Source organism: Idiomarina fontislapidosi, from assembly GCF_003226255.1.
GTDB lineage: Bacteria > Pseudomonadota > Gammaproteobacteria > Enterobacterales > Alteromonadaceae > Idiomarina > Idiomarina fontislapidosi.
Genome location: NZ_QJST01000004.1, coordinates 57672 through 173014 on the forward strand (window position 1 = coordinate 57672; position 115343 = coordinate 173014).

The 115343-nt window shown below is 48.9% G+C and carries 110 protein-coding genes, 1 other RNA gene and 2 riboswitches (2 of these 113 cut by a window edge); of the genes, 42 read left to right on the plus strand and 69 right to left on the minus strand.

Features of this window, described 5'->3' with window-relative positions; translation table 11 throughout:
- Both DFP83_RS05980 and arcA read left to right on the plus strand, forming a co-directional pair.
- On the plus strand, positions 1-1273 hold the 3' portion of the coding sequence (locus DFP83_RS05980; protein WP_110574109.1) for an ATP-binding protein. Its footprint begins 347 nt before the window's first position; the window shows 1273 of its 1620 coding nt (coding positions 348-1620); its start codon lies off the left edge, out of view; its stop codon occupies positions 1271-1273.
- Between the two features lie 113 nt (positions 1274-1386).
- Complete coding sequence (arcA, locus tag DFP83_RS05985) at positions 1387-2109, plus strand: two-component system response regulator ArcA (RefSeq protein ID WP_181416379.1); 723 nt, start codon at positions 1387-1389, stop codon at positions 2107-2109.
- On the opposite strand, the gene DFP83_RS05995 is transcribed toward arcA, so the two are convergent.
- On the minus strand, positions 2103-2456 hold the full coding sequence (locus tag DFP83_RS05995; RefSeq protein ID WP_110574111.1) for an Hpt domain-containing protein: 354 nt from the start codon (positions 2454-2456) through the stop codon (positions 2103-2105). The two genes, arcA and DFP83_RS05995, sit on opposite strands and share 7 nt — an antisense overlap.
- Positions 2457-2644: 188 nt before the next feature.
- On the opposite strand from DFP83_RS05995, the gene folE2 reads away from it, so the two are divergent.
- From folE2 to DFP83_RS06030, 7 genes are all read left to right on the plus strand, one after another.
- Positions 2645-3571, plus strand: coding sequence for a GTP cyclohydrolase FolE2 (gene folE2, locus DFP83_RS06000; RefSeq protein WP_110574112.1), 927 nt, complete (start codon positions 2645-2647; stop codon positions 3569-3571).
- 121 nt (positions 3572-3692) lie between these two features.
- Positions 3693-4280, plus strand: coding sequence for a DUF2726 domain-containing protein (locus tag DFP83_RS06005; RefSeq protein WP_110574113.1), 588 nt, complete (start codon positions 3693-3695; stop codon positions 4278-4280).
- 24 nt (positions 4281-4304) lie between these two features.
- Entirely contained in the window at positions 4305-5255 is a 951-nt protein-coding gene (locus tag DFP83_RS06010; RefSeq protein ID WP_110574114.1) for a cobalamin biosynthesis protein, read from the plus strand.
- A gap of 49 nt (positions 5256-5304) precedes the next feature.
- Entirely contained in the window at positions 5305-6309 is a 1005-nt protein-coding gene (locus tag DFP83_RS06015; protein ID WP_110574115.1) for an adenosine kinase, read from the plus strand.
- Positions 6310-6344: 35 nt separating this feature from the next.
- Positions 6345-7730 (plus strand): adenosylhomocysteinase, encoded by a 1386-nt coding sequence (gene ahcY, locus DFP83_RS06020; RefSeq protein WP_110574116.1) that lies wholly within the window; start codon positions 6345-6347, stop codon positions 7728-7730.
- Complete coding sequence (locus tag DFP83_RS06025) at positions 7730-8314, plus strand: GNAT family N-acetyltransferase (protein WP_241971598.1); 585 nt, start codon at positions 7730-7732, stop codon at positions 8312-8314. The genes ahcY and DFP83_RS06025 overlap by 1 nt, the downstream gene beginning before the upstream one ends.
- Before the next feature lie 2 nt (positions 8315-8316).
- Positions 8317-9639, plus strand: coding sequence for an NAD(P)/FAD-dependent oxidoreductase (locus DFP83_RS06030; RefSeq protein WP_110574117.1), 1323 nt, complete (start codon positions 8317-8319; stop codon positions 9637-9639).
- A 13-nt stretch (positions 9640-9652) separates the two neighbouring features.
- On the opposite strand, the gene DFP83_RS06035 is transcribed toward DFP83_RS06030, so the two are convergent.
- The 8 genes from DFP83_RS06035 to rplU all read right to left on the minus strand — a co-directional run bounded on the left by DFP83_RS06035 (position 9653) and on the right by rplU (position 16047).
- On the minus strand, positions 9653-10798 hold the full coding sequence (locus DFP83_RS06035; protein ID WP_110574118.1) for an ABC transporter permease: 1146 nt from the start codon (positions 10796-10798) through the stop codon (positions 9653-9655).
- Positions 10798-11532: an ABC transporter ATP-binding protein gene (locus DFP83_RS06040; protein WP_110574119.1), complete on the minus strand. Its 735-nt coding sequence runs from the start codon at positions 11530-11532 to the stop codon at positions 10798-10800. Before DFP83_RS06040 ends, DFP83_RS06035 begins: the two co-directional genes overlap by 1 nt.
- A gap of 1 nt (position 11533) precedes the next feature.
- The gene (locus tag DFP83_RS06045; protein WP_241971599.1) at positions 11534-13036 is read right to left on the minus strand and encodes an alpha/beta hydrolase; all 1503 of its coding nucleotides are present in this window, start codon (positions 13034-13036) and stop codon (positions 11534-11536) included.
- A gap of 143 nt (positions 13037-13179) precedes the next feature.
- Complete coding sequence (locus tag DFP83_RS06050; protein WP_110574120.1) at positions 13180-13557, minus strand: DUF3718 domain-containing protein; 378 nt, start codon at positions 13555-13557, stop codon at positions 13180-13182.
- Positions 13558-13670: 113 nt separating this feature from the next.
- A complete protein-coding gene (folA, locus tag DFP83_RS06055) occupies positions 13671-14171 on the minus strand; it encodes a type 3 dihydrofolate reductase (protein ID WP_110574121.1) in 501 nt (166 codons plus the stop codon).
- A gap of 17 nt (positions 14172-14188) precedes the next feature.
- Positions 14189-15355, minus strand: a complete 1167-nt coding sequence (gene cgtA / locus DFP83_RS06060; RefSeq protein ID WP_110574122.1) for an Obg family GTPase CgtA — start codon at positions 15353-15355, stop codon at positions 14189-14191.
- A 104-nt stretch (positions 15356-15459) separates the two neighbouring features.
- Positions 15460-15717, minus strand: a complete 258-nt coding sequence (gene rpmA / locus DFP83_RS06065; protein ID WP_006956701.1) for a 50S ribosomal protein L27 — start codon at positions 15715-15717, stop codon at positions 15460-15462.
- 18 nt (positions 15718-15735) lie between these two features.
- Positions 15736-16047, minus strand: coding sequence for a 50S ribosomal protein L21 (rplU, locus tag DFP83_RS06070; protein ID WP_110574123.1), 312 nt, complete (start codon positions 16045-16047; stop codon positions 15736-15738).
- A 216-nt stretch (positions 16048-16263) separates the two neighbouring features.
- Here rplU and ispB point away from each other — a divergent pair, with 216 nt between their 5' ends.
- Positions 16264-17235, plus strand: coding sequence for an octaprenyl diphosphate synthase (gene ispB / locus DFP83_RS06075; protein WP_110574247.1), 972 nt, complete (start codon positions 16264-16266; stop codon positions 17233-17235).
- Between the two features lie 78 nt (positions 17236-17313).
- Here the strand turns inward: ispB and mdh are convergent, their stop codons facing one another.
- On the minus strand, positions 17314-18246 hold the full coding sequence (gene mdh, locus DFP83_RS06080) for a malate dehydrogenase (RefSeq protein ID WP_110574124.1): 933 nt from the start codon (positions 18244-18246) through the stop codon (positions 17314-17316).
- Between the two features lie 122 nt (positions 18247-18368).
- Between mdh and argR the strand changes: the two genes are divergently transcribed.
- The gene (gene argR / locus DFP83_RS06085) at positions 18369-18848 is read left to right on the plus strand and encodes a transcriptional regulator ArgR (protein ID WP_110574125.1); all 480 of its coding nucleotides are present in this window, start codon (positions 18369-18371) and stop codon (positions 18846-18848) included.
- 2 nt (positions 18849-18850) lie between these two features.
- On the opposite strand, the gene DFP83_RS06090 is transcribed toward argR, so the two are convergent.
- A complete protein-coding gene (locus tag DFP83_RS06090) occupies positions 18851-19783 on the minus strand; it encodes a Dyp-type peroxidase (RefSeq protein WP_110574126.1) in 933 nt (310 codons plus the stop codon).
- A gap of 107 nt (positions 19784-19890) precedes the next feature.
- Between DFP83_RS06090 and DFP83_RS06095 the strand changes: the two genes are divergently transcribed.
- A complete protein-coding gene (locus DFP83_RS06095) occupies positions 19891-21648 on the plus strand; it encodes a DUF885 domain-containing protein (protein ID WP_110574127.1) in 1758 nt (585 codons plus the stop codon).
- Positions 21649-21720: 72 nt separating this feature from the next.
- Here DFP83_RS06095 and DFP83_RS06100 read toward each other — a convergent pair whose 3' ends face one another.
- Together DFP83_RS06100 and DFP83_RS06105 are read right to left on the minus strand one after the other, a co-directional pair.
- Entirely contained in the window at positions 21721-24780 is a 3060-nt protein-coding gene (locus DFP83_RS06100) for an efflux RND transporter permease subunit (protein WP_110574128.1), read from the minus strand.
- Positions 24780-25853, minus strand: coding sequence for an efflux RND transporter periplasmic adaptor subunit (locus DFP83_RS06105; protein WP_110574129.1), 1074 nt, complete (start codon positions 25851-25853; stop codon positions 24780-24782). The genes DFP83_RS06100 and DFP83_RS06105 overlap by 1 nt, the downstream gene beginning before the upstream one ends.
- A gap of 113 nt (positions 25854-25966) precedes the next feature.
- Between DFP83_RS06105 and DFP83_RS06110 the strand changes: the two genes are divergently transcribed.
- Together DFP83_RS06110 and acnB are read left to right on the plus strand one after the other, a co-directional pair.
- Positions 25967-26851 carry a LysR family transcriptional regulator gene (locus DFP83_RS06110; protein ID WP_110574130.1) on the plus strand — a complete coding sequence of 295 codons (885 nt, stop codon included), beginning with the start codon at positions 25967-25969 and terminating at the stop codon, positions 26849-26851.
- A 154-nt stretch (positions 26852-27005) separates the two neighbouring features.
- Complete coding sequence (acnB, locus tag DFP83_RS06115) at positions 27006-29594, plus strand: bifunctional aconitate hydratase 2/2-methylisocitrate dehydratase (RefSeq protein WP_110574248.1); 2589 nt, start codon at positions 27006-27008, stop codon at positions 29592-29594.
- Between the two features lie 68 nt (positions 29595-29662).
- Here acnB and DFP83_RS13730 read toward each other — a convergent pair whose 3' ends face one another.
- The 14 genes from DFP83_RS13730 to ampD all read right to left on the minus strand — a co-directional run bounded on the left by DFP83_RS13730 (position 29663) and on the right by ampD (position 50398).
- Positions 29663-30202 (minus strand): pilus assembly FimT family protein, encoded by a 540-nt coding sequence (locus tag DFP83_RS13730; RefSeq protein WP_110574131.1) that lies wholly within the window; start codon positions 30200-30202, stop codon positions 29663-29665.
- Positions 30203-30215: 13 nt separating this feature from the next.
- Positions 30216-31085: a hypothetical protein gene (locus tag DFP83_RS06125; protein ID WP_110574132.1), complete on the minus strand. Its 870-nt coding sequence runs from the start codon at positions 31083-31085 to the stop codon at positions 30216-30218.
- Complete coding sequence (locus DFP83_RS06130) at positions 31082-33466, minus strand: fimbria/pilus outer membrane usher protein (protein WP_110574133.1); 2385 nt, start codon at positions 33464-33466, stop codon at positions 31082-31084. Before DFP83_RS06130 ends, DFP83_RS06125 begins: the two co-directional genes overlap by 4 nt.
- A complete protein-coding gene (locus DFP83_RS06135; RefSeq protein ID WP_110574134.1) occupies positions 33435-34139 on the minus strand; it encodes a fimbria/pilus periplasmic chaperone in 705 nt (234 codons plus the stop codon). The genes DFP83_RS06130 and DFP83_RS06135 overlap by 32 nt, the downstream gene beginning before the upstream one ends.
- Positions 34140-34212: 73 nt before the next feature.
- Positions 34213-34716 (minus strand): hypothetical protein, encoded by a 504-nt coding sequence (locus DFP83_RS06140; protein WP_110574135.1) that lies wholly within the window; start codon positions 34714-34716, stop codon positions 34213-34215.
- A gap of 16 nt (positions 34717-34732) precedes the next feature.
- Positions 34733-34825, minus strand: a riboswitch (cyclic di-GMP riboswitch).
- A 12-nt stretch (positions 34826-34837) separates the two neighbouring features.
- Positions 34838-34925: riboswitch (cyclic di-GMP riboswitch) on the minus strand.
- A 172-nt stretch (positions 34926-35097) separates the two neighbouring features.
- A complete protein-coding gene (locus DFP83_RS06145; RefSeq protein ID WP_110574136.1) occupies positions 35098-38208 on the minus strand; it encodes an efflux RND transporter permease subunit in 3111 nt (1036 codons plus the stop codon).
- A complete protein-coding gene (locus tag DFP83_RS06150) occupies positions 38201-39457 on the minus strand; it encodes an efflux RND transporter periplasmic adaptor subunit (RefSeq protein ID WP_110574137.1) in 1257 nt (418 codons plus the stop codon). Before DFP83_RS06150 ends, DFP83_RS06145 begins: the two co-directional genes overlap by 8 nt.
- Positions 39458-39871: 414 nt before the next feature.
- Positions 39872-41950: a M13 family metallopeptidase gene (locus tag DFP83_RS06155; RefSeq protein ID WP_110574138.1), complete on the minus strand. Its 2079-nt coding sequence runs from the start codon at positions 41948-41950 to the stop codon at positions 39872-39874.
- Positions 41951-42095: 145 nt separating this feature from the next.
- Positions 42096-43523 (minus strand): dihydrolipoyl dehydrogenase, encoded by a 1428-nt coding sequence (gene lpdA / locus DFP83_RS06160; RefSeq protein WP_110574139.1) that lies wholly within the window; start codon positions 43521-43523, stop codon positions 42096-42098.
- Between the two features lie 111 nt (positions 43524-43634).
- The gene (aceF, locus tag DFP83_RS06165) at positions 43635-45383 is read right to left on the minus strand and encodes a dihydrolipoyllysine-residue acetyltransferase (RefSeq protein ID WP_110574140.1); all 1749 of its coding nucleotides are present in this window, start codon (positions 45381-45383) and stop codon (positions 43635-43637) included.
- Between the two features lie 11 nt (positions 45384-45394).
- The gene (aceE, locus tag DFP83_RS06170; protein ID WP_110574141.1) at positions 45395-48067 is read right to left on the minus strand and encodes a pyruvate dehydrogenase (acetyl-transferring), homodimeric type; all 2673 of its coding nucleotides are present in this window, start codon (positions 48065-48067) and stop codon (positions 45395-45397) included.
- A 27-nt stretch (positions 48068-48094) separates the two neighbouring features.
- A complete protein-coding gene (gene pdhR / locus DFP83_RS06175; protein WP_110574142.1) occupies positions 48095-48841 on the minus strand; it encodes a pyruvate dehydrogenase complex transcriptional repressor PdhR in 747 nt (248 codons plus the stop codon).
- Between the two features lie 115 nt (positions 48842-48956).
- On the minus strand, positions 48957-49793 hold the full coding sequence (gene ampE / locus DFP83_RS06180) for a regulatory signaling modulator protein AmpE (protein ID WP_110574143.1): 837 nt from the start codon (positions 49791-49793) through the stop codon (positions 48957-48959).
- On the minus strand, positions 49790-50398 hold the full coding sequence (gene ampD / locus DFP83_RS06185) for a 1,6-anhydro-N-acetylmuramyl-L-alanine amidase AmpD (RefSeq protein WP_110574249.1): 609 nt from the start codon (positions 50396-50398) through the stop codon (positions 49790-49792). The genes ampE and ampD overlap by 4 nt, the downstream gene beginning before the upstream one ends.
- A gap of 25 nt (positions 50399-50423) precedes the next feature.
- Between ampD and nadC the strand changes: the two genes are divergently transcribed.
- The 8 genes from nadC to yacG all read left to right on the plus strand — a co-directional run bounded on the left by nadC (position 50424) and on the right by yacG (position 56590).
- Positions 50424-51299, plus strand: a complete 876-nt coding sequence (gene nadC / locus DFP83_RS06190) for a carboxylating nicotinate-nucleotide diphosphorylase (RefSeq protein WP_110574144.1) — start codon at positions 50424-50426, stop codon at positions 51297-51299.
- Positions 51300-51356: 57 nt separating this feature from the next.
- On the plus strand, positions 51357-51806 hold the full coding sequence (locus tag DFP83_RS13735) for a pilin (protein WP_110574145.1): 450 nt from the start codon (positions 51357-51359) through the stop codon (positions 51804-51806).
- Positions 51803-53062 carry a GspE/PulE family protein gene (locus DFP83_RS06200; RefSeq protein WP_110574146.1) on the plus strand — a complete coding sequence of 420 codons (1260 nt, stop codon included), beginning with the start codon at positions 51803-51805 and terminating at the stop codon, positions 53060-53062. The genes DFP83_RS13735 and DFP83_RS06200 overlap by 4 nt, the downstream gene beginning before the upstream one ends.
- Positions 53037-54086: a type II secretion system F family protein gene (locus DFP83_RS06205; protein ID WP_110574147.1), complete on the plus strand. Its 1050-nt coding sequence runs from the start codon at positions 53037-53039 to the stop codon at positions 54084-54086. The genes DFP83_RS06200 and DFP83_RS06205 overlap by 26 nt, the downstream gene beginning before the upstream one ends.
- Positions 54087-54096: 10 nt before the next feature.
- A complete protein-coding gene (locus DFP83_RS06210) occupies positions 54097-54957 on the plus strand; it encodes a prepilin peptidase (protein ID WP_110574148.1) in 861 nt (286 codons plus the stop codon).
- Positions 54957-55562, plus strand: a complete 606-nt coding sequence (gene coaE / locus DFP83_RS06215; protein WP_110574149.1) for a dephospho-CoA kinase — start codon at positions 54957-54959, stop codon at positions 55560-55562. The genes DFP83_RS06210 and coaE overlap by 1 nt, the downstream gene beginning before the upstream one ends.
- Before the next feature lie 64 nt (positions 55563-55626).
- Positions 55627-56388, plus strand: a complete 762-nt coding sequence (zapD, locus tag DFP83_RS06220; RefSeq protein WP_110574150.1) for a cell division protein ZapD — start codon at positions 55627-55629, stop codon at positions 56386-56388.
- Between the two features lie 16 nt (positions 56389-56404).
- Positions 56405-56590: a DNA gyrase inhibitor YacG gene (yacG, locus tag DFP83_RS06225; protein ID WP_110574151.1), complete on the plus strand. Its 186-nt coding sequence runs from the start codon at positions 56405-56407 to the stop codon at positions 56588-56590.
- Here the strand turns inward: yacG and mutT are convergent.
- The 3 genes from mutT to DFP83_RS06240 form a co-directional block, all read right to left on the minus strand.
- Positions 56587-57003 carry an 8-oxo-dGTP diphosphatase MutT gene (mutT, locus tag DFP83_RS06230; protein WP_110574152.1) on the minus strand — a complete coding sequence of 139 codons (417 nt, stop codon included), beginning with the start codon at positions 57001-57003 and terminating at the stop codon, positions 56587-56589. The genes yacG and mutT overlap by 4 nt on opposite strands.
- The gene (gene secA, locus DFP83_RS06235) at positions 57003-59720 is read right to left on the minus strand and encodes a preprotein translocase subunit SecA (RefSeq protein ID WP_110574153.1); all 2718 of its coding nucleotides are present in this window, start codon (positions 59718-59720) and stop codon (positions 57003-57005) included. Before secA ends, mutT begins: the two co-directional genes overlap by 1 nt.
- 82 nt (positions 59721-59802) lie before the next feature.
- Positions 59803-60729 carry a M23 family metallopeptidase gene (locus tag DFP83_RS06240; RefSeq protein ID WP_110574154.1) on the minus strand — a complete coding sequence of 309 codons (927 nt, stop codon included), beginning with the start codon at positions 60727-60729 and terminating at the stop codon, positions 59803-59805.
- Between the two features lie 43 nt (positions 60730-60772).
- Here DFP83_RS06240 and DFP83_RS06245 point away from each other — a divergent pair, with 43 nt between their 5' ends.
- Positions 60773-61231, plus strand: a complete 459-nt coding sequence (locus DFP83_RS06245) for a DciA family protein (protein ID WP_110574155.1) — start codon at positions 60773-60775, stop codon at positions 61229-61231.
- A 60-nt stretch (positions 61232-61291) separates the two neighbouring features.
- Here the strand turns inward: DFP83_RS06245 and lpxC are convergent, their stop codons facing one another.
- From lpxC to rsmI, 18 genes are all read right to left on the minus strand, one after another.
- Positions 61292-62206 carry a UDP-3-O-acyl-N-acetylglucosamine deacetylase gene (gene lpxC / locus DFP83_RS06250; protein WP_110574156.1) on the minus strand — a complete coding sequence of 305 codons (915 nt, stop codon included), beginning with the start codon at positions 62204-62206 and terminating at the stop codon, positions 61292-61294.
- 103 nt (positions 62207-62309) lie between these two features.
- Entirely contained in the window at positions 62310-63503 is a 1194-nt protein-coding gene (gene ftsZ / locus DFP83_RS06255) for a cell division protein FtsZ (RefSeq protein ID WP_110574157.1), read from the minus strand.
- A 40-nt stretch (positions 63504-63543) separates the two neighbouring features.
- Complete coding sequence (gene ftsA / locus DFP83_RS06260; RefSeq protein ID WP_110574158.1) at positions 63544-64776, minus strand: cell division protein FtsA; 1233 nt, start codon at positions 64774-64776, stop codon at positions 63544-63546.
- Positions 64777-64782: 6 nt separating this feature from the next.
- The gene (locus DFP83_RS06265) at positions 64783-65547 is read right to left on the minus strand and encodes a cell division protein FtsQ/DivIB (RefSeq protein ID WP_110574159.1); all 765 of its coding nucleotides are present in this window, start codon (positions 65545-65547) and stop codon (positions 64783-64785) included.
- Positions 65548-66474, minus strand: coding sequence for a D-alanine--D-alanine ligase (locus DFP83_RS06270; protein WP_110574160.1), 927 nt, complete (start codon positions 66472-66474; stop codon positions 65548-65550).
- Positions 66471-67940: a UDP-N-acetylmuramate--L-alanine ligase gene (murC, locus tag DFP83_RS06275; RefSeq protein WP_110574161.1), complete on the minus strand. Its 1470-nt coding sequence runs from the start codon at positions 67938-67940 to the stop codon at positions 66471-66473. Before murC ends, DFP83_RS06270 begins: the two co-directional genes overlap by 4 nt.
- Positions 67937-69076 carry an undecaprenyldiphospho-muramoylpentapeptide beta-N-acetylglucosaminyltransferase gene (gene murG, locus DFP83_RS06280; protein WP_110574162.1) on the minus strand — a complete coding sequence of 380 codons (1140 nt, stop codon included), beginning with the start codon at positions 69074-69076 and terminating at the stop codon, positions 67937-67939. Before murG ends, murC begins: the two co-directional genes overlap by 4 nt.
- Positions 69073-70299 (minus strand): putative lipid II flippase FtsW, encoded by a 1227-nt coding sequence (gene ftsW / locus DFP83_RS06285; protein ID WP_110574163.1) that lies wholly within the window; start codon positions 70297-70299, stop codon positions 69073-69075. The genes murG and ftsW overlap by 4 nt, the downstream gene beginning before the upstream one ends.
- The gene (gene murD / locus DFP83_RS06290) at positions 70283-71650 is read right to left on the minus strand and encodes a UDP-N-acetylmuramoyl-L-alanine--D-glutamate ligase (protein ID WP_110574164.1); all 1368 of its coding nucleotides are present in this window, start codon (positions 71648-71650) and stop codon (positions 70283-70285) included. Before murD ends, ftsW begins: the two co-directional genes overlap by 17 nt.
- A gap of 10 nt (positions 71651-71660) precedes the next feature.
- Entirely contained in the window at positions 71661-72743 is a 1083-nt protein-coding gene (mraY, locus tag DFP83_RS06295) for a phospho-N-acetylmuramoyl-pentapeptide-transferase (RefSeq protein ID WP_110574165.1), read from the minus strand.
- The gene (locus DFP83_RS06300) at positions 72737-74149 is read right to left on the minus strand and encodes a UDP-N-acetylmuramoyl-tripeptide--D-alanyl-D-alanine ligase (RefSeq protein ID WP_110574166.1); all 1413 of its coding nucleotides are present in this window, start codon (positions 74147-74149) and stop codon (positions 72737-72739) included. Before DFP83_RS06300 ends, mraY begins: the two co-directional genes overlap by 7 nt.
- Positions 74142-75599 carry a UDP-N-acetylmuramoyl-L-alanyl-D-glutamate--2,6-diaminopimelate ligase gene (gene murE, locus DFP83_RS06305; protein ID WP_110574167.1) on the minus strand — a complete coding sequence of 486 codons (1458 nt, stop codon included), beginning with the start codon at positions 75597-75599 and terminating at the stop codon, positions 74142-74144. Before murE ends, DFP83_RS06300 begins: the two co-directional genes overlap by 8 nt.
- Positions 75586-77352: a peptidoglycan D,D-transpeptidase FtsI family protein gene (locus tag DFP83_RS06310; RefSeq protein WP_110574168.1), complete on the minus strand. Its 1767-nt coding sequence runs from the start codon at positions 77350-77352 to the stop codon at positions 75586-75588. The genes murE and DFP83_RS06310 overlap by 14 nt, the downstream gene beginning before the upstream one ends.
- On the minus strand, positions 77343-77660 hold the full coding sequence (gene ftsL, locus DFP83_RS06315; RefSeq protein WP_110574169.1) for a cell division protein FtsL: 318 nt from the start codon (positions 77658-77660) through the stop codon (positions 77343-77345). The genes DFP83_RS06310 and ftsL overlap by 10 nt, the downstream gene beginning before the upstream one ends.
- A complete protein-coding gene (gene rsmH, locus DFP83_RS06320; RefSeq protein WP_110574170.1) occupies positions 77653-78600 on the minus strand; it encodes a 16S rRNA (cytosine(1402)-N(4))-methyltransferase RsmH in 948 nt (315 codons plus the stop codon). The genes ftsL and rsmH overlap by 8 nt, the downstream gene beginning before the upstream one ends.
- Complete coding sequence (gene mraZ / locus DFP83_RS06325) at positions 78600-79058, minus strand: division/cell wall cluster transcriptional repressor MraZ (RefSeq protein ID WP_110574171.1); 459 nt, start codon at positions 79056-79058, stop codon at positions 78600-78602. The genes rsmH and mraZ overlap by 1 nt, the downstream gene beginning before the upstream one ends.
- A 257-nt stretch (positions 79059-79315) precedes the next feature.
- Positions 79316-79671: RNase P RNA component class A (gene rnpB, locus DFP83_RS06330), an RNA gene on the minus strand.
- A gap of 45 nt (positions 79672-79716) precedes the next feature.
- Positions 79717-80592 (minus strand): 16S rRNA (cytidine(1402)-2'-O)-methyltransferase, encoded by an 876-nt coding sequence (rsmI, locus tag DFP83_RS06335; RefSeq protein WP_110574172.1) that lies wholly within the window; start codon positions 80590-80592, stop codon positions 79717-79719.
- A gap of 85 nt (positions 80593-80677) precedes the next feature.
- On the opposite strand from rsmI, the gene DFP83_RS06340 reads away from it, so the two are divergent.
- Genes DFP83_RS06340 through dolP form a run of 4 tightly spaced genes read left to right on the plus strand, consistent with a single transcriptional unit; the run spans position 80678 to position 84011 of the window.
- Positions 80678-82525, plus strand: a complete 1848-nt coding sequence (locus DFP83_RS06340) for a penicillin-binding protein activator (protein ID WP_157981529.1) — start codon at positions 80678-80680, stop codon at positions 82523-82525.
- A complete protein-coding gene (locus tag DFP83_RS06345; RefSeq protein ID WP_110574174.1) occupies positions 82525-82875 on the plus strand; it encodes a YraN family protein in 351 nt (116 codons plus the stop codon). The genes DFP83_RS06340 and DFP83_RS06345 overlap by 1 nt, the downstream gene beginning before the upstream one ends.
- A gap of 1 nt (position 82876) precedes the next feature.
- Entirely contained in the window at positions 82877-83425 is a 549-nt protein-coding gene (locus tag DFP83_RS06350; RefSeq protein WP_110574175.1) for an SIS domain-containing protein, read from the plus strand.
- Between the two features lies 1 nt (position 83426).
- A complete protein-coding gene (gene dolP, locus DFP83_RS06355; protein ID WP_110574176.1) occupies positions 83427-84011 on the plus strand; it encodes a division/outer membrane stress-associated lipid-binding lipoprotein in 585 nt (194 codons plus the stop codon).
- Between the two features lie 14 nt (positions 84012-84025).
- On the opposite strand, the gene DFP83_RS06360 is transcribed toward dolP, so the two are convergent.
- The 8 genes from DFP83_RS06360 to zapE form a co-directional block, all read right to left on the minus strand.
- Positions 84026-84475, minus strand: a complete 450-nt coding sequence (locus DFP83_RS06360; protein WP_110574250.1) for a ClpXP protease specificity-enhancing factor — start codon at positions 84473-84475, stop codon at positions 84026-84028.
- Positions 84476-84517: 42 nt separating this feature from the next.
- A complete protein-coding gene (gene sspA, locus DFP83_RS06365) occupies positions 84518-85141 on the minus strand; it encodes a stringent starvation protein SspA (RefSeq protein ID WP_110574177.1) in 624 nt (207 codons plus the stop codon).
- Positions 85142-85211: 70 nt separating this feature from the next.
- Positions 85212-85946 (minus strand): cytochrome c1, encoded by a 735-nt coding sequence (locus tag DFP83_RS06370; protein WP_110574178.1) that lies wholly within the window; start codon positions 85944-85946, stop codon positions 85212-85214.
- The gene (locus tag DFP83_RS06375; RefSeq protein ID WP_110574179.1) at positions 85946-87211 is read right to left on the minus strand and encodes a cytochrome b; all 1266 of its coding nucleotides are present in this window, start codon (positions 87209-87211) and stop codon (positions 85946-85948) included. Before DFP83_RS06375 ends, DFP83_RS06370 begins: the two co-directional genes overlap by 1 nt.
- On the minus strand, positions 87211-87801 hold the full coding sequence (gene petA / locus DFP83_RS06380) for a ubiquinol-cytochrome c reductase iron-sulfur subunit (protein WP_110574180.1): 591 nt from the start codon (positions 87799-87801) through the stop codon (positions 87211-87213). The genes DFP83_RS06375 and petA overlap by 1 nt, the downstream gene beginning before the upstream one ends.
- 253 nt (positions 87802-88054) lie before the next feature.
- On the minus strand, positions 88055-88447 hold the full coding sequence (rpsI, locus tag DFP83_RS06385; protein WP_071463062.1) for a 30S ribosomal protein S9: 393 nt from the start codon (positions 88445-88447) through the stop codon (positions 88055-88057).
- A gap of 15 nt (positions 88448-88462) precedes the next feature.
- A complete protein-coding gene (rplM, locus tag DFP83_RS06390) occupies positions 88463-88891 on the minus strand; it encodes a 50S ribosomal protein L13 (RefSeq protein WP_071463061.1) in 429 nt (142 codons plus the stop codon).
- A gap of 220 nt (positions 88892-89111) precedes the next feature.
- Positions 89112-90221 (minus strand): cell division protein ZapE, encoded by a 1110-nt coding sequence (zapE, locus tag DFP83_RS06395; RefSeq protein ID WP_110574181.1) that lies wholly within the window; start codon positions 90219-90221, stop codon positions 89112-89114.
- Between the two features lie 95 nt (positions 90222-90316).
- Between zapE and DFP83_RS06400 the strand changes: the two genes are divergently transcribed.
- The 3 genes from DFP83_RS06400 to DFP83_RS06410 all read left to right on the plus strand — a co-directional run bounded on the left by DFP83_RS06400 (position 90317) and on the right by DFP83_RS06410 (position 93373).
- A complete protein-coding gene (locus DFP83_RS06400) occupies positions 90317-90757 on the plus strand; it encodes a Z-ring associated ZapG family protein (protein WP_110574182.1) in 441 nt (146 codons plus the stop codon).
- Positions 90758-90854: 97 nt separating this feature from the next.
- Positions 90855-92216, plus strand: coding sequence for a DegQ family serine endoprotease (locus DFP83_RS06405; RefSeq protein WP_110574183.1), 1362 nt, complete (start codon positions 90855-90857; stop codon positions 92214-92216).
- Positions 92217-92302: 86 nt separating this feature from the next.
- The gene (locus tag DFP83_RS06410; RefSeq protein WP_110574184.1) at positions 92303-93373 is read left to right on the plus strand and encodes a trypsin-like peptidase domain-containing protein; all 1071 of its coding nucleotides are present in this window, start codon (positions 92303-92305) and stop codon (positions 93371-93373) included.
- Here the strand turns inward: DFP83_RS06410 and murA are convergent.
- The 8 genes from murA to DFP83_RS06450 form a co-directional block, all read right to left on the minus strand.
- Positions 93367-94623: a UDP-N-acetylglucosamine 1-carboxyvinyltransferase gene (murA, locus tag DFP83_RS06415; protein WP_110574185.1), complete on the minus strand. Its 1257-nt coding sequence runs from the start codon at positions 94621-94623 to the stop codon at positions 93367-93369. The two genes, DFP83_RS06410 and murA, sit on opposite strands and share 7 nt — an antisense overlap.
- 17 nt (positions 94624-94640) lie before the next feature.
- A complete protein-coding gene (locus DFP83_RS06420; protein WP_110574186.1) occupies positions 94641-94895 on the minus strand; it encodes a BolA family protein in 255 nt (84 codons plus the stop codon).
- Positions 94896-94932: 37 nt separating this feature from the next.
- Positions 94933-95235 carry an STAS domain-containing protein gene (locus DFP83_RS06425; RefSeq protein WP_241971601.1) on the minus strand — a complete coding sequence of 101 codons (303 nt, stop codon included), beginning with the start codon at positions 95233-95235 and terminating at the stop codon, positions 94933-94935.
- Positions 95236-95244: 9 nt separating this feature from the next.
- A complete protein-coding gene (locus DFP83_RS06430; protein ID WP_110574187.1) occupies positions 95245-95901 on the minus strand; it encodes an MlaC/ttg2D family ABC transporter substrate-binding protein in 657 nt (218 codons plus the stop codon).
- Positions 95902-95919: 18 nt separating this feature from the next.
- Positions 95920-96387, minus strand: a complete 468-nt coding sequence (mlaD, locus tag DFP83_RS06435; protein ID WP_110574188.1) for an outer membrane lipid asymmetry maintenance protein MlaD — start codon at positions 96385-96387, stop codon at positions 95920-95922.
- A 5-nt stretch (positions 96388-96392) separates the two neighbouring features.
- Positions 96393-97169 carry a lipid asymmetry maintenance ABC transporter permease subunit MlaE gene (gene mlaE / locus DFP83_RS06440; protein ID WP_110574189.1) on the minus strand — a complete coding sequence of 259 codons (777 nt, stop codon included), beginning with the start codon at positions 97167-97169 and terminating at the stop codon, positions 96393-96395.
- The gene (mlaF, locus tag DFP83_RS06445) at positions 97162-97965 is read right to left on the minus strand and encodes a phospholipid ABC transporter ATP-binding protein MlaF (RefSeq protein ID WP_110574190.1); all 804 of its coding nucleotides are present in this window, start codon (positions 97963-97965) and stop codon (positions 97162-97164) included. The genes mlaE and mlaF overlap by 8 nt, the downstream gene beginning before the upstream one ends.
- Before the next feature lie 90 nt (positions 97966-98055).
- Entirely contained in the window at positions 98056-98616 is a 561-nt protein-coding gene (locus tag DFP83_RS06450; RefSeq protein WP_110574191.1) for a TetR/AcrR family transcriptional regulator, read from the minus strand.
- 164 nt (positions 98617-98780) lie between these two features.
- On the opposite strand from DFP83_RS06450, the gene DFP83_RS06455 reads away from it, so the two are divergent.
- Genes DFP83_RS06455 through mgtE form a run of 11 tightly spaced genes read left to right on the plus strand, consistent with a single transcriptional unit; the run spans position 98781 to position 106882 of the window.
- Positions 98781-99758 carry a KpsF/GutQ family sugar-phosphate isomerase gene (locus DFP83_RS06455; RefSeq protein ID WP_110574192.1) on the plus strand — a complete coding sequence of 326 codons (978 nt, stop codon included), beginning with the start codon at positions 98781-98783 and terminating at the stop codon, positions 99756-99758.
- Positions 99758-100330: a 3-deoxy-manno-octulosonate-8-phosphatase KdsC gene (gene kdsC / locus DFP83_RS06460; RefSeq protein WP_110574193.1), complete on the plus strand. Its 573-nt coding sequence runs from the start codon at positions 99758-99760 to the stop codon at positions 100328-100330. The genes DFP83_RS06455 and kdsC overlap by 1 nt, the downstream gene beginning before the upstream one ends.
- Positions 100327-100887, plus strand: a complete 561-nt coding sequence (gene lptC, locus DFP83_RS06465; protein WP_110574194.1) for an LPS export ABC transporter periplasmic protein LptC — start codon at positions 100327-100329, stop codon at positions 100885-100887. The genes kdsC and lptC overlap by 4 nt, the downstream gene beginning before the upstream one ends.
- Positions 100859-101401 carry a lipopolysaccharide transport periplasmic protein LptA gene (lptA, locus tag DFP83_RS06470; protein WP_110574195.1) on the plus strand — a complete coding sequence of 181 codons (543 nt, stop codon included), beginning with the start codon at positions 100859-100861 and terminating at the stop codon, positions 101399-101401. The genes lptC and lptA overlap by 29 nt, the downstream gene beginning before the upstream one ends.
- 3 nt (positions 101402-101404) lie before the next feature.
- Entirely contained in the window at positions 101405-102130 is a 726-nt protein-coding gene (gene lptB, locus DFP83_RS06475; RefSeq protein WP_110574196.1) for an LPS export ABC transporter ATP-binding protein, read from the plus strand.
- A 29-nt stretch (positions 102131-102159) separates the two neighbouring features.
- Positions 102160-103617, plus strand: coding sequence for an RNA polymerase factor sigma-54 (locus DFP83_RS06480; protein ID WP_110574197.1), 1458 nt, complete (start codon positions 102160-102162; stop codon positions 103615-103617).
- A gap of 28 nt (positions 103618-103645) precedes the next feature.
- A complete protein-coding gene (hpf, locus tag DFP83_RS06485) occupies positions 103646-103933 on the plus strand; it encodes a ribosome hibernation promoting factor (protein ID WP_071463043.1) in 288 nt (95 codons plus the stop codon).
- A 3-nt stretch (positions 103934-103936) separates the two neighbouring features.
- Positions 103937-104407 carry a PTS IIA-like nitrogen regulatory protein PtsN gene (gene ptsN, locus DFP83_RS06490; RefSeq protein ID WP_110574198.1) on the plus strand — a complete coding sequence of 157 codons (471 nt, stop codon included), beginning with the start codon at positions 103937-103939 and terminating at the stop codon, positions 104405-104407.
- Positions 104398-105243 carry an RNase adapter RapZ gene (gene rapZ / locus DFP83_RS06495; RefSeq protein ID WP_110574199.1) on the plus strand — a complete coding sequence of 282 codons (846 nt, stop codon included), beginning with the start codon at positions 104398-104400 and terminating at the stop codon, positions 105241-105243. The genes ptsN and rapZ overlap by 10 nt, the downstream gene beginning before the upstream one ends.
- Positions 105240-105518, plus strand: coding sequence for an HPr family phosphocarrier protein (locus DFP83_RS06500; RefSeq protein ID WP_110574200.1), 279 nt, complete (start codon positions 105240-105242; stop codon positions 105516-105518). The genes rapZ and DFP83_RS06500 overlap by 4 nt, the downstream gene beginning before the upstream one ends.
- A 2-nt stretch (positions 105519-105520) precedes the next feature.
- Positions 105521-106882: a magnesium transporter gene (gene mgtE, locus DFP83_RS06505; protein WP_110574201.1), complete on the plus strand. Its 1362-nt coding sequence runs from the start codon at positions 105521-105523 to the stop codon at positions 106880-106882.
- A gap of 21 nt (positions 106883-106903) precedes the next feature.
- Here mgtE and pmbA read toward each other — a convergent pair whose 3' ends face one another.
- Positions 106904-108250: a metalloprotease PmbA gene (pmbA, locus tag DFP83_RS06510; protein ID WP_110574202.1), complete on the minus strand. Its 1347-nt coding sequence runs from the start codon at positions 108248-108250 to the stop codon at positions 106904-106906.
- Positions 108251-108334: 84 nt separating this feature from the next.
- Between pmbA and yjgA the strand changes: the two genes are divergently transcribed.
- Positions 108335-108868 carry a ribosome biogenesis factor YjgA gene (yjgA, locus tag DFP83_RS06515; RefSeq protein WP_110574252.1) on the plus strand — a complete coding sequence of 178 codons (534 nt, stop codon included), beginning with the start codon at positions 108335-108337 and terminating at the stop codon, positions 108866-108868.
- A gap of 3 nt (positions 108869-108871) precedes the next feature.
- On the opposite strand, the gene tldD is transcribed toward yjgA, so the two are convergent.
- The 4 genes in view from tldD to rng are tightly spaced (each overlapping or abutting the next) and all read right to left on the minus strand, a layout consistent with a single transcriptional unit that may run on beyond the window.
- Positions 108872-110308: a metalloprotease TldD gene (gene tldD / locus DFP83_RS06520; RefSeq protein WP_110574203.1), complete on the minus strand. Its 1437-nt coding sequence runs from the start codon at positions 110306-110308 to the stop codon at positions 108872-108874.
- Positions 110305-111144 carry a carbon-nitrogen hydrolase family protein gene (locus DFP83_RS06525; protein WP_110574204.1) on the minus strand — a complete coding sequence of 280 codons (840 nt, stop codon included), beginning with the start codon at positions 111142-111144 and terminating at the stop codon, positions 110305-110307. The genes tldD and DFP83_RS06525 overlap by 4 nt, the downstream gene beginning before the upstream one ends.
- The gene (locus DFP83_RS06530; protein ID WP_110574205.1) at positions 111107-114979 is read right to left on the minus strand and encodes a YhdP family protein; all 3873 of its coding nucleotides are present in this window, start codon (positions 114977-114979) and stop codon (positions 111107-111109) included. The genes DFP83_RS06525 and DFP83_RS06530 overlap by 38 nt, the downstream gene beginning before the upstream one ends.
- Positions 114979-115343, minus strand: the 3' end of a protein-coding gene (gene rng, locus DFP83_RS06535; protein WP_110574206.1) for a ribonuclease G. 1105 nt of this gene lie beyond the right edge of the window; 365 of the gene's 1470 nt are visible here — the last part of the coding sequence; its start codon lies beyond the right edge, outside the window; its stop codon occupies positions 114979-114981. Before rng ends, DFP83_RS06530 begins: the two co-directional genes overlap by 1 nt.

A 115343-nucleotide genomic window follows, 5' to 3' on the forward strand; every position in this document is an offset into this window, starting at 1 on the left:
GATCGAACGTCTTTCATCGCCACGTCTACAGGAAGAATACATCGAGGTTGCGCAAGCTATCCAACTTGACGGACAAGTCGTCGGTTATGTCTATTTGAGAGCGAGCAACAACGAGTTAAGATTGTTTAAACTGCGTTCGTTCGCTGTCGCCTGCACTGTATTTGTCTTGACCTTATTAATCTGTACGCTTCTGACTCTGCGATTACGACGTATTCTGAGCCAACCTTTGGATCGAATCGTCGATATTGTCTCGCAGATTTCGCGCAATAAAGATTACGGATTGCGCCTACCCGAATCACGAGTGAATGAGTTTAACGAGCTCGGTAATGCCTTAAACATTATGCTCGAACGGGTACAGCATCATATTTTGCGTCAGCAAAAGGCGGAACGCGAAGCAAGCCAGCTCAATGCCGAGCTCGAGCAACAAGTGACCCAACGCACCAAAGCCCTGCGGGAGTCTAACCAAGAGTTGCTCACCACTCTGGAACAATTACATAAGTATCAGGGCCAGTTAGTGGAGTCTGAGAAAATGGCATCGCTCGGGGATATGGTCGCCGGCGTCGCCCATGAAGTTAATACGCCAATTGGACTTTCAGTGACTGCATCAACATTACTGCAAGACAAGTTGGCGATCATGCGGGAGAAATTTGACGAAAAGCGGATTTCGACCAACGAGTTTGCGCGCTTTCTTGAGGATTGCGATGAAAACTTGTCAATTATCTATCGTAACTTGAACCGCGCAGCTGACTTAGTCACAAGCTTCAAACAAGTTGCAGTCGACCAGTCTTCTGAGGTTGACCGCGCGATTGATATCGAGCAGTTCACTCGCGATATGTTGATTTCAGTTAAGCCAAGACGCCTCAATGCAGAGCACTTCCCAATTAATATTGAGTATGCGCCTGGACTGTGTATCGTGACAAAGCCAGGGCCACTCAACCAAATATTGATTAACTTGGTTACAAACTCCATGGTCCATGGATTTGATAATCGTGAGCAAGGACGGGTGGACATCTTGTTTGAGCGTCGCGAAAACGAACTGCAAATCACCTACCGCGACGATGGTCGTGGAGTCCCCAACGATATTGGGAAGAAAATTTTTGATCCTTTTGTAACAACCAAGCGCGGTTCTGGTGGAAGTGGCTTGGGACTTCACTTGGTTTACAATTTGGTTACTCAAGTATTGGGGGGCCAAATACACTTTTTCAGCGAACTTGATCACGGCGTCGAATTTATTGTTCGTTTTCCGGTTAAATCGTGCGAAAATCAAACTTAATCTGGGTTTTTGTTGAAAAATTTTGAACAAAAGTCATAATGTGGCATTAATAGAACTGTACTCAGTATTTTTCAATTCGTCACTCGAACTAATTGCTAGGAACGCACCGCTTTATGAACGCCAGACTTTTAATTGTTGAAGATGAGGTGGTTACTCGCCAAACATTAACGCGACTCTTTCAGCAAGAAGGCTATGAAGTATTTGACGCTGCTGACGGCTTGCAGATGGAAAATATCATGCGCCAAGAGCGTATCGATGTTGTCATTATGGATGTCAACTTACCCGGTAAAAACGGTTTAGAGCTCGCAGAGTCTTTACGTGAACGAGATAACATCGGTCTTATCTTCTTAACAGGAAGAGACAGCGAAGATGATCGCTTACTTGCACTCGAACTTGGCGCTGACGACTATCTGATTAAACCTTATAACCCGAAAGAACTGACTATTCGTGTGCGTAATTTGTGTCGCCGCATTGAGTCGTCACGTTCGAGCAGCCCGGTCGATAACGATAGCGTGCAGTTCAACTTTCATGGTTGGCGCCTTAATAGCGATAGCCGCTGCTTATACTCTCCAGACAGTCAAATGTTTAGACTGCCTAAGAGTGAATACCGTGCGTTAGAATTATTTCTAACGAACCCGGGTCGCATTCTTGACCGTGAAACGTTAGTTAAACGTATGTTGGATCGTGAACTGCGTCCTAATGATCGTACTGTAGATGTTGCGATTCGCCGCATTCGTCGTCATTTCGAATCACATCCCGAGACACCGAACCTGATTACCACCATTCATGGTGAAGGTTACCGGTTTATTGGCGAGGTCGAGCAAGAGTCTCAGTGAGACTTTTGCTCTAGCCACATATCAATTTGCTGACGGTGTGGTGTTACGCTGTCAGCCCAATTCAATAGCCACTGTTCGGCTTGCGCCCAATTCCACTGATGTTTCTCGATATTTTCCATGTACACGGCGAGTGCCTTGAGACCGACTGAGCGACACGCTCCTTTAATTTTGTGTGCTTGTGAGCGCACTGCTTCTTCATCTTCACTATCAACCGCCGTTTGCAAAACACTGGCGTAATCTTTGATAACACTATCAAAGGTTTCGAGACTTAGCATTAATCCTTCTTTGCCTAATGATTCGTAATATTGCGTCAATAATTCAGTATCGAGTACATCAGAATTTGTCATATCTTATCCGTTCTGAATCTAAAACCTTATCCTGTGCGTAATCGTACATTGAGTCAACCGATACGTTTAATCGGTTTTATTTGATTAATTTTTAGCTTCGGGAATGAAATGATCCCCCTATCTAATATATACTAGCGGACTTGAAGTTTATGCTTGATAAATTGAAGAAAGAGCGGAGTTCCAAACGAATGCCGAACAGTATGCCCGATGTAGCTAACCAAACACAGGCCCAAACCGAAGGGACCCTGGATTGGGTTGGCATGAGCAATATCGAAGTACCTATTATGGTTGCTGCGTCTGACGCGTCTGAGCGTCCCGTTGCTGCCCACGTTGAAGCTTTTGTTAACTTAAAAGATCCAAAAGCTAAAGGCATTCACATGTCTCGCCTTTATCTTCTTTTGGATCAGCTATCAACTGAGGGTGAACTGAGCCACGCATCACTGAAAAAATTGTTGCACGATTTTATCGAGAGCCATCAAGACATCAGTGACCGCGCGTTCATCAAATTCGATTTTGATTATCACCTACGCCGTGAATCATTGATCAGTCGCAAGAAGGGCTGGAAAGCTTATCCAGTAAGCTTGACCGGTCGTTATGATGAAGGCCACTTAAACCTTGAACTGGCTGTTGATGTACCCTATTCATCAACCTGCCCATGCTCAGCAGCATTAGCGCGCCAACTGATTCAAGAGGCTTTTGACGAAAAATTTGCAGGTCAAGAGAGCGTAGATAAGGCGACCATTCACCAGTGGCTAGGTAGCACAGAGGGTATCGTTGCGACTCCCCACAGCCAACGCTCAACTGCACAAGTCAAAGTCGCGTTGAGTGATACTGTTGAAGAATTTCCGATTGTCGCTTTGGTGGATGCAATCGAAAATGCATTGAAAACACCGGTACAAGCTGCAGTAAAACGCGAAGACGAGCAAGAGTTCGCACGGCTCAATGGCCAGAACCTCATGTTCTGTGAGGACGCATCACGTCGCCTACAGCATGCGTTGAACCAGATGCCTATCTTTGAGGATTTCTGGGTGCGCGTGAATCACTATGAGTCGTTACACGCTCATGATGCAGTCAGTGTGACCACAAAAGGCGTCAAAGGCGGCTACAGCTCCTAATCCGACGCTGTCTGTTGAAGTTAAAAAAGCTTGGCATCCGCCAAGCTTTTTTATTTTTGGCACGCTAGTTGCAATAAATATCTCAGCAAATCATCCGTCAAACTTTTGTTGAGGTGTCACGATGGAAATCATCTTATTATTGTTTATTGGTGTGTTAATCGCGGTCGCCGTTATCGCAAGCCGCATGTCTGAGAGTTATGTACCCTACCCTTATAAATTAAAGGACGTAACTTTTTGTTCGGCGCAAGAGGCACAGTTTCTTACATTACTTGATAAAGCGGTGAGTGACGATTTCAGAATTTTTACCAAGGTACGCTTAAGTGACATCGTCGCGGTAAAACGCGGTTTATCAAGAGCCGCTCAAAAGGATGCGCAAACGAAAGCGAGTCAGCGTATTCTTGATTACGTGCTGTGCGATATCGAGACCATGGAAATCAAAGCCGTGATTGAACTCGAACCTGCGTCGCCGCAGCTCAATCAGCAAAAGCGTAACTTGTTTCTTAAGAACGCGTTAGCCGCCGCTGGTCTCCCGTTTTTACGCTTCAAAGCACAACCGGGTTATCGTGTCGCTGAGTTAAATCAATACATCCACGCCAAGATCCAACAAGCTGAGCATCTCAAAGCAGCGGTGCCGGGTGGCAATAAATCACAGTCTCAGCCAGCGACCAATAATGGTAAAAATGGCGAACAATCGCCTATTGCAGCTTAACCAATACTCTGTAAAACTGCGGGTATGGACGCTCCATCTTTACAGTGGTTTTACCACCCTATTGCACTTGCGACATTAGCGCTCATTCTTGAGCGCTTTTTTTCGTTGCCGGAACATTGGCATCCACTGGCAATCTTTCGCCTATTTGCCAAATTTCTGACTGATAAAGTGTGCCACCCCGAGCATGGAAATACGCAACAGGCCATTGCCGGCTCGCTGCTGTTATTTTTGGTGTTACTGATTTGTCTGACCCCTGTGGGGATTATTCAGATGAGTGCTGAACTGCATCAGCTCAGTGCGGTCATTTGGCTATGGTTCGCCATCAGGTACAAACGCACTTTTGACCTGACAAAACTCGCCATTCGGGCACTTAATAAGGGGCAAAAACGTGCCGCGCGCGCAATTGTGAGTCGCTTTGTTGCCTTTGACTGTGAGCAATTAAGTCCATTAGGTCTTGCACAGGCGATTATCGAAGTGCGTTTACGCATATTATTTGTCGGTGTTCTCGCTCCATTACTGACATGGTATTTGCTGGGAGCCACAGCGGCACTGGGCGTTCGTTTAATAATTGAGTGCTATTATTTATGGCCCACTGGGTCGCCACGTTATCGCTATTTTGGACGTTGTGCTGAGGTGTTGTATTACGTCGTCGAATCACTTGCCTTGCTTCCTTTGGCACTGGTTATGATGCCATTCACTTGGCTGTTTAATCACCGTAGTGCGGTTCCTATACGCCAGGGACGGGGTATGTCACTTGGCGCTTTTGTTTGGCTCGATGTGATGAGTCAACTGTATCATGTGAGGCTTGGTGGACCGCAAAAATACCAACAACAACGTTATGCCCGCACCCGTTTCGAGGGGGTCCCAGCGGCTACAAAGTTACAACAAAAGCGCGATTTAACAGGCATTTGGCTCGACATCGTGGTTATCGTGCAGGTTTTTCTGTGTTTGCTTTTGTTCATTTATCGACCCTGAGGTTGAGTTCGTATATACTGTGCGCCCTAATAAGCAACCGAAAGTAATTATGAAAACCATTGATGTAATTGGCATCGGCAACGCACTCGTCGATCAGGAATTTGAAGTCACTGAAGACTTCCTTGCCAAACACCATTTGGAAAAAGGCATGATGGCACTCATCGAGGAAGATGATCAGAATAAACTGATCGCTGAACTCAGCACGATGGGTGAGCTTAAGAAGCAGTGTGGGGGCGGCTCGGCTGCTAACTCTCTGGTCGCTTTCGCACAGTTTGGCGGCTCTGCTTTTTACTGCTGCAAAGTGGCAAATGACGAGGCCGGCGACTTTTATCAACGTGACTTAGAACACGTTGGCATTCAAACCAATCTAACTGACCAAGACAACGATGGCACTACAGGACGTTGTTTAGTCATGGTTACTCCGGATGCAGAGCGCACCATGCGCACCCACTTGGGTATTACCGCTGACCTATCAGTCAACGAACTTCACCCAGATGCCATTGCTGCTGCAAAGTACCTTTACATCGAAGGCTATCTGATTACTTCTGAGATCGCTCGCAAGGCTATTGCTGAAGCCAAACGCATCGCGCGCGAAAATGACACGAAAATTGTCATGACTTGTTCAGATCCCGCGATGGTTAAGTATTTCCGCGATGGTATCGATGAGATACTGGACGGTGGTGTTGACCTCATGTTCTGTAATAAAGAAGAAGCAGAACTTTTAACCGGCGAAACGGATCCACACGCAGCTGCTCAACGTTTATTAAACTGCGCCTCAACCGTTGCCATCACGCTCGGTAAAGAAGGTGCGTTGATTGCAGATGCTCAACGCCAAATTCATATTCCTGGCGTTCCCGTTAAAGCGATTGATACGAATGGCGCAGGTGACATGTTTGCCGGTGCAATGCTGTATGGCATTACTCAAGATATGACGCTTGAGCAAGCAGGTCGTCTTGCCAGTATGGCGGCGGCGGAGCTGGTTACAGAGTTTGGCGCACGCTTGAGCAAAGCGCGTCAGCAGCAATTATTGGAAAAACTGCTAAGCTACGCTTAACACCCATTTTTTATGCAAAGGATAACGGTAGCACTATGAGTTTAAACGATCCTAAGTTCACCGATTTTAAAGTAGCAGACATTAGCCTCGCTGATTGGGGCCGCAAAGAAATTGCGATTGCTGAATCTGAAATGCCGGCGTTGATGACGATCCGCCGCAAATATGCTGACGAGAAGCCACTTAAAGGCGCTCGTATTATTGGTTGTATTCATATGACCATTCAAACCGCTGTACTTATCGAGACGTTGGTTGAACTCGGCGCTGAAGTACGTTGGTCTTCTTGCAATATTTTCTCGACTCAGGACCACGCAGCTGCCGCTATTGCCGCTTCAGGTGTGCCTGTGTTCGCGTGGAAAGGCGAAACCGAAGAAGAGTACGAATGGTGCCTCGAACAAACGTGTAAGAAAGACGGTGAGTTGTGGGATGCAAACATGATCTTGGATGACGGCGGCGACCTGACGTTGATGATTCATGAACAGTTCCCACAAATGCTAGAGAAAATCCATGGCATTACTGAAGAAACGACAACGGGCGTACATCGTTTACTAGACATGTTGAAGCAAGGCACCTTGCGCGTCCCTGCTATCAACGTCAATGATTCAGTAACTAAGTCTAAGAACGACAACAAATATGGTTGCCGCCACTCGCTTAATGACGCAATCAAGCGTTCGACTGACCACTTAATGTCGGGCAAGAAAGCCCTGGTTATTGGTTATGGTGATGTGGGTAAAGGTTCAGCCGCCAGCCTTCGCCAAGAAGGTATGATCGTTAAAGTCACAGAAATCGACCCCATTTGTGCAATGCAAGCATGCATGGATGGTTACGAAGTTGTCTCGCCATACATTGATGGTGTGAATAGTGACGACGGCAGCACGATCAACGCGTCATTGTTAAGCAACATCGATTTATTGGTCACCACGACCGGTAACGTTAACGTCTGTGACCGTCACATGTTGGCCGCGCTCAAATCGACCGCTGTCGTATGTAATATTGGTCACTTTGACAACGAGATTGATACCGCATTCATGCGTAAGAACTGGCGCTGGGAAGAAATTAAGCCACAAGTTCACAAAATCTACCGTTCTGACGATGCCAACGACTATTTGTTGTTGCTTGCCGAAGGTCGCCTAGTGAACTTAGGTAATGCGACTGGTCACCCAAGTCGTATTATGGACGGCTCGTTTGCTAACCAAGTACTTGCGCAAATGCACTTGTTCCAGCAGAAGTTTGCTGACATGACACTTGAGCAGCAAAAAGAATACTTGCGTGTTGAAGTGTTGCCGAAGCAACTTGATGAAGAAGTCGCACGTTACATGGTACAAGGCTTTGGTGGTGTAATTACGCGCTTGACCAAACAACAAGCTGATTACATTCACGTCGAAGTCGAAGGTCCATTTAAAACTGACGAGTATCGTTACTAATGATGCAAGACGAATTAATGATTCGCCCGATAACGGCCGCTGATTCAGCGGCCGTTATTAGTTTGGCAAACGAAGTCCACGGCGATAACTACCTAAATGAAGAGTCACTTGCAGCATTGCTTGAGGCCGGCACCGTGGGGGATATTAATCTCTCTTTTTTGGCTGAGAAAGGCGGTGAGTTGCTTGGCGTTCGCCTGACCGCCGCACCGGGGCAATGGCCGATTGATGATGCGTGTACACCCAGCGCCTGGAAAGTCGCGCCCGAACACATTTGCTATTTTAAATGTGCCGCCGTCGCCGAAGGTGCACGGGGTTTGGGGGTTGGTAAAAAACTACTCTCTGCGAGCATTGAAGCAGCGAAACAGCTCGGCTGTGAGGCGGGCCTCGCGCACATATGGATGCAGAGCCCGAATAATAGCGCCTTTGGCTACTTCAGCGCGTGCGGTGGCGAGTTGATTACCACTCATGCAAGGCGTTGGTATCAAGCATCGATAGAAGACGGATACTACTGCCCTGTATGTGACGGTACCTGCTACTGTAAAGCAGGTGAGATGATGCTTTACTTTTCTTCTGAGCGGCTATAACCATGTACGATCCATTGAATGACTCAACACTCCCGGCAAAGGCTTCCCGCGTTGGCTATTGGACGAGTCATTCGGTGGAATGGCCTACACCTGCAGAGCAGCTTCCTAAGAAAACCGATGTGTTGGTCATCGGTGGCGGTTATACAGGCTTAAACGCGGCAATTGAGTCTCGCGAGCAAGGCCGTGCTGTTACGGTCATTGATGCGGAGTCATTGGCTTGGGGTTGCTCGACCCGTAACGCAGGCTTTGTAATGAAGAGTACCGGCCGGCTCGGTTTGAAACATTGGTATGACACCCTAGGCCCACAAGGCGCAAAAGCCATGGCCGCGGAACATCAAGCGGCGCTAGAGCGCATTCGTACACAGGTTCAACACTGCCCTGACCAATGCGATGCACGTGATGGTGGTTACATTAAGTTAGCGCACAATCCGGGTGCTGTGAAAGCACTCAAGGAGCAATACGATTTCCTGCGCTCCATCGAGCAACCGGTCAGCTGGTTAACCCAGCGGGACGTTGCTGATAAACTGAATACCGCGCATGGATTTGCTGGTCTAAAGTTTGACGATTGTTTTGCCATTAACCCGATAAAGCTTGCCGCTAGCGTTGCCCGACAAGCTCAGAAAGCGGGTGCGACACTGGTAGAACAGTGTACTGCGACGGCGATGACGCAAGTTGATGGCGGTTGGCAGGTGCAAACCAGTCAGGGTGTGATTGTGGCGCACAGCGTGCTGTTTGCAACCAATGCTTACACGACACAACGGCTTTTTCCGAAGCTTGCGCGTCGTAATCTTCCTGTGGTTTCAAGCATCATCGTGACACCACCGCTCACCCAAGCGCAGCTTGATGCGACCCGGCTTTCGGACCATTACGCCTACATGGACACGCGGGTGCTCAAATACTACTTTAGATTATTGCCCGATAACCGATTGTTGTTTGGCGGCCGCGGTGCCATACGCGGTGCCGATGCGGACGATCCCCGCTACGCGAAACGGTTGCTTGCGGCCCTTCATGCGAGCTTTCCTGCATTACAGGGTATCTCGCAGTGGGAGCACTTTTGGAGTGGATGGGTCAGCGTATCATTGGATGATTATCCACGTGTGATGAGCTTGGATAAAAACGTTTACGCCAGTATGGGCTACTGCGGTGCCGGCGTTAGTTTCAGCTCCCTAGCAGGTAAACGTCTAGCTGAAAAAGCCTGCAACATTGCACTGCCTGACCTGCCCTACTATCAGTCCGAGCTTAAGCCATTCCCGTTCGCAGGGTTCCGACGGCTTGGCCAGTGGGCGTTTTATCACTATGGCCGCATGAAAGATAAGTGGGGCTAGCGCCCCACAGCTATTAAAGCCCGAATACGGTTTTTTCGCTTTTTAGCATACGACCTATCAAGTACGTCAACAATACCGCAGACACCAGTGTCAGCAGCGCGCTAATACCTGTTCCGAACCAATTAACCGCCTCACCACGTATCAATGATAAAAAGGTCTGATGCTGACCTGTTAACGGTAAATAATACAATAACGGTGTTTTGAGCCGCGCAAACTCGACCCCAAATGATGCCGCCATAGGGATAATCAAGAGAAAGCTGATGTAAGTTTGCGCCTCTTTGAAGTTCTTTGCTCTGAACGAAACGAATAATTGCAAGCTAGTTGCTAGCAAGGCTAGAGGCACGAGCGCCAAAAACATCGTCAATAACATCAATGGATTAAAGTCCACACTCATGCCAATTTGATGCAGGGGCACGAAACTAAATATCACTGGAATCAGCACCAATGACAACACCGCTCCGAATAGAGCAAAACATGACGCGGCAAGCACTTTGCCGATCACAATCGCTTGGGAACTGACTGGCTGAGATAAAAGAAACTCTAATGAGTTACGCTCGCGTTCGCCGGCACTGATGTCAATGGCGACATTCATGCCAGACCAAAATACGGAGAGCAAAATAAAGACCAACACACTCCCCATGATGATCGCCGCTTTCGACCCACGTGTTGCCATATCTTGCTTAGCGATCTGAACCGGTTGCACGACACGCGGATCGATACCTCGTAAAATCAAACGGTAATTCGCTATTTGCGCAGAGTATGCTTGTAACGCTTGCTCGACACGTTTCACGTCCGTTTGTTGTTTTTGTGCAGACCAGTCTGCACTCAGGATGACCGTAACAGGCGTCGCTGATGCGATACTGTCTGCCCAGTTCTTTGGAATGGTGAGCTCAATGGGTGTTACTTCGGCAGGCCACTCGCTTTCACGTTCGACAATACCGTTTTCACGCAGGTGCTCAACAAGTTCAGGCGCATAATCTTTGCCCTCAATGCTAATCTCAACATCGCTGGGATCGGTCAACTGACTGATCAAAAAGAAAAACGCCACAGCCATCAGCATCGGACCAAAAAATGCGTACGACATGGCAGCCAGCACCGAGCGTTTGTCGCGCAGCGCATCTTTAAACTCTTTCTTCCAAATCGTTTTGTAAGCACTCATTAGGCGGCAATCCCCTCATCACTACCAATAATTTTGACGAAGGCATCTTCGAGTGCTGCCTCTCCGGTTAACTGGCACAACTCATCGGGCGTCCCTTCTGCCGCCACTTTACCGCTCGCCATCACTACAACTCGGTCACAGAGCGCGGCAACCTCTTGCATAACATGGCTCGAGAACAGAATACAGGTCCCTGCGGCACGTTGCTCTCGGAGAATGTCGCGAAGAATACGTGTGCTCATGACATCGAGACCGCGGCTGGGTTCATCGAGGATTAAATGTTTTGGGTTGTGCACGAGCGCTTGGGCTAATGCAACTTTCATTCGCTGCCCTTGCGAGAAACCCGCCGATTTACGATCAGCGAGCGTTACGATATCGAGTCGCTGAATGACAGACTCGACATTTTTTTCCAGGGTCTCACCTTTTAAGCCATGTAATTCGCCAAAATAACGCACTTGCTCACGCACCGTTAAGCGCTCATACAAACCAAACTTATCAGGAAAAATTCCTAAGTTACTCCGTGCTTTAAGCGGATACTGATTGGCATCAACTTTTTCTATAAGTGCCTCTCCCGAATCGGCGCGAAGTAATCCATAGATAATGCGCAAGCAGGTCGTCTTGCCCGCTCCGTTGGGACCTAACAAACCGGTAATTTGGCCGTCGTGGGCAGCAAATGTCAGATTACTTAACGCGTTAACTGCTTTGAATGACTTACTTATCGAGTTAACTTCTATCATGTTAAAGGCCCTCTCCATTGGCATTGAGCACAAAGGGTGCTAGCTTCCGTTGCTTTACGCATTGAGTATCTAACGCTTTAACACTGCCACTGCGAACGAACTGGGCGACGATTTTATTGGCGCAGGTGTGCCCTGCTATTGTATGACCTGCGTAAGGCGCGATGACATGTAGACTATTAGGCAGCGTGCGGGCTGCAATATCGGCCCAACGAGGCGGTGTCACGGGATCTTGTGTTCCTGATAGCAGGAGGATTGGCTTTTCGCTCGTTACGGGTTCAGCGAAATCAGCAGGTGCAGGGGTGGTTTGCCAACCTTTGCATAAATCAACAAAAGCCTGCGCTGTTTTGCCGCCAATGAACTCATTATTTGCGTCTTGCTGCAGCAGGCTCTCTGTCGCACGAGGCAAATCTTCTCGACAGACCACGGACAGCATGAGACCTAAATAAATGGAGTTTTGCACCGCAGTGGTTGTGCCGCCCATTAAGCCCAAAATCGGTTTGTAGTTCGACGTCTTTGCCTCACTGATAGCATAAGGCAACAACTGTCGCGTTGCTGGGTTGTATAGCGCCAAACGCACTACCGAACTGAACCGACCGGGAGTGAGGCGAATCTTAATCGGCTCGGCTGATAACGGATCTTCAGTATCAAGCAGAACGCTCTCCTGGGCGAGCGATTCCATCACTTGATTATATTGTTGCTTGAGATTGGGAAACCGCTGAACACAGGGTTTCTGCTGCTGACAGTCTTGTAGCATGTTATCGAATGCAAGGCTGCCATTAAAGCCAAACGGGCCGATCACTACTTGTGGTGGTGCCACTGCATCAAGCGTTGCTGTACGTACTGCCTCGGGCGCTTGCTGCAAATATTTAAGTCCAACTCGACTGCCATATGAACCGCCATACAGATTCCATTGAGCAATATTCAGCGTTTCTCGCACACGTTCAAAGTCACGAATCGCATTCGGCGTATTGTATTGGGTGACATCAACATCCGGATATTGCGCAAGGCACTCTGCAGCCACTTCATCGAGCGCCTGTTCGTCATCGGAACGCACCAACTCATCCGGTCGGTTTACGTCACAGGACAGCGGATTACTTTTGCCGGTTCCACGTTGGTCAATCAGGACAATATCGCGTTGCTTTCTTACATCGGCAAAAATACGCGCAATCATGGGCGTTAATTCGGTGGCGGCTTGACCCGGTCCGCCTGCTAAGATTAATAGCGGGTCAGGTTGTGAATTTTCTTGGATAGAAGGGATAACCGCATAATGAATTTCGATCTGCTTAGCTTCGGGCTGCTCATAGTTTTCAGGCACCGTGACGAAACCACAGTTTAAACGCTCTGAAAACCCTTTCACAAAACAACCTGGATCTGTATCTAATTGTTTTTCATCTGTTTCTGCCACTGCCGTCTCAGATAATAAGCTCAACACAGTGGTAATTAAAAACAGAGCAAAACGCGAGCTGGTGCGCATAGCCAATCGAGTTTCATTACCTAAATTCATGAAAATGTCCCAGAAATACCGAAGACTTATTATTTTCGTTGCTTAGTCCGCTTTAAGCAATACTAGAATCGAAACAAATTGTTAACACCCATTAAAAAAGCCTCCATCGTGGAGGCTTTTTGCGGTTTCTTTAAAAGCGTGGCTTATAAACCAGCGCGTTCTTTAATAGCCGCTGCGATGGGTGAGCCAGAATGACCATTCTGTTGAGCCCACTGGTAATCACCTGAGCTTGATAAGTCATCGACTGAAAGACGACCGACCATGAACGTACCGATATCATTTGAGCCGTTCGACATTGCAAACTGTAGTAGCGACTGACCATTACACTGAATGCCCGAATATATATCACGGATACGCACACGAGAATCGCGTAACTTTTTGCGCAAACGCATAGTGTCATCGCCCTGAACGTATGTACATAGACTTAACGCTAGCTCGTTCTGCGCGTTTGCTGGCTGACTGAATGATACGCCTGCAACGGCCGTCGCTGCGATCAAAGAACCTAAAAGAAATGATTTCATTGTGTGACCCCCATCACTTACAACTGTTCAATTTTTCGCCGCAATAATACTATGAAATTAACACCCGTTCAATCACGCATGTTAGTGTAATCCATTGATTGCTCAACACTTTATTAACTTTTTCGGTCGAGAATGCGGGTAGTATAAGCTGGAGTTTGAGCATTATCTGCGGCAACATGTTGCCGCGTAACTTCATGCCAGTCATGACTTTTTCGGTAGTCGGGGAAGTATGTATCACCCTCAACATCCAGTTCGATATCGGTAACATATAGCCGATGACAAAATGGGAAAAAAAGTTGATAAATTTTTCCACCGCCAATGACCATGAGCTCATCGACATCACCCGCAGCGTCGATAGCAGCACTTACACTACTGACCCACACAACCCCGTCATCGGGGCTTTTATGCTGATTAGGATCGGTCGAAAGTACAATATTTTGACGTCCGGGTAGAGGGCGACCTAATGACTCAAAGGTTCTTCGTCCCATAACAATTGGTTTACCCAATGTAATTTTTTTGAAATATTTCAATTCGCTTGGAATATGCCAAGGCATCGTGTTGTCTCTTCCTATCACACGATTCTTTGCCATGGCTGCCACCAATGAAATTTTCATCTGATCGCCCTTGTATTCTATTTTTGATAGATTACTTCAACGCCGTGTTCGTCGTCATCATCATCGTCGAAGTCATCGTCATCTTGATATTCTTCCATCACTTCGTCATGGTAGGTATCCCATTTGAAGTCGACAGTTTCCTCTTCTTGCGCTTTCTGAGCTTCCTCGTGCGGTGAAGGTAGCGTCTCAATGTACTCTACAACATCGTGACACAGCTGCTGTGTATTTCGGCCTTCTAGGGCAGCGATTTGATACACAGGCCCCTCCCAACCCAGTCGTTCAACGATATCGTCAACAAGCTGTTGGCGCTCTTCCTCAAGCACTAAATCAACTTTATTAATGACCAACCAGCGCGGCTTTTCAGCCAATTTAGGACTGTATTTTTCAAGTTCTTCGATGATGATCCGTGCTTGTTCAACAGGATCGCTCTCATCAAACGGCGCCAAGTCGACAAGATGCAACAACAAGCGGCAGCGTTCTAGGTGCTTCAAGAACTGAATACCCAAGCCTGCACCCTCGGCTGCGCCTTCGATAAGTCCTGGAATATCAGCAATAACAAAACTGTGGTGAGCGGCAGGTCTAACAACGCCTAAGTTCGGTACCAAGGTCGTAAATGGATAGTCAGCCACTTTGGGTTTAGCAGCCGATACCGAACGGATAAATGTTGATTTACCCGCATTAGGCATACCCAATAACCCGACATCAGCGAGCAGCATCAGTTCTAATTGTAACTGCCTTACTTCGCCCGGGGTGCCATCGGTCTTTTGTCTTGGAGCTCGGTTTACGCTACTTTTGAAGCGTGTATTACCTAAACCGTGAAAACCGCCCTTAGCAACCAAAAGTCGTTGTCCGTGACGTGTCAAATCACCAATAACCTCACCGGTGTCGATGTCAGTCGCGCGTGTACCTGGCGGCACTTTCAAAGTAATATCTTCACCGCGTTTACCGGTACAGTTTTTACTCATACCATTCTGACCGCGCTCAGCGCGATGAAAGCGCTCAAAGCGATAGTCGATCAGTGTGTTAAGGTTCTCGTCGGCCTCTAAATAGACATCGCCGCCATCACCGCCGTCCCCACCATCGGGGCCGCCTTTAGGAATATATTTTTCACGGCGAAAGCTAACGCAGCCATTACCACCATCACCGGCTTCCACACGGATTTCTACTTCATCTACGAATTTCATGAGCGACTTCTTTTAGAACAATTCTTGAGGATACTAAGGTTAGCACATATGAAAAAGCCCTGCCGTAAAGGCAGGGCTTTTCAAATCTTTTTGGACAGCTGAAATTAGTCAGTGATTACACTGATAAATTTACGGTTTTTGCTGCCTTTAGTTTCGAAAGAAACTTTACCTTCCGCGGTCGCGAATAAGGTGTGATCTTTACCCATGCCTACGTTGCTACCAGCGTGGAATTTAGTACCACGTTGACGAACTAGGATGTTGCCTGCTAAAACAGACTCACCACCGAAACGCTTAACACCCAGACGTTTACTCTCTGAGTCACGACCGTTTTTAGTAGAACCACCAGCCTTTTTGTGTGCCATGTGTCGTTACTCCTTAAATTAGCTGTTGATACCAGTGATTTTCACTTCTGTGAACCACTGACGGTGACCTTGTTGCTTACGTGAATGCTTACGACGACGGAATTTAACGATCTTCACTTTGTCGCCACGACCGTGATCAACGATCTCAGCAGTCACTTTGCCACCTGATACAAACGGCGCACCGATTTTTACATCGCTGCCGTCAGAAACCATAAGAACCTGGTCGAACTCAACTACGTCTCCGGTAGCTGCTTCCAGTTTTTCCAGGCGGACGATTTGGCCTTCAGTCACACGGTGCTGCTTACCGCCACTTTGGAATACTGCGTACATAGTAATCTCCACTGCCCATTAGGCACTCGAATTTAAAATAGGTCGCGAATTCTACTTAATATGGAAAAGGATCGCAAGTAGTTTCTGGCTTTCTTTATTGTCCTAAGCTGTGCGATTTATCACTTGTTCATCGGTACTGCCAATGGCTAGTAACACGCGCTCATATATTGTAACATCCAATCTCCGTTAAATTTACGTAAAGCATTTCATATTATGATGGATCTGAAGTCCATTAACGATCTCGCACACACAGACATGCAAGGCGTTAACGCGCTCATTGGCGAACAACTGAGTTCCGATGTGGCACTGATTAACCAACTCGGCATGTACATTGTTAATAGTGGCGGCAAGCGTTTACGACCCTTACTTGCTGTTCTCTCGTGTCGCGCGCTGGGCTATCAAGGCCGCGCTCACCTATCGCTTGCAACGATTATAGAATTCATTCACACCGCCACCTTGCTGCACGACGACGTCGTTGACGAATCTGAATTACGGCGCGGGCGCAAAACGGCGAATGCCGTGTTTGGTAACGAGGCGTCGGTACTGGTCGGTGACTTTTTATATACCCGCGCGTTTCAAATGATGGTTCAGCTCGACTCCATGCCGATTTTAAGCATCTTAGCTGACGCAACCAATGTCATCGCAGAGGGCGAAGTCTTGCAGTTAATGAACTGCAATGATCCCGACACCACCGAAGCGCGCTATTTTGATGTTATTTACGGCAAAACCGCCAAGTTGTTTGAAGCAGCCACGCAACTGGCGGGCGTCCTCACTGAACAGGACTCAGCAGTTACCGAACAACTCGCTGACTATGGTCGTTATCTAGGCACCGCGTTTCAGTTAGTGGATGACCTCATGGATTACACCTCTGACAGCGAGACAATGGGTAAGAACGCCGGTGACGATCTTGCTGAAGGTAAACCCACCTTACCTCTGCTATACGCCATGTGGCATGGCGACGCTGCCACGCAAGCACTGATTCGCGAAGCGATAGAGCAAGGCGATGGACGCGAACATTTAGCCGCCGTGCTTGATGCCATGCACACTACAGGTGCACTTGAATATACACGAGAAAAAGCACTTGAAGCGGCGCGCCAGGCCCGCGAAAGCTTGAATGCGCTACCAGAATCTGAGTACAAACAGGCATTGATCGCGCTGACACATCTCGCCGTCGATCGCGTCGCGTAAACGGACAGTTGCCTTTTAACAGGCATAAAAAAACCGCGTCACCTTTACCAGGTGACGCGGTTTTTGTTTGATACTCGCTTATGATGCGAAATCGATACCTTTTTGGATGTCGCCTTTCAAACCTTCAAGCATGTCGTCCATGCACTTCTGTTCGAATGCGCTCAATTCACCATAAGATAAGATTTCTTCTGCACCCTTCTTGCCAAGACGTACAGGCTGCGCGAAGAATTTAGCGTTATCGCCTGGACCTTCAACGTATGTGCACTCGATAGTGTCTTCGCCTTGTAAGCCTTTAACTAGCGACAAGCAGAAACGCGCAGCTGCTTGACCCATCGACAAGGTTGCAGAACCGCCGCCGGCTTTCGCTTCAACGACTTCGGTACCCGCGTTCTGGATACGGTGAGTCAAGTCTTTGATTTCTTGCTCAGTGAACTCAACACCTTCGACTTGAGAAAGCAATGGCAGGATGGTTGTGCCGCTGTGACCGCCAATGACAGGAACGGTAACGTTTGCAGGGTTCAAGCCACGTAGCTCAGCAACAAACGCTTCAGAACGGATAACGTCTAGCGTGGTTACACCGAAAAGTTTCTGTTTGTTGTAAACACCCTTTTGCTTCAATACTTCAGCAGCAATTGGAACAGTCGTGTTCACAGGGTTAGTAATGATGCCTACGCAAGCGTCTGGACAGTTGTCAGCTACGCCTTCGACAAGGTTTTTAACGATGCCTGCGTTCATGTTAAACAGGTCAGAGCGATCCATACCCGGCTTACGTGGAACACCTGCAGGGATTAATACGATATCGCTGCCAACAAGTGCTGACGCTAAATCATCTTTACCGAAACCCGTGACTTTTACGTCGGTTGGGATGTGGCTTAGATCGACGGCTACACCAGGAACTACTGGGGCAACGTCGTATAAAGACAATTCAGAACCCGCTGGTAGTTGAGTTTTTAATAACAAAGATAACGCCTGGCCGATACCACCGGCCGCACCTAATACGGCTACTTTCATCTCAGACTCCGTTTTTATGTTGGATTAGTGACTGCATAAGCATAGAATAGTTATGCGGATATGGCGCAAAACTGTACTCCAATAGGGCTCAAAATACAAATAAACTGATCTAGGCGAAGGGCATGACACAAGCAAAATTACTGGCAGCATTTAAAGCATTATTGAAAGAAGAACGCTACGGTTCACAAGGTGAAATCGTTGACGCACTCAAGCAACAAGGCTTTAGTAATGTCAGTCAATCCAAGGTCTCGCGCATGCTTAGCAAGCACGGTGCAGTGCGAACCCGCAACGCCAAACAAGAGATGGTTTATTGTCTACCCGCTGAAATTTCGGTGCCGTCGGCGAAAGCACCATTAAACCAACTTGTTTTGGATATTCAGCACAATGATGTGATGGTCATCATCCGTACCAGTCCGGGCGCCGCTCAATTGATTGCTCGTTTATTGGATTCAGTCGGTAAAAAAGAAGGTGTGTTGGGCACGATTGCGGGAGACGATACCATTTTTATCGCTCCGTTAAAGGTCTCCGAAATAGACTTTACCTTAGAGAAAGTAAAGTCTCTGTTTGAAGCTCAAGCGGTTGTGCCAGATGGCTCGAACTAAGCTCAAAACGATTGTTGTATCGATGCTTTTAGAAAGCTTCGGCTGGGCACAAAAAATGATGAATTGATGACCGCTTGAGTGTAATCCAATATTGGATCGTATTGATTCTGTTCGTCTTCAAAATAGCGTTGTTTGAGCCAGTTAATTACGGCTTTAGGCTGACAGCTGAAGTACATGGCCAACGTGCCTTGCTCGCGGGTATCGCCCCACGCCATATTCTGCCGCAAAAGCGGTATCGGTTGCTCGTTCTTATCTAGCAAGCGCGCCTTACTGGCATGCGTAACGCCGACAATATCCGCTTCGGGTAATTTTTCTGCAGTGACTTTGTCACGCCCAATGATTTGCTCTTGCCGCTGTGAACCTAAATAATCCCAGCGTTTTAGATCATGCTTAAACTTTTGCACGAACAGGTAGCTACCCTGCTCAAACTGGCTACTTTGTTGCTTTTCAATAAGGGCAACGCTGCGACGCCGAGCGCCTCGCGGGTTATCTGGTGCGTCAACAAAGCCCATGAGGTCACGGCCATCTAGATAACGAAAGCTATGCACATTTTCCGCGATCTCAATATCATAACCGAGCCATTCATTAAGTGTGCGAGCGGCCAAATAATTTGCATCATACCGGTCGGAACGAATAGTTATGAGTAAGTCGTACACTTGTTCTGGGGCATTGCGATGGCCCGCTCTTAGTTCCGGAAACCCGTTGAACCCCTCGGGTCGCTGCTCAGGATATAAAATATCCCAATATTCGCTACCAATCGCAATAAAACCGTTAAGCATCGCTTCTGAAAAGCGGTCACTGAGCTCATCAATAATCGATGGAATACGAGCAATTTTGCGACGCATGACATCTATATCATCGGTCATGACATGGCAAAACAGTGTCAGCCCATGTAGATTAGGCTCGTCACAAATTCCGGATTGCGCTTTTAACAAAGTGTATCTCCGTTCCAGTTAAACGTTGTTTTAGTTATTTTTACATTCATCGGAACTGCAGGCATTATAGAATGCCTGTAAATTACACAGAATCGCAAGGAAAAATCATGCGTCAATTGATTTTAGCCGCCAGCATCGTGTCGCTGGTATCGTGTGCAACTCAACCGCATACGCCGTCTAATGCTGAAACAAACCAAATGAGTCAGCAAACATCGGTAACCGAATCGTTTCATTCGCTCGCCAGTACTATTTGGGATGACCTATCGGCAAGCCACAAAACCGCCCTACCCGATATGTCACCCGCAGCGCTACAAGCGCGCTATGACAAACACGCAAACTGGTTAGAGCAACTTAACGCGATTAACGTGAACCAACTGAGCACGCAAGATCGCATTAATCACGCTATGATCACATACTCGCTCAAGAATAGCGTAGACGAATATCGCTTTAATGCACACTATATGCCGTTGACCGCAGAAGGTTCATTTCATTCATCATTAGCCTTTATGCCGGGCTACACGCGCTTTGAATCGGTACAAGACTACCGCGACTACATCAGTAAGCTGGGTACCGTTGAGCGTTACATGGCACAGCAAACTGACTGGCTGCGTAAAGCAATCGACGAGGGTTATACACAACCTAAAGCGGCGATGGCAGGCTTTGAGGAGAGTATCCTAGCTTATATCGTGCAAAACCCTGAGCAAAGCGTCTATTTTGACCCGTTCAAACAGCAACCTCGTTTTGTTGACGATGCTACGTGGAACGAATTGCAGGAACAAGCACGCGCCGTGATCGATAACCAGATCATGCCGGCGTACGATGACTACTTTACCTTCATGGTCACCGAGTATTTGCCGAGCTCACGTGATTCTATTGGTGCCTACGACTTACCTAACGGGAAAGCGTTTTATAAAAACCGCATTGAGCACTACACCACGACCGATATGACTGCCGAAGAGATTCATGAAATTGGTCTGGCTGAAGTCGAGCGCATTCGTGCCGAGATGGATGACGTCATTGCAGAATCTGGCTTTGACGGCGACTTTGACGAGTTCGTTGAGTTCTTGCGTACCGATGACCAGTTTTATGCGGATACCCCGGAAGAGCTACTCGAAACCGCCGCATTGGTCGCCAAACAAATGGATGGCAAACTACCCGGCTTATTTAAGACGTTACCTCGCAAGCCCTATGGTATCGCACCTGTACCCGAGGAGATCGCGCCGAAATACACAACAGGCCGTTACAAAGGCTCAAACCGCGCGGATCAAGCAGGCTATTACTGGGTGAATACATACGCTTTGGATCGCCGTCCACTCTATCAGATTCCTGCACTAACGCTGCACGAAGCGGTTCCTGGGCACCATTTACAAAATGCGATTGCGGGCGAGATGGAGAATGTGCCTGAGTACCGCCAACAAACCTATATTTCAGCATTTGGTGAAGGCTGGGGTCTATACGCGGAGTACTTGGGCTTAGAAGCTGGGTTCTACCAAGACCCCTACAGCAACTTCGGCCGCTTAAGTTATGAAATGTGGCGTGCAGCACGCTTAGTTGTCGATACCGGTATGCATGCGATGGGCTGGAGCCGCGAGCGGGCTATCGATTTTATGGCAAGCAACACGGCGCTTTCGTTGCATAACGTAAAAACCGAAATTGATCGGTATATCACGTGGCCAGCGCAAGCCTTGTCGTACAAGCTTGGTGAGTTGAAGATTAAAGCGCTTCGTGAACAAGCAGAAAACGAACTCGGCAGTGACTTTGACCTGCGTGAATTCCACGACGCGATCTTAGAGAACGGCAGCGTGCCGTTGGATGTGTTAGAGCAACATATTAAGCAATGGATCGCAGCGCAAAAATCGGCTTAACGGCGACAGTCGAAGCATAACTAAAAAGGCTTGCCAACGCGGCAAGCCTTTTTTATAGCATCTAATCATTGACTATGACGACTGAGGTGTTTTAACCCGCTGTACGATGGCATACATGACGGGAACAACAAACAAGGTCAGTACCGTAGCAAAGCCTAAACCAAACATGATTACTGTTGCCATACTGGCGAAGAAGTCATCCAGCAATAGCGGCAACATTCCCAAAATTGTTGTTGCAGCGGCCATAAATACTGGTCGAACACGGCTCACCGAGGCATCGACCAAGGCTTGATAGACCGGTTTGCCCTCTTCCAGCTCGACATTCACTTGCTCTAACAACACCACACCGTTTTTAATCAGCATGCCCGAAAGACTCAAAAAGCCCAGTAAGGCCATAAATCCAAATGGCATGTTGAGCACCAATAAGCCCAAGGTCACACCGACGATGGACAAGGGGACCGTGGTCCACAACACGGTTGCTAAACGAATGGAGTTAAACAACAGCACGGTAATAACAAACATCGCAAGGAAGCCAAGCGGAAGCGAACCAAACAACGCCTTTTGTGCTTTGCTCGATGCTTCATGCTCACCACCCCACTCGATCGAGTAGCCTAGCGGCAGTTCCATTTGTTCGATTGCTGGTTTCACCCGCGCAAATACAGCGGCCGCTGTTTCATTGCCAAGCACATCGTGATCGGCCATTACCGTCAGGGTGCGTTTGCGGTCCCGTCGCATGATTAAGGCGTTCTCCCAAACCACACGAATATCTTGCACCACTTGTCCGAGCGGCAAATAGCGGTCAAGTACGGGACTGTATATTTGCAGTTCACGCCAATTATCTAAATCTACGCGCTCTTGTGCTGGAGCGCGAGAAACGATCGGCAGTAAATCGGTACCATCGCGATAAATACCTACGGTACGCCCCTCAAAGTTTGTTTTAAGTAAATTATCGATATCCTGCTTAGTGATACCTAGACGACGCGCTGCCGCTTCATCAAACTGTGGACGCAGCAACTTCGTCTTTTGCCGCCAATCATGGCGGATATTCATTGCACCAGGGTCCTGCTGCAAAACCGACTCGGCCTTTTGCGCTAAGGTTCTTAGTACCTCTGGATCGGGACCACTGATGCGCGCCTCGATTTTTGCTGGTGTCGCAGGACCAATGTTGACACGTACCAGCTTATCTTCGACTTGAGGGTGGTGCTCGCGGACATATCGACGCGTATCGGCCATCACCTTGAGCATGGTGTCTTTATCCGCGACTCGCACAATCAACTGTGCATAACTCTCGTACGATTTTTCGACTAAGTACGTGAGGGTAAATCGTGGCGCCCCCTGCCCAATAGTGGTTGCCACCGAAGCGACTTCGGGTCGCGCCAGCAAATACTGTTCCGCGCGGCGGGCATCTTGCGCTGTAAAGCGAATATCCGTGCCTTCTGGGTACCACAAATCAACGTAAAACATTGGCGTTGTCGACGGCGGAAAGAATGCCTGTTTCACTTGTTTAAAACCAGCGGCAGAAGTGACCAAGAGGACCAGCATCGCCACCATGGTGATGATGCGATGGTGCAAACACCATGACAGAACACGACGATAGCCTTTGAATACGGGGTGACCGTAGACATCATCCGTCTCAGATGCGGATTTGTCACCCTCTTTGTACATGCGATCGGCTAAAAAGGGTATCAACGTGAGTGCTGTGACCCAACTCAGCAAAAGAGAAATTAATAACACCCAAAATAGACTGCCAGCAAACTCACCCGTAGCATCCGAGGACAACCCTATTGGGGCAAAGGCAATAATGCCAATCACGGTGGCACCTAACAGCGGCCATTGGTTCTGCCGAACCACCTTCACCGCAGCTTTGAGTTTGGTTTGACCGCGCTGCATCCCGACGATCATGCCGTCGGCGATGACGATCGCGTTATCCACCAACATGCCAAGCGCGATGATTAAAGCCCCCAACGACACCCGTTGTAGGTTGATATCAAAGATGTTCATGAAGATGAATGTGCCCAGCACTGTTAGTAGCAGCACTCCCCCAATCAGCACGCCACTACGAAAGCCCATACTGAGCAACAGCGCGATGATGACGATAACCACCGCCTCGACCAAGTTCATCAAAAAGTTATCGACGGAGTTCTCGACTTCGTGCGGTTGGTCGTAAATACGTTCAACGCTCATACCGACGGGCTGCGCATAACTTAGCTCATCAAGACGTTGATTAATCCGCTTGCCGACGTCGACCACATTGACGTTGTCAGCAAAGGATACACCCAGCCAAATAGACGGTTGCCCATTAAAACGGACGATGTGGCTCGGGATTTCTTTGGTATCACGATAAATCTGTGCAACGTCGCGTAAGTAAATGCGCTGCTGTGCGCCTGGGTTACTGATCACCAAGTTAGCGAGCTCCTCAACGGAGTCAAACTCACCGGTCGTGGCAATCCGAAAACGCTCTTCATCAACCGTCACACGACCTGCGTCGGCGACGGTATTTTGCGTAGTGAGTAAGTTAGCGATACGGTTGGTCGGAATCCCCAGGTTAGAGAGCTGCGCACGAGAGACCTCGACAATGACCTGCTCTTGTTGCTCACCGCTGGCAATGACTTTTCCAACGCCTTCGACCAACACTAATTCGCGACGCAAAAAGTCAGCGTAGTACTCAATATCTTGATAATCATAGCCCTCGCCGGTGATGGCAAGCAGCACGCCATACACATCGGCAAAATCGTCGCGAATGATCGGTTGTTGCGTTCCGGGCGGTAAATCACGCGCGCTGTCATTTATTTTGCGACGTAACTCATCCCAGATCTGCTCAAGATCATCGGCGCGATAAGTGGATTTCATCTCGACCGTGATTTGCGACAAACCCGGCTTTGAAATGGATCGAATGTTATCCACATAGCTGAGCGACTGGATGGCGTTCTCGAGTGGATAAGTGACTTCCTCTTCCACTTGTTGAGCGGATGAGCCGGGATAGGCTGTAATCACCATCGCTTGCTTAATGGTGAACTTTGGATCTTCTAATCGTCCGAGCTGAGTTAAGCTGACAATCCCACCGACCAACAGAATAATAAGCAACAGCCAACTGCTGGTTTTTCGTTCCATACTGTACTGAGCAATATTCATTACAGCCCCCGCTCGCGATGCCATTCACGCACCTTCTGCTGCGGCTGTAATTGAAAAACACCCGCACTGACAATGCGCTCACCTGCCGCTAATCCTTCGGTGACTAATAAGCCATCATTGGTCATGTTGCCCACACTGACACGACGCTTCTCAACCTGCATTTGTTGGTTGACCACCCAGACGTAATGCAAGTTATCTTGTTCATCAAACACCGCCGTCGATGGCACTAATACGCCATCAAGTGTGCTACGCATCACTTGACGCAGATCGACAATCACGGTGGCGGTCATGCCCGGTAGGATATTCAGATCGTCGGGACGTGGCAGGGTAAATACCACCTCATATGTATTGGTCGCCGGATCGGCTTGCGAGTCCCACTCTTTGATATGTCCAACAAAGCGCTTTTGTGGCGAGGCATCGAACACCACGGTTGGCTCGTAATTTAAGTTTTTATTGACCTGCGCAAAAAGGTTCTCGGGTACCTGAATCGAGACATCGACCGCGTTGGCAATTTGCAACGTCGCAATGGGTTGCTTGGCTTGAATGTTCTCGTAGCGCTCCACCGGGCGCTGCGCAATCACGCCGTCAAACGGTGCACGCAGTTCCGTATAACCCAGATTAGCCTTGGTGGTTTCATAGTTTGCGCGCGCAACGGCAAGTTCTGACTCAATTTGATCAAACTGCGCCTCGGACATGAGCCCTTGTTCGACCAGCTTCTTATTACGTTGATACTGTGAAGACGCTAAATCGAACTGTGCCTTTGCCTGCTCCATCGCCAAGCGGTAATCGGTTGGATCAAGACGCGCTATCAGGTTACCCTTTTTTACCTCGGCACCAGAACGCACTGGGAGTTCTGTGATTTCGCCTGCGACACGAAATGTCAGTTGCGCGACCTCAGCGGCTTCAACCACAGCTGGAAACTGGCGTAATTGCTCACCACTGGCGTCTTGCACCGTCACGATCCTTACCGGTCGCGGTGGTTTTTCGGCGCTCGTATTGGTTGGCACAGATTCCGAGCACGCTGTTAGCATGAGCAAAGTACATAACGTGAAGCTGCCAATTATTCGATTCATTTTAGAACTCCCATTGAGCGCAGGTTAATAGGAAAAGCTTTACTTACAGAATAGTTTAGCGCTAACTTAAATTTAGTTATATTGAAAAAACCTTCTAAACAACTTCAATTTTTATGAATATCTTACACCTTAAAATGATGGCGAGCGTGGCCGCCTCTGGATCGTTGCAAAAAAGTGCGCTGCAGCTTCACCGCAGTCAGTCGGCGATTAGCATGGCACTCAAAAAACTCGAACAGGATGCCGGGTTCGCATTGTTTAACCGCGATGGCTACCGCCTGCAACTGACGCCCCACGGACAACAATTTTTGCGTCAAGCCGAGGAAGTATTGCGCCAGCACGAGCGTTTGGACACATTATCGAGTCGTTTACGTACCGGCGCTGAACCTCATTTAACGCTCTGCTTTGATCACACCTGCGACGCGCGTTACTGGTTAGATGCCATAACCTTAGTACAAAGCGAATTTCCTGCCACCGAACTGCGTTTTGAGGGCGAATCACAACTTCGTGCGCTACGGCGCATTAATCAAGCCGAAGCGGATTTGGCGATTTGCCCTTGGCTACCGTTATTTCGCCAGTACGGCGAGTTTGAAACACTGCGAATTAGTCCGTTCCAACTCGTGGTGGTGATGCATCGCCAACTTGCTGACGAGCATGGCGGTATTCCGGATAATCGGCAGCAGTTACTGGGCTTACCGATGCTCGTTCCACAAGTGCTTGAGGTCGGTATTAGTGTCGAGTCAATTCTCAAGCTGCCGAGTCAACGCCGCATTCAAACCAGTGATGTTGCGACCCAGCGCGACCTACTGTTAGCCGGTCTGGGCTGGGGCGTCATTCCACTGCATATGGCAGCGCCTTATTTGGCAAGTGGCGAGTTGGTGCAAATTGAGATTCCAGGCTTTGTTCATCGGGTTAATCTTGAGGTGCACATTATACGTTCGGCAGTGCGCAGTCCCGGTCCTGCCGCCGAAGCGATTTGGCAGGCATTTGCGAACCGATGAGTGACCGGGTAATAGACTCGGTTATTCATAGTATTTATACCCTACATTGTCTGATTTATAGCCGCCTGCCGTGTGAATTTGCGGGAAAATGCGTATAATGCCCGCCACTAGTGAAGTCATTATTTATCATGCAAACACACAAGAGGTAACTGGAGTGCTAAAAGAATATCGTCAGCACGTTGAAGAGCGTGCCGCTGAGGGCATCCCTCCAAAGCCATTAACGGCTGAACAAGTTGCAGATTTAGTTGAGCTGCTAAAAAACCCACCCGCTGGTGAAGAAGCATTTTTAGTCGAGCTCCTTTCAGAGCGCGTACCTCCAGGCGTCGATGAAGCAGCTTATGTCAAAGCAGGCTTCTTGAGCGCGGTTGTTAAAGGCGACGTTGAAAGCCCTGTTATCAGCAAAGAACACGCTGTTAAGTTGCTTGGCAACATGCACGGTGGCTATAACATCGAGACCCTCGTTGCGTTATTGGATGATGCTGAGTTAGGTCGTCTTGCCGCTGACGAGTTGAAGCACACGATCTTGATGTTCGACGCCTTCCACGACGTTGAAGAGAAAATGAAAGCGGGTAACGAGCTCGCAAAAGAAGTCGTCGAGTCATGGGCTGAAGGTGAATGGTTCACGAGCCGTGACAAGATGGCAGACGAGATTAAGGCAACAGTATTTAAAGTCACCGGCGAAACTAACACCGATGACTTATCACCAGCACCTGATGCATGGTCTCGCCCTGATATTCCTCTGCACGCTAAAGCGATGTACAAAATGCCTCGTGAAGGCATCACCAACGCGGGCGAGCAGATTGAAGAGCTGAAGAAGAAAGGCCATCCGGTTGCGTTCGTAGGTGACGTTGTAGGTACCGGTTCTTCGCGTAAATCGGCGACTAACTCTGTGCTTTGGAACATCGGTGAAGATATGCCAGGTACGCCAAATAAGCGTGCAGGCGGTATCTGTATTGGTGGCAAAGTCGCACCTATCTTCTTCAATACGATGAAAGATGCCGGCGCGTTAGTATTTGAAGCCGATGTTGAAAAAATGAACATGGGCGATGTCATTAGCATCTTCCCATACGAAGGCAAAATCAAAAACGAAGCGGGCGAAATCATCGCTGAATATGATTACGCTTCACGCGTCATTTTAGACGAAGTTCGTGCAGGTGGTCGTATCAACTTGATCATCGGTCGTGGTTTGACAGCCAAAGCACGTGAATCGTTGGGCTTAGGTGCTAGCGATTTATTCTTAACACCTGAACAACCAGAAGACAGCGGCAAAGGCTTCAGCCTGGCACAGAAACTTGTGGGTAAAGCATGCGGTATGGATGGTGTTCGTCCAGGTACTTACTGTGAGCCACAAATGGCGACTGTAGGTTCTCAGGATACCACCGGTCCAATGACCCGTGATGAGCTAAAAGATTTAGCATGTCTTGGCTTTAACTCTGATTTAGTCATGCAGTCGTTCTGTCACACTTCAGCCTATCCAAAACCGGTTGACGTTGAAACTCAGCACACTTTGCCTGACTTCATCATGAACCGTGGTGGCGTATCATTACGTCCTGGCGACGGTATTATCCACAGCTGGTTGAACCGTATGTTGTTGCCAGATACCGTGGGTACCGGCGGCGACTCGCACACCCGTTTCCCACTGGGTATTTCTTTCCCTGCGGGTTCAGGTTTGGTCGCTTTTGCTGCAGCAACAGGCGTTATGCCACTGGATATGCCAGAATCTGTGTTGGTGCGCTTTAAAGGTGAAATGCAGCCAGGTATCACGTTACGTGACCTCGTTCACGCCATCCCTGCGTTTGCGATTAAAGAAGGTCTACTGACCGTTGAGAAACGTGGCAAGAAAAATGCGTTCTCAGGTCGTATCCTTGAAATCGAAGGTCTTGAACACCTGACCGTTGAGCAAGCATTTGAATTATCAGATGCATCGGCAGAGCGCTCTGCTGCGGGTTGTACGATCAACCTTTCAGAAGAGTCTGTTGCTGAGTACTTACGCTCGAACATCACCATGTTACGTTGGATGATTAACGAAGGTTACGGCGATGCACGTACACTAGAGCGTCGTGCGCGTAAGATGGAAGAATGGCTCGAGAATCCTTCATTGATGCGTGCTGATAAAGACGCTGAATACGCTGAAGTGATTGAGATCGACCTTGACCAAATCAAAGAGCCTATCGTTTGTTGCCCGAACGATCCAGATGACGCTAAGTTCTTGAGCGAAGTCGCTGGCGATAAAGTTGATGAAGTCTTCATCGGTTCATGCATGACCAACATTGGTCACTTCCGTGCGGCCGGTAAACTGCTTGAGAAGAACTCTGATCCGCTGAACACGCGTCTGTGGATTGCGCCACCAACGAAGATGGATAAAGCGCAGCTCGAGACAGAAGGTTACTACGACATTTACGAGCGCAACGGTGTGCGTACAGAGATGCCAGGCTGTTCACTGTGTATGGGTAACCAAGCACGTGTTGAGCCCAACTCAACCGTATTGTCGACTTCGACACGTAACTTCCCGAACCGTTTAGGTGATGGCGCGAACGTGTACTTAACGTCAGCCGAATTAGCTGCAGTGGGTGCAATTGTTGGTCGCTTACCAACGCCAGAAGAGTACCTTGAGTACGCACAAGACATCAACGCGATGGCTGGTGAAGTGTATAAGTATCTCAACTTTGATCAGATGGATGCATTCCGTGACGCTGAAAAAGCGGCGAAGGAAAACATCATCCCAACCATCAACGTTGCCTAATTTCAGCCACTGAATTAGGTAAAAATAAAAGCCCCGCAGCAATGCTGTGGGGCTTTTTTATTGCCTTACTAGCAACCGTCTGTTTTGTGCGCGACAAAAGTGCCTCGGGTTCCTTGAGGCTGAGTATAATAGACGCGACAATTGTCATCGGCGATCTCGCCATCATCGTTGCGGTCAAACCCAATATAGGTTTGGTGACGCTCGCCGACTTCGATGATCACATCTTCAGAGAAAGCGACCATTTTCCCCACCTCAAAATTATCAGGTCCTAATTGGCCGGAAACATTCTTAATCAGCTTGATATCGCGGCTGGTATTGTTGCGTGGATTCTGTTGATCTGAGACCGTATCCGCTTCGATAATGCCATCACCGTTGACGTCCAACCACGGTGTGCCATTCACGTATATCACGCGGTTGGGTAATTGCATCGCCGCATCAACATGTTTCGATGCCTCGGTTAAGGTGCCTGACATTGATTTAACCGCATTGGTACGTGCAGCTGTGCCGAAGTCAAAAAACTTCGGCGCCGCTGTCACCGCCAGCACACCCAACACGACAATCACGATAATTAATTCAATCAGGGTAAAACCTGTGTTCGACTTCTGCATACTCAAAATAACGTTACCTTGCTGTTACGGTTACATACACGGTGTCTTGATAGCGTCCTGCACGCTGGTATTTCACGCCCTCGACCTCAACACCCATATTGAAGCGTCGCTTGCCCGAATAACTTTGCTGATAGCTGCGCTGATAGGTCGCGCTAGCCGGAAACCGACTCCCATCAAAGAGGATCTCGTATGGAATGCGGCTGCCCGTATCTTGCTCATGCACCAGCGCGCGATCTTCAGAATAAATGGACACATCATAAAGACTGTTACTGAATACCTTTAAGCGCCATTCAGCGCGCGCACCATCATTAAGGCTTCCCAAGTCCACTTGATAATGACCGCCATGTCCGGTTACCGAATCGCTATGTGACCGCGCCACCTGGAGGCTAACAATCGCTGGCATATAAAACCCTAAATCAACCACTTTATCAACTAAAGTCAGCCGTCCGTCTTTTGATTGAATGACCAGAGCTGCCGAGTATGCACCTGCAGTAATTACGCGGTGAGCATCAATACGTAGCCACAAATTCAGGTGCTGATGTCCATTGTAGTCAACAACCCAAGAGCGCCGTCCGTCCACAGTCCGCACGGGGAGCGGTTTACGATTGGTGTTGAGCAAGGTCGCATCCAATTGTGCACCCCCCTCGCCTATTAATTTAAACGGCCCGTTATCGACCGCACTAAAAATTAAACTATCAATACATGGCCGCCCCTCTCTAAAAGCTTGTACTTTTATAGGCAACAAAATTTCATCATCAAAACGCACCGAGTTGTACTGATTGATCTGAACATCGAAATCACCGGTGCATTGGTGTGGGTAACGACCATCAGCGTGTGCCAACGCTGGACCCAGAAAAATAAGCACGATTATGAACCTGATCATGGTTGCACCTCGCTTACGGTAATAATTCCCGCATCAATTAAATTTTCTTCCGCTGCTTTAAAGTTCACTTTTGCTTGATACTTACCTATCACTAACTTGTAAGTACCTGGCGCAATGCCCTCGACCGCAAAACGGCCCCTACGATTGGTGAACACTTCCAACACCAATCCGTTTCCAACCAGTTCCCCGCGCTCCAAGCTCAGTGGTTGTCCTGCTTCATCTTGAATATAGCCTAACACCAGATAAGCCGCATCCGAGCCTACGGTAATTACGCGTCCGGTGACACTACCACCGCTGGAATCATATAAGCCGGGACCCCAGTTATATCCTAACGGTGCATCGGGCACATTCACGATAACGCTGGTTTCACTGAATGGCGCACCGAGTGTCACGAGCCCCGCTAGAGTCTCACCCGCCCGTGCTTCAATTTCACCCAAGTAATCTGGGTTAATCTCAACACGACTATCCGCCAACGTTTGGTGTTTCTTAATCAAGGCAAACGGCGCATCAACGATACTGGACATGCCAACCGAAGCATCCGCAAAGCCAAAAGTCGTGCTTAAAGCGGTGCGGTAGATATCAAATTGAGCACCAGATTCGAGCTCAAGTTTGGAAGCAGTCACTTCGCCACGCATACGGTTACCGGTATAGCTGCCACTGGCACGAATATCCCGCAACTGAGGATTATCGATACCATAAATCTCGTAGCCATAGTTGCCCACGCGGTTTCGGTTAATACGACCGAAACTGGCTTGTGCTTGCTCACGACGGTCGTCATATTCCACACGCGTACGTAACTGACTTCTCGAGTTATAGCTATTCCACGACACACTTAAGAACACGCCATCTTGTTGCTGGGTCAGCGGGTCGACAAAGTTACTGCGGTAATATTCGGCACTGACCAGCCAGCCGCGACTCCGCCAACTCAATCGCAGTGAATCGGTATTAATGGTAGTTCCGTCGACCGCCTCGTACCGTGAAACACTCGCGGTCAAATCAATTTCGTCATTAAAGAAGTAGCTGTAATCAGCAGTTATCCGCCGATCGTCGAATAACGTTAAAGGCTGAGTCGCTACCGTGGGTGCAAACTCAACACGTTTTTCAAAACTAAACCGCAGATTGGGCGAGCTATTGTAGCCACTGCCCCAAACCGAAAATCCAACATCGACCGAGGTTGCGTGGCCACTGAGTTCATCGAGCTTTGATTGTGAGCCACGTAAGGTGATAACGCCAATATCAAACCCGTACGAGACTGTCGTTCCGACAATATGCCCAAGACTGCTTAACTCAAGATTCACGCCCGCGGTAAAACTGTCCGAGAACCCATAATCGTAATACCCCGAAAACGTCAGTTCTTCAGCATAGTTGTATGAGAACTCCTCAAATTCGGAGGCATAACCGAGCTGCATAGAAAAGTCAGATAAACCTTTGCGGAGCAACGCACCACTGTAAAAGTTGTCAAAACGGAAGGTTTGTGTAGTGCCATCTTCAAAGGTAGCAACCACTAACACCTCATTAGCGCCGGCAGTAAACGGTAAATCATTCAGCTCGTAGCGACCCGGATTAAATTGCTGCCGCAACACGGTGAAACCGTTCACTTGAATCTCTACGTCAGCACTTGAGGGCAAATAAAATTGTTGGCTGTTGCCTGGACTAATTTCACGGCGCGGCTGAAGCTCTCTAAATGACCGAGAGATGCCTATACCGCCCATGTTCAATCCACTCACATGACCACTGGTAAAGGTGGTTAAGTCACCCAATTCATAGCGCAAAGGGCGCGTCGGATTATCGTGGAACAGCGTAATTTCACCACGGTAGAACTCATTTACACCCTCATTGCTGCGGTCAGCAAAGGCAGACCAGCGGGCATTGATACCATCATATCCGCCCACGTTCGCTGAACCGAGCCACTCCATCGCGTAACGTGTCTCGGAGTCGATGGTTTCGGTTAATAGATTAAAGCGGTTTAAACTCGCAAAACGGGCGGTTTCGTCAGGTGTCACCACATAGTCTCCCGCTCCGTAATTGAGCTCGGTCGGACGCAGTGCACTGGCCGCTAAACGAGCGGTTAAGCTCATATTTTGGGGGATAAAATCGATGAAAATACCACGGTCTTGAAGCGCCGAAATGGGTATTTGCGGGTCGGCATAAGACTCCACCCATTGAATGGTTTCATCGTTTAGTATACGCCCCATTGAATTGAGCAATGACTGTTTCACTACAGCAACGACTTGACCCGCTTGAATCGTTGCAGCGATATCTTTAATGTCGCGCTCATTATAAGTAACTGGCAGATCGATAGAGTAGTTTTGCGAGTGAGCAGGTAGCACAAAAGCCGAAGCCGATGCACTAACGATCATCAGCCAATTCAATGCGCGCATCTTGAACTCGTCCTTGCTCAGAAAGCGACGCCAACGCTAAACGGATGGTATGCGAGGGCATCAAATAGGAAACCGGCAATAATTCACGATACAATGCCCAATCTACAGTCTGTTCACCATCTGTATTAATGATAAGTTGACTGCCGTTGAGGTTGACCACTTGGTTTCCATTGTTGGTAAGCACTAACTCACAACCATCAGCCGGATTACTGCACGCTAACTGTTGTTGCAAATCTTCAATACCTTGTTGCGGATTAACAAATAACAAGGTGGCAAAATTAAACACCATACTGATTTCAGGCTCACCGTCGGGCTCATTTTTAAGAGGCAATTGCTTGAACACGATTCGATACGACTGTGTCTCTGCTAAGCGGGGGTCACCAATGAATTGGGCACGGAACACCTGATAGGATTGCGCTGCAACCTCGACTTGAGGGGGTAACACAATAATATCGTCCGTTTCGATAAGTTGCTCAACTTGATTATCATCGAAGCTACGTTTATAGACTTCAACTTCGAGTGGTAAGGTTGTTTCACTTGGATTTGCGACACGATACGTCACACGGTTATTACCGCTAGTCGCCTGAATTTCAGCGATCATCGGTTCCACTTCGTAGGCATCTACCAGCACAGCAACGAGTACTAGCAGCCACAACATCGTTTTCTTTAACATGGCTGAACTCTTGAGGTTATTCGGGAAAGTTAAGCCACCGCCCGAAGGCGATGGCTTAAAGTGAAAAACTCAATTAGTTAGGTGTAACAGTTACAGTGATAGTATCGCTGTAATCACCTGCACGCTCATAACCTGTTGGTGCTGGAGAGACTTTCAATGTGCGGCGATGTAGGTCGCCATTGGTGTTGTTACCCACCATGTTACCGTTACCAGCCATTGAATAAGGAGAGGTCAAAGAAACGCCTACTGCTGAACCATGATCCATAGTGTAAGGAATGAAACCCGCTTGTGGATCGTTGTTTAGTGCTAACACACCACCGTTTTGTGAGCTGTAAGTGATGGTAGGCATTGCAGACGTGTTACACCAGAAACCTACGCCGAAGCCAGCTGTAGCGATGCCGTCAAGTGCGATAGTTTTTGATGGGCCGCTGCTGTTGTCTACTTTACATACTTTTTCTACTGTACCGTTGACAGTAAAAGAAGTGGTATCGGTATTGCTTAGATCCATTTGCTCAGCGACTGCTGCGGTGGTAGTGAATAAACTAGCAACTAATAAGGTTTTTACTGAAGTTTTCATTTTGCGAAATCCTAATTTTCGCAACCCGGCTATCTAAGATACAACTCAGTAAACTCTGAGACCCGTGGCTTTCCGTCCTCATTTCGCAATGAGTTTGGCAGTTAAACAAAGTTAATTATTTAGCTGCAACCCGGCTATCTTCGCTTGTTATTTTTAGAAGACCCGAAGCTTTCCGTCCCCACCTCGCGATGGGTTTGGCTGACTTGATTTCACCGTGGTGTCCTCAAGTTGAGTTGTATTCTAGAAGAGCCTTTTTATATTCGCCAGATCGATTAATAAACTTTTTGCTAATCTAGTACTAAATTGTTGAATAATAATAAATTATTTTGTAAAAATAATGTTAAGGCTACGGCAGACAGGCGCCGTAGCCTAGTATAAACATCATTTTTGACGTCGATTTAACAACATAAATACAACCGGGATCAGGAGCATTGAAACCAAAGGTGCTAATACCATACCGCCGACCATCGGTGCCGCAATTCGCTGCATGACGTCGTTCCCAATACCAGCACCTAACATAATCGGTAACAGTCCAACGATAATAGTCGATACGGTCATAGCTTTAGGTCTCACTCGCTTTAATGCACCTTCCTCAATTGCTGACATCAACTGCGTCACGTCGGCGTTTCGGGTCTTCCATGCTTGATTAAGGTACAGCAGCATGACAACCCCAAACTCAGCGGCAACGCCCGCCAAAGCAATCATACCGACAACCACCGCAAGGGAAAGTTGGTAATCCATTAAGAAAATAAACCAAAGGCTACCCGCAAGCGCTAAAGGCAAGGTTGCCAGTACCACTAAAGACTGAGCAAATGAGTTAAAAGCGGCATACAGCAAACATAGAATGATCACTAAGGTGACCGGAATAATGAGTTGCAGGTCGCGCTCTACTTGCTGCATCGCTTTGTATTGCCCAGTCCAACTCCAACTGTAACCTTGCGCGAGTTCGAGCGCCTGCAACTTGGGCGTTAATTGGCGAATCAACTCGGATGTCGTCGTGCCCGATGTCGGCTCAATATAAATCCAACTACTTAAGCGCGCATCTTCACTTTTAAGCACTGCCGGTCCCTCAGTGATCTTAATCTCCGCAACATCACTGAGTACGAGCCAACGACCCGACTCACTATAGACACTCAGCTGTTTAAGCTTGTCGACGTGGTCGCGGAGTGCCCGTGGATAACGTACATTAATCGGAAAACGCTGCTCGCCTTGAATTGAGATAGCGACCTGTTGTCCACCAATTGCCTGACTGATGAGCTGTTGAATTTCCGCCTGTGAAACGCCATATCGCGCAGCCTCATTCAACTTAGGTGTTATCTCAATATATCGCCCTGACTGAGCTCGTTCAGCGATCACTGAAGCCGTTGCTGCACTGGCTTTAAGTTGATCCTCAATCTGCGTCGCAAGCGCTTGTATTTGTTCAGGCTCCGGACCACTGACTTTTATCGCAAGCGGCGTTTTGACGCCGGTTGCCAGCATTTCAATACGTGTTCGAATGGGCATCACCCATGCATTCGTCAGTCCCGGCATTTGCACGTGTTGGTCTAACTCCGCTTTTATATCCTCGATGGTTTTGCCATCTGGCCAAGTCGATTCAGGTGTCAGGGTAATACTGGTTTCTATCATGGTCAGCGGCGCAGGGTCCGTCGCGGTATCAGCGCGTCCAACTTTACCAAAGACACGCTGTACTTGAGGGTGTTGCGCTATCAACTTATCGGTTTGCTGCAAGAGCTGCGACGCCTCCTCAACACTAATCCCGGGTAAGGTCGTTGGCATATACATTAAGTCGCCCTCATACAGAGGCGGCATTAATTCATATCCCAACTTTTGCCAAGGGTATGCCGCACTCGCGGTAATGACAATCGCCAATACGATGGTGAGCTTGGGCCATTGCAACGCTGCATTAAGTGCCGGGCGATACACCCAAACCAACGCGCGGGTCAATGGATTGCTCTCTTCTGTGGGGATTTTGCCGCGAATCAATAGGCTGATGAGCACCGGAATTAAGGTAATCGAGAGCAGTGCTGCGCACGCCATGGCCAGTGTTTTAGTATACGCCAACGGTTCAAATAGCCGTCCTTGTTGACCTTGTAGAACAAAAATTGGCAGAAAACTGACAGTAATGATGAGCAATGAAAAGAATAACGATCCGCCGACTTCAGTGCAGGCATTCAGAATGACTGGGTTACGCTCACGCCCTTGGGGTTGACGCTCATGGGCTTGTTCAAACACTTGTAAATGCTTATGCGCGTTCTCAATCATCACGATCGCTGCATCCACCAACGCTCCAATCGCGATAGCGATACCACCTAAACTCATGATATTTGCCGTGATGCCCATGAGATTCATAATCCATAAAGCGATCAAGACTGACAACGGTAAGCTAATCACGGCAACCAACGTGGAGCGTGCGTGCAACAAAAAGATAAAGCAAATAGCAGCGACGAACGCCATTTCTTCAATCAGCTTACTGCTTAAATTATCAACCGATGCGTTAATCAGCTCTGAGCGGTCATAGGTGGTCACCACTTCAACACCGTCAGGTAAGCCCTGAACCAATTCGTTGAGTTTACCCTTGACCGCATTGATTGTTTCGAGTGCGTTACTATCATAGCGCATCACGATGATGCCACCGACGACTTCGCCCTGCCCGTCGAGGTCAGCAACACCTCGACGTAACTCTGGGCCGATGCGAATGTGTGCCACATCGCCCAAGGTCACCACGCTATCGTTCGCCGACAGACCGCCAATCGGGAGTCTTTTAAAGTCATCAATGGACTGCAAGTAGCCTAAGCCTCTGACCATATATTCCGCTTCGGCCATTTCCACTACGGAGCCGCCGACCTCGGCATTCGCCTTTTGTATCGCAGCAGTGACGTCACTTAATGTCACTTGGTAGCGTTGCAATTGGCTAGGTTCTACTACCACCTGATACGTTTCGACCATGCCACCGACCCGCGCCACTTCGGCAACACCTTTAACACTTTGCAAACCTTGCTTTAAATACCAGTTTTGCAAGCGCGTTAACTCACCTAAGTTTCTCGTGCCAGACCGATCCACCAGCGCATATTGATAGATCCAACCCACGCCCGAGGCATCAGGGCCGAGTGTCGGTTGCACATTATCGGGCAATTGTGACTGTGCCTGATTCAAGTATTCGAGCACGCGGCTCCGCGCCCAGTAGGGATCGGTGCCTTCCTCAAAGACAATGTAGACATAGGAGTCGCCGAAAAATGAAAACCCTCGTACCGATTGCGTGTTGGGTACCGCTAGTAATGTGCTCGATAACGGATAGGTGACTTGCTCTTCGACCACCGCAGGTGCTTGACCTGGATAACTGGTTTTAACCACGACTTGCACATCAGATAAATCGGGAATCGCGTCCAACTGGGTGTCTTTAAGGGAGCGTATGCACACCAACGTCACCGCAACCGCTAGCAAGAGTACAAGCCAGCGATTTTTTAGACTCAGTGCTATCAGTCGATTAATCATGCATGCCTCCATGCTGGTGCTGCATCATCGGTCTTGTTGAAGACGATTCCGGCAGTAACCCCTGCAATGAAGCTTCAGAATCGAGCATAAACTGACCGTTAGTGACGACCTCATCACCCGCCGTTAAGCCACTGAGGATTTGAATGTGATCACCGACCACGGAGCCGGTCGTCACCGCCCTGACGCTAAACTCATTCGCGCTTGTTTTAACCACAACGCGATTTTGTTCACCTACTTGGATGAGACTAGAGACTGGGATAACAATCGTTGCTTCAAGCTGGGGCAACTCGATATGGGCATTGAGCCAGCTGCCGACTGCGAGAGTATCACTATCCGCTTGCAACGGAACTCGCGCCGTTAAAGTCTGTGTAACGGGGTCCAGATCCGGATAAATGTAAGCGATCTTTCCCATCCAATGACCCTGAACAGCATGCGAGGAAATATGCACCATCTGCCCGACTTTAACCTGATCAGCGTACCGTGGTGGAATATCAAGCATGAGCCATAGTGCCTGTTCGCCACTGAGGGTCATCACCGACTGCTCGGGCATGATGTACATGCCTTCTTTGATATTGAGTGCCGTGACATAACCCGCTTGAGGCGCAAAATAGTCAACCGTATAGCGGGTCTCCTGAGTGCGCTCTAAACGCATAATTTGCTCATCGGTCATGCCTAATAGCTTAAGCCGTGTGCGCCCGCGCTGTTTAAAGTTTGCCTGCTTTTGTTCGTCACCAACTTGTTGCAGTGAGTTAAGTAGCTGCAGATAATCATCCTGTGCCACGACCAAATCGGGCGCATAAATTTGATACAGTGGCTCGCCCTTTTTAACGTACGCACCTTCAACATCGACATAGAGCTGCTCGATCCAACCCTTTGCACGAGGATGAATATGAAGTTGCTCGTTTTCGGCCCAGCGCACTTGTCCTTGCACGCTCAAGTTAGGCTGCAAAGCCCGTCGGGTCGCCGTTGAAGTGGCGACCCCTAGCGCACGTTGCTGCTGCTCGTCGACTTCAAACAACGGGGTTGTTACGGGACTGTGTTGAACATGGCCCATCTCATCATGCTGCGATGCGTGTTCGCCGTTGTTTTCTCGGCTGGACTTCAACACCAAATCCATACCGCAAATAGGGCACTGACCGGGCTCGTGCTGCGTGACTTCGCTATGCATTGGACATACATAGACTGGCTCTTGTGCCGATACAAATGGAGTTGCAAGGATCAGTAGGATCCAGAAAATACGCGCTTTCATGACGTTCACCTAAATTAATAAAACCAACAGTAAATAAAGTTTGTTGGTTAAGCCTTAGGTGGGCGCAGGATACCTTCAAAAGATTCAAGCAAGTGGGATGTAGGCACGACAAACGCACCTTGTTGTACATTTAATTGAATCGAGGGAGAAATAGAAATGAGTCCCGCATGTGCGAAACAATGTTGGGCGCAATTATCACACGCATGACTATCGTGTTCACATGAAGAAGTAGATGTGTGACGCTCGGCCATTGGCTGAGCGTCACTCGAGTCACAACAATGATGCTCACTCATCGTCGTCATAGGCATAGCCTGAGCGTGAGTGGAGGGTAAAACCCCACTCACCAGTGTCAGTGCCATACATATGATTAAGACAAGTGTTCGCATTAGGTCGATGACTTCCTTCTTTTATCGCTTACCAAATGGTAACACGATTCTCCGGCGCCACATAAAGCTCATCTTCTGGCTTCACGTCGAACGCTTCGTAGAATGCAGGCACGTTCACGACGGTGCCATTAACACGGTATTCCGCAGGCGAGTGTGGGTCACTCAATACTTGCTGACGAATCGCGTCTTCACGATACTTACCACGCCATACTTGTGCCCAACCAATGAATACACGCTGTGGACCTGTAAAACCATCCATAACAGGCGCTTGTTCGCCGTCTAATGACTTCATGTAAGCTTCATAGGCGATGGTTAAACCGGCAAGGTCACCAATGTTCTCACCTAACGTTAGGTCACCATTGATATTGATTCCCTCGATAGGCTCGTAAGCGCTGTATTGTGCAGACAATGCTTTACCACGCTTATCAAAGGCTTCACGGTCGGCATCAGTCCACCAGCTATTGAGGTTACCGTCGCCGTCGTATTTAGAACCTTGGTCATCAAATCCGTGTCCCATCTCGTGACCGATAACAGCACCGATGCCACCGTAGTTCACTGCCATCTCGGCGTCCATATCAAAGAATGGAGGTTGCAGAATACCCGCTGGGAAAACAATCTCGTTACGTACAGGGCTGTAGTAAGCGTTGACCGTTTGCGGTGTCATGCCCCAGTCTTCTTCGTCGACTGGACCGCCAATTTTTGCGATTTCTTCGTTGTAGTTAAACTCAGCATACGCTTTATAGTTACCTACCAAGTCAGTCGAAGAAATGTCTAGGTCTGAATAGTCGCGCCATTCATTTGGGTAACCCACTTTTGGATCGAACTTGGCGAGTTTTTCCAACGCTTTTTCTTTCGTTTCGTCGGTCATCCAATCCAAGTTTTTGATTGAATCTGCATACGCTGCGCGCAGGTTCTCAATCAAACCTTCCATTTTTTCTTTCGCTTCAGGTGGGAAGTATTCCTTCACATACACTTGACCTAATACTTCACCTAACACACTGTTCGTTGCGTCAACACCACGCTTCCAACGCGGCTCTTGCTCAGGAATACCGCGTAATGTCGTTCCATAAAACGCAAAACGACGGTCAGCGAAACCTTCACTTAAGATAGATGCCGCATCATTCACTACTTTAAACGACAGGTAATCTTTCCACGTTTGTAAATCAACATCGGTAAACATTTCACCGAGTTTCTCAAAGTATGATGGCTGACGGATCACCATGTTCTCAACATCACCTAAGCTCGCCGCTTCAAGGTAACGTGCGAAGTCGAAGCCACCGAGCAACTCGTCAACTTCACCGGCAGTCATCTTGTTATAGGTCTTATCAGCGTTGCGACTCTCAACACGCGTCCACTGTGCTTCAGCCAGTTTAGTTTCCAGCTCAAGTACACGTTCGGCGGCTGCTTCTGCGTTTTCAACACCGGCCATGTCCATCACATCCGTGATGTACTCAACGTAAGCGGTACGGAATTCTTTAAATTTGTCTTCATCGCTTAAGTAGTATTCACGGTCAGGTAAACCTAAGCCGCTTTGCGATACGTACATGGCGTTGGTTTGCGGATCTTTTGCATCCGGGTAAACATAAAAGCCGAACGGAATCGATGTGCTCATGCGGCTCATCTGTGCGAAGTATTCCGCAACAGACTCATAGCTATCGATCGCTGCGATGGCTTCGAGGTCTGATTGAATCGGTTTTGCGCCGAGTTCGTTGAGCGTTTCGGTGTCCATATACGCATTAAAGAAGTCGCCGACTTTACGCTCGTTGGTGCCCGCTTCGGCATTCATGTTCGCTGATTTTTCGATGATTTTGTGCAAACGTTCTTGGTTCTGTTCGCGCAAATCGTAGAACGCACCAATCGAAGAGCGGTCGTCTGGAATCTCGGTTTTTTCCATCCAAGCGCCATTCACGTACTGATTCAAGTCATCCTGTGGACTTGCACTTTTATCGAAGTTTTCAAGGAAAACGCCTGAAGTGAGCTGTTGTTGTTTTTCTGCCGTTGGCTTTTCCTGACTAGACTGTTCTGTTTGCGCTTCTTGTTGTGGCGAACACGCGCCTAGCGCAAGTGCCATAGAGACACTGAGAGCAACGGTGGTTAATTTAATCATTGGTTGTCACCTGTTATTTAGTTTTTGTCGACTCATATGTACAAGTTCGAACAAATTAGCGCAAAGTTAGGCGACAAGTAAAGAAAAACGGCAACATTCGCGATGAATGTTGCCGTTTTGCTGATAATTTACCGTAAACGAAAAATTACTTTTTCTTTTTCGCTTTCGGGTTAGGCATATCAGTGATTGAACCTTCTTGAATTTCAGCAGCTAAGCCGACTGATTCATGCAAGGTTGGGTGAGCGTGAACGGTTAATGCGATATCTTCTGCATCACAACCCATTTCGATTGCCAAGCAAACTTCACCTAGCAACTCACCTGCGTTAGAACCACACATTGCACCACCGATGATACGGTTGTTCTTATCAAAGATAAGCTTAGTCATACCCTGCTGTGCGTTCGATGCGATAGCACGGCCTGATGCAGACCATGGGAAGGTCACGGCGTCATACTCGATACCTTTTTCTTTCGCTTCTTTCTCGGTAACACCCGCCCAAGCAACTTCTGGATCGGTATACATGATAGAAGGAATGACTTTCGGTTCGAAGAAGTGTTTCTTGCCTGCGATCACTTCGGCCGCTACGTGCGATTCGTGAACCGCTTTGTGCGCCAACATCGGTTGACCAACGATGTCGCCGATCGCGAAAATGTTGTCAACGTTTGTACGCATTTGGCTATCAACTTCGATAAAGCCTTGCTCAGTTACCTTAACGCCTGCTTTATCAGCGTCGATCTTCTTGCCGTTTGGCGCACGGCCAACCGCAGTTAAGACCACGTCATATTTAACTGGTTTCTCAGGTGCACCTTTGCCTTCAAAGGTCACGTAGATACCGTCTTTCTTCGCTTCAACTTTAGTCGCTTTAGTGCTTAGCATGACGTTTTCAAAACGTCCTTTAACTTGCTTGTTGAAGCTCTTCATGATGTCTGCATCAGCAGGCGGTACCAATTGGTCCGTCATTTCAACAACATCAACTTTAGAACCTAGCGAGCTGTACACCTGACCCATTTCTAAGGCGATGATACCACCACCTAGAAGCAGCATTTTTTCAGGGATTTCTTTCAACTCAAGTGCATCAGTAGAGTCCCAAATACGCTCATCATCATGCGGGATGAATGGCAATTTGATTGGCTGTGAACCGGCTGCGATGATTGCGTTGTCAAACTCAATCTCGGTATTGCCGTCTTCACCTTCTACGTTCAAGGTGTTGCTGCTAGTGAATTTACCGTAACCGTTTACGACTTTCACTTTACGCATTTTAGACATTTGACCCAAACCGCCAGTCAATTGACCAACCACTTTCTCTTTGTGTTTGCGGATTTTGTCTAAATCGATCTTAGGCTCGCCAAACTCGACGCCTTCGTTCGCTAACACTTTTGCATCTTCAATGTGTTTTGCTAAGTGCAACAACGCCTTTGAAGGGATACAGCCAACGTTCAAACATACACCACCTAAGGTGCTGTAACGTTCAACTAGAACCGTTTCTAAACCAAGGTCAGCTGCACGGAATGCCGCTGAATAGCCACCTGGGCCAGAACCTAACACTACTACCTGTGCTTTAATTTTGTCGCTCATGATAACCCCTTGTTATTCACGGCAGGTTGAGCTACCCACCGAGGTCCGTCAACGCTAAATGTGCGGTTATTGTAACGCCATTTAGATCGTATTTCTCGGTAAAATTGGTGCTTAAAGCACCAATTTACGAATATCACCCAATACTTGACTCACATACGCTGTGAAACGTGCTGCGTCTGCACCATCGATCACACGGTGATCGTATGACAGGCACAATGGCAACATGAGTTTAGGTTCAAACTCACTACCGTTCCACTTCGGCTTCATCTCGTTACGCGATACGCCTAAGATAGCGACCTCTGGTGCGTTAACGATAGGTGTGAACGCTGTACCACCGATACCACCTAAGCTTGAGATTGAGAAACACCCACCTTGCATGTCAGCCGCTTTTAGCTTGCCGTCGCGTGCACGTGCACTGACGTCAACCAGCTCTTCTGAAAGCTCGTAGATACCTTTCTTATCGACATCACGAATCACTGGCACGACTAGACCGTTCGGCGTGTCCACCGCGATACCAATGTGCACATATTTCTTCATGATCAACGCTTCACCCGACTCTGACAACGACGAGTTGAAGTTCGGGAATTCACGAAGGGCTTTGGCGCAGGCTTTCATGATGAACACCAATGGTGTGATCTTAAAGCCAAGGTCTTGCTTCTTCGCTACTTCGTTTTCTGACTTACGGAAACGCTCAAGCTCAGTAATGTCCGCTTCATCAAACTGCGTGACGTGTGGAATAGTGACCCAGTTGCGATGCAGGTTTGGACCTGACTTACGCTGGATGCGTGACAACTGAACTTCTTCCACTTCACCAAACTTACTGAAGTCGACTTTAGGTCCGTCGATCACTTGCAGACCGCCGCCACCTTGCGAAGTTTGACCCGCTACCGCTTTCGGACGTGACAATTCGTACTTAACGTACTCTTGCACATCTTCTTTTAAGATTCGGCTCTTAGGTCCAGTACCCTTAACCTGCGATAAATCCACACCAAATTCGCGTGCGACACGGCGCACCGCTGGCGATGCATGGATGGGCGAACCATCTTTACGCTCGGTCGGATGATCAGGTACGGGTGGTTGACGCTCACTGGTCGGGGTAGAGTTCGATTTAACCGACTCTTTGTTTTCGCTCTCGGCTTTCGAAGACGACTGCTCAGCCTTCTCGTCAGACTTCGACGCTGATTTTGATTCGTCTTTGCTTGCGCTTGAGCCGCCACCACTGCGTGTTACTTTTAGCTTCGCAATTTTAGAGCCTTGCGACACTTTATCACCGACTTTTACAAGCATCTCTTCGACTTCGCCATCCTCTGGGCATGGCACATCCATGGTTGCTTTGTCGGTTTCAAGGGTAATCAAACCATCTTCTTTTTCGACCGAATCGCCTTTATTGACGAGGATCTCGATAATCTCGACATCTTCTTCATCACCAATATCAGGCACTTCGACGTCGATGATTTCAGACTCACCACCACTGCTTGCTGACGCCTGCTGCTCATCTTGCTGTTCTTCTTCAGCATCATCTGATGCGTCTGATGATTCTTTAGCCGATGATTCCTCTTCAGAGGTGTCATCTGATTGTGCATCGTCATTGTCGTCGGCATCATCATCCGCGCTGTCATCGCCCGCAGCTTCGATAATAGCAAGTACGTCACCTTCTTTAATGGTGTCGCCTTCTTTAACTTTTAGTTCGACGATTTTCCCGCCTTCAGAGGCGGGAATATCCATTGAAGCTTTGTCACTCTCGACTGTGACAACACCATCTTCTTTATCGATGGTGTCGCCTGCGCTGACGAGGATCTCAATGACTTCGACTTCTTCTCCGCCCACGTCGGGGACTTTGAGTTCAATCTTATCCGCCATATCAATACTCCTTATGCGTTACGTGGGTTAAGTTTGTCGACATCAATACCATAGTCTTTGATCGCTTTGCTCAGTACTTTCGCGTCGATATCGCCGGCGTCGACAAGCTCTTTAAGTGCTGCAACCACAACGTGTTGTGCATCAACTTCAAAGTGCTTGCGCAGATTTGCGCGGCTATCTGAACGACCAAATCCGTCGGTACCCAATACACGGTAAGAAGTCGGTACCCACTGACGTACTTGGTCAGCGTATAACTTCATGTAATCAGTCGCTGCTACCGCAGGACCTTTCGCATCTTTCATTGCTTGTGTGATAAAGGCTTCTTTTGGATCTTTATCGGCATTAAGCATGTTGTAACGTTCGACATCTAAACCATCACGCGCCAGCTCGTTGAACGAGGTTACGCTGTACACAGTTGAGTTGATATCAAAATCCTCAGCCAGGATATCTGCTGCCTTGCGCACTTGCTCTAAGATAGTACCACTACCTAATAGCTGTACATCGGCTTTGGATTTCTTCTTAGACTTCACTTCGTCTAATTTATAGATACCACGCAAGATGCCTTCTTCAGCGCCTTCAGGCATTTCTGGCTGATGATAGTTTTCGTTCATTACGGTGAGGTAATAGAACACGTTCTCTTGATCTTCATACATGCGCTTCAAGCCATCATGCACGATGACCGCAATCTCATAACCGTATGTTGGATCATAAGTAATACAGTTAGGCACAGTACCGAACAAGATGTGGCTGTGTCCGTCTTGGTGCTGGAGACCTTCGCCGTTCAGTGTCGTACGACCGGCTGTACCACCAATCAAGAAGCCACGAGTCTGGCTGTCGCCTGCGGCCCACACTAAATCACCCACACGTTGGAAACCGAACATCGAGTAATAGATGTAGAACGGAATCATCGGTTCGTTGTTCAGTGAATAGCTGGTTCCGGCAGCCACCCACGACGCCATGGCGCCTAATTCATTAATACCCTCTTGGATAACCTGACCTTTTTTATCTTCACGATAGTAGGCCACTTGATCGGCATCTTGCGGGGTATATTTTTGACCGTGGTGCGCGTAGATACCCACTTGACGGAACAAGCCTTCCATACCGAAAGTACGCGCTTCGTCTGGAATAATCGGTACAATACGCTTACCGATTTTCTTGTCTTTCAACAACGCCGTCAGTACACGCACAAACGCCATGGTCGACGAAATTTCACGGTCGCCAGAGCCTTTCAATACCGCGTCAAACGCTTTCAATGACGGCAGCTCTAGCTCAACATCGCTCTCTGCACGGCGGGTTGGCATGTAGCCACCCAAGGCTTCACGACGCTCGTTCAAGTACTTCAGCTCTTCGCTGTCATCCTCAAACTTGTAGTAAGGCAGATCTTGTAACTCTTCGTCTTTAAACGGGATATTAAAGCGGTCACGCAAATGCTTAATCGCATCCATATCCATTTTCTTAACTTGGTGCGCGATGTTTTTACCTTCGCCCGCTGCACCCATGCCGTAACCTTTAACGGTTTTCGCTAAGATAACCTGTGGACGACCTTTGGTGTTCACTGCCTTGTGGTACGCCGAGTAAACTTTTACAGGATCGTGACCACCGCGGTTCAAACGCCAGATATCTTCGTCTGATAAGTTGGCGACCATCTCTTCGGTTTCTGGGTATTTACCAAAGAAGTGCTCACGCGTATATGCGCCACCCTTGGCTTTGAAGTTCTGATAGTCACCGTCAACGGTTTCTTCCATCAGTTCGCGCAACTTACCTTCGGTGTCACGGTATAGCAATGGATCCCAGTAGCGACCCCAGATCACCTTGATAACTTCCCAGCCTGCGCCACGGAATGTGCCTTCCAACTCTTGGATGATCTTACCGTTACCACGAACCGGACCATCTAAGCGTTGTAGGTTACAGTTGATAACAAAAGTAAGGTTATCAAGGCCTTCACGCGAAGCCAGGCTAATCGCACCCAAGCTTTCTGGCTCGTCGGTCTCGCCGTCGCCCATAAAGCAGTAAACACGTTGGTTCGAGCAATCTTTAATGCCGCGGTCGGTCAAGTATTTTAAGAAGCGTGCCAGGTAGATCGCTTGGATTGGACCTAAGCCCATTGATACGGTCGGGAACTGCCAGAAATCAGGCATCAAGTTCGGGTGAGGATATGACGGTAAACCTTTACCATCGACTTCTTGACGGAAGTTATCCAATTGTTCTTGCGTCAAACGACCTTCGATAAACGCACGGCCGTAGATACCAGGTGATGCGTGACCCTGAATAAACAGGAAGTCGCCGCCGTCACCGTCGCTTGGTGCGCGGAAGAAGTGGTTAAAGCCGACATCATAAAGCATCGCTGACGACGCGAAGCTGGCAATGTGCCCACCGAGCTCTTCGCCTTTTTGCGAGGCACGTAATACCATCATCGCCGCGTTCCAACGAATCGCTGAACGAATGCGCGCTTCCATGGTTTGGTTGCCCGGCATGGTCGGTTCCTGACTTGCCGGAATAGTATTTAAGTAGGAAGTAGTTGGACGATAAGGCAAATACGCACCGTTACGACGCGCTTTATCAATCAGTTGCTCCAACAAGAAGTGTGCGCGATCCGGACCTTCGGCGTCCAGAACGCCTTCGAGCGCATCAAGCCACTCCTGCGTTTCTTGCTGGTCAACATCTTGTTTGTTTTCTTCACTCATAGCTATTCCTTTCATTCAATGTTTCAATCAGGAACGACGAAGCGAGCGCCGAATGCGAGATTGTTCTTTTGTCATCTCCATCAATGCCTGTTCAATATAGGACAAATGTTGATGACACGCATCTCGCGCCTGCTCCGGTTGACCGTTGATAATTGCCTTGGCAATTTGTAAACGGTGTTGGTTTAACTGCTCCACTACCGAGGGATTGTTAGCCAACACCTCTAAGTTTTGCTTGATATTTTCGGCAAGGAGCTCACGCATTCCTTGCACCACATGCAAAAGCACCACGTTGTGTGATGCTTCGGCAATGCGCAAATAAAAATTAACGAGCGACTGTACTTGCTCATCAATCGCACGTGTTTGTGAATCCATTATGCTATTGATACTGGATTCGATACGATCTAGATCGGCATTTGTACCTCGTAACGCAGCATAAAACGACGAAATGCCCTCCAGCGCGTGACGAAATTCAAGTAAGTCAAATTGTGACTCGGGGTGCTTGGCGAGCAATTCAAACAACGGCGTTGTGACCGACTCACTGACGCTGTCGGTGACGAACGTACCGCCTCCGTGCCGACGTTCAAGCAATCCCTTAGCCTCTAACTTTTGAATTGCTTCGCGCAGCGATTGACGCGATACACTGAACTGTTGCGCTAACTCACGCTCGGCAGGTAACTTCTGACCCGCTTCAAAACGACCATCGACGATCATCGCTTCAATTTGGGAAACGATCTGATCGGATATTTTTGCCACTTTTATGCGTTCAAAAGCCAATGCGCCTTCACCCTCGGTAAATTGGTCTGACCAAAGTTGCCCGATATTCTAAATCATTCAGCAGTAAACCCCAAATTAATTTAGCTGGTCAGACCATCATTTGCTGGCATTATTACTACACGATAGTGCCTGTCAGCGTTAACACCGCTATGACCACAAACCAAAATAAATGTTGTCGTTTCATCAAGTTAAGTTGATGCGTTACGGCATCTGAACGATCATCCGGATGGTGCGGCTGCCCTTCCGCTTTTATGACCACGCGGTGAAGCAGTTCAGGATTATCGTCCTGCGTATTGGTTGCCATCGCTATCACCGCCGGCAACGCATGGTTAAAGTGACCTACCAGCGCGGCACCCAGTGCAGCAAAACGCGCCGGTATAAAATTAAGTGCCCATAACACTCGTTCGACCTGCGCTCGCCCTTGCTCTGCAACAGGATGAACGTCCGGATTGCGATACACACTGCGCAAACAGCCGTACGCGAGCACCCCTGCAACACCAAATGTGACAAAGAAAAATATCGGTGCCAAAAAGTGTACAAAATTAAGCCATACCACCGCACGCTCAACTGGGGTATCGTCTGGCAGATGTGCATACCCTCTGAGCTGCTGCGCCGCTTGTTGATATCCTTGCTCATCGGCTCGCATAGCAGCGCGTAATAACTGTTTGTACGCGATGCGCTCAGGTCCTGCGTTCATGACTAACAGCAACACAATAATGCCACCGATAAATTGCACTAAACCGCTATCAAGCCAACTAAACAGCAACCATGCGATTACAGCGGGCAGCAACACTTGCAGTATCAACTGCCAAGGTGCCGGTGAATTAAAGTAACTAAATTTAGCTTGGCTCCAGTTCATCCAGCGTTGCATGTAAAAGTCGATAGACCATACCGCCGGTAGCGGATAAAGGCGCTCGATACTAAGTGCAACGAGCAAAGCAATGAGTGTCATAGTGAGTCCTTGCGCGACAATGCGTTAAAAAAGTACGGCCAGTCAAAACAACGACCAGGATCCGATTTACGACCTGGGGCAATATGTTGATGACCTGTAATTCTGTCTACCGTGAGCTTAGGGTAATAGTCTAATATTGTGCGCGTAACATCAACCAAGCTCTGATATTGACGCTCACTGTACGGAGAATGGTCCGTGCCTTCTAGCTCAATACCAATACTAAAGTCATTACACCGTTCACGCCCTTCATAACAAGAGACGCCCGCATGCCACGCGCGTTTATCAAACGGCACGTATTGTTCGACGGAGCCATCACGTCGAATCAGCAAGTGGCTTGATACCCGTAAACCTGTCAACGGCGTAAATTCATCGCCATCCTGATCACTCAAGCCTTGGGTGAATAACTTATTAACGTAGGGTGTCCCATAACAGCCTTCGGGCAGGCTTATACAATGAATCACGAGCAAAGAGATATCGAGCGCATCAGGTCGTTCGTCAAAGTGCGGCGAGGCACAGTGTTTTACGCCATCAATGCAGTGATTTTTTATCGTGTGTCTTTTCACAGGCTCAGCAAAACGGTAAAGTTTGTGCCCTAGTATCGTCATTGTCAGCCAAAAGGTAAAGTATCCCATGCAGCTCACCGAAGCCGAACGCCATGCCATTTCTGCGCAAGTCACTCAGAGTCTAGAAGAGGATTTGTCAGCGGCGGATCCCTCACTGGACATCACAGCGCAATTGATACCAGCGCATCATGTGAGTGAGGCGACAATTATTACGCGCGAGGACATGGTAATGTGTGGTAGCGCCTGGGTGAGTGAAGTGTTTCGCCAGGTGGATGCTGACGTGAAAATCGAATGGTGTGTCAACGATGGCGACCACGTTAAGGCAAACACCACATTGTGCAAGTTATCGGGTAATAGCCGCAGCTTACTGACTGGTGAACGTTGCGCACTCAATTTTTTGCAGACGCTGTCGGCAACTGCCACCCAAACCGCATTTTACGTAAGCAAATTGGCAGGCTTTACAACACGCCTATTAGATACGCGTAAGACCATTCCTGGCTTACGCATGGCACAAAAATACGCAGTCCGCTGTGGCGGCGGTACGAATCATCGTATCGGCCTTTTTGATGCCTACCTGATTAAGGAAAATCATATCGCTGCCTGCGGCGGTATCACGCCCGCCGTTGCGACAGCTCGGGAATTAAACCCCGGTAAACCCGTCGAAGTCGAAGTCGAGTCATTAGCAGAATTTAAGCAAGCACTTGATGCAGGTGCCGATATCGTCATGCTCGATAATTTTACCCTCGACGATATCGAGCAAGCCGTCGCGCAGAATAAGGCCGCTGGTTCACCTCTTAAATTAGAGGTATCGGGTAATATTACGGACGAGGCGTTGCACGAACTCGGTACCACCGGTGTTGATTTCATCTCGAGCGGCGCACTCACCAAACACGTCACCGCGATCGATTTATCCATGCGTATAGGGCAACCTCGTACAAGCTAATCAGTTTGCCAAACGGCGCGGACGAAACCATATTTCTGGCTTTACCTAAAAGCCATTATGAAAAAATACTCGTCCGCGTTCAGTCTTATCGAATTAATGGTGGTGGTTGCCATCATTGCCATTTTATCATCCCTTGCCGTCCCCGCTTACCAGCGTTATGTCCAGCAAGCCCGGGTCACCGAGGCACTTAATCACACGCAAAGCTTACAACTTGCCATGGCGTTATGCTGGCAAACAGAAAACGACATGCGTCGCTGTTCGCAGCCGGGACAACGCGGTATCCCAACGATACCCGACCCGCTACCGACCGCGCTCGAGTCCCTTGAAGTCAGCACAACAGGTGTGATTCAGCTGACTTTGGCAGAAGTCATCGTTGATCAAGTGCCTTTACAACTCAGTTTATCGCCTGATAGCACTGGCTTAGTCTTTCGTTGGCGGCTGGGGTGTTCCGATTTCGCATCAGGAGAACCGCTAGCCTCTCGCTGTGTGGAGGCGCTTGCACAATGAGTGACGTTCATCTAGCGCAATTTTGGCATCTCCCATTACCTCCTTCATCGGCTGCGTATCTGAGGCTGACTCAGCAACTGGGGTTGCCAGCGAGCGCCGTCGTTGAATTGCTTGATTGTGACCAAGGTCGTGTAATTATTCTCGACAAAATGGCTTGGCCACAACGGGAAAGCATTGTATTTCAGTTACAAGCGATCAGCTCTAAACCTATTCATTGCGTTTATGTGCCTACCCATACGCAGGCGCACATGGCAAGTGCCGATGCCCAAAGCCTGCTTGTACATGCCTATCAACGTAATGCCTCGGACATACATATAGAACCCATACAAAGTGGGGGACGAATTCGACTTAGGATCGAAGGGCGGTTGTTTGAGCAACCGCGTTTATCACGGCCGGAGCTCGACACACTGATGGCTCAACTTAAAGTGTTAGCCGAGGTGGATGTCACTGAGACTAAACAACCTCAGGATGGACGAATTGATCTTATGGTCGGCAATCAGCAGGCGCGATTTCGTCTCAATGCGTGTCCAGGTAGTCGGGGTGAAAGTATCGTTGTAAGGTGCCTCCATAGTGCTGAACAGTTGCCGTCATTACACCAACTTGGTCTTACCCACCGTCAGTTCTTATGTTTGGCGAAGCAACTCGCGGCCGCTGTCGGCTTAATTCTGGTTTCTGGTCCAACGGGCAGCGGTAAAAGCACCACGATTTACAGCATCATTAAGCAGCTCAGCGAATCGGGTTTACGCGTGTGTAGCGTCGAAGATCCCGTCGAAATTGAACTCAGTGGCATCCTACAAACACAAGTCCATCCTCAACTTGAGCTCGGTTTTGCAAAAGTACTGCGAGCTTTTTTACGGCAAGACCCAGATGTCATTATGGTAGGGGAAGTTCGCGATGCCGAAACGGCAAAAATCGCCGTACAAGCTGCACTGACCGGTCACCTTGTCATTGCATCAATCCATGCTGACACGGCCATAGACGTCATTCGGCGACTCGTGCAACTGGGAGTTCAACAGGCAGATGTAACAGCTGCGCTAAAATTAGTGATAAGCCAACGTCTAAGAGTGCGGCCACAAGGTGGTGTCCAAGTGCTGTTCGAACTTTTGCCGTGGCCTGAACGCTTACGAGGCTACACTCACACATTGCGCAATGAACTACGCGACGAAATCTTAAGCCAACAACAGTTGCCCAGCTTACAACAACGTATTCAATGCAGTTATCTAAGTAGCCATGATGAATTTAATTCGAATCCGTAGAGGTTTCTCTACCGCACAATGGTACCGCTCACTCGCCCATTTAGAACAATTAATATCGGGCGGGCTCCCGTTATCGCTTGCCCTTTGTGTTGTCGCACAGCAAGCTGACCACCCCGCCTTAAAGCAACACTTTCAAACCTTACATCAACAGGTGCAAGCCGGCGTTAGCCTCTCACAAGCATTGGCTAGGCTGTTACCGCAATCACTCCATCCCGCACAAGCAGGCATCTCCGTGGCCGAACAAACAGGTCAACTGGCAGCTGTGATGCGCAGCCTTGTTGATAGCTGGCAGCGGCAACAACGCATCCGCGCCATGGTTAAAGATGCCATTCGTTACCCACTGGCATTACTGTGTATGGGTATCATCATCATCGCAATCTTCCTTATTTGGGTACTACCGACGATTCAGCAGCTGTTTAACGATCAGCCATTACCACTACTGACTCAGTATCTAGTCAGCAGCGTAGCGTGGTTCACAACGTATGCTGCGCGCATAGTCGTCGTAATCGCCGTTATATTGTCACTTGCAATCATCGGCTACTGGAAGCAGAAACTCGGCTGCCAAGCGCTAATGCAGCGCTTACCTATTTGGGGTAAACTGCAACAACTCAGAGTCTATCAATCGACTTTTGAGTATCTTGCTTTGGGTTTGCGCAGCGGTATGTCGGCGGTACACGCCACGCGCATGCTCGCTAGCCATTCAGACTGGCTGCCGATGCAAAGTAAACTGGGAAAGATAGCGCAAGCCCTAAATGACGGCTCCAGCTGGTCAGCTGCGTTTGTCGAAGCACAGTTAACTGACCCAACAATACAGGCATACTTGCAAACAGCAGAACAGGTCGGACGCATGGATAGTGCAGTTGCGCGTTTGAGTGAGGACTTTCAACAACGCATCGAAGCTTACTGCGAGCACTTACGAACTTGGTTAAATCCATTGCTGATGGCGATACTGACAGGCATTATTGGATTCATGCTGTTGGCAATGTATCTGCCGATTTTCTCGCTAACACAACAATTGGCTTAGGACTCACACAATGGATGCATTATTTGTCGCAGCCTCTTGGCAAGCGCTTTTGATAGCAGGACTGCTCGGCGCTTCTGTCGGTAGCTTTGTTAATGTTGTAATAGTACGTTTACCCAAGCAGCTGGAGCTGCAGTGGAAATACGAATGTGCAGAGCTCGCCGGTGAACCGGTACGTGAAAAAACTCAGTTTAATATTGCAGTGCCGGGTTCTCATTGCCCAAGCTGCCAACAACCTGTCGCTTGGTATGACAATATCCCGATCCTCAGCTATCTCGTCCTGCGGGCACAATGCCGTCATTGCCAAACGACTATCCCGATTTTTTATTGGTTGGTTGAGATAGCGACGACACTGATTTTTATTGGGTTAGGCTGGCAATTTGGGTTGAGTCTTGGCTTTTGGGTGTTTGGCTGCGCACTGAGCTTACTCATCGCGATGACGCTTATTGATTATCAGCATCAGCTGTTACCTGACCAGCTTACCTATCCGTTTTTATGGCTAGCCCTACTGTGGTCGTTAAGCCCACTGAGCACCGTCACCCCGAGCCAAGCCATCATCGGCGCTGTTGTCGGCTATTTGAGCTTATGGAGTCTATATTGGTTGTTTAAACTTCTGACTGGAAAAGAAGGTATGGGCTACGGTGACTTCAAGTTACTCGCTGGCCTTAGCGCATTTACTGGCGTCGCGTTGTTGCCTGTCACCGTCATTTTCAGTGCCGTCGCAGGGGTTATCATCGGTATCATCGTCGCGATCAAACATAAGCAATCGGTACCCATTCCATTTGGACCATTCTTAGCCGTTGGCGGTGTTATTAGCTATGTATGGGGAGAATCCCTACTAACCGCTTATTGGCAATGGCTTGGAGTGATGTAATGAGTCGCTTTATTTTAGGTCTGACTGGCGGCATCGGTAGTGGAAAAAGCGCCGCATCCAATTATATTGCTGAGCAAGGCATCGCCATCGTTGACGCGGATGTTATCGCGCGCGACGTGGTCGCGCCAGGCACCGAGGGACTTGCCGAAATTATTGCTCATTTTGGCGACGAGGTAGTCGATGCATCGGGCGCACTGATTCGCAGTAAGTTACGTCAGCGCGTGTTTGAAAACCCCGACGATAAAGCATGGATTAATCAGCTGCTGCACCCACTTATCCGCGAACAAATAATCGCTCAACTTGAGCAGGCGCAATCGGCGTATGTCGTGTTAGTCGCGCCTTTGCTGCTTGAGAATGGTCTCGATGCGCTGTGTGACCGAGTGTTAGTCATTGATGTCGATGAAGATACTCAATTAGCCCGCACGCAACAGCGCGATAGCGTTTCTAAGCAACAAGTCGAAGCCATAATCGCCGCGCAAATTGATCGCCCGACGCGGCTCAAAAAGGCCGATGATGTGGTTAGCAATCAGGGGGACTTACGCGACCTATATCAACAATTAGATAGATTACATGCGCACTACCTTGAATTAGCCGCACAGAAGTGAATCTGTTTGCACACGGCGTTTAAATCATTATCATGGGCGGTCAGATTAATGAGATGAGAACCCCATGTCGGAATCAGTGCCTTATGTGATTTATGAATACCCGTTGCAAGAGCGGTTTCGTACCTATTTGCGACTTGAGCAAGGGTTTCAGCAAATCCAAACGCCACTTGATGGTACTGAACAACACGCGCTGCCGTTTTTTAATGCGCTATTTGGCCTACTTGAATTATTCGAACGATTTGATGTTAAAACTGAATTGAATCGTGACCTCGATGCGCAAAAGCAATTCGTTCAACAATGGGCACGACATCCTCAAGTTGATAAAGACATGGTTGCATTATTACTTGAACGTTTAGCTCAAGCGCAAGAGCAACTTAGCGAGGGCAGCATCGCAGTGCGGGCATTAAAAGATGAGCCTTTTCTCGCCGGCATGAAACAACGTTTTTCACAGCCAGGCTGCCAAGCATTGTTCGACTTGCCTCAGTTACAGACTTGGTTGAGTCAACCCGTCGCAAGTCAAATAACACATCAGCAGCAGTGGTTATCGCAATTCGCTCACTACCGCCATGCTTTATCACAATTGCTTAGCTTATTAAGAGAGCGCGCCCCTTTTGAGACGGTACAAGCTAAAAAAGGATTTTGGCAAGAAAGTACCGATCCATTAGCGATATTGCGTATGAAGGTGTCCGGTGAACATGCTGTATACCCAGTAGTTTCAGGGCATCGTCAACGCTTTACTATTCGTTTGATGGCGCTCTCAGAAGGCCAAAGTAATGCCTTTTCACATGATCTAGCGTTTCAACTAGCTCGTTGTTATGAGCAATAATAAAGGAGAGCTCCGCATGCCAACACAAGTCGACTGCCCCACCTGCGGTAGCAAAGTGACATGGTCGCCGAAAGCGACTTATCGCCCGTTCTGCAGCGAGCGCTGCAAACTTATCGATTTAGGTGAGTGGGCAAATGAAGAAAAAGCCATTCCTGGCGAGCCAGCTCAAATCCCTGAGCAGTCCGCCAACGATGACTTTTAGTTAGATTGTGCATCCATAAGGCAATCGACAATGGGCTGGTTCGCGTCAGGAAACTGATAAGCATCCAATTGTGCGATATCAGCCCAAACATACTCTTGACCTTCCATCTGCTGTGCCGTGCCAGTGTAAGACAACACCCACCACACATCTAACAATACCCGCTTGTCAGCATACTGATGTTCGACCACCGTAAGAGGTGCGCAGTCTGTCACTGCAATATTACACTCTTCTTTTAATTCGCGAACAAGGGCTTCCGTCACCGCCTCACCCTGTTCAACTTTACCGCCAGGAAACTCCCACTTACCGCCCTGATGCTGGTGATTGAGACGTTTCGCGATAAAGATTTCGCCTTGTTCATTTTTAATAACGCCCACGGCAACGTGTACCGTGGGCGTCGTACTATCAGACTTCATTATAATTTACCGTGACAGTGTTTATACTTCTTCCCTGAGCCACACGGACAAGGCTCGTTACGCCCTACTTTTGCGCCGCGTTGTGCAGGTTGCTGTTGATCGTCAGCTGGAGCGCTAGACTCCGCCGTCGCGGTTGCACTCGCCTGTTCATGTTTGAACTCACGTGGCGCGCTGTCAGCGGCTTTACGCTGCTGGTCAACCGCATCAACATCCTCTGGTGCACGCACACGAACACGACTCAGCAAGGTGACAACGTCTAGCTTGAGGTTCTCGAGCATTTCACTAAACAGCTCAAATGCCTCACGTTTATACTCTTGTTTAGGGTTCTTCTGAGCATAGCCACGCAAATGAATACCTTGACGCAAATGATCCATCGCAGCTAAGTGCTCTTTCCAATGCTGGTCTAAGCTTTGCAGCATCACTGACTTCTCGAAACGACGCAGCACTTCAGGTCCGACAAGGTTTTCCTTCTCTTTGTAGGCATCGACTAACGCTTGCAATACGCGTTCACGTAAGACTTCCTCATGGAAGTGTTCGTCTTCATCAAGCGCTTTCTGCAGTTCAAGCTCTACGTCAAAGTCGGCACGCAAGCGCTCTTCAAGCTTAGGTAAGTCCCAAAGCTCTGCAAGTGACTGTGGCGGTACATACTCATCAATCACGGCATTAACCACATCCTCGCGAATGACGTTAATAGTGTCGGAGATATCACCCTCGTCGAGCAGTTCGTTACGCTGTTCATACACCACGCGACGTTGATCGTTTGCCACATCATCATATTCGAGTAGCTGCTTACGTACATCAAAGTTACGGCCTTCAACTTTACGCTGGGCATTTTCGATGGCACGCGTTACCCACGGGTGTTCAATCGCTTCGCCTTCCTTCATACCCAATCGCTTCATCATGGTCGCCATGCGATCAGACGCGAAAATGCGCATTAATGGATCTTCAAGCGAAAGATAGAAACGCGATGAACCTGGGTCCCCTTGACGACCTGAACGACCACGCAACTGATTATCAATACGACGTGATTCATGACGCTCGGTACCGATAATATGTAAGCCACCTGCCTCGATCACTTTGTCATGCAGGACTTGCCACTCTTGCTTAATTTTTTCAATTTTGTCGTTATCCGGCGCTTCGAGCTTCTCAACGTCTGACTTCCAGTTACCGCCTAACACGATATCGGTACCACGCCCCGCCATGTTGGTGGCAATAGTGACCGCACCAGGACGACCCGCTTGCGCAACAATGTCGGCTTCCTGTTGGTGGAACTTAGCGTTAAGTACCGCATGTGGGATTTTTTTCTTCTTCAGCAAGCTCGACAGTAGTTCAGAGTTTTCGATGGAAACAGTACCCACCAGAACAGGTCGACCCTGTTTGCGACACTCTTCAATGTCTTCAGCAATCGCTTCGTATTTCTCACGCGTAGTTAAATAAATGAGGTCTGCGCGGTCGTCACGAACCATTGGACGGTTAGTCGGAATGACCACGGTCTCTAGACCATAAATCGACTGAAACTCAAAGGCTTCGGTATCGGCAGTACCTGTCATACCGGCGAGCTTGTCATACAAGCGGAAGTAATTCTGGAATGTGATAGAAGCGAGTGTTTGGTTCTCGTTTTGTATTTCAACACCTTCTTTCGCTTCCATTGCCTGATGCAAACCCTCAGACCAACGACGACCTTCCATCGTACGACCTGTGTGTTCGTCGACAATGACGATCTTGCCTTCTTTAACAATGTAATCGACATCGCGATGGAATAGATGGTGCGCACGCAGGGCCGCATTGATGTGATGCAATAGGGTAATGTTAGCCGCCGAGTATAGCGAGTCATCTTCCGCCAACATACCGCGCTCCTTAAGTAACGCCTCGATATGCTCTTGTCCATTCTCGGTGAGGTGCAACTGCTTGGCTTTCTCGTCGATGGTGAAATCACCATCACCATGCTCGTCCTCGGTATCTTCTTTTTCTTGGCGCACCAATAATGGCACTAAATCATTCATCTTTTTGTACATCTCAGAACTGTCTTCAGCAGGTCCAGAGATGATCAACGGCGTACGCGCTTCATCAATTAAGATCGAATCGACTTCATCCACCAAGGCATAATGCAACTCGCGTTGAACTCGCTCTTCAGGTGAGAACGCCATGTTATCGCGCAAATAGTCAAAACCAAACTCGTTATTGGTACCGTAGGTGATATCGGCTTGATACGCAGCTTTTTTATCCTGTGGCGCCATACCTGGAATGTTAAACGCGACCGACATACCGAGGAATTCAAATAACGGTCGGTTAAATTCAGCGTCACGCTTAGCCAAGTAGTCGTTTACCGTGATGATATGAACGCCTTTGCCTGTCAGTGCATTCAAATAGGCAGGGAGTGTCGCAGTGAGCGTTTTACCCTCACCCGTTTTCATCTCCGCAATACGGTTTTCATCCAACACCATACCACCGACCATCTGCACGTCGAAATGGCGCATTTTAAAAACACGTTTACTCGCTTCACGCACGGTCGCAAAAGCTTCTTCTAGTAATGTATCTAGCTTAGCACCATCGTTAAGACGTTTTCTGAACTCTGTGGTTTTTTCTTTTAGTTGTTCGTCTGATAACGCCTCAAACTCAGGTTCGAGTTGATTAATTCGGTTCACGCGCTTTTGAAGCGTCTTTAAAATTCGGTCGTTACGACTACCAAATACTTTTCTGAACAAACTGCCTAGCATGAGAACGAGTTATCCTGTTTTATTCGAAATTAAAAAATTCGGTGGCTAACGGCCACCGCATCTAATGATTCACACTGAACCGTTAATCGGCTGAACGATAAACGAAACGGTTCGGGTCTATCTGCTTACCATTACGCAATACTTCGTAGTGGACATGAGGCCCAGTAGAGCGACCTGTATTTCCCATTTCGGCGATGATTTGCCCACGGGTCACGACATCACCCACTGAAACATTTATCTTGTCATTATGACCATAACGGGTTTTTAAGCCACCACCATGGTCAATTTCAATGAGATTACCATAACCCCAGCGTTCGCCCGCCCAGGTGACAACACCTGCACCTGTGGCAACGACTTTGACATCCTCATCATAGCTGGCAAAGTCGAGCCCTTTGTGCATCGCGGGTTTGCCAGAAAATGGGTCTTTACGAACACCATACTGAGATGAGAGCCAACCACTTGTGATAGGACTGCCAGCAATGAAACTTTCATTATTAACATTGTGGTTCATCATGACAGATTCAAGTAGTGACAGCTGTTTTTGCTTGTCAGCAATTTTTGACAGCATCTGCTCAATATCAGCAAGCACCTCAGTACCCGTTGATTTGGGTAGCGCAACAGCCTCGGTTTCGGGGCCCCCTAGCGGGATTTCCGAGTTAAAGCTGAATTCGCCATTCGCCAAGTTGGCTTTGTCAGCTAACCGCTCACCCAATGCATCGAGTCGACGCATATGAGCGCGCAATTCGCCCAAGTAGACAGTCATTGCACCGAGACGCTTTTCGGTCTCGTTATACAGTTCGGCGACAGCCTGCGACTGTAATGCCAAGTTTTTTTGCTCTTCGCTAATTTTCGTTTGCGCCACGGCAGGGTCAACGCCCTGATAGCTCCAAGGCTTGAAGTAAGCAGCCCCGACTAAAGCAACGAGTCCCATATAGGAAAACAAGCGACGCCGCGTTAAACGAAAACTAAAACGAATTTTGGAGCCTTTGTAAAAGACTGATAAACTCATTATTACTCTCTTATTATGGGTTTACAGCAACAACCTAGCGCACATGAACTCTAAACCTAAAACAACCAAACAATGGCTCAATAATCAACGTGATCATAACACGTTGAGTCAGTACGCACAGTTTGCCGCCCAACTGCGCGATTGGCAACTACTCTTTGCACGCAGCCTCCCCGCAAATCTTGCAGGTCAGTGCGAGTTGCTCAACGTGCGTGAGGGGCAAATCGTTGTGCGTACGCGTTCTGCGTCCGCTGCCAGCCAATTGCGTACGATGTCAGCACAACTCATTACTGCGTTTTGCAATAACGGTGCATCAGTGCAGGAAGTCAGCATCGATATCGATCCTGCACAAAACAAAGCTAGCAACCGCGATAAGCCAACCACTGTGAGTCGACGTCAACGCTTATTGAACTTAGCTGAGCAAAGCAGTGAACCGCTCAAAACTCAGTTACTAAAACTCGCTGAACAACTGGCAAGCAGTAAAAAGCTAACACCCGACGAATAAAAAAAGGTGCATAGTTTTCACTAAGCACCTTTATCTTCATTCATCATCTAGATCATGACGTTATGCCAGCGAAGGTGACCAATACTTAATCGGTGCTTCTGCCGCTTTATCTTCGAATGTCACAAATTCCCAAGCTGACTGTTGTTCTAACAGTGCCTGTAATAACTGATTGTTCAATGCGTGACCTGACTTGTACGCGCGTAAATGGCCAAGAATGCTGTGACCGCCCATATACAAGTCACCGATCGCATCGAGCATTTTGTGCTTCACGAACTCATCGTCATAACGCAAGCCATCGGTGTTCAACACGCGAAACTCATCGAGTACGACCGCGTTATCGAAACTACCACCTAACGCCAAGTTGTTTGCTCGTAAATATTCGATGTCTTTCATAAATCCGAAGGTACGCGCACGGCTTACTTCTTTAATAAATGCCGAGCTGCTGAAATCCATCGTTACTGTCTGACCTGTTTCGGAAATTGCAGGGTGATCGAAGTCGATAGCGAAGTCGATGCGGAATCCGTCATGGGGTAGCAGCTCCGCCCACTTGCCATCGTCTTCAACACGGATAGGCTGTTTAATTCGAATAAACTTCTTAGCACTGGATTGTTCTTCGATGCCCGCACTTTGTAGCAGGTAAACAAAGGGGTGAGAACTTCCATCCATAATAGGAATTTCGTGCGAGTCAACTTCGATGATCAAGTTGTCGATACCTACGCCCGCAAGTGCTGCGAGTAAATGTTCGACCGTCGATACACGAACGTTGTCTTCGTTTATTAAACAGGTACACAACTGCGTATCCCGCACCCAATCGGCGCGCGCAGGAATATCAACAACCGGGTCTAAATCGACGCGGCGGAAAACCAACCCGGTATTGGCAGGCGCCGGGCGTAAGGTTAGATTAACCTTATTACCGCGGTGTAAGCCCACACCCGTGGTTGAAATCGCTTTTTTAAGTGTACGTTGTGTAATCATTAATCGAATTCACCTATCCAATCAAATCTGCTCCGCAAAAACACGGCCTGACATTATACGACAAATGTCATGTGTGACGCAAATTTTGCATGATTTTTACACATTAATCGACTTGTTTGCGTAAAAACGCTGGAATATCTAGATAATCCAGTTCTTTCTCAGCATTTTGCTTCGGTGCTGGCTTACGCGCAGGTTGTGCTTTCTGCTCAGCCGCCGGCTCTGCTTCTTCCTCGTATTGAGGTGCGGCAGAACTGCGATCTAAGTCACGGCGGTACTGCGGCGCTTGCTCACGCTTAGGCGCTTGTGCTGCGTTGTTTACCAACGAAATATCTGGTTTGCGCTCAGCGCCAATGCCTGTGGCGACAACAGTGACACGCAATTCGTCAGACATCTCGGTGTCGATAACCGTTCCCACGATGACCGTTGCATTGTCTGAAGCAAAAGCTTTAACCGTATTACCTACGGTTTCAAACTCATCAATGCTCATGTCCATACCTGCCGTTACATTCACAAGTACGCCACGTGCGCCAGAAAGATCGATGTCTTCCAACAGTGGGCTATTAATAGCCATTTCAGCCGCTTCTTGTGCACGGTCTTCGCCACTCGCAACGCCTGTACCCATCATCGCTGTGCCCATCTCTTTCATAACTGCACGTACGTCGGCAAAGTCGACGTTGATAAGACCAGGGCGTGTAATGAGTTCAGCAATACCTTGCACCGCACCGAGTAACACATTGTTAGCTGCGCTAAAGGCATCTAATAACGTGGTGCCGCGTCCCATCACCTTTAAAAGCTTCTCATTGGGAATCGTGATCAATGAATCGACGCTTTGCGCCAGCGCATTGATACCCTCTTCCGCAACTGCCATACGCTTTTTACCCTCGAACGGGAAGGGTTTGGTGACGACAGCAACCGTCAAAATACCCAGCTCTTTTGCCACTTCGGCAACGACCGGTGCGGCACCTGTACCCGTACCGCCGCCCATACCGGCCGCGATAAAGACCATATCAGCGCCTTCAAGTTGTGCGCGAATATTATCACGATCTTCTTCCGCCGACTGGCGACCCACTTCAGGGTTGGCGCCAGCGCCTAAGCCCTTGGTGATATCCGATCCCAGCTGAATAGTCACATCTGCGCTATGGTTGCGGAGTGCTTGAGCGTCGGTGTTTGCAGCAATGAACTGAACACCTTCGATCGACTCTTTCACCATGTGCTGGACGGCATTGCCACCGCCACCGCCGACACCAATGACTTTGATGACGGCTTCACTTTCGTAATTATCCATCAATTCAAACATTTTTCTTCTCCCTACCTGCTTTTACTTGCTACCCCAGCGATTAAAACTCACCTTTGAACCAGTTTTGTAGCTTTTGCCACATACCGATCACGTCAGTTTTACTGCTTTCTTGTTGCGATGCCGTCGAGCTTTCCTGACCGTACTTTAACAGTCCGACCGCGGTCGCATAAACCGGATCTTCTACGTAATCCTTTAAACCTTTCACATGCAATGGTTTACCGATGCGCACAGGCATCTGAAATATCTCTTCAGCAAACTCAAGACACCCTTGCATTTTTGCGCTGCCACCGGTCAATACCACACCCGCAGCAATTTGTTCGTCGAGACCACTTTGCACGATCTCATCACGTACTAATTCAAATAATTCTTGGTAACGCGGTTCTACCACTTCGGCCAACGTGTGACGCGACATCATACGCGCTGGACGTCCGCCCACAGAGGGCACTTCAATGGTATCTTCCATGCTCACCAAGCCGCGCAGTGCGCATGCGTGCTCGGTTTTAATCTGCTCCGCATGATTCGTTGGCGTGCGGAATATTTTCGCGATGTCCCCTGTGACTTGGTTACCCGCCGCTGGGATTACCGCCGTGTGACGCAACACCCCGCCAGCATATATGCAAATATCAATCGTGCCGCCGCCCATATCGACTAAGGCAACACCTAAATCTTTTTCATCATCAGTGAGCACCGAAATACTCGAAGCCAGCGCCGAAAAAATCAATTTATCGACTTGCAAACCGCAGCGTTCGACCGCTTTAGTGATGTTTTTTGCCATATCATTCGCACAGGTAATGATATGCACCTTCGACTCCATACGAACACCTGACATACCAATCGGGCTACGAATACTTTCTTGCGAGTCGATCACATACTCTTGCGGCAGTACATGCAAGATACGACGTTCCTTCGCGATCGGCACCGATTGCGCCGCGTGGATCACGTTGTCAACGTCGTCTTGCGTCACCTCGGCCTCGTTAATCGGCACCATGCCGCTCTCGTTCTGACAAGAGATATGACGACCGGAAATGTTCAAATACACCGAAGCAATTCGGCAGTCAGCCATCAACTCAGCTTCATCGACCGCGCGCTGTATTGATTGCACCACCAAATTAAGATCGTTAACGCCGCCTTTATCCATACCGCGCGCTGTTGTGACACCCACACCAATGACGCTGATATCGTCATCAGGTAACAGCTCTCCCACCAAGGCGGTCACCTTGCTGGTTCCGATATCTAATCCAACGACCATTTGTCGTTCAGTGGTCTTCGACATATTCGTTTAACTCTCTTTGGCTTCTTTTGGCTGCCAACTAACGGCAACCCCCGTATCATACCGCAAATCGACGACTTCGATGCGCTGCTTTTCGTTATTTGGGTGCGATTTAATTTTGGGTAATAAATCGATAAATCGTTTTACCCGCTCAGCTGTCGCCTCGCGCCCCAACTTTAATTCGATTCCCGACTTCAGAACTAAGCTCACTGAGAACCTATCAGTGAGTCGCAGCGCTGAAATACTAAGACCATTTAAGGTTAATAACCCCTGCAAATCCCGATACGCTGTCAATGTTTGCTCGACTTCGCGCTCAGGGCCAAACAAATGTGGCAGTGCCTTGGACAGCTTAGTTTCATCAAGCTCTGCACTAAACACCTCACCGTCTGCATTTAACAGTCGATCGCCGTTCCAGTGCGCCAGCGGATTCTGCTCAGTCACATAAACTGACAACCGGTCCGGCCACACTTTTCGCAACGACGCTTGCTTCACCCACGGAAGCGCTTCAATGCGCGTCCTAATCCTATCGACATCAGCGGTAAAGAAGCTCCCCAAGGGCTCCGCCAAAATCGCGTTGCGTATTGCTACCACATCAGTCTGCACCAATTCGCCTTGCACGCTGAAGCGTGCCAAAGGCACTTGCTGCTCATCTTCGAGCACATTCATCAAGTACCAAGTACCCAGTACGAAGCCACCGATGGTGATGATGCAAATCACCACCCCTGACCAAAAATTCCACTGTGATACGGGCGGCAACTTGGAATTTCGGCCCATTTACTGCTCCAGCGTCTGTGCCAAAATTGTCCAAACCAATTGTTCAAAAGATAGTCCACTTTGCTTCGCCGCCATCGGAACTAAACTCTTTTCAGTCATGCCTGGCACCGCATTGGCTTCGAGCAAAAACCACTGCCCCTGCTCATCGCGCATCGCATCAATACGTCCCCATCCTCTGCCATCGAGCGCTGCGAATGCGGCAAGCGCCAACTGCCTCAGATAATCTTCGTCAGCGTCGGATAACCCTGCTGGACAATGGTATTGGGTGTCATTTGCTTGGTATTTTGCCGAAAAGTCATAAAACTGGTGTGGCGTCTGCAACCGTATCGCAGGTAACGCCTCATCATTCAGCAAAGCAACCGTATATTCTTTGCCTGTAATCCAGCGCTCGACTAGCACGTCGCTGTTATACCCCAGCGCTTCTTTAATTGCCGCGTCTAGTTCGCTCGCATTATCGGCAACACTCATACCGATTGATGAACCTTCCAACGCTGGTTTCACAATGACTTTGGCGCCCAGCTGTAACAGTATCTGCTCTGCGTCCCAATGCTCAGTGCCGACACGAATCACCACCGATGGAGCAACGGGTAAATGCATGCTCTGCCATATTTGCTTAGTCCGCACTTTATCCATGGCAAGCGCACAGCCTAGCACCGAACTGCCGGTGTAAGGCACGCCTAAAGTCTGCAACGCCCCTTGCATCGCACCATCTTCGCCGCCTCGGCCATGCAACACAATAAACGCGCGCTCAACGCCAAGTTCAAGCAAATCTGTCAACGGCCGCTCAGCCGGATCAAATGCAAAAGCATCAATCTGCTGCGCACACAGCGCATTGAGCACCGCTTTACCGGACTTCAGCGACACGTCACGCTCAGCCGATGTGCCGCCCATTAGTACAGCGACTTTACCGAAGGCAGAAGGTTTCATACTGCCTCCTTGTTACAATCAAAAATATCGTTAGTCAGGCGCTTCGCTAATTGACCTACATTGCCCGCGCCTTGCGTCAGTAATAAATCGCCTGGCTGTAATACATCACCGATGATTTCGATCAGAGCATCCGCATCAGCCACGTAAATCGGATCGATTTGCCCACGTTGACGAATGGACCGGCATAAGGATCGGCTATCAGCGCCTGCAATTGGCGTCTCACCTGCACCGTAAACTTCGAGTAGTAATAAGGTGTCGACTTGCGACAGCACATTAACAAAGTCTTCATACAGGTCACGCGTGCGCGAATAGCGGTGTGGCTGGAATGCCATGACTAAGCGCTTATCTGGCCACCCCTGACGCGCTGCTTTAATGGTCGCATCCACTTCGGACGGGTGATGACCGTAATCGTCGACCACCATCACACCGCGGTCTTCATCAGCTGGCCAGCCCGTGACTTTGCACTCGCCATGATATTCAAAGCGACGTCCGATACCTTCGAATTTGTTCAGTGCGCTCTGAATGGCGTTATCTTCAATACCTTCATCTGAGGCGACCGCCACTGCCGCCAATGCATTGAGCACATTATGTCGCCCCGGTAAGTTTAATGAGACGCTTAATGGCTCGTGTCCCTCACGCAGGACCTTAAAGTGACTCTGCCCCATATGCTGATGGTAATCGACCGCACGTACATCAGCGTCTTCACTAAAGCCATATGTAGTGGCTTGACGTCCAACACGCGGGATTAAGTCGCGCACCGCATCGTCATCAATACACATCACCGCAAGTCCGTAAAACGGTAGGTTGTGCAAAAAGTCGACGTAGGTGTCGAGCAATCGGTTGAAGTCACCGCCATAGGTGTCCATATGGTCTGCTTCGATGTTGGTGACTATCGCCACCATCGGCTGCAAATGCAGAAACGATGCGTCGCTCTCATCCGCCTCTGCAATTAAGTATTTACTCGAACCTAAACGCGCATTACTCCCCGCAGAATTCAGTAAGCCACCAATCACAAACGTGGGGTCTCGCCCTGCCTCGGCAAAAATACTCGCCACCAACGAGGTGGTGGTTGTTTTACCGTGAGTACCCGCCACAGCAATACCGTGCCTAAAGCGCATCAGTTCAGCGAGCATCTCGGCGCGACGCACGATCGGAATGCGGTGTTGTTGCGCTGCCGCTAACTCAACGTTATCCGGTTTAATCGCACTGCTGACGACGACCACGTCGGCACCTTCGACATTCGCAGCGTGGTGACCAATGAAAAGTTCAGCGCCAATTGCCTGCAACCGGTGTGTATTGGCATTTTCACTGACGTCGGAACCCACCACGCAGTAGCCTTGGTTCAATAACACCTCAGCGATGCCTGCCATCCCTGCGCCACCAATACCAATAAAGTGGATACGCTTAACACGGCGCATCTCGGGAACATTCACGATGGTAAAAGGTTGTGGGGTCGTTTGGCTCATAACGTTCTCTCTACTACGGGTTGCGGGTGGGGTTCGCCCGCCAGAATCTGGCGACATAGCTCGACAATATGGTCTGTTGCTTGCAATTCACCAACCGAGCGCGAAAAGCTCGCCATTTTCCATAGTTGCGAAGGTGCTTGCAATAAACTTTGCAAGGACTTTGCAAGGTATTCAGCAGTGAATTCGGATTGTGCGATCAATAGCGCTCCACCCGCCTCTGCGACGGCTTTCGCATTGGCCGTCTGATGATCATCGACAGCGTGAGGTAAGGGCACAAATAACGTGGCTCGCCCTATCCCACAAATCTCTGAAACCGACAGCGCACCTGCGCGACTGATAATCAGGTCGGCGTTTGCATAAGCAGTTGCCATGTCGTCGATAAATTCAACCACGTCGACATGCTTATCGTTAAGTGTAACTGCTTGATAATGCTGCTCTACGCTTGCCTTATTACCGGCACCCACTTGATGCCGAACGTGAACAGTACCCTCGACCTGAGCCAATGCCTCAGGTAAGGTTTGGTTAAATATACGTGCGCCCAGGCTCCCTCCTACAACCAATAAGTTGATAGGTTGATCCTGCTGTCGCTCGGTGCGGCTCTGTGCCGCCTCTATAATGGCCTGCCGCAATGGGTTTCCAACACGGTAGACGTTGGACTGACGCAACAGACGTTGACTCTTGGGCCGTGTCTTATCTAACGGTAATCCGAGTAGTACCGAGGTTGCCCAGCGCGCTAGTAATAACGTCGTCATACCCGGTACCGAGTTCTGTTCATGGGTGATTAACGGAACACCACGGCGGTGCGCTACCCAACCAATCGGAGCACAGACATAGCCACCAAACGTCAGTACCAAATCGGGCTGCAGTTGTTTGAACAGTTGACTCGCCTGACGCCAAGCTGATAGCAAAGTCTTGGGCATGGTCAACAAACGCTTGATACCATGACCGCGCAGTCCAGTCATCGCGATTTGGTGAAGGGTAAATCCGTGCTGAGGAACAACTTTAGCTTCAATACGTTGTTCTTCGGTACCCACCCAGTCAACTTGGTGCCCCTCGGCGCGCAGTCGTTCGGCAACCGCTAACGCAGGGAACACATGTCCCCCTGTTCCGGCAGCAGCGATTAAGATGCGACTCATTCTGCACCTCCGCGCGGCGTTACTTTACGCCCGGTCATGCGGCGCTCGTGGTCAATACGCAGTAGCAACCCAACGGCCATACAAGAAACGAGTAAGCTAGTTCCACCATAACTGATCAGCGGTAAGGTAAGACCTTTCGTCGGTAATGCGCCCGACGCAACACCAATATTCACAAACGCTTGGATACTGAACCATACACCGATACCATAGGCGAGGTAGCCACCATAGCGTTTCTGCACCATTAGACAACGGCGGCCAATCACTAATGCGCGTACCACCATCATCAATACCAGTGCAATCACGCCCATCACGCCAAGAAAACCCAGCTCCTCAGCAACCACTGACATAATAAAGTCAGTATGTGCCTCGGGTAGATACTGCAATTTCTGAATACTATTACCTAAGCCAACCCCCGAGAAATGCCCTTGCCCGAATGCGATGAGCGATTGCATCAGCTGATAGCCGGCACCGAAGGGATCTTTCTCAGGCTCAAGGAACGTCAGTAGACGCTGCATCCGATAAGGCTCAATGACGATCAGTAAGATCAGCGCCAGCACACAAGTAATAAATACACTGAAGAACTGCCACAATTTAGCGCCCGCTAAAAAGAGCATGGCGATGGTGGTCGCCGATAGCACGGCTACCGTACCAAAGTCGGGTTGCATCAATAACAGTACCGCCGCCAAGAACAGCAGCGCCATCGGCTTGATAAACCCTTTAGTCGCCTCACGTAACTCAACTTCACGGCGATCCAGGTAGCTCGCCATGTAAATATAAAAGAATAACTTCGCGAGCTCCGCTACTTGGATGGTGATAGGACCAATTTTTATCCAGCGTTGCGCACCGTTTACCGAGTGGCCGACCACCAACACCAATAACAGGAGTGCAAGACCAATGAGTAGTAACTTGCCACTGTGCTTCTGCCATAACTGTGTCGGTACGGCGAGGGTGACCAACAACACGAACATGCCTGCGCAGGCATATATCGTATGGCGAATCGCAAAATAAAACGGTTGTCCCGTCAGCTTATCGGCGGTGGGTAACGAAGCCGAAGTGACCATAATGAACCCAAATACCAACAGGGTGATCGCCAGCGTAAATAAAATTCGGTCGTATAGACATTGTGAGGCATTCGGGCGCAACCACGCCCACAGCGCGACACCCAAGTGCTTGCCGCGCTCGGTCATATTGAGTTGCAACTGCTGCTCATGCGCTGCGCTCATATAACCTCGCTATACTTTGTTGAAATACCTCGCCACGCTCGACGAAATTCTTGAACTGATCGAGACTGGCACAGGCAGGTGACAACACCACCCAATCACCCGGCTCAGCTATTTGCTGAGCTGTCTTAACCGCCTCGGATAAATGTTCGCAATAACGCGCACCTTTGCGTAGCTCTGCGATTTTGCGACCATCTCGGCCAATAGTAAGTAACACATCGACGTAAGTCAGTACCGGCACTAATTGCGAGAATTGCGCGCCTTTACCGTCGCCTCCGGCAATTAGAATAAGCCGTCCTTCAATAACCGGTCGTAAGCCGTTGATTGCGGCTTCTGTGGCACCTATATTGGTGGCTTTTGAGTCATCCACCCACCGCACACCGTTCGCTTCATAGACGACTTGGCACCGGTGCGGCAAACCAGTGAACTGTTCAATGGCTTTAACACCTTGCTCGGCACTCAAGTCCAGCGTCTCTGCCAGTGCGAGCGCCGCTTGGATATTGACGAGGTTGTGGGTGCCTGCAATCGAAAACTGGTTGGCCGCTGCCAAAGCGTTGCCATGGCGCGTAATAACCATGCCTTGTTCACTGCTATTCAGCCCGTAGTCACTGTCACTACCATCGGTGCCAACAGTAACAACTGACTCAGGCACCTGCATGGGCCAATGTTGCTGATCCTGACGATTCAGCACACTTACGGCGGCATGATTAAAAATATTCAATTTAGCTTCAAAGTACGCCTGCTCAGAGTCGTAACGGTCCAGATGGTCAGCACTTACATTGAGCAACGCCGCGCCTTTTAGCGCCAAACTCTGGGTGGTCTCTAACTGAAAACTTGAGAGTTCGAGAACATACGCATCGGCGTCTTGTTGCAGCGCATCCAGTACCGGTACACCGATATTGCCCGCAGCGACCCAACGATGACCATGATACTGCCCCATCTGAGCAACAAGCGTTGTCACCGTTGATTTACCGTTCGAGCCCGTGATGGCAACAACGGGACGTTGATTCAGCTGGGCAAAAATTTCGACATCACCAACGATAGGTACGCCTGCGTCTTTTGCCATTTGGATGTCGGCATCACGAGTATCGATGCCAGGACTGACGACCAACAAGTCGGCGGCGAGTAAGTCTTCGAGCTGCCAGCCACCGGTTGTCAGTTGCGTGCTATCGATATACTTTGACATCTCGGCTAAGCTCGGCGGCTGCTCACGGCTGTCATAGACACGGATGTCGCACTCTGCCGGTAATGGACTGTGCTCACTGACAAAAAAGCGCACCACGGACGTACCAGACTGACCTAAGCCTAGCACGACAACGGTTTCTAACTTCTGCCACTGAATACGTTTATCCATAACTCGCTAATTACCTTAACTTCAACGTTGCCAGACCGATGAGTACAAACATCAGTGAAAGGATCCAAAAGCGCACGATGACACGTGGCTCTGGCCAGCCTTTGAGTTCATAGTGATGATGAATCGGCGCCATGCGAAATACACGCTTGCCGCGCAGCTTATACGAGCCTACCTGCAGCATCACTGATAATGTTTCCATGACAAACACACCGCCCATGATAAACAGCACCAGCTCTTGTCTCACTAAAATTGCGATAACGCCCAAGGTCGCACCCAACGCGAGCGACCCGACATCTCCCATAAACACCATCGCTGGATATGTGTTAAACCATAAGAAGCCGAGCCCAGCTCCAACAATCGCGGCACAAACAACCAAAAGTTCACCGGATAATGGCAAGTACGGTATCCGTAAATACTCCGCGAAATTAACGTTCCCTGAAGCGTACGCAAATACACCCAACGCGCCCGCCACCATGACCGTGGGCATAATTGCCAAGCCATCTAAACCGTCAGTCAAATTAACCGCGTTGCTGGTACCTACGATGACAAAATATCCTAGGAATAAGTAAAGAATACCCAGCTGCGGCATGACTTCTTTAAAGAACGGCACAAGCAGCGCCGTTTCCGCCGTCAGCTGGCTGGTTGAATAGAGAAAACCAATCGCGCAACTGGCAATCACTGATTGCCAAAAGTACTTCCATTTTGCAATCAGACCTTTGGGGTCTTTTCGGATAACTTTCCGATAGTCGTCGACAAAGCCGATTACGCCAAAGCCGACGACTACGAATAAAGTGACCAATACATATTTGTTTTCGAGGTTTGCCCACAGCAGCGAGGACACCACTATCGCCGCCAGAATCAGCACACCACCCATGGTCGGCGTGCCAGACTTACTCAGATGGCTCTGAGGGCCGTCGTCACGCACCGTTTGACCGATTTGTAAGCGTTGTAAACGACGGATCAACCAAGGCCCTAACCATACTGAGAGCATGAGTGCGCTTAATACACTGAGTATGGCTCGCAGTGTAAGATAAGAAAAAACATTAAACCCACTTTCAAACTGAGTAAGATACTCAGCCAACCAAACTAACATGCGTGTTGATCTCCCTGTAACTCTGCGTTTTTATAATGTGCTTGTAACGCGTTAACGACACGCTCCATATGTGATGAGCGTGAACCTTTGACCAACACTGTGACGCGTTCACTGACTGATTGTTGTGTAATGGTTTGTAAAATCTCGTCGACCAGCGCACCAATAGATGAGAAGTGCTTGCCACCGCGTCCGTTGAACACCTCACTGGCACTTTGACTTAACACACCCAAGGTAAAGAATTGACTGATACCCACATGAATTGCGTGTTCACCGATCTCTTCATGGTAAGCCCTTGCCTCGGCACCTAATTCAGCCATATCGCCTAACACCATGATGGTGGTCCCTGAATAACTACCGAGCAGATCGAGTGCTGCTTTCGTTGAGGCGACACTGGCGTTATAGGTATCATCGATAACGGTAAGGTTATCCGCCAACTGCATGGGCGTTAAGCGCCCTTTTACAGGCGATAATGTCTTCAAGCCTGATGCAATTTGTTCCGCTGATATACCCATTTCTAACGCGGCTGCGCTTGCCGCGAGAGCGTTTTTGACATTATGTAGTCCACTTAACTGCAGTGAAATGGGCCAACTCTGATCGCTCACATGAAGCATAAACGTAGGCTGTCCGAGTTCATTCAACTCAACCTGCGTTGCGCGCACATCCGCGCCCTCGCTTAAACCAAACGTCTGTAGCCGTTTACCAGCACGCACTTTCTGCCAACAGGGCAAGTAATCACTCTCGAAAGGTACTATCGCCAGCCCATCGTCTGGTAACCCCTGAAAGATTTCAGTTTTTGCTTTTGCCACGCCCTGTACTGAACCAAAACCTTCCACGTGTGCTGCGCTCACGTTGTTCAAAATAGCCACATGAGGGCGTGTTAATCCAGTTGTGTAAGCAATTTCGCCTGCGTGATTCGCACCGAGTTCAATAACCGCGTATTGATGCTGAGGCTCAAGTCGTAACAGCGTAAGCGGCACGCCAATATCGTTATTAAAGTTACCCGCTGTCGCAAGTACCTGATGGTGCTGTCCAATAATCGCCGACAACATCTCTTTGACCGTTGTTTTCCCGTTACTACCGGTTATAGCGATAGTTTTTGGCGCAACCGTTGCTTTCACCGCTGCGCCGAGTTGGCCCAATGCATGCCGTGTATTTTCAACCAAAATATGGGGGACATCATCGCTCAACGGGTGTTGGCTCACCACTGCCACCGCCCCTTGTGCAAGCGCTTGTGGAATAAAGTCATGAGCATCAAACTGCTCGCCTTTTAAGGCAATAAACAATGATGACTCGAGCGAAACACGGGTATCGGTACTCACCTGATTGATTGTCTGCTGTTTATCCGCGACTCCGCGAAGCTGACCATGTACCGCGTTTGCAACCCAATCCAAGGAGACGTTAATCATGGCTCACCTCGTCTATCCAGTCCTGCACAATTTGACGCTCGTTATAATCCACACGCTCGCGACCAATCACTTGATAATCTTCATGCCCTTTTCCTGCGAGCAATACCACATCATCGGGACCCGCCCGTTCAATGGTATCCAATACCGCTTGACGCCGCCCTTCCATACTGTGGACTTTCTGTTTATCAGCGATGCCCGCCATAATGTCGGCTATAATTTGTTGCGGTGCCTCCGTACGCGGGTTGTCATCGGTTACCACGACACGGTCAGCATATTCAGCCGCTACTTGACCCATTTGTGGGCGTTTACCTCGGTCACGATCGCCACCGCAACCAAATACGCACCATAAGTTGCCTTTGCAATGTAAACGCAACGCCTCGAGCACTTGCTGCAGTGCGTCAGGCGTGTGCGCGTAGTCGACGACTACCAACGGCGAACGCCCCGACTGGAAGGCCTCCATACGCCCTGGCACCGGTTGCAGTGTTTGGCAGTGCTCAGCAATTGCAGCCAGCGGTTGCTGCTGCGCGAGCATCACTGCCACGGCGCTGACCACGTTATAGACATTAAAGCGACCCAATAGCGGCGTATTAAACTGCGCGTTACGGCCTTGATAGGTCAGCTTGAATGCGGTGCCATGCTCGGCAAATGCGATATCACTGACTTGAATCTGAGCCCCTGCATTACCTTGCAGAGAGATTGATAAAGTGTCCGCTGTACCATCTACCCAATGAGTTAAATAGTCATCATCGATATTAATAACGCGATGGTTGAGTTCAAAATCCTCGAATAATCGACGCTTAGCATCAACGTAATGCGTCATGCTGCCGTGATAGTCGAGGTGATCGCGACTGATATTGGTCGCCACGGCGGTATCGAAGTGCAACGCTTCGACTCGGCGCTGTACCAACGCATGTGATGACACTTCCATGGCAATAAAGTCAGCGCCCTCTGCCACTAGAGTCGAAAGTCGTTGCTGCACCGTCACTGCGTCGGGTGTGGTGTGCTTCTCAGGCAATAGTTGCCCTATCAAGCCACTGCCTGTCGTGCCGATTACGGCGGCTTTGTAGCCTAACTTCTCTGCCAGTTGCGCCGCTAGATGCGTAACTGAGGTTTTACCGTTGGTTCCTGTGACACCCACGAGTGCCGCTTTGCGCGAAGGGTGGTGAAAAAACCGACCTGCAATTTCTGACAATTGCTCTTTAACGCCAGGCATATAAACGCAGACCACACCTTGCTGTGTCTCCGATCGCAAACTTGGCCCTTCAGCCACCACAGCACGAGCGCCAGCGTTAATCGCCGCTTCAATATAATCACGTCCATCGGTCACATAGCCAGGAACAGCGACAAACAAGTCGCCGTTGGCGACTTGTCGGCTATCCAACTTTATCCCACTCACCTCAACATTCGGCACGGGAATCGGTAACGGCGGCAATAAATCACGGAGTTGCATCCACACCTCCTACAAAACCTGCAGCTTTCATCGGTTGGACTGTCATATCATCGGGTGGCACGTTGAGCAGTCGCATGGTTTGCGACACAATACTCGAGAAAACCGGCGCCGCTGCAGTGCCGCCATAGTAGTCATCAGTACCTGGCTCGTTAATCGTCACAACGACGACAATCTCGGGGTTCGATGCCGGTGCGATGCCCGCAAACAAGGCAACGTATTCATCACCATAGCCACCGGTCGCGCGTGCTTTGCGACTGGTACCAGTTTTACCCGCGATGCGATAACCGGGCACTTGCGCTGCTGTTGCAGTGCCATCCGATACCACGCGTTCTAACATGTGCATTACAGCGCGTGTATTGTCTGGGTTAAAGACTTGTTCTGATTCTGGTTTTGACTCGCGACGGAACACCGTTAACGGTATATCCCGCCCACCGTTTGCAATCATGGTATAAGCTTTTGCCAGCTGTAGCGTCGTCGCAGACAGCCCGTAACCATAAGATAAAGTAGCTAATTCAAAGTCTGACCAACGCCGACGCGTGGTCAATAAACCATAACTTTCACCTAATAGTGATACCCCGGTATCCGACCCAAAGCCCGCATCAAAATAGGTCTGCAGTAATTGATCGACACCTAATTCAAGCGCCATGGTGGTCACGCCGACGTTAGATGAGTGCTCAAGCACTTCAGTGAGTGACAACTTACCAAAGTTACGGTGGTCACTCACCCGGCGTCCGCCAATGCGCAGCCAGCCCGGGCTCGTATCGATAATATCGCCTACTTTGTGCGTGCCATGCTCTAATGCACTCAGAACCACGAGCGGTTTGACCGTTGAGCCAGGTTCATAGGCGTCAGTGATCGTACGATTGCGCATCTTAAAGCTCTGCAAGTCCGCACGATTGTTGGGGTTGTAGGACGGGCTATTGACCATCGCCAACAGTTCACCTGTTTTGACATTGACGACGACAGCAGAACCCGAGGTTGCCTGATTGTAGCGCACGGCCTTTTTCAGCTCGGTGTAGGCAGTTGCTTGGATCCGCTGGTCAATGCTGAGTGTTAATTGTTTAGGTGGTTGTGCATTTGTTTGGCTAATTTCCTCAATAACCCGTCCTTGCGCATCCTTGCGATAAACACGTTTACCGGGCGTACCGGTTAAGTGATCGTCATACAACAGCTCAAGGCCTTCCTGACCCTGACCATCAATATTGGTAATGCCTACCACATGGGCACTGATTTCGCCGGTTGGGTAGTAACGACGTGACTCAGTTTTTAAGTACACGCCTGGTATCCCCAACTGCCTTACGTAATCGGCTTCACTCGGTGATATTTTGCGCTGCAAGTAAACAAAGCGACGCTCTGGGTCATCCACTTTGGCAAGCAATTCGTCTCGGTTCATACGGAAGGTTTCTGCCAGTGCCTGCCAACGACGTTGATCCGCTAGCGCACCACTTTCGGCAATCCGTAGCGGGTCTGCCCAAACAGTCTCAACAGGGACACTCACCGCCAGCTCGCGCCCATTGCGATCCACGATCATGCCGCGCTGAACGCCCAAACTGTCTGAACGAAGACTACGAAGGTCACCTTGTAGTGAATACTGCTCAGGATTAATCACCTGAATATAAGCGGCGCGAGCCACCAACATACTAAACACAAAGAAAAGCACGCCCAACGCGGTTACAAAACGCCAGCGTGTTCCTGCTGGGTTCAGCTTTTTAGCATTACGTTGGTTTTTTTTAGGCGCGCGCTTTATTGCCATGGCACTAGCACCTCGTGCTTGGCATCAACGTCAATCATACCCAGTTGCTCTTGAGCAATACGCTCGACTCGACTGTGTTCGGTGAGTGCGGTTTGCTCCAACACCAAGTGACGCCATTCGCGGTCAATTTTGTCCTGCGTCGATAATAACTCATCGCGTTCACTGGTGAGCAAACGATTTTGATGAGCGGTGTAGATGACAGTCAACGCTGAACCAATCACCGCAATTGCCAATGCGATAATCCATTTAAAGCGCATCAAGTCTTGCAGTAACATAATTGGCAAAGACGGATAGCGTGTTTTAACCATGCGCTAACCTCCTTGCGACACGTAATACCGAACTCCGCGCTCGTGGATTCACTTCCAGTTCTGCAGCCGAAGGCTTGATCGCTTTGCTTTCGAGTGCCAAGCGACGATCTTTGTTGAGTTCAGCTTCAGTGATCGGTAATCCAGCGGGCACCTGCTTGGGTTGGCTATGAGTTCGCATAAAGCGCTTCACAATGCGATCTTCCAAGCTGTGAAAACTGATAACAACCAACCGGCCCTCTTCTTTCAGAGCGGTTAATGATGCTTCTAGTGCATCTTCAATCTGTTCTAGCTCGCGATTCACGTGAATACGGATCGCTTGGAAGCTCCGTGTTGCCGGATGCTTATGTTTTTCTTTGGATGGCACTAGGCGACCAATTAACTCAGCCAGTTGACGCGTGCGCGTGAACGGTGTTTGTTGACGATCGTGCACGATGGCTCGCGCAATTTTGCGTGCGAATCGCTCCTCACCATAGGTTTTCAACACATAGGTAATGTCGTCTTCTTCGGCATAGCTTAACCAGTCAGCAGCAGTTTCACCGCGGCTGCTATCCATGCGCATATCCAGTGGACCGTCACGCATAAAACTAAAACCACGCTCGGCATCATCAAGTTGTGGGGATGAAACGCCGAGGTCGAATAGAATACCTGTGACTTGTTGAGCAAGCTGGTGTTGCTCAATGATGTCTGCTAAATCGCTAAAAGGCGTGTGGATAATGCTAAAGCGATCATCATCGGCGAGCGACTGGGCTGCCTCAATTGCTTGTGGGTCTTGGTCAAGGGCAATGACACGCCCTTTGGGGGATAGTTTGTTGAGTAGCGCACGCGTGTGTCCGCCTCGCCCAAAGGTGGCGTCAATATAAATCCCATCGGGGTCTGTCACGAGAGCGTGAATCGACTCCTCTAGGAGGACTGAAATATGCGGTGCGTTTTGCTCATTCATTAGAGTGAAAAATCTTCTAGTCGTTCATTTAGCTCAAAGTCGCCCTCTTGCTCAACCTTGAGATCCTCTGCAATCTGTTGCTGCCAAGCCTCTTCTGACCAAATTTCAAATTTGTTCAGTTGCCCCACAAGCATCAGCTTTTTCTCTAGTCCGGCGTGCAGGCGCAATGGCGATGAAATCAGTAAACGACCATTCTTATCCATTTCGCAATCATCGGCGTGACCCAGTAAAAGACGCTGCAGTCGGCGTTCGGTGGGGTTCATGCTAGATAACTGTGTCAGTTTTTTCTCAATGACTTGCCACTCTGGCAATGGGTATAACAACAAACATGGTTGCTTGATGTCGATGGTACAAACCATCTTGCCATCACAGTCTATCGACAGCGCATGACGATACTTGGCAGGTATAGCCAAGCGTCCTTTACTGTCTAAATTTATAGCTGTTGCACCACGAAACATGATGTCACCTGATCATTGCGATCCACAATTATCCACAAATCCCCACAATGTTACAGTCTAGGTAGATAAGATTCCCACTGTCAAGTTTTATCATGCGTCTGGACACGCTTTTACACAGGCTTTACGGGAACTGAATAAATGGTTCTGCGCCTCAAGAAATTCGGGCTCTTGGAGACATAAGACGTGGGACTTTGTAAGTAAGTGATTAATATCAGGTAATTGTGGATAAAAGAATTGGGAAACCAGAAAGAGGGGGGTGAAGAAGCCCGCCGATAAGCCGGGTTTTGTCGTGGACAATCATTCATCTAGGAATACGGTTGCCCGTATTCTCAAGCAGTCTACCCGGGTTCAACGCGGGCCGCGCCAACGAACCCCTATTTGACCTTGCTCCGAGTGGAGTTTACCGTGCCACGTACTGTTACCAGCCGCGCGGTGCGCTCTTACCGCACCCTTTCACCCTTACCTGAGCCGCGAGCGGCCATCGGCGGTTTGCTCTCTGTTGCACTAGTCGTCAGTTTTCACTGCCCAGGCGTTACCTGGCACTCTGCCCTATGGAGCCCGGACTTTCCTCCCCTTACCGTGAACGATAAGCAGCGATTGCCTGGCAGGCTTCTTCAGGCGGCGATTCTACGCACTTCGTAGGCGCTATACAAATGTTTTAGTCGTCTGCCTGAGCAATCGCCCACTGATATAACGCATTCTTTCGACCACCATATAATTCGGCTGTCACCGCGGCGGCCTTCTTAAGAGGCAAGTGTTGCATCAACAGCATGACAGCCCGTTGTTGTTCGGCACTCGGTTGATCGTCTTGCAGCGCTTCCTTCTCGGCGCCTCCTATCATCAACACCATTTCGCCACGCTTTTGATTGCTGTCTTCATGTAAGCATGCCAACAGTTCCGCGGCCGTGCCATGCAAATAGGTCTCATACTGCTTGGAAAGCTCACGCGCTAACACCACATCACGCTGCGGTAATGTCTCGGCGAGATCCTCTAAACAGGCTTCGATACGATGGGGACTTTCATAATAAACGACGGTACGAGTTTGATCGGAGAGATTGGCAAACGCCTTTTTACGCGCAGCTGACTTGGCGGGCAAAAAACCCTCAAACATGAATTTATCGGTCGCTAACCCAGAGCCTGCCAATGCAGTGACGAAAGCACAAGCCCCCGGCAATGCCACAACGGGAATGTGTTCGACGCGACACTCACGAACAATGATATAACCTGGATCGCTGATAAGCGGCGTGCCCGCATCACTGATCAAAGCAATATTTAACCCTTGTTTAAGTTTCTCAATGAGTTGTGTCGCACGACTGCTCTCATTGTGTTCATGCACTGACAAAACCTGCGTGCTGACATTATATTGCTGTAGTAAGGGTCGACTATGACGTGTATCTTCAGCCGCAATCAGGTCAACCTGCTGTAAAGTGTTTACCGCGCGCTCAGTCATATCGGCGAGATTACCTATCGGAGTGGGCACAATATAGAGCGTTCCGAAACTTTGCGATGACTTTTCACTTTGTAGCTGTGACATGGTGATTCCGTTGTGTTGTAATTCGAATAGCGACTTATAGTATCATTTAACTTTAAACACGTGATAATTTTGCTGGGCGGTGAGTGTGAACGTATTGAGTCAAGATAAAGCTGTATCATTAGCAACCTACGCCAAACAGGGCTTCATCATTTTCGCCATCGGTTTGCTAGCAAGCTGCGCGCAATCCCCTGACCGCAACAACGAGCCATCCACTTCGCCAGTCGACCAAGCAATTGTAACTCCCGCCAACCAAGGCGAAACGCTATCGGCTCAACAATGGATTGAGCGAGCTCGCAATGAAGGCAACGAGGCGAGCCAGCAGATGGCGCTGGTCGAAGCATCATTTGCGTACCAAAACCAAGGCGATTATCAGCGCAGTGCCGCCGTGTTATCACAGCTTGATGTTGGCGCGATGCGAGCAGCCGACCAGCGCCTTTATGCGCTGGCTTTGGCACGTTGGTACTACCACAGTGGCGAATGGCAACGGGTGATCGACAAGCTCGAGCCTGTGGTTAATCAATTGACTGATAGAGATTTAAAGCATACCGCCTTGCTTTTGATTGCTAACGCACACCAGCAACAACGACAGTTTTGGTTAGCACTTAGTTATTTAGATGAGGCTTACCAAACTGATAGCGATACCCAATTAGAGTCAATTTGGTTGGTCGCTAGGCAGGTGCCTCGCAATCAGTTACCGGAGCGTCGACCTGACCGTATTAGCCTAGCAGGCTGGTGGCGGTTAATTGAGTCAACCCACCGCTCACAGTCAGCCGGACAGTTGCAACAGTCACTTGATCGCTGGCTTACCTCCTACAATCAACATTATGCTCGCAGTATTGTGGAGCGTTTTTTAAGCGACAACGAGTTTAAAGCCATCAACGAAGTAGCCGTGTTATTGCCGTTATCAGGCAGCTATCGACTGCAAGGTGAAGCAGTGCGTGATGGCATCATCGCTTCAGCCGCCCAACTCGACAATGTTCACGTGCGGTTCTATGACACCGAGGCCGAAGACTTAACGTCACTGCAGAGCCAACTGTTAGAACAGCAACAACACTTTGTTATCGGACCCTTGTTGAAAAAGCACGTAAACGCTTGGATGCAACAGCCTATGTTGGGTGTTACGCAAGTTTATCTTAACCAGCCCGATTCAGCTGACGATATTATCGTCCCTAGCGGACACGTCACTTTTGCGTTAGATAGTGAAACCGAAGCGGCACAAGCTGCCAACTACATTGGTGAAACCGCGAAGCTGGGTAGCATCATATTTGCAGCAAAAAGTAGTGCAGGCACCAAAATGGTCAATGCTTTTAAAAGCAGCTGGTCAACAGAGAATGACCGCGAAGTCGAGAGTAGCTGGTACAGTAGCACTGAAGAGATGCAGGCGGCTGTCGAGCATGCATTGGGCGTCGCAGCCAGCGCTGAACGAATTAGAAATGTCAAAATTGCAGCAGGAAAAATTATTGTAGATGCACAAGAGCGCAGCCGAAGTGATGTCGACGCACTTTACATCGCTGGCAACTTAGAGCAAGCACGACTGTTAAAGCCGTTTATCGATGTTAATTTATCGCCTTTTGCACCACCCGCTGATGTTTATGCCAGTTCCGCGATCCATCGCGTAACTAATCAAAATGGAGATAACGATTTACGCGGTATCGTATTTACCGAGGCCCCTATTTTATTGGCTAGCCAGCGTTCCTTTGCTATTGGTACGTGGCTCAAACAACATAATAACGCCGATCTTAATGACGCGCGTCTGGTCGCCATGGGTCATGATAGTCTCACTGTCTTGGAGCAAATTGATTCGTTACGCTGGATGCGAGGGAAGTCGATCGACGGGATGACGGGTAGCCTTTCCATACATCTAAATAATATCCACCGTGAAATGAGTTGGGCTAAATTAACACCTTCCGAGGTCAAAATTGTTAAGCCCTAATGTCGACAAAAAAACGTGGTGCTGAAGGCGAGTCTCTCGCAAGCGAATATTTACGAAAGCGCGGACTTAACGTCATTCAGCATAATTACCGAGTACCCTGCGGCGAAATCGATATTATTTGTCGTGAACAAGATTGCTGGGTCTTTGTTGAGGTCAAGCGACGCCAAAGTAGCGAGTTTGCTTCAATTTTGGAACAAATTACTACACGTCAGTGTCAACGTATTCGGCGTGCCGCCCAGTACTTTTTAGTTGAACAACAAGTAAATGAGTACCTCGCGAAGATACGCTTTGATATCATAACGATAAATGATAGCCAGGTTTCTATCGAGTGGTACAAGGACGCTTTCTAAAATGAATGAAGAACGTATTAAGGCGCTGTTTACCGAAAGTATTCAAACTCAGATTTCTGCTATAGAAAGCCTTTCTGAACATATTGAAGACTGCGTAGACCTTTTGGTGAATAGCTTATTGGCAGGGCAACGGTTGTTCGTGTGTGGCAGCGGTGCCAGCCACATGCTTGCCGAACACTTTGCGCGTGTCATGAACATTGGTTACAAAATAGAGCGCCCCGCTTTTCCAGTCATCGCACTTAACCAATACGCTCAGGCGCAGGTTGCATCGCTGGCACAAGCAGGCGATTTGCTGCTGGTGTTCGCCACTCGTGAAAGTGATGATTCTGCACTTATTGAGACCATGGAAACAGCCTTGAGTCGCAATATGATTATGATAGCCATTACGGGTCAACAGAACGATATGGTATCAGGGCTTCTCGGCGCAAATGATTTAGAGTTACAAATCCCCTCGTTGAACGAGTCACGAGTACTCGAGCAGCAATTACTGATCAGTCAGTGTATCAGTGAATTGGTTGAGAATACTATTTTCCCTCAGGAGCACGATTAATATGATGCGTCAGAACTATGCTATTCGTTGGGTATTACTCGCAGGACTCTCTGTTCCTTTACTTCAAGGATGTGCCGCGGTTGCCGTGGGGGCTGCTGCGGTGGGCGTATCGTCGGCAACCGATCCACGCACTTTGGGTACTCAATTAGATGACCAAGCCATCGAAATGAAGGCCAATGCTAAGGTGGGTAACGACAACCAACTCAAGGACTATCGTATCCGCGTTGTAAGTTACGGAAAACAAGTACTCTTGGTTGGACAAGTGGATTCTGAGGCACAGCGAGCACGCGCAGAAGACGTTATCTCGGATACTAACGGTATCGAGCGTGTGTTTAATCAAATTCGTTTAGCCAGCAAGGCAGGCATCGCCACACAAGCCAGTGATACCTGGATATCGAGCCGAGTACGCATGAAGCTCATCGCTGACGATCAGGTAGACGCGACCGATGTGAAAGTCGTTACAGAAAATGGCGAGGTCTTTTTACTAGGTATCGTCGATGATGCAGAGGCTGAGAGAGCTGTTGATATCGCACGTAATATCGATGGCGTGCAAAAGGTCGTAAAAGTATTTAGTAGAGCGCGCTAAGCGCTCTACTTGATTTACTTAATTACTTTTAAGTTTGGTTTTTTCTTGCTAGAGGCGCTGCTCGGCGTTTTATCCGACTTATTACCCTCAACCGTGTCCAGAGACACCGAAGGTGTGTCGTCGCTTACTTCTGGCTCTGGCATTTTGTCCAGTTGAGGCTCTGCTTCAAACATCGCGCCGGCACCATTCTCACGCGCATAGATTGCTAAAGCTGCTGTCATCGGAACGATGACTTCCATCGGCTGGCCGCCAAAACGTGCATTAAAACGCACTTCAGTGTCCATCAGTTGTAAACCCACAACTGCAGTGGGAGAGATGTTCAAAACGATTTGACCGTCTTGTACAAACTGCTGAGGCACTTGCGTACCTACAATAGTGGCATCAACCACGAGATGGGGTGTTAACTGATTATCAACGATCCAATCGTAAAGCGCCCGCATTAAATAAGGGCGCTTGGGTGTCATATCACTTAATTCCATAACCGCTCCAATTGATGGTTAAGAGAATTACAGACGCGCGATTTCTCGTTCAACATCGGTCAATGACTCTTGAAACGTTTTACGTTCAAAAATACGACCCATGTATGCTCTTACATCTTTTGCGCCCTGACCCGTTAGCTCAATACCGTAGCTCGGTAGGCGCCATAAAAGAGGTGCTAAATAGCAGTCAACCAAGCTGAACTCTTCGCTCATAAAGTAAGGCGTATCCGCGAAAATAGGCGCTAACGACAAAATGCCTTCACGCAGTTCTTGGCGCGCTTGGTTGTCACCCGCCATAATCTTGTCGGCTAAGGTGTACCAGTCACGCTCGATACGATGCATCATTAAGCGACTAGTGCCACGCGCTACGGGATAAACAGGCATCAATGGCGGATGCGGAAAACGCTCATCGAGATATTCCATAATGATGTGAGCGTTATAAAGCACCAGCTCACGATCCACGAGTGTGGGTGTCGCGTCAGGATAAGGGTTCAACTGCATCAAGTCTTCAGGGCGGTCATCACCACTGACAAAACTGATTTCTACGCCGACACCTTTCTCTGCTAACACCAAGCGAACTTGGTGACTTTTTAGATCGTTCTTGCTGGAATATAACGTCATCACTGAACGTTTATTTGCTGCAACCGCCATGTATTTCTCCAGATAATTTCAACAGCAAAAGGGTGGCAAGCCACCCTTTTCTACTGAGCTCAACTGCTGCTTACTTAAGATCTTTCCAGAACTCTCGCTTCAGCAACCAAGCTAAAATGGTGAATACCAATAAGAAACCGAATACGAACCAGCCCATACGGCGTTGTTCTAGTTTCATTGGCTCACCCATATAGACCAAGAACGAAGTCAAATCGAGCATCGCTTGATCGTATTCGCTTTCGGTTAAACGGCCTTTGCCATCGGTCTTAAGACCAACATAAACCTTTTGCATTTCGCCATCGATACGGCGCTCTTCATAGGTTTTCTCTGGCAAGCCTTGTAACTCTTGTAGCACGTGTGGCATACCTACATTTGGGAACACCGTGTTGTTAACACCAAACGGACGGCTATCATCACGATAGAACGCACGTAAATAGGTGTAGATCCAATCAGGACCGCGTACACGCGCTACGTTAGTCAAGTCAGGTGGAGGGTTACCAAACCATGCACCGGCTTTATCAGGTGACATATTGATGGTAATGAGATCACCTGGCTTCTCACCGGTAAACTGCAGGTTTTTCTGACCCACTTCCTCAGGAATACCAAGGTCCTCAAACATACGGTTATAACGCGCATACTCGAGTGAGTGGCAGCCCAAACAGTAGTTCATGAACAACTGTGCACCGCGTTGCAATGACGCTTTGTCATGCAAATCGACTTCAGCTTCGTCAAGCGGCACAGTCGGTCCCGCCGCGAATACGAGCGACGGGATAAGTGTAGCAAGAGCGATTAGTAATTTTTTCATTATGACGTCACCCTTTCTGGTACCGGCTTGGTCTTCTCCCGCTTACTGTAGAAGAACAGCAATACGAAGAAGGCGAAGTATAAGAAGGTAAAGATCTGTGCAAACAATGTCGCTGTTGGCGTAGCCGGTTGTGTACCTAAGTAGCCAAGTATCAAGAAACTCACCGAGAATACTGCCAAGTTCAACTTGTGCAACACTGAGCGATAGCGGATTGAACGTACACGACCACGATCCAACCAAGGCAACAATGCGAGTAGCACAATCGATGCGAACATCAAGATTACACCGAACAACTTATCAGGAACCGCACGCAAAATAGCGTAGAACGGAGTGAAATACCAAACCGGTGCGATATGCTCTGGTGTCTTCAATGGGTTCGCTGGCTCAAAGTTTGGTGGCTCTAGGAAGAAGCCGCCCATCTCTGGCATAAAGAAGATCACGTAACAGAACAAGAATAAGAAAATACCGATACCGATCAAATCTTTTACGATGTAGTAAGGATAGAACGGGATCGCATCCACGATGTCGTATTTCTTAGTAAAACGCTCATGGAATTTAAACTTCGGTTTTTCTTCGTCAGGCACTGAGCCTTTCGGCTTTTTGATTGGCACGCCATCAGGGTTGTTAGAACCCACTTCGTGCAATGCAATAATGTGTAAGAACACAAGAATCACAAGCACCAACGGCAAAGCAATAACGTGAAGCGCAAAGAAGCGGTTCAGAGTTGCACCCGAGATAACGTAGTCACCACGAATCCACAGGGTTAAATCATCACCAATAACAGGAATCGCACCAAACAAGGAGATAATGACCTGCGCACCCCAGTAAGACATCTGACCCCATGGTAATAAATAACCCATGAATGCTTCAGCCATCAATACCAGGAAGATGAACATACCGAATAACCACAGTAGCTCACGTGGCTTTTGGTAGGAACCGTAGAGCATGCCACGGAACATATGCAGGTAAACGACCACGAAGAATGCCGAGGCGCCCGTGGAGTGCATGTATCGAAGTAACCAGCCGTATTCGACATCACGCATGATGTACTCGACTGATGCAAACGCACCTTCGGCACTCGGTACGTAGTTCATCGTTAACCAGACACCCGTAAGGATTTGGTTAACCAGCACTAACATCGCCAATACGCCGAATAGGTACCAGAAGTTAAAGTTTTTTGGAGCAGGATACTCTGCAAGGTGAATATTCCAAGTTTTGGTCATTGGAATACGTGCATCGATCCATTCAACGAATTTATTAGCCATTATGCTTGCCCCTTATCTTCGCCGACTAAGATCGTATTGTCGTCAACGTAATAATGCGGCGGTACGACCAAATTCAATGGCGCGGGAACACCTTGGAATACCCGTCCAGCGATATCGTAGCTCGAACCATGACATGGACAGAAGAATCCTGCCTCAACGCCCTCAACGTGCTCACCCATCTCTTGAGGTAGGTAGCTCGGAGAACAGCCCAAGTGCGTACAGATACCCACAGCAACAAAAAATTCCTTTTTGATTGCTCGGTATTCGTTCGACGCGTACGAAGGTTGTTGTGGCTCTTCAGAATTAGGGTCGCGTAGACGGTCTTCATGCGATTTAAGACCATCGAGCATTTCTGGTGAACGACGGACGACCCATACGGGCTTGCCTCGCCACTTCACACGAATCATTTGACCCGGTTCTGCCTTTGCGATGTTAACTTCGACCGGTGCCCCGGCGTTCTTTGCCTTCGCGCTCGGATTCCATGATGCGATAAAAGGAACGGCGACACCCACCGCTCCGGCACCACCAACGACTCCGGTCGCGACCGTCAAAAAACGACGGCGGCCTTTATCTACAGGCGCATTGCTCATCCATTTACTCTCCAGTTGGACGCTCCGCGATCCATGGCCGCGAAGTCGGGAATTAGCTGCTGCGTTATCCGCCTATACGGATTACAAAAAATGCTCAGAAATGATAAAGAAAACCCACATGTTTTACAAGTGATTCGCGGTGTATGGCACGTGTTGCTCTCATAACAGGCGTTTATATTCATGAACAGCGGTTCATTGGTAGGTAAAAATAAAAAAGCCCAGCAAATGCTGGGCTTTTCGTAAAAACGTAAAATTAACGTTTTGAGAACTGTGGACGCTTACGTGCTTTGTGTAAGCCCACTTTCTTACGTTCAACTTGACGAGCGTCACGCGTAACGTAGCCTTCTTTACGCAAGGTAGAGCGTAGGCCTTCGTCATATTGCATCAGTGCACGGGTAATACCGTGACGGATTGCGCCCGCTTGACCTGTTGTACCACCACCGCTTACGGTGATGTAAAGGTCGAATTTCTCAGTCATTTCGACTGCTTCTAGTGGTTGACGAACAACCATTTGTGCAGTTTTACGACCAAAGTAATCTTCCAACGCACGTTGGTTGATTTGGATGTTGCCGCTGCCCGGACGCAAGAATACGCGAGCAGTTGAGTTTTTGCGGCGACCTGTACCGTAGTATTGATTATCTGCCATAGTATGCGTGCTCCGTTATAGATCCAGTTGTTTAGGTTGTTGAGCAACGTGGTTGTGCTCAGCACCTGCGTACACTTTCAGTTTACGGAACATGGCACGGCCTAGAGGTCCACGAGGCAACATACCTTTTACCGCTTTCTGAATTACCATTTCAGGTTTCTTAGCAATCAGTTTTTCAAAGCTGATTGATTTGATACCACCCGGGAATCCAGTGTGCGAGTAGTACATTTTGTCCTGAGCTTTGTTACCAGTTACAGCAACTTTCTCAGCGTTTACGATGACGATGTAGTCACCCGTATCAACGTGAGGAGTATACTCAGGCTTATGCTTACCACGCAGGCGGCGTGCTACTTCAGTAGCCAAACGACCTAACGTTTTACCTTCTGCGTCAATTACGTACCAGTCGCGTTTTACCGTTTCTGGTTTTGCTACAAATGTTTTCATTTTAAAAAAACCTAATTTTAAATGTTCACGGACAGTAATTCCGGGCTTCCCCGCGAATCACAACAATAAAAAAATGATAAGAATCATTAGTTTATTTGCTGCAACCATGGGCTAACGCGTGGTTAACACCATGGACTGTAACGTGGGCTGCGCGGATTATAGGAAAAATGCGCTCAAAGATCACGCATTTTTTAAAATTTCTTGTAGGTTAATGCCCTCATTAGGCACGGTGTGCCAATGCGAGGTACTCTTCACTTTGCATTTCCTGCAAGCGACTCACACAACGCCGAAACTCAAAGCTTAATTGGCCCTCGCTATAAAGCGCATCAATCGGTTGTTGGGCGGATAAGATTAACTTAACCCGTCGCTCATAAAACTCATCAACTAACGCGATAAAACGGCGTGCAACATCATCGTTATGACGCCCCATTTGCTCAACATTTGAGATAATAACCGCGTGATAGAGCTGAGCAATTTCCATATAGTCGGTATGACTACGGGCTGTTTTGCAGATATCAGCAAAATCAAAGAATACGACGTCATCGCACTCGCCTCGCGCTTGAATCTTCCGACCTTCAATTTCAACCGCATGAGACTCAAACGCGCAGCCCTTTTCGGGCGCTAAGTTATGAAATGAATCAATGAGCAACTGATCGGCTTGATCATCATTAGGTACATGGAACAGCTTTGCCTGAGTCAACGTTCGTAATCGATAGTCGATCCCACTGTCTACATTCACGACCTCGCAATGCTGATTAATCAACTTAATCGCAGGAATAAAGCGAGCACGCTGGAGTCCATTTTTATACAAATCATCAGGAATAATATTTGAGGTAGCTACCAGCACCACCTGCCGCTCAAACAAATACTCGAATAACTTTCCTAAAAGCATCGCATCGGTGATGTCTTGCACGAAAAATTCGTCAAAACAAATGACATCGGTTTCGGCGGCAATTCGATCGGCAACAATGATCAAGGGATCCGACTTTTGCTGCAGCTGCTTTAGTTCACTATGCACGCGCTGCATAAAGCGATGAAAATGCAGTCGCCATTTGTTTTTAATCGGCAAGGTCTCATAAAACGTATCAACCAAATAGGTTTTACCACGACCCACACCACCCCAAAAGTACAACCCTTTAGGTGGGCTAGGTGGCTTAGTAAACAACCGCTTTAATACTGATCGTTGTTTATTTTCCTGCCACTTGAGCAAGTCATCGTAAAGGCGCTGTAACTGCTTGACCGCGTGCTCCTGCGCTTCGTCATAGCTGAAATCCTCGCGTTCTAAATCATTTTTGTAACGCTCAATTGGCGTAAAGCACGGGTTCGACACTACCACTTCACCTCAGTTACGATTATCCTATAGGGCATCTATTTTATCACGATGCCCTGAATCAGCAATGAGTAGGGTAAGCCTAGGAGTTTGGCATGGATTGGTTAATTGGCATTTTATTAGTCGTAGCAGGCGCTGTGATTGGTTTTTTTGTTGCGCGTTACTGGTTTGGTTCACGTAGCGGTAGCGATCTTGAAGAGCAAGTTGAGAAAAGCCAAAAACAATTGGCAGATTATCAGCGTGAGGTTGCTGAACATTTTGCCACCGCTAACGCACTCGTCGAGCAGCTTGAGGAAACACAAGATAAGTTGAAAAACTACCTTGCTCACAGTGCTGACTTACTGCAAAAGAATGATGCGCAAAGCGATTTACCGTTCTTTTCTGAAGATACGATGCGTCAACTGCGCGTTGCAAGCACGATGAAAAAGGATTACCGATCAACTCACGGTACTGAAGAAGCCGAGCAGGTCCCAAAAGACTACACGGATGAACGTAGCGGTTTGTTTACTGAAAGCGAACAAGCAAAACGTGACTAAATATCTTGAAACATTTTTGTTTTGAACTCATTTATTAACTTAGCGGTCATAATCGCTGCACACGGTTGTTAAGTTACTACTAGGAGTTCGTAACACGATGAAGAAACTAATTGTAGGTATTACACTCGCCGCTTTAACCGTTGGCGGCTTTTCTCAGCCTGTACAAGCAGGCATTCCCTTTTTTGGTGCAGACGACGAAAAGCCAACACTCGCGCCCATGCTAGAAGAGGTCACGCCAGCGGTTGTTAATATTGCCGTTAAGGGTAAACGAGAGGTGCGCCAACGTGTTCCTGACGCGCTACGCTTTTTCTTCGGACCTAATGCGCCAAGTGAGCGAGTGCAAGAACGTCCCTTTAGTGGTCTAGGCTCGGGTGTCATCATTGATGCAGAGAAAGGCTACGTTGTAACCAATAATCACGTTATTGATGATGCCACCGAAATTGTAGTCACGCTCAAAAATGGACGCGAATACGACGCTAAATTAGTGGGCCGTGATGAGCAAAGCGATATTGCGTTGCTACAAATCGAGGACGCCGAGAATCTTACCGATATTGAGATTGGTCGATCCTCTGACCTACGTGTAGGCGATTTTGTCGTTGCCATCGGTAACCCGTTTGGACTTGGTCAAACTGTGACATCGGGGATAGTCAGTGCGCTCAGCCGTGCCAACCTTGGTATTGAAGAGCTCGAAAACTTTATCCAAACCGATGCCGCGATCAACAGTGGTAACAGCGGCGGCGCATTAGTGACCTTAGATGGCAAATTAATCGGTATTAACACCGCTATACTCGGCCCAAACGGCGGTAATATTGGTATCGGTTTTGCTATCCCTTCCGATATGATGCGTAATCTGGTGCAGCAATTAATTGAGTTCGGTGAGGTACGCCGTGGCGTTTTGGGTGTACGGGGTAATGATCTCAACTCTGATATTGCTGATGCCCTCGATATTAGTGTTTCTGAAGGCGCTTTTGTTGCCGAAGTGGTTCCCGATAGTGCTGCCGACAAGGCAGGCATCCAATCGGGTGATGTCATTGTCGCGGTCAATGATGATGAAATTGCCAGTTTCCAAGAACTGGGTGCCTTAGTCAGCACTCTAGGCTCGGGTACCGAAGTTGAACTTGAACTCATTCGAGACGGTGAACGCCAAGAAGTTAACGTAATACTTGACTCTAAGGATACGGAAACGTCTGCACAATCCATACACCCAGCGCTAGAAGGCGCAACGTTAGAAGCTGACGGTTCACAAGCGGGTATTATTATCACCGATGTCGAACCGGGCTCACCTGCAGCACGTATCGGGCTTGAGAAAAACGATATCATCAAGGGCGCTAATCGTCAGCCTATCAATACCCTAGGTGATTTGCGAGAAGCTATCGACAACGCGGGTGATGTGGTTGCACTGAGCATCCAGCGCGGTAATAGTGTACGTTACTTGATGCTACGCAACCCTGCCTCTTAGTCGCGCGTATTCGTTTCAAAAACTTACATCAAAGTGACTTCAGTGATAAGCTGAAGTCACTTTTTAATTATTGGACCGTCACGTTTATGAGCACCATCAAGTCACTCGTTCGATTCCTTTATCAATCGGTTGGTTTAGGCTTGGTTGTTGCTGCCATTATTTTCCTTGCTCAACCCTATCTGAACGGCGGTACCACAGGTCAGTTCAACTTAACCAAAAGCGACGAAGTTGCGAGCTTTAATCAAGCCATTAGCCGCGCTGCGCCGGCGGTCGTTAATATCTATAGCTTGGGTGAGAGTGAACGCTCACGTTACTCGTCGCAAGCCAACTCACGTTTATGGCGCTTAGGCTCTGGCGTAATCATGAACGAACGCGGCTATATCATTACTGCGAATCACGTGGTTGAAAATTACGACGAGATTCAAGTAGCACTGCAAGACGGTCGCCGTTATGAAGCACAGCTCATAGGCAATGACACCTATACCGACCTCGCGGTATTAAAGGTCGAGGCCGATAACCTGCCTGTCATTCCTACCATGGGAGAACGTCCGATCAAAGTGGGTGACATCGTGTTTGCGATTGGTAACCCCTACAATATCGGTCAAACCATCACCCAAGGTATTATCAGCGCAACGGGAGGTCGTGTTGGCATTACTGGCTCAGCGTACTCCGACCTGATTCAAATGGATGCGGTCATCAATCAAGGTGCATCGGGTGGTGCACTGATTAACAGTAAAGGCGAGCTTATCGGTATTAACAATGCGCGCTTTAACTCCGCATTTGGTGACACGGTTGAGGGTATTTACTTTGCAACACCTTACAACACGGTCAATGAAATCATGCAAACGCTAATCGCGGAAGGTCGAGTTGTGCGTGGGTACATCGGTATTCAGGTTAACCCTAACTTCAACTTACAAAATGCGGCTAATGGCATCTTAGTGACATTAGTTGAGCCCAACAGTCCGGCCGATCAAGCCGGTTTAAAGGTCAACGATTTAATTACACAAATTGGTGGGTCACCCATTTACTCAGCAACGGAGGGGATGGAGCGAGTGGTTAAGAGCAGGCCGGGTACGCAACTTGAGATTGAGTATGTACGGGGTGATGAAACGCGAACCACAACATTAACCGTAGGGTCCGCGCGTCAAATTCAGTGAATACGTTGAATGTCCGCACCCAATGCTTGTAGCTTGAGTTCGATTCCTTCGTATCCACGATCAATATGATAAATACGCTCAACGAGGGTTTCGCCCTTCGCCACTAAGCCCGCAATAACCAAGGATGCTGAGGCACGTAAATCGGTACACATAACTTCGGCACCCGTCAGGGTTTCCACGCCATTACAAATCGCGGTGTTGCCTTCGAGCTCGACGTGAGCGCCCATGCGGCGTAACTCGGGGATATGCATGAAACGATTTTCAAAAATGGTTTCGCGCACCCAGCCACTACCGGACGCAATCGCATTCAGCGCGCAGAACTGTGCTTGCATATCTGTTGGAAACGCGGGATGAGGCGCCGTAATAATCGTTACAGGCTTGGGCCGCCCTTGGCTGCGAATTCTGATCCAATCGCTGCCTTTCTCGACCAAGCCACCGGCTTCGGTCAGCTTTTTAAGTACCGCGTCTAACGCACTCGGATCGGTATTACGACAGGTGACATCACCACCGGACGCAAGACCAGCAACCAGAAAGGTACCGGTTTCGATGCGATCGGGCATAACTGCATACTCGCCACCACCGAGACGTGCAACACCCTCAATGGTCAACGTATCCGTCCCCTCACCCGAGATTTTTGCACCGAGGTGATTAAGGAAGTGGGCAAGGTCAATAATTTCTGGCTCACGTGCAGCGTTCTCAATACGTGTCGTACCATCGGCCAAAGCCGCTGCCATCATCAGGTTTTCGGTGCCCGTGACACTCACAGTATCCATCAGGATATCGGCGCCCTTTAAACGACCATCAACGGACGCCTTGATATAGCCGTTCTCAACGACAATATGTGCCCCCATTTGACGTAAACCTTCGATATGCAGGTTGACTGGGCGTGCACCTATCGCGCAGCCACCAGGTAACGAGACCTCTGCTTTACCCACTTTGGCAAGTAATGGACCCAAGACTAAAATCGAGGCACGCATGGTTTTCACCAGCTCATAGGGTGCAACATGCTGCGACCGTTGAGCTGGCTCGATGGTTACTTTGCCATCCTTTAGCTCAGAGTGAGCCAAACCTAACTTGGCGAGCAGTTTGAGTGATGTTTTGACATCCTGCAATACAGGTACATTGGCAATCGTGATTGGCTCGCTACCCAAGACAGTCGCAAGCAAAATTGGTAGCGCAGCATTCTTTGCACCTGAAATGGTGACTTCGCCATGAAGCGGACGTCCGCCTTTAATTAAAAATTTATCCATGATGCCTCCTGATGACATTAAGGCATCATTAATTTTTTATCACGTTCCCATGCTTCAGGCGTGTATGTTTTGATCGACACTGCATGAAGGGTACCGTCAGCGATTAACGGCTTAAGTGGTTGGTAAACCATTTGTTGGCTTTTCACTCGACTGAGCGATGCAAATACTTCACCCACGGCAATAATGTTCACATTTGCGCCATCGAGTTTTACATGCGCTTCATCGATCTCTAGTTCATCTTTCAATAACGCGGTCAATTGTTCGGCGTTCATATTATATCCACACAACTTAGCTGAAGAATTAAAGTCGTTAGCTTAACGAAAGTAGATGCTCTACGCCACTCACTGTGACGATTTGCCGCAATTGTTCCGAAGCGCCTTCGCATACCAAGGGCACTGAGCCACGGTTATGTTTGATGACCTCGAGCAAAACTGCAACGCCCGCTGTGTCAATTAACTTAACGTCAGCAACATTCACTTGCTTGACCGCTTTATCCTTCAGCAGTCGGTTTAACGAATCCCACTGCGCGGGAATAGCGCTACGCGTTAGCGAACCCGCCAATGACAGCGTGCCATCGTCAGCGAGTTGATAGTTCATTTGAGCCTGACTCATGCGGCATCCTTAAGACGGAACGTCGACTTTGTCGTCCAACTTAATCGGTTGGTTTGCCTTGTCTTTAAGTAAAGCAATGGTACCTTCGATACCACGCGAACGGATGACCGCTGCGATTTCGCTTTGTTTACTGTTCAACAAGCTCACGCCTTCGACAACCAAGTCGTACGCTTTCCATACACTGGCATTACTGTCATAACGCACTTTAAAGTCTAAACGAATAGGCGGGCGACCCGCTTCTTTCACGCGCGTTTCAACAACAACCACTTTGTCATCCGGACCGACCTTAGGATGCTGCAAGAATTCTACTTCGTGCTTTGACTCATCATATTGTGTAAAAGCACGGGCATAGGTGGCAACAATATAATCTGTAAATGCTTTGTAAAATGCCTGACGTTGCTGTTCATCGGTATCTTTAAAATAGCGACCTAAGACTTTCTTACTCGCGTAGATGTTGTCTACGTAAGGCATTAACTCATCTTTAACGATGGTTTTAAGATGGTTTGGATCCTCGCTGATTTTACTGCGATCCTCGCCAATACGCTCAAACGTCTGATCCGCTACCTTTTTCAGCAGGGTGTACGGGTTTTCCTCTTTAATCATTTCTGCCGAGGCGCTGCTTACGGCAAGAAAAGCGCTCATCACCAGCGTCATTAAAACCTTCATAATACGTCTCCCACTCCGTTAATTTTCGCCTTGGCTAAACAAAAACTGTCCGATCAGCTGCTCCAACACGAGTGCTGATTTAGTATCCGAAATCGTGTCGCCGTCTTCTAAGGTGCCCACCGTGTCATCAATGAACCCTGGCTGGAGGCCCAGATATTGTTCACCCAACAAGCCAGCCGTCAGCACCGATAAGCTCGTCGTTTCTGAGAACTTGTCGTAATCTTTGCTAATTTCCATTTCGACCAATGGCTCGTAATATTCGCCTGCTAGCGAAATATTCGTCACACGCCCAACAACGACGCCACCGACTTTGACCGGTGAGCGCACTTTTAGACTGCCAATATTGTCGAACTTGGCATACAGCGTGTATGTTTCACCTGCGGTTACAGTGCTGCCACTCGCTGCGCGCAGCGCAATAAAGAGCAGTGCCAAAACCCCTACAACAACAAACAAGCCAACAAAAATATGTGATTTCCGTGATTCCATGGTTTTTACCCGCCAAACATCAATGCTGTAAGAATAAAATCGAGTCCTAAGATAGCGAGCGACGCAGTGACCACAGTTGATGTAGTCGCTTTGCTGATACCCGCTGAAGTCGGTTCACACCGATAACCTTTGTAGAGCGCAATCCACGTCACCACAAAAGCAAATACGAGTGATTTGATGATCCCGTTCATTAAATCGTCACGCCAGTCTACGGCTGACTGCATCACCGACCAGAATGCGCCTTCATCAACGCCCAGCCAGCCCGAACCGACAAGATAGCCGCCGTAAATACCAACGGCGGAAAAAATCAATGCCAACAACGGCATACTTACGAAACCGGCCCAGAAACGCGGTGCAATAACACGACGCAGTGGATCAACCGCCATCATCTCTAGACTCGAAAGTTGCTCAGTCGCCTTCATCAAACCGATCTCTGCTGTCAACGCCGATCCAGCGCGACCCGCAAACAACAATGCAGTCACTACCGGGCCTAACTCGCGGAGTAAAGACAGCGCAACCATCGGCCCAAGACTTTGCTCAGCACCATAATCCACTAAGATGGTGTAGCCCTGTAAACCGAGCACCATGCCGATAAATAGCCCGCTAACTACGATAATAATCAGCGATAGCACGCCAACAACATACATTTGTTGGATAAATAACGGCCAGGATTTACGCGGCGTTGGTTTACCTATAATGGCTCCCAGCAACATGGCGAGCGCACGCCCAATACCTGCGACAGAGTCGGTGACCGTTGCGCCTAGGCGCGCCAAACTATCCATGCGCTTCTCCCATCAAATCCGTAGCGAAGTCATCCTCGGTGTAATGGAACTTAACCGGACCATCCGCTTCACCTTGCAAAAACTGCCTGACAATCGCCTTATCATTCTCTTGAAGCTCAGCGGGTGTCCCTTCTGCGACAACCTTTTTATCAGCAATGATATAAGCATAATCAGCAATCGAGAGGACTTCGTCGACATCATGAGATACCACAATGGAGGTGAGTCCGAGTGATTCGTTAAGCGAACGAATCAATTTTACAATGACACCCATTGAGATCGGATCCTGTCCAGCAAATGGTTCGTCATACATAATCAAATCAGGATCGAGCGCAATTGCGCGAGCGAGCGCTGCTCGTCTCGCCATGCCACCCGATAGTTCGGCAGGCATCAAATCCCGAGCACCACGCAAACCGACCGCTTCGAGCTTCATTAGTACAATACTTCGGATAACGTCTTCCGTCAGATCGGTGTGCTCGCGCAGCGGAAACGCGACGTTGTCAAACACGCTCATATCGGTAAATAGCGCACCGCTTTGAAACAACATGCTCATGCGTTTTCGCAGCTCATACAGCGCCTTACGCGAAATCGTTGTCACTTCGGCGTCGGCGACCTTAATCGAGCCTGACTCGGGCCTTAGCTGGCCACCAATTAAACGCAATAACGTTGTCTTACCGATACCGCTTGGTCCCATGACAGCAACGATTTTACCTTTAGGCACCGTTAACGACAGGCCGTCATAAATGGTGCGTTGGCCATGCGAAAAATGCACATCTTTTAAAGCAACAAAGTTATCCACTTATCTGTCCCTAACGCGCTATTTGTTTCAGAATACCCATTCTATGGGGCGTTGGTCTAAAACGTAACTGTAAAAATGTTGCAAAACATATCAGCTTTGATCATCAATCATCGTTAGCAATTTATCTGCAAACGCTTTCCGGTCACCCTGACAATGCTCGCATAATTGCAGTTGCTCAAATAACCGAGCGCCGTGTACAGCAAAAAACAATACTTTGGCTAACATTGGATCTTGGCTGAATTGCTCAAGTGATTGAAACGTTTGTTGCACGTGCGCTGTCATTGGTGCGAGCAGTTCTGGATTATTCGCCGCCGCAGCCAACAACCCGGAGCTTAATTGAGCGCACTCTGCATCACTGTTGAGCGATGCCAGCAAAATACTCTTTAGCTCCTGGTTAGGATCACCCTCAAACTGCGCCATAAACGCGTCTTTTAAATCGCTATTACGTGCCACCATGCGCTCAAGCATGGCTTCGAGCAGTTTATCTTTGCTCGCAAAGTGGTATAAAAGCCCACCTTTACTGATACCAGTTGCTTGACCCAATGCATCGAAAGTAAGACGCGCAGCCCCTTCCGACGCCACCAATTGCTCAGCCGCATCTAAGATGGCATCTCGGTTACTCGGTCGACCCGCACATTTTTTCGCGCACATAACAACTCACTTAACCACTGTTAATGGGTTTAATACTAAACCGTCTAGTTGGTATAGTAATTCAAATTTGTGACATTCGCAATCCTGCAAACATAAATACGGTAGGCAGCCACCGTCATATTGACGTATCATTAGGCGCAAGTTTTCAGTTTTTTAGGTGAGTCATGAAGCAAGTCACCCACGACTTTTGTACGCTCGCGCGCAACGTAATTGATATCGAGCGCGATGCCATCGAGGGCTTAAAAGCCTTTCTAGACGACAACTTTAACCGTGCTTGTCAGGCAATGTTTGACTGTAAAGGACGCATTATCGTGACGGGCATGGGAAAATCGGGGCATATTGGTGGCAAGATTGCAGCAACGTTAGCGTCAACTGGCTCACCTGCGTTTTTTGTACATCCTGGCGAAGCGAGTCATGGCGACCTAGGAATGGTGACCGACAGCGATATTGTCATCGCTATCTCGAACAGCGGCGAAACCGGTGAAATCCTCAATATCGTACCCGTAATGAAGCGACTCGGCGTGACCATCATCGCGATGACAGGTAATCCCGACTCAACGCTCGCAACACTCGCCGACGTCCATGTCTGTATTCGTGTTGAACAAGAAGCTTGCCCGCTCGGGTTGGCGCCAACAGCTTCGACCACTGCAAGCTTGGTCATGGGCGATGCCTTAGCTGTTGCGTTATTAAACGCACGCGGCTTTACCGCTGATGACTTTGCCTTATCGCACCCCGGCGGCTCGCTAGGTAAAAGGTTGCTGCTCAGACTTAGTGATGTCATGCACACAGGCGACCGAGTACCAAAGGTCGAACAACATGCGTTGATTCGTGATGCTTTACTCGAGATTTCGCGCAAAGGTCTAGGCATGACTTCTATCGTCGATGAACAAGGGCGCCTGGCAGGTATTTTTACCGACGGTGATTTACGCCGTATTCTTGATAGTCGAGTGGATGTGCATGAGAGTAAAATCTCAGACTTTATGACGCGCACCTGTGTAACCGCTCACGAGGACATGTTGGCAGCTCAGGCACTTAAGCTTATGCAAGATCGTAAAATCAATGGCTTGATTATCGTTGACCATGACGGTAAACCTCATGGTGCGATGAACATGCATGACCTGTTACAAGCAGGAGTTGTGTAATGATTCACAACCGCACCGCAAAAACCGTAAACACCTGGTATGGCGACATTAGCGAAGATCTGTTCCAGCAGTTCGCCAAAACGCAGCTGTTAGTTTTAGACGTCGACGGCGTATTCTCGGATGGTCGCATTTACCTCGGCAACCAGGGTGAGGAGCTGAAAGCTTTTCACACGCGTGACGGTTTTGGTCTTAAAGCATGGACCGATGCGGGCTATCCCGCAGCCGTTATCACTGGTCGTAAGTCGGCGATAGTTGAACGCCGTATGAAGCACTTGGGTGTAAGTCATATTTATCAAGGTGTAACGAATAAAGTTGAGGTTTACGAGCAATTACTCGAAACACTTCAACTTAATGACTCTCAGGTTGCTTATGTAGGCGACGATGTACCGGATTTAAACTTGATTAACCGCGTTAATCTCGGTATCGCGGTACACGATGCCCACCCTTCTGTGCAAATTGCAGCACAATACGTGACGCGCTGCCAAGGTGGTTTTGGTGCGGTCCGTGAAGTTTGTGACTTATTGCTATTAAGCCGTGGCGAACTGGCGAGTGCTGAGGGAGTCAGTCTGTGAGTCGCCGCGTTGCACTATTGCTTTTGGTCCTATTTAGCGCGGTCATTCTCTTGTTATGGCGCCCCTTTGGAACGCCCGATGAAGGCGATGCGAGTGTCCAGTCGCGCAAAATGACACCTGATTTTACTGCTTCAGGTTTAAAAACGCGTTTGTACGAATCAGGCGGCCGTCTAGCACATCAAGTCACCGCGGCACACATGTCACATTACATTCAAATCGGTCTAACGGAATTAACCAATCCCGTTTATTCAGTTTATACCGATGAGCGAGAAGCAACATGGCAGGTCAGTGCCGAACAAGGCACACTGTATGACGATCAAACACTAATTTTAGAGCGCAACGTTGAAATATTAGCCCTCCAGCCTGATACTTCAATTAAACGTGTAAACACTGAGTATCTGGTCATCGATATACCGGCAGAGACGATGAATACTGATTACCCTGTCACCATTTCGGGACCCCAAATTGCCGTACAAGGTCATGGACTGAGCGCCGACCTATACGCAGAAACTATGGAGCTAAAACGTCATGTTAAAACGGTTTTTAATCCTCGCTAGCCTGACAGCTATGAGCCAAGTGGCTATGGCGCAAGGTGAGGCTGACTTTAAAAAGCCCATCGAAGTTAATGCAGGACATGAACATTTTGATATTAAGAACAACCAGTTATTGCTGACTGATAATGTTATTGTGACGCAAGGTTCACTGCGTATCGAAGCGGATCGTCTTGAAGCATCTGGCGGCGAAGCTAAAGACCAAGCGGATATCTTTATCGCCCATGGTCGTCCCGCTATCTACACGCAACTGCTAGATGATGGTTCAGAAATCAGCGCACAAGCCGATCAAATCACCTATTTTCAAAGCCAAGGGCGGATTGAATTAAAGGGCAATGCGCAAATAACCCAGGGCAGCAGTCTATCGCGCGGCGATACCATCGTGTATGACTTGGCAAACCAACATGTCTCTGCGCGCGGGTCAGAAGAATCAGGAGAACGGGTTACCACTATTTTTAATCCGAATAAGCAGCCTGAACAAGAACAGCCAGAAGACAACCAACAGCAACAAGAGCAATAATGCATGGCTAAATTATCCGTTCAGCATCTCGCTAAATCTTATAACCGACGCCAAGTCGTTAAAGATGTGAGCTTAGAGGTAAGCCAAGGACAAATTATTGGTTTGCTCGGACCCAATGGGGCGGGTAAAACCACCACGTTTTATATGATCGTTGGCTTAGTGAATTCTGATAAAGGCAGTATTAAGCTAGATGATCAGGATTTAACGTTGTTACCGATGCACGAGCGCGCGCGTCGCGGAATTGGTTATTTGCCGCAGGAGTCATCTATTTTTCGCAAAATGACTGTGCGCGATAACTTGATGGCGATTCTCGAAACGCGCCCTTCGTTAACCGCTATTGAGCGTGAAGAAAAACTCGATTCGCTGCTTGAAGAATTTAATATCGGGCATATCGTCAACAGTTTAGGTATGAGCCTATCGGGGGGTGAACGTCGTCGGGTGGAGATTGCTCGCGCACTCGCCGCCGATCCAACGTTTATCTTGCTCGATGAGCCGTTTGCGGGGGTTGATCCCATTTCGGTACTCGACATCAAAAAAATTATTGAACATCTTAAGCATCGAGGCATCGGTGTGTTGATTACTGACCACAATGTGCGCGAGACATTATCAGTATGCGAACATGCTTATATTGTCAGTCACGGTGAGCTGATTGCCAGTGGTGACGCGAATAGCGTATTGTCAAATCAACAAGTTAAAGATGTCTACCTCGGTGAGCAGTTCACCTTGTAACACAGCACAAGTGAGGCCGGGATAATCAGATGAAACAAAGCTTGCAACTAAAAATGGGTCAGCAATTAACGATGACCCCACAACTACAACAAGCCATTCGGCTGTTGCAACTCTCATCACTCGATTTACAAGCCGAAATTCAAGAAGCCTTGGACAATAACCCTTTGCTTGAGGTGGAGAGCGACGGAGAGGGAGAATCAGACTCGGACGCAGAATCTGAGCGGACACAAAAGGATGATAGTCAGAAAGAAACCGTCGATGCGTTAGCGGATCAGTCGTTACCCGATGACTTACCCCTTGATAGCACCTGGGATGATACATACACCTCTACTACACCCTCTAATTCGGTTAGCAATAGCCAATCCTTTGATGGCGAACTCGACGTCTATCAGGGGGAAACCAGCGATTCCCTGCATGACCATTTGTTATGGCAGATGCACATGTCGCACTTCTCGGAAGAAGATGCAGCCATCGCGACCGCAATCATCGAATCGATCGACGAACGCGGGTATCTCACCGCCGAACTTGATGAGCTTGTCGAAGCCATTGAGTTACCCGAGGTGGGTGTCGAAGAAGTTGCGATGGTGCTTAAACGGATCCAGCATTTTGATCCACTTGGCGTTGGCGCACGCTCCATTCAAGAATGTTTGAGCATTCAACTAAAACAATTATGTGAAAAAACCCCATGCAAAAAGCTTGCATTAACCCTAATAAATGATTACATGGAGTTAATGGGAGCACGTGATTACAAGGGTTTGCAGCGTAAGCTTAAAATCGACGAAGCCGAATTAAAAGATACGCTTCGGCTGATTCAAACCTTAAATCCGTACCCGGGTGATGCTATCGACCAAAAACCCGTTGAGTACGTCGTACCGGATATATCCGTAGTGAAAAAAAACGGTCGATGGGTGGTCGAATTAAATCCTGATAGCGTACCTAAATTAAGAGTGAACGAACAATATGCGGCCATGAGTCGCGATGCGAAATCGAGCTCCGACTCGCAGTATATAAAACAACACACGCAAGAAGCGCGTTGGTTTATTAAGAGTTTAGAGAGCAGAAACGAAACGTTACTCAAAGTCGCGCATTGTATTGTTCAACGTCAGCAAGGCTTTTTTGAGCATGGTGAGGAGGCGATGAAGCCGATGGTTCTCAATGATGTCGCGGAAGCCGTTGATATGCACGAAAGTACGATTTCTCGTGTAACAACTCAAAAGTATCTTCATTGCCCGCGCGGCATCTTCGAGCTTAAGTATTTCTTCTCCAGTCATGTCAGTACAGAAACAGGAGGTGAGTGTTCGAGTACCGCAATTAGAGCCCTAATCAAGAAACTTGTGGCGGCAGAAAACCGCGCTAAGCCATTAAGTGATAACAAAATTGCTGAACTCATCGCAGATCAGGGAATCCAAGTAGCAAGAAGAACGATTGCGAAATACCGTGAATCGCTCAACATTCCCTCTTCAAGCCAAAGGAAGAGTCTGCTTTAATATTGTTCAACCGTAGAAGGAAGACGTTATGCAAATCAACTTAACAGGTCACCACATTGATATTACTGACGCGTTGCGTGATTACGTGGATACAAAATTTGCCAAACTAGAGCGCCACTTTGACCACATAAACAACGTTCACGTCATCCTAAATGTTGAAAAAACGGTTCAAAAAGCGGAAGCTACGCTTCACGTCAATGGCGGAGAAATTTTCGCCGATGCGGAACACGACGATATGTACGCGGCGATCGATGGGCTCATTAATAAACTCGACCGCCAAGTGATTAAACACAAAGAAAAGTTGAAAAAACACTAAATCATGCAATTGTCTGATCTTTTGAGCCCCGACTGCACCAAGTGTGCAGTCGAGGGTGCAAGCAAAAAACGCCTGTTAGAAACTATCAGTGCCATCGCGGCCCCCAAACTCGTCGGTATCACAAAGCACGACATTTTTGAGAGTTTGATTAATCGCGAGCGCTTAGGTAGTACCGGCATCGGTTTAGGTATTGCTATTCCACACGGTCGTTTGGCGAATGCCACACAGCCTGTCGCGGTACTTATGACACTCGAGCAACCCATTGAGTTTGACGCGATAGACAATCAACCCGTGGATATCGTATTTGCTTTGCTTGTTCCCGAATCGGAGCATGAAAATCACTTGAACACTCTCGCAACGGTTGCCAAACGCATGAATAATAAAGAATGCACACGTTCGTTGCGCGATGCTCACAGTGACCAAGAGCTCTATACGATGTTTGTCAGCGAAGATCAGGCACCCGAATGCAACTAATTATCGTCAGTGGACGCTCGGGATCGGGCAAGACGATTGCCCTTAGAGTACTCGAAGATCTTGGTTTTTACTGTGTCGATAACCTCCCCATCGCATTGCTATCCACGCTGGTGCATTCTGTCATAAAACAATACGATCGCGTCGCTATCAGTATTGATGTTCGCAACTTACCGCAAGACCCTCACGAACTAGTGGAGTCAATAGACTTTTTGCCCGAAGAAGTTGAAATCGAAGTGCTGTTTATCGATGCAGACGACCAAACGCTGTTGCAACGTTTTGGTGAAACCCGTCGTCTACATCCGCTTTCACAAAAGCAACTGCCGTTGGTAGAAGCATTGCAACTCGAGAACCGACTCCTCGATCCGATCGCTGAACGGGCCACGTGGCGTATTGATAGTAGTAATCTCTCACTGCATCAACTGAGTGAGGAGGTCAGTGCTCGAGTTTTAGGTAAGGCGTCAAAACACGTAGTGATTGTTTTTCAGTCGTTTGGCTTTAAACATGGGGTACCGAAGGATGCCGATTTCGTCTTTGATGCGCGAATTTTACCCAATCCGCACTGGAATCCAGAACTTAAGTTACTGACAGGTCAAGATGAAGACGTTAAGCAGTTTTTCCGTAAGGAAGGTTTGGTTACCAAATACTTATTGCAGGTCGAGAACTTCCTAGCAACCTGGTTACCCTACTTTCAGCGAAGCAACCGCAGCTATCTGACCATCGCGGTCGGTTGTACAGGCGGTCAGCACCGTTCAGTATATTTGGCTGAGGCGCTCGCGGATCAGTTCCGAACGGATGAAACCAACGTTCAAGTTCGCCATCGGGAATTGTCAAAATGACGCAAAAAGTCTGTAAATCTCTGATCATTCGCAATAAACTAGGTCTCCACGCACGCGCAGCAACAAAATTAGCACGACTCACACAAGAATTCTCGGCTAGAATTACCGTAAGCCAAGATGGTCAAGAAGTCGATGCTGGTAGTGTCATGTGTTTAATGCTGTTAGCAAGTCAACAAGGGCGTGAAGTCCAGGTCTGTGCCGAAGGTGACGACGCCGAGGCGGCACTCGACGCTATTACGACATTGTTCGAAGATAAATTTGAGGAAGCGGAATAACTATGATGGCTGAGCTGTCCGATAAAGAATACGCAATGCAGCGTATTCAAGAGGTTAATACTGCCCTGTCGGACGGTATGTATGTGGCTGCACGACGCATGCTGCATAATATGCCCGCCTGTGATATTGCGCTGCTGCTTGAGTCATCACCGCCCAAAAGTCGTGCTATTGTCTGGAAGCTCGTCGATGCCGATGAACACGGTGATATCCTAGAAGAGCTCTCTGAAGAAGTTCAAAAGTCCATCATTCGTCAAATGGCGCCGGAGAAACTCGCCGCTGCGACTGAAGGTATGGACACGGATGACCTCGCCTACGTTCTTCGTGGTCTGCCCGATCAGGTTTATCAAGAAGTACTTAAGTCGATGGATGAGCGCGACCGAGAGCGCGCAGAAACAGCTTTGTCTTATGACGAGGATTCCGCCGGCGGTATCATGAACACGGATACCATCACCGTACGTGCCGATGTGACCGTTGATGTTGTATTGCGCTACCTGCGTTTAAAAGGTGAGCTGCCAGAGGCAACGGATAAACTGTACGTGGCGGATCGTAACGACAAACTGATTGGCGAAATTGCGTTATCACGTTTAGTCACCGTCGATCCATCCAAAGTTGTCAGCGACATTATGTCACCGGATATCGTCAGTATTCCAGTCGATATGGACGAAACCGAAGTCGCGAAATTATTTGAGCGCCATGACTGGGTGTCGGCGCCCGTGGTCGACGCCGATCAACAGTTAGTCGGTCGTATCACCATCGATGATGTGGTCGATATCATCCGTGAAGACGCACAACACTCGATGTTAAGCATGGCCGGTTTAGAAGATGATGAAGATACCTTCGCACCGGTATTAAAGAGTACACGCCGCCGTACCGTGTGGCTTGCCATTAACCTCGTCACTGCATTGCTCGCGGCAATGGTCAGCTCGCTGTTCGAAGATGTACTGGCACAAATGGCGGTGCTCGCAATATTGAATACCATCGTACCCAGTATGGGCGGTATCGCCGGTAGCCAGACGCTTACCTTGGTTATTCGTGGTATGGCACTCGGTCATATCGGTAGCAGTAACTCGCGTTGGCTAATCGGTAAGGAGCTCGCGATTGGTGCGCTCAACGGTGTGATTTGGTCAGTATTGATTGCCGCCGTGGTGGCGCTGTGGATGCAAAGCTGGTTAGTCGGCGGAATCATCGCCTTTGCCATGATGATGAACTTACTTGCCGCTTCGTTGGCAGGGGTCACCGTACCAATGATACTGAAGCGCTTTGACATTGATCCTGCACTGGCAGGCGGCGTGATTTTGACTACGGTCACCGACGTGGTCGGTATTTTCGCATTCTTAGGTACTGCGACATTGCTGCTTTCTTAAGCAGCAATGTCGTCGATTAGCCTACTGCCCTGCAATCCGCATTTCTTCGAGTAAAACCGAGCCAGTATGTAACGCGTGACGTTGGTCGACATCGTTACCAATAGCGACGATGTTCGCCAGCATATCTTTTAGGTTACCGGCAATGGTCACCTCCTCAACGGGATACTGAATCTCGCCATGCTCAACCCAGAAGCCGGCGGCACCGCGTGAGTAGTCACCATTGACAAGGTTAACACCCTGCCCCATCAGCTCAGTAACTAATAACCCTGTGCCCATTTGCTTGCACAAATCCGCTAGGCTCTTATCACCATGGGTAAGACGCCAGTTATGGATTCCTCCAGCATGACCGGTTGGCTGCATATCCATTTTACGCGCCGCATAACTGGTCAGCAGATAAGTCTGTAACTCACCCGCTTGTACGATATCGCGATCAACGGTAGCTAACCCTTCATGGTCAAACGGACTACTCGCCAGGCCACCCACAATATGCGGACATTCCTTAATGTTAAGCCACGAAGGCAATACCTGCTGTCCGAGTGCATCAAGTAAGAAGCTGGACTTACGATAGAGGTTTCCACCACTGATCGCGCTCACGAAGTGGCCGAATAAACTACCTGCAACGTCGGCGCGAAAAATTACCGGCACTTTAGCGGTATCGATCTTACGCCCCCCTAAACGGGATAACGTTTCTTGGGCAGCTTCCTCAGCCACTTTTTCTGGCGCGGCTAAGTCTTGTGTGCGGCGTGCAACCGAATAGCTCATATCACGCTGCATGCGCTCACCCTCTTTAGCAATCAGCACACAACTGAGGTTGTGGCGTGACTGGAGGTAGCCGCCTAAGAAGCCATGACTGTTGCCGTATACGCGAAACCCCGTATGTGAGCCGTAATGCGCACCATCCGAGTTGATAATGCGTTTGTCTAAGTCCAAGCCATGGCGTTCACACGCCAAGGCTTGCTCAATCGCGTACTCCGCGCTTTGGTCGCCCGGGTGGCACAAATCCAGCTCAGGGTAGTCTTTAGTCATGAGCTCTTTGGGCGCTAATCCGTTAAACGGATCGGCGGATGTATAACGGGCAATTTCAGCTGCTTTTTTAACCGCCGCAGCGATCGCCTCGCGTGAGAGATCCGTCGTCGATGCAGAGCCTTTTTGATGATCGCGGTATACACTAATACCTAACGCACCATCTTGATTAAACTCAACGGTCTCGACCTCGCCCATACGAGTGCCGACTGAAATACCGGCGCTTTTGCTTATTGAGCACTCGGCTGCCGAAGTCCCCTCTTTAGCCGCTAACTCCAAAGCATATTGGACCGCTAATTCAACATCATCAAGTTGTTGTTGTAACTCGCTAAGTTGAGGTTTCAATGTACACTCCTCTAAATGATTAACGCGTCTTGCGTAAAACTGGTAAACTGCTCGCTATTATTAGCAAATAAAATTGAATGGATTATGGCTCGTAAACCTACCCACTCGACATCTCCCGATGAGATCGAATTTGAAGATGCCCCCAGCAAAAGTGAACGCAAACGCCAAGTTGAAGCCCTACAAAAATTGGGCACTGAGCTCGTTGACTTAACAGACACACAACTCAATAGCATTCCAATGGACGATGAGTTGCGTGATGCCGTCTTACTCGCTCGTAAAATTAAAAACAAGCATGAAGGCTACCGCCGTCAGCTACAGTTCATTGGTAAATTAATGCGTCAACGCGATGTAGCGCCTATCGAACAGGCCATGGAACGCCTTAACTCGTTTCATCAACAAACCGTGAATAAATTTCATGCTGTAGAGCAACAACGCGACCTATTGCTCTCGGGTAGCGAAGAGGCTCTAACAGACTTTTTTAATCGTTACCCTGACGCCGATATTCAACGGGTTCGTCAGTGGCTTAGACAAGCATCCAAGCAAGCGGAAGAAAATAAGCCGCCAACCGCCGCACGTCAGTTGTTTGTTTATTTACGTGGATTAATGACTGAGGCTTGAGCCTCAGTCTGTCCCACCGACTGTCATCGCATCCAGTTTAAGCGTTGGCTGTCCTACGCCAACCGGTACGCTCTGACCATCCTTACCGCACACGCCCACACCCTGATCAAGGGCTAAATCATTACCAACCATTGAGACTTTGCTCATGGCTTCTGGCCCATTTCCAATTAAGGTTGCGCCTTTTATTGGTTGCGTGATTTTGCCATCTTCAATGAGATAGGCCTCGGACGCCGAAAATACGAACTGACCTGAGGTAATATCCACCTGTCCACCGGCAAAGTGCGGCGCATAGATTCCCCGTTTTACCGAGGCGATAATCTCGTCGGGTTGATGTTCACCCGCCAACATGTATGTATTCGTCATACGCGGCATCGGCAAATGCGCATAGCTCTCACGGCGCCCATTACCTGTCACCCCATGACCCATCAAGCGCGCATTCATTTTATCTTGCATGTAGCCTTTAAGAATGCCGTTCTCAATCAATACGTTGCGACCGGCCGGGGTACCCTCGTCATCGATACTCAAAGAGCCACGACGGTCTGCTAACGTTCCGTCATCGACGATGGTACAAAGCTCTGACGCAACCTTCTCACCGATTTTGCCCGCATAAGCTGACGAGCCTTTTCGGTTAAAGTCGCCCTCAAGACCATGACCCACGGCTTCGTGCAACAATACACCCGGCCAACCGGCACCCAACACGACGGGCATAGTGCCTGCCGGTGCGGCGATTGCTTCAAGGTTTACCAAGGCCTGTCGTACCGCCTCTTCAGCAAAGCCCTGCCAGCGAGGTTTACCCTCTTCATCTTTAAAGAAATACTCATAGCTTACCCGTGCACCACCGCCTGCCGAGCCTCGCTCACGTCGCCCATCTTGCTCGACGATGACCGAGCAATTCAATCGGACTAGCGGGCGGTGGTCTTCGGCCAATGTGCCATCAGTTGCTGCGACCAGTACATCGTCATAGCTTCCAGACAAACTCACGACCACCTGAGATACGCGACTATCTTGTGCACGAGCGTGCGCATCGACCTGCTTTAACAAGGCGATTTTTTCGGCTTCTTCAAGTGACTGCAATGGGTTTTTTGCTGCATATTGTGCGGGAACCGATTGCTTACTCCAGGCTTTAACCTGCTTACTCTGACCTTGACGAACGATGCCGCGTGCTGCATTACAGGTTTGTGTTAGCGCATGTTGGGTAATTTCATCGGCGTAAGCGAAACCTGTTTTTTCACCTTGGATCGCGCGCACGCCCATACCGGTTTCGTTATGGTACGCACCGTCTTTAATAATGCCGTCTTCGAGAACCCACGACTCGTTGACACTGCCTTGAAAATAAATATCAGCAAAATCGATATCGCCGTTGTACAGCGTGCCGAGTGCACGTGCAAGATCCGACTCAGTTACAGGTAGTTCATTAATCCAACTCAATTTATCGCTCATACATCCTCATTTACATTAGCACTCACCGTCAGGCGAGTTTGCTCCGCGACGGGCATTTGTGCGCGAATATGCGCTAATTTTTCTTTATCAAAATAAGCACTGACAATGCCTTCGCCATCGGCTTGTTCGGCTACCACTTCACCCCACGGGTCAACGATCATTGAATGACCATAGGTTCGACGTCCGTTAGCAGCTTCACCATACTGGTTCGGTGCAAGCATATACACTTGCTGCTCGATCGCACGCGCGCGTACCAGGGGATGCCAGTGAGCAGCGCCGGTTACCTCGGTAAATGCCGAGGGCAACAAAATAATGTCCGCTCCCTTAGCGCGTAGCGCCTTAAATAACTCCGGGAAGCGTAAATCATAACACACCGCCATGCCGACCACAGCGAAGCCCAGATCGATAGTAACAATCGAGCCCCCCGGACGTGTCCACTTCGACTCTCGGTATTGGCGCGTGTTGTCGGGAACATCGACATCAAATAAGTGTATTTTATCGTAGCGTGCTAGACATTGACCATCAGGCCCATAGCACAAGCTCGCCGCTGCAAAACGCTCACCCGCCTGCAGTGGAATCGTGCCACCTACGAGATATACTTGGTGTTGTTTAGCGAGCTCTGATAAACGCTGTTGTACAGGCCCTTCGCCCATTGGCTCAGCCATTTCGAGTTGCGCTTTATCGCCCGCGCCAAAGCAGCTAAACGCTTCAGGTACAACGACCAGTTGCGGACGCTGTTCGGGTAACTGTTTAAGCAAACGCTCGAGTAGTGCTAGGTTTTCAGTGGGCGTTTTAAAACTACTGAGTTGAACTGCGCTGAGTAGAGGTTGCGTCACTGTTCGCCTCCTTATCTTTTTCCAGCTCTGGAATATCAACGGGACGGCTGTCGCGCTCGACTTCTTCGACAACAGGATTATCTATCGTACCAGTGACACGGTAGCGCAACAATGAAATGACTTTGGCGTCTTGTAATACTTTGTCAATTAGAAGCGCTGCAAGCCCACTAGGCGGGTTAACCATCCATGCCAATATTACCGGTAGGCTCGAGGTCACTTTCGGTGCGTATGTGAGTTCATAGTCCAACGACTGCGTTTCTAGATCCGTTGTGCCTCGGATTGCCATATCGCCCGCCGAACCAAATAGCTGGGTATCGTTTGTCGTCAGCACGCCTTGGGCAATTTGCACACTGCCATTGAGGTCGGTGTAGAACATCCCTTGCGAAAAGACATCACGAAAGTCTAACGTCAGTTTGCGCAGGATCCCATCTAAACTGAGCAAAGAAAATATACGTGCCCCACCATCACTGACCTCGGCTAAATAACCTTGGCCAAAGTCCCACTGCAAGGCGCCTGACAACGTATCAAAATCGACACGGTGGGGATGGTCATTCCAACGCACACCAAAGGCAATCGTGGCCGAACTGTCGCGGATCGCTGTTTCCATACCATACTCACGCAGCAGCTCACCAATATCACTGGTGGCGAGTTCGCCACTCAGTTGAGTAAAAGGTTGACCGTCACTAACCATCCAAAAGCCCGACGCATCGACCTGTTCGGTTTCGTTAGCCACTTTTAACTGATTCACCGCGATACCACCGTCAATTGGCACTAATTTAGCGCTAACACGACCCAAATGATGATTATCGAGTCGGCAAACGTTACAGGTAATATCGAGCGGCGGTACACGACTCACCCAGTCGTAATCTGTTTCTTTTATATCGCTTGTCGTCTCTTGCTGAAGGTTATCGGTATTCAGCTGTGCGAAATCAGCGCTGACTTTTATAGGCTCGGCAAGAAAGTCTTCAGGTAACTCGGCCCGCACCGACAGTTGGTCCGCTAACACGCGCGCCTGCCATACTTGCTGCTCTGGAAAAATATCGATATCCGCATTACTGAAACTTTGCTGTCCCCACGACAGTTGATCGGTTTTAATACGAATGGAGTCTGGTAAGTACCATGCGCTTAACGATTGGTCGCCTTCACTATCGTCGCGCCCCTCATCAGCAAAGGAGTCACTAATAAAGTACAACAAATCGTACCATTGCCCGATTGCCAGCTCAGGTAAATAGGCGCGAATATCAAATGTCGCTTGAGTATTCATCTCAGGCAACGCGTCCGGCTCGCCGATTGCGAGGCTGGCATACTGCCACTGTGGGACGCCCGGTTGCCATGCGCTGCGCCAACGTAAACGTTCACCTGAGCGGACATCCAAGGAAAGATCACTGCCGTTCCCTTTTAGGCTGACATCCAATTGCCAGTTTTCGCCGAACTCCTTGTTCAACGGCTGCGGCAAGCGTGATTCCAAACCAGTAAGGTCCAACTGAGCGTCAGCTGTGACTTTCACTTGCTCAGCAATATTGAGATCGATATCGACGATACCATTCACGGCGCCGTAGAAATAGCGTGACCAGCCTTGCTTCGGCAAGGCCTTGAACAACGGCTCTAACTGCCAATCTAACTCATTTTCTATGGTGAGCTGATACCCGTCATCTTGAGGTGTACCCACGACTTTGCTGGCGAACGGACGACCAAACCAGGCAAGCACTAAATCGTTAGTGGTGACCTGTTGATCATCGATAAGCAACTGGCCTGAGCGGACGTCAAACCATTGGTCAATGGCATCAATATATATGCGGTTATTCGATAAGTCCGCCTGTACATCAACGCCAACTTCACGCGAACCATCAAATGGGATATCTAAATTAAATGCACCACTGATGCGATTCTCTGGCATGACCTGATTGAACACTTCAGCCACCGACGTCAGCGGTGATTGCTGAAATACCGACCTCACCGACTGTGCCGGCCCCGCCACCTGTGACATCACCTGTAAACCACGCCCGGCGTCGAGTAAATCAGGTATCCGCGCCTCTACTTGCTCAATGGTGACGCCGTTAATCCGACCTTGCGTAGCAAACATCGACAGCCCGTGTTGATAAAAGTCTAATGTCAGCGGCAGCTCTTGGATAGCAGGCCAATTCGATTGAAATTTATAGGTCAGCGTGTCGAACTCCACACCCGCACTAAATACGCCCTGATCGAATGTACTGGGTAGCGTCAGCTCCTGGCCTCGCCAAGCTAAGGTCAAATGTTTCACTGTCCCGCCACTCAAGGCATTAGACAAGTAACGCTTTAAATCTTTACCCATCGCATCAGGTAAAGCGGCTCTCAGAGACTCGACAGCGAAGGGTTGCAGACTGGTCACAGCGAGCTCAAACGTCGGTTCAGCTGTCGTTTCTGAACGCCACACACCGCGGCCATTCAGTTGAATATCGTTCAACGATACATGGCTGTCGTGCCAACGCACCTGCACGCCGTTCTTGGCTGTCTTTATCTCGCCTTGTAGCTGAAGGTCCTGCATTTGCCAAGCACGCTGCTCCGACAGACGGTCACTGGTTACGGTCAACTGCGGTGCTTGTATCGTCCACAGCGCGTGATCGACATTGCCTTCTAGCGAAATAGCAAGTGGTGAAAAGGCGGGTATTTTGTCATCGCCCGAAGCACTGACATTCAATAACTCAGCCCGCCAATGCCATGGATAGGGTTCGCTGTCTTGCAGATATACATTGGCATCAGCACTGAGCGCGGCCGACTGTAACTGTTGATAGAGCGCTCCCTTGTCATTTAACAACTGTAGCACCGGTATCAGCTTGCTAATCGGCACACCTTCTACACTGGCACGCAAGGTATCCGCTACATTTTGCACCCGCATAGCGGGCCATTCGAGGGTATTGTTATCCACTTCGACGGTCATCGGCGCGCTATTCACCAACCAGCCTTGCCCTTGTCGCGTCATTTGCACTTCGCCCGATGGAATGTGCAGATCGACCACGCGGTTGTCGCGTTGCATGGTGAGACGGTTATCCAAAATGCGCATCAAGGCCTCAGAAATTTGTCCCTGATAGATATCCAACCACGCGGTAAAGTTCACGTTAGAATCCGTGATATCAACGCCAGGTATCTGCTTTTCAAGCCAAGGGCTGACATCGATACCCCGTGAGTCTAGGTAAAACTGACCGACCATGTCGCGCCAGCGTCGTCCCTCGAGCTGCAGAACAAAGTTGAGACGATTGGGAGTAAAGTTCTTCACTCTAAACTGACCCACACCTTGGTGACTTCTGCCTCGATTACTCCAGGTCAGGCGCTCAATGTCGAAGGTTCGTGCGTTACCTTTTAGACTCGTTACTTGCAACGTACTTTGCTGAAAAGAAAAGCTTTCGAGTTGGCTCAGAAATAGCTGCTCTACTTGGTCGAATTCGACACTGCGGTTACCGTCTTGCCCCATACGTCGTAAATCGAGCCGAATGTCGGCTTGTTCTAAAATAAACTGCTGCAATACCCATTGTCGCTCGGTTATCGATTCCCAAAAATCAATAACCACCCATAAACGATCAACATCAACGCTCAATGCGTCGGTCGCTTCATCACCGAGTTTAAAGTTTGACAACTCGATCGCGGGACCTTGTTGACGCCAAGACAGTGCCAACTGATTAATGTTCACCTGCTGGCCTAAGCTCGCACTAACTTGGCGCTCCAGCGGATTGGTGAGATCGGGGAAGTACGGTAGACCATAGCGTAAAAGACTCAACAGTACGGCAGCCATTACCAAAAGGATGGCCGATAACCAGATCAGCTTGTGGAAAGTCCAGCTTACCGCACGTTTTAGAGTCACTACATCATCACCACATCAAATTGCTCTTGGTTATAGAGCGGCTCGGTTTGTATTGTTATTTGACGCGAAACAAACAGCTCAAGTTCAGCCAGAGCATGAGATTCTTCGTTCAGCAGCGCTTCGCTGACAGGCGCCGAGGCATACACGACAAACTTATCAGCCTCATACGCCTTATGCACCCGCACGATCTCACGCATGATTTCGTAACACACTGTCTCGACAGTCTTCATTGAGCCGCGCCCACGACACACTGGGCACTCACCACACAACACATGTTCAAGACTTTCACGCGTGCGTTTACGCGTCATTTCGACTAAACCTAAGGTAGTAAAGCCATTGATCGATGTTTTTGCCCGATCTTTGT

Coding starts and splice junctions, on each gene's coding strand:
- mlaE (WP_110574189.1), bottom strand. CDS start 97,169: ATGGATAGTTTGGCGCGCCTAGGCGCAACGGTCACCGACTCTGTCGCA.
- kdsC (WP_110574193.1), top strand. CDS start 99,758: ATGATTCACAACCGCACCGCAAAAACCGTAAACACCTGGTATGGCGAC.
- DFP83_RS06125 (WP_110574132.1), bottom strand. CDS start 31,085: ATGATCAGGTTCATAATCGTGCTTATTTTTCTGGGTCCAGCGTTGGCA.
- murA (WP_110574185.1), bottom strand. CDS start 94,623: ATGGATAAATTTTTAATTAAAGGCGGACGTCCGCTTCATGGCGAAGTC.
- mdh (WP_110574124.1), bottom strand. CDS start 18,246: ATGAAAGTAGCCGTATTAGGTGCGGCCGGTGGTATCGGCCAGGCGTTA.
- DFP83_RS06150 (WP_110574137.1), bottom strand. CDS start 39,457: ATGAAAGCGCGTATTTTCTGGATCCTACTGATCCTTGCAACTCCATTT.
- coaE (WP_110574149.1), top strand. CDS start 54,957: ATGAGTCGCTTTATTTTAGGTCTGACTGGCGGCATCGGTAGTGGAAAA.
- DFP83_RS06350 (WP_110574175.1), top strand. CDS start 82,877: ATGAATGAAGAACGTATTAAGGCGCTGTTTACCGAAAGTATTCAAACT.
- DFP83_RS06500 (WP_110574200.1), top strand. CDS start 105,240: ATGACGCAAAAAGTCTGTAAATCTCTGATCATTCGCAATAAACTAGGT.
- DFP83_RS06210 (WP_110574148.1), top strand. CDS start 54,097: ATGGATGCATTATTTGTCGCAGCCTCTTGGCAAGCGCTTTTGATAGCA.
- DFP83_RS06405 (WP_110574183.1), top strand. CDS start 90,855: ATGAAGAAACTAATTGTAGGTATTACACTCGCCGCTTTAACCGTTGGC.
- DFP83_RS06155 (WP_110574138.1), bottom strand. CDS start 41,950: ATGATTAAATTAACCACCGTTGCTCTCAGTGTCTCTATGGCACTTGCG.
- DFP83_RS06200 (WP_110574146.1), top strand. CDS start 51,803: ATGAGTGACGTTCATCTAGCGCAATTTTGGCATCTCCCATTACCTCCT.
- DFP83_RS06145 (WP_110574136.1), bottom strand. CDS start 38,208: ATGATTAATCGACTGATAGCACTGAGTCTAAAAAATCGCTGGCTTGTA.
- rpmA (WP_006956701.1), bottom strand. CDS start 15,717: ATGGCACACAAAAAGGCTGGTGGTTCTACTAAAAACGGTCGTGACTCA.
- DFP83_RS06100 (WP_110574128.1), bottom strand. CDS start 24,780: ATGAATATTGCTCAGTACAGTATGGAACGAAAAACCAGCAGTTGGCTG.
- ispB (WP_110574247.1), top strand. CDS start 16,264: ATGGATCTGAAGTCCATTAACGATCTCGCACACACAGACATGCAAGGC.
- DFP83_RS06300 (WP_110574166.1), bottom strand. CDS start 74,149: ATGATTAACGTCTCCTTGGATTGGGTTGCAAACGCGGTACATGGTCAG.
- ftsA (WP_110574158.1), bottom strand. CDS start 64,776: ATGTCGAAGACCACTGAACGACAAATGGTCGTTGGATTAGATATCGGA.
- DFP83_RS06045 (WP_241971599.1), bottom strand. CDS start 13,036: ATGAATTTAGGTAATGAAACTCGATTGGCTATGCGCACCAGCTCGCGT.
- DFP83_RS06025 (WP_241971598.1), top strand. CDS start 7,730: ATGATGCAAGACGAATTAATGATTCGCCCGATAACGGCCGCTGATTCA.
- hpf (WP_071463043.1), top strand. CDS start 103,646: ATGCAAATCAACTTAACAGGTCACCACATTGATATTACTGACGCGTTG.
- DFP83_RS06130 (WP_110574133.1), bottom strand. CDS start 33,466: ATGCGCGCATTGAATTGGCTGATGATCGTTAGTGCATCGGCTTCGGCT.
- ampD (WP_110574249.1), bottom strand. CDS start 50,398: ATGACGATACTAGGGCACAAACTTTACCGTTTTGCTGAGCCTGTGAAA.
- DFP83_RS06370 (WP_110574178.1), bottom strand. CDS start 85,946: ATGAAAAAATTACTAATCGCTCTTGCTACACTTATCCCGTCGCTCGTA.
- DFP83_RS06095 (WP_110574127.1), top strand. CDS start 19,891: ATGCGTCAATTGATTTTAGCCGCCAGCATCGTGTCGCTGGTATCGTGT.
- mraZ (WP_110574171.1), bottom strand. CDS start 79,058: ATGTTTCGTGGTGCAACAGCTATAAATTTAGACAGTAAAGGACGCTTG.
- cgtA (WP_110574122.1), bottom strand. CDS start 15,355: ATGAAATTCGTAGATGAAGTAGAAATCCGTGTGGAAGCCGGTGATGGT.
- secA (WP_110574153.1), bottom strand. CDS start 59,720: ATGCTAGGCAGTTTGTTCAGAAAAGTATTTGGTAGTCGTAACGACCGA.
- ftsL (WP_110574169.1), bottom strand. CDS start 77,660: ATGGTTAAAACACGCTATCCGTCTTTGCCAATTATGTTACTGCAAGAC.
- rsmI (WP_110574172.1), bottom strand. CDS start 80,592: ATGTCACAGCTACAAAGTGAAAAGTCATCGCAAAGTTTCGGAACGCTC.
- ptsN (WP_110574198.1), top strand. CDS start 103,937: ATGCAATTGTCTGATCTTTTGAGCCCCGACTGCACCAAGTGTGCAGTC.
- DFP83_RS06240 (WP_110574154.1), bottom strand. CDS start 60,729: ATGAGTTTATCAGTCTTTTACAAAGGCTCCAAAATTCGTTTTAGTTTT.
- DFP83_RS06015 (WP_110574115.1), top strand. CDS start 5,305: ATGAAAACCATTGATGTAATTGGCATCGGCAACGCACTCGTCGATCAG.
- DFP83_RS13735 (WP_110574145.1), top strand. CDS start 51,357: ATGAAAAAATACTCGTCCGCGTTCAGTCTTATCGAATTAATGGTGGTG.
- DFP83_RS05995 (WP_110574111.1), bottom strand. CDS start 2,456: ATGACAAATTCTGATGTACTCGATACTGAATTATTGACGCAATATTAC.
- DFP83_RS13730 (WP_110574131.1), bottom strand. CDS start 30,202: ATGCAGAAGTCGAACACAGGTTTTACCCTGATTGAATTAATTATCGTG.
- DFP83_RS06425 (WP_241971601.1), bottom strand. CDS start 95,235: ATGAGTCAGGCTCAAATGAACTATCAACTCGCTGACGATGGCACGCTG.
- mutT (WP_110574152.1), bottom strand. CDS start 57,003: ATGAAGTCTGATAGTACGACGCCCACGGTACACGTTGCCGTGGGCGTT.
- mlaD (WP_110574188.1), bottom strand. CDS start 96,387: ATGGAATCACGGAAATCACATATTTTTGTTGGCTTGTTTGTTGTTGTA.
- yjgA (WP_110574252.1), top strand. CDS start 108,335: ATGGCTCGTAAACCTACCCACTCGACATCTCCCGATGAGATCGAATTT.
- murG (WP_110574162.1), bottom strand. CDS start 69,076: ATGAGTCGCATCTTAATCGCTGCTGCCGGAACAGGGGGACATGTGTTC.
- DFP83_RS06400 (WP_110574182.1), top strand. CDS start 90,317: ATGGATTGGTTAATTGGCATTTTATTAGTCGTAGCAGGCGCTGTGATT.
- folA (WP_110574121.1), bottom strand. CDS start 14,171: ATGAAAATTTCATTGGTGGCAGCCATGGCAAAGAATCGTGTGATAGGA.
- lptB (WP_110574196.1), top strand. CDS start 101,405: ATGGCTAAATTATCCGTTCAGCATCTCGCTAAATCTTATAACCGACGC.
- DFP83_RS06450 (WP_110574191.1), bottom strand. CDS start 98,616: ATGTGCGCGAAAAAATGTGCGGGTCGACCGAGTAACCGAGATGCCATC.
- argR (WP_110574125.1), top strand. CDS start 18,369: ATGACACAAGCAAAATTACTGGCAGCATTTAAAGCATTATTGAAAGAA.
- DFP83_RS06105 (WP_110574129.1), bottom strand. CDS start 25,853: ATGAATCGAATAATTGGCAGCTTCACGTTATGTACTTTGCTCATGCTA.
- dolP (WP_110574176.1), top strand. CDS start 83,427: ATGATGCGTCAGAACTATGCTATTCGTTGGGTATTACTCGCAGGACTC.
- ahcY (WP_110574116.1), top strand. CDS start 6,345: ATGAGTTTAAACGATCCTAAGTTCACCGATTTTAAAGTAGCAGACATT.
- yacG (WP_110574151.1), top strand. CDS start 56,405: ATGCCAACACAAGTCGACTGCCCCACCTGCGGTAGCAAAGTGACATGG.
- rsmH (WP_110574170.1), bottom strand. CDS start 78,600: ATGAATGAGCAAAACGCACCGCATATTTCAGTCCTCCTAGAGGAGTCG.
- ampE (WP_110574143.1), bottom strand. CDS start 49,793: ATGACACTCATTGCTTTGCTCGTTGCACTTAGTATCGAGCGCCTTTAT.
- mgtE (WP_110574201.1), top strand. CDS start 105,521: ATGATGGCTGAGCTGTCCGATAAAGAATACGCAATGCAGCGTATTCAA.
- DFP83_RS06420 (WP_110574186.1), bottom strand. CDS start 94,895: ATGAACGCCGAACAATTGACCGCGTTATTGAAAGATGAACTAGAGATC.
- DFP83_RS06360 (WP_110574250.1), bottom strand. CDS start 84,475: ATGACACCCAAGCGCCCTTATTTAATGCGGGCGCTTTACGATTGGATC.
- DFP83_RS06375 (WP_110574179.1), bottom strand. CDS start 87,211: ATGGCTAATAAATTCGTTGAATGGATCGATGCACGTATTCCAATGACC.
- sspA (WP_110574177.1), bottom strand. CDS start 85,141: ATGGCGGTTGCAGCAAATAAACGTTCAGTGATGACGTTATATTCCAGC.
- folE2 (WP_110574112.1), top strand. CDS start 2,645: ATGCCGAACAGTATGCCCGATGTAGCTAACCAAACACAGGCCCAAACC.
- aceE (WP_110574141.1), bottom strand. CDS start 48,067: ATGAGTGAAGAAAACAAACAAGATGTTGACCAGCAAGAAACGCAGGAG.
- DFP83_RS06010 (WP_110574114.1), top strand. CDS start 4,305: ATGGACGCTCCATCTTTACAGTGGTTTTACCACCCTATTGCACTTGCG.
- mraY (WP_110574165.1), bottom strand. CDS start 72,743: ATGTTAGTTTGGTTGGCTGAGTATCTTACTCAGTTTGAAAGTGGGTTT.
- tldD (WP_110574203.1), bottom strand. CDS start 110,308: ATGAGCGATAAATTGAGTTGGATTAATGAACTACCTGTAACTGAGTCG.
- ftsZ (WP_110574157.1), bottom strand. CDS start 63,503: ATGTTTGAATTGATGGATAATTACGAAAGTGAAGCCGTCATCAAAGTC.
- arcA (WP_181416379.1), top strand. CDS start 1,387: ATGAACGCCAGACTTTTAATTGTTGAAGATGAGGTGGTTACTCGCCAA.
- DFP83_RS06270 (WP_110574160.1), bottom strand. CDS start 66,474: ATGAAACCTTCTGCCTTCGGTAAAGTCGCTGTACTAATGGGCGGCACA.
- ftsW (WP_110574163.1), bottom strand. CDS start 70,299: ATGAGCGCAGCGCATGAGCAGCAGTTGCAACTCAATATGACCGAGCGC.
- murD (WP_110574164.1), bottom strand. CDS start 71,650: ATGGATAAACGTATTCAGTGGCAGAAGTTAGAAACCGTTGTCGTGCTA.
- murE (WP_110574167.1), bottom strand. CDS start 75,599: ATGCAACTCCGTGATTTATTGCCGCCGTTACCGATTCCCGTGCCGAAT.
- DFP83_RS06040 (WP_110574119.1), bottom strand. CDS start 11,532: ATGATAGAAGTTAACTCGATAAGTAAGTCATTCAAAGCAGTTAACGCG.
- DFP83_RS06345 (WP_110574174.1), top strand. CDS start 82,525: ATGTCGACAAAAAAACGTGGTGCTGAAGGCGAGTCTCTCGCAAGCGAA.
- zapD (WP_110574150.1), top strand. CDS start 55,627: ATGTCGGAATCAGTGCCTTATGTGATTTATGAATACCCGTTGCAAGAG.
- lptA (WP_110574195.1), top strand. CDS start 100,859: ATGTTAAAACGGTTTTTAATCCTCGCTAGCCTGACAGCTATGAGCCAA.
- DFP83_RS06135 (WP_110574134.1), bottom strand. CDS start 34,139: ATGTTAAAGAAAACGATGTTGTGGCTGCTAGTACTCGTTGCTGTGCTG.
- DFP83_RS06410 (WP_110574184.1), top strand. CDS start 92,303: ATGAGCACCATCAAGTCACTCGTTCGATTCCTTTATCAATCGGTTGGT.
- DFP83_RS06030 (WP_110574117.1), top strand. CDS start 8,317: ATGTACGATCCATTGAATGACTCAACACTCCCGGCAAAGGCTTCCCGC.
- aceF (WP_110574140.1), bottom strand. CDS start 45,383: ATGGCGGATAAGATTGAACTCAAAGTCCCCGACGTGGGCGGAGAAGAA.
- DFP83_RS06310 (WP_110574168.1), bottom strand. CDS start 77,352: ATGGCAATAAAGCGCGCGCCTAAAAAAAACCAACGTAATGCTAAAAAG.
- DFP83_RS06110 (WP_110574130.1), top strand. CDS start 25,967: ATGAATATCTTACACCTTAAAATGATGGCGAGCGTGGCCGCCTCTGGA.
- rapZ (WP_110574199.1), top strand. CDS start 104,398: ATGCAACTAATTATCGTCAGTGGACGCTCGGGATCGGGCAAGACGATT.
- DFP83_RS06205 (WP_110574147.1), top strand. CDS start 53,037: ATGATGAATTTAATTCGAATCCGTAGAGGTTTCTCTACCGCACAATGG.
- rpsI (WP_071463062.1), bottom strand. CDS start 88,447: ATGGCAGATAATCAATACTACGGTACAGGTCGCCGCAAAAACTCAACT.
- rplM (WP_071463061.1), bottom strand. CDS start 88,891: ATGAAAACATTTGTAGCAAAACCAGAAACGGTAAAACGCGACTGGTAC.
- murC (WP_110574161.1), bottom strand. CDS start 67,940: ATGAGCCAAACGACCCCACAACCTTTTACCATCGTGAATGTTCCCGAG.
- DFP83_RS06005 (WP_110574113.1), top strand. CDS start 3,693: ATGGAAATCATCTTATTATTGTTTATTGGTGTGTTAATCGCGGTCGCC.
- DFP83_RS06245 (WP_110574155.1), top strand. CDS start 60,773: ATGAACTCTAAACCTAAAACAACCAAACAATGGCTCAATAATCAACGT.
- DFP83_RS06035 (WP_110574118.1), bottom strand. CDS start 10,798: ATGAGTGCTTACAAAACGATTTGGAAGAAAGAGTTTAAAGATGCGCTG.
- lpdA (WP_110574139.1), bottom strand. CDS start 43,523: ATGAGCGACAAAATTAAAGCACAGGTAGTAGTGTTAGGTTCTGGCCCA.
- lpxC (WP_110574156.1), bottom strand. CDS start 62,206: ATGATTACACAACGTACACTTAAAAAAGCGATTTCAACCACGGGTGTG.
- DFP83_RS06265 (WP_110574159.1), bottom strand. CDS start 65,547: ATGGGCCGAAATTCCAAGTTGCCGCCCGTATCACAGTGGAATTTTTGG.
- DFP83_RS06480 (WP_110574197.1), top strand. CDS start 102,160: ATGAAACAAAGCTTGCAACTAAAAATGGGTCAGCAATTAACGATGACC.
- DFP83_RS06430 (WP_110574187.1), bottom strand. CDS start 95,901: ATGAAGGTTTTAATGACGCTGGTGATGAGCGCTTTTCTTGCCGTAAGC.
- DFP83_RS06455 (WP_110574192.1), top strand. CDS start 98,781: ATGAAGCAAGTCACCCACGACTTTTGTACGCTCGCGCGCAACGTAATT.
- DFP83_RS06050 (WP_110574120.1), bottom strand. CDS start 13,557: ATGAAATCATTTCTTTTAGGTTCTTTGATCGCAGCGACGGCCGTTGCA.
- petA (WP_110574180.1), bottom strand. CDS start 87,801: ATGAGCAATGCGCCTGTAGATAAAGGCCGCCGTCGTTTTTTGACGGTC.
- rplU (WP_110574123.1), bottom strand. CDS start 16,047: ATGTACGCAGTATTCCAAAGTGGCGGTAAGCAGCACCGTGTGACTGAA.
- nadC (WP_110574144.1), top strand. CDS start 50,424: ATGCAGCTCACCGAAGCCGAACGCCATGCCATTTCTGCGCAAGTCACT.
- DFP83_RS06140 (WP_110574135.1), bottom strand. CDS start 34,716: ATGAAAACTTCAGTAAAAACCTTATTAGTTGCTAGTTTATTCACTACC.